This window comes from Hominimerdicola intestinalis (assembly GCF_054655215.1).
The window spans coordinates 1-115,343 of sequence record NZ_BAAHNZ010000005.1; the positions used below are offsets into that span (position 1 = coordinate 1).

Below are 115,343 nucleotides of genomic sequence, written 5' to 3' on the forward strand. Positions count from 1 at the left end.
GCTATAAGGTACAGCAGTCAAGCGACGGAGGGAAGACGTGGAAGACTGTAAAGCTGGTAAAGGGATCAGAGGAGCTAAAGATCAGAGGACTAAAAAGGAATACCTCGTATAAATACCGAGCGCTAGCATACAAGTCAAACGGAGGCGGAACGAACGCCTTGGGAGCATGGAGCGGAGTAAAAACCGTCAGGACGAAGAAATAACTGAGAAAACGGCGCAGACGCGCCGTTTTTTGTTGTAAACAGCCTTTATGTGTGTTATAATAATCATGGTTAAGATATTTTTAAGAAATATATCGGGTTGAACTTAAAAAGTGTACTTTATAATTCTATTGTAGAAAGAAAGGATTGAGCTTAAATGGAAAACGGCTGTATTCTGGTTGTTGATGACGATAAGGATATTGTTGCGGCTATTGCAAAGCTGCTTGAGAAGGAGGATTTCGAGGTGATCCGTGCGTACGACGGACTTGACGCTCTCGACAAGCTTGCCTCCAACAGAAATATAAATCTTATTCTTATCGATATAATGATGCCTAAGCTTGACGGACTTTCGGCAATGATGAAAATAAGAGCCACAAGAAATATTCCTATCCTTGTTCTTTCGGCTAAATCGGAGGACACCGACAAGGTTCTCGGACTTTCTATGGGCGCAGACGATTACATTACAAAGCCGTATAATCCGATGGAGCTTGTTGCAAGAGTTAAGTCAAACCTGCGGCGTTATCTTCATTTAGGCTCAGCAGACACAAACAAAACGGATATAATAAAAATAGGCGGACTTGCTCTCGATACCTCCGCCAAAACACTGGAGGTAGACGGAGAGCAGGTCAAGCTGACGGCTACCGAGCTGAAAATAATGGAACTCCTTATGCGCAATGCGGGAAGGATCTTTTCAGCGGAGGAGATCTACTCAAAGGTATGGAACGAGGACGCTTATGCTGTAGAAAATACGGTTATGGTACATATACGCCATATCCGTGAAAAGATAGAGATAAATCCTCGTGAACCGAAATATTTAAAGGTGGTGTGGGGCATTGGATATAAAATCGAAAAAATCTGATACAGAGGAATTAAACGAAGGCAGTAATAATGAAAAAAAGAAAAATTTCGGTAGGTTTAAGGCTGTTCTGACTTCCGGCATGATGAGAACGCTGGCGTTTCTTCTGACCTGCGCTATGGGTGTGTGTATCCTCGGCTGGGCTTTTCAGCATGATGAGAACGGAAATAATTCTGGCTATTTCTTTGAGGACAGATATACTTCCAGCGAGGAATTTATCTCAAGTAAGAACAATCTGTATCAGGCGCTCTGCACTACTGCTACGGTTTATCTCAGAAACTGTAAGAACGGAGAATTTCAGGGCAGCGAAGATTTGTACAAAAATTTCATGCGTGCTCTGAAAAGCTATGAATATTCTAATATTATAAATATATACAGCAATAACAGAACTCCGGTTATAGAAAGCAGTTTTTTTGATTACTATGTTTGCTTCGGTAACAGCGTAATCACTAATATTGAAGAAATGACGGGAATTATTGCCGATCAGAATGATATTAAAGACTTTCAGAAAGAAAGAAGCTGCTGGTATACCAGATATAAAAATACGGCGGAAAATGACGAAAATTATCAGAGCAATGACAATTCCATGGATTATTTTATTACATCAGATCATTGGAGCGCCAGCGACGGAAATTTTACGGAGCAGGAAATATACAGCATGTATTCAATACCTGTAGGATGGTCGGGGTATGACAGTTATGGAAGATATATATCCTGCTACGGGCCTTACGACGATCTGTATATTTACGACTTTGATATAAATGACGCTTCAAAGGCATTTATTATCAACGGATATAAAAAGGTTCTTATCAGCAAAGAAAAATTGGAGGACTACAACGATTATTATGAATCTTACAACGAAGACGGAAAGCTATACGCAGATATATCTATAGAGGATCTGGAGGGTTATAAATTCAATCTTCTTGACGACGAGGATATGATCGTTATGATATCGCCGAATCAGGAAAAGCTTGCGGCGGCAGAAGCGAGATTTAATAAAAGCGTTGATCTGAAAAATAAACTTACAGTAAAGATCATCGCCGCTTCTCTTGTGCTGCTGATATGTGTTGTATATCTTATTGCGGTATGCGGGTACTGCGGAGAAAATAACCAAAAATGGCGTTACGCCGTTATTTTCGGAAGATGGCATACTGAGTTTCTTGTAATTGGAATGATAATGTCTCTGGCATTTGCCGGGGTTATTCTCAGCGAATATTCTGGCTGGTTAAGAATAATAAAAAATCTTTTCGATATTCCAAGACCCTATTCGTATTGGTGTCTCGGGGGTGCGGTTACTTTTATAAGTGCAGCGGGACTTGGATTCCTGCTTGGTGCAGTCAGCAAGCTGAAGGTCCATAGCTTCTGGAGGGATTTCTATGTATTCAAGCTGTTCAAGGGATTTCTGAGATGGTCGGGAGAAAAGCTCAGGTCATGGGGATTGTTTGAAAAATACAGCAGCCAGACAGTTGCAAGAAAGCTGTATATAAGACAATGGATATTTGCAGGGGTTACAGCTGCGGAAGCGCTGATAATTATAATGAGCTACGGCGTTCAGCATTATTCGTATGAGGACGACTATGATTATTACAGATCAGGATTAAACTCGGGATTGGCGGTAATTTCAATTATAGCTTGGATCATATATTTTATATGGTTTATTATTACGGAATTCAGGATATACAGAGATATTAACAGGCTTGATATTCAGATAGACCAGATGAGCAGAGGAGATGAGCCTGACAGCGATATTCCTGTAACTTCTCCTGTATACTCAGACAGTATAAAGCTGTCTGAGATCTCAAAGAATATCAAGGATACCGTTGAAAAACAGGTTCAGTCGGAAAGAATGAAGATAGAGCTTGTTACAAATGTTTCACATGATCTGAAAACGCCCCTTACTTCAATTATAAGCTATATCGACCTGCTTAAATCGGAGGATCTGCCGCCTGAAGCTATGGATTATGTAAAGATACTGGAGCAGAAATCTGAAAAGCTTAAAAATATTGTGGCAGACGTATTTTCACTTGCTAAAGCGACCAGCGGAGTGGATATAGATATGGAGAAATTGGACGCTGTAATCCTTCTTAATCAGGCTCTTGCTGACGCACAGGATAAAATAGAAAAAAGCGGAAGGCAGATGAAAATAAATACAGAAGCTAAGTCTGCGATTATAACTGCTGACGGAAACAAGCTGTACAGGGTGTTCCAGAACCTGATAGATAACGCTCTGAACTATTCAATGGACGGTACGAGAATATTTATTGATCTTAAAGAAGAGAAGAATTATATTAGACTTGAAATGAAGAATACTGCAAGCTATGAAATGAATTTTACTCCTGACGAAATAACCGAGAGGTTTACAAGAGGAGATAAATCCAGAACTGACGGAGGAAACGGTCTCGGACTTTCAATAGCAAAAACTTTTACGGAAGCCTGCGGCGGAGTATTCCGTATCGAGCTGGACGGCGACGTTTTCAAGGCAGTGCTTCTGTTTCAGAAATCTACAGATTCAGACGGTTTTGCAAAAACTTCAGAATAAAGAGAATTCCGGAGGATATCTATATCAGATGTCCTCCGGAAAATATAAAGGATGATGACAAAAATGTTTGTAAGAAAAAAGCGATTTTGCAGGGTGATCCTGATTTTGGCTGTGCTTGCTGCTGCCGCTGTCGGAGGATTGTTTGCGCTTCGGCCTGATCTCAGGTTTATTGTAAAGCATGAGTTCATTCAGCTGAGTAAAAGCGCAGATGTTACTGAGATAAGCGAAAGCTCTCTGACTCTTAAAAGTATGTATATAAATGAGCTTGAGCACAACGGCTGTACTGTAAATCAAAGTCTTATGCTGGTAAACTGCGATAATACCCTTGGCAGTAGCTTTAAAGCCGAGATTGTTGACTACAAGAACAGCGGAGCAATGATAAACCGCTGTGCAGAGCAGGCGTTTGAGGAGCTGTCAGACGCAGTAAAGAAGAATACCGGAGAACCGCTCTACATAATCTCCTCATTCCGTACTGCACAGGAGCAGGAGGAAATATTGTCTGAGCAGGGTTCCGATACGGCTATGTCAGCCGGCTCAAGCGAGCATCAGACAGGATTAGCTCTTGACGTATATACCGACGGATATGCCGGAATGGGATTTCTTAAGTCAGACGCGGGACAGTTTGTAAATTCAAAATGCGGGGAATATGGTTTTATAATAAGATACCCGCTTTTGAAAAAAGATGTTACGGGAATAGAATATGAGCCGTGGCATATAAGATATGTTGGTCTGCCTCATTCGGAGATAATAAGCCGTGAGTATGAAACGCTTGAAGAATATTTTGATAGTCTTGAATGCGGTAAGTTCTATAGATACGGCGGATACATAATTTCACGTCAGAAAGGCGAGCTTGTCAGAGTTCCTGAAGGCTCTGAAACGACAGTGTCTTCCGATAACTGCGGAGGCTGGATAATAACCGTAAAGGAATAGCAGAATATCTTCTCTGAAATGCGGGATATTTTTGTCCTGATAAAAAACGCATTTTCGGTACTTGCAACAAGGACTTGGATATGATATAATGTATATAGATTTAAATTGAAGGGAAGTAAAGCTTATGACTTATAAGGAAGAGTTTATTAAATTCATGGCAGACAGCGGAGTGCTTACGTTTGGAGATTTTACTTTGAAAAGCGGCAGAAAGGCGCCGTATTTTATAAACTGCGGAAATTATAAGACCGGCGCTCAGCTTGCGAAGCTAGGCGGATTTTATGCGGATTGTATTATGGATAACAAAATTCCCGTAGAAACCCTTTTCGGACCCGCTTATAAGGGTATTCCTCTTGCAGTTTCGGCTGCAATTGCACTGGGTACCAAATACGGAGCCGATGTTTCCTACTGCTTTGACAGAAAGGAAGCAAAGGATCACGGGGAAGGCGGAATGTTTGTAGGAAAGAAGCTGAGCGATAATGAAAAGGTTATTATAATTGATGACGTTATGACCTCTGGAAAGGCTCTTCACGAATCTATGCCAAAGCTTAAATCTGCTGCCGACGTTGACGTAACCGGTATGGTCATTACAGTTGACAGAATGGAAAAAGCGCTTGATACAGAGCTTTCAGCTATACAGCAGGCGTATATAGACTTCGGAGTTAAGGTTTATTCTATAGTTAATATAAACGATATAATCAAAGCCATAGAGGACGGAATAGTAGACGGCAGGGAGTACCTTGATAAAATGCTTGAATACCGTGCGGAATACGGCGCAGCTGAATAGCGGTATAAACTGCGGCAGATATTACAAAAACTATTTATACGCTTTATACTTTTTTGATTATTTCAAGGTAAATTTTGCAAATAAAAAGGTGCCAGAACGGTTACAGCAGAAAATGTCAATTGTAAACGATCTGTAGTAAAATGTAATTGTATTGTTCTTGATGTTTCTTTCTTATTGAGTATAATATTAATTGTAGAACAAAGAAAGAAAAAAGAATGAACACACTAAGTGAATAAACTCTTAGCTCGTTTCATCCTCTCCAAAATTTTTACACAAGTTAGAAGGCAGCCGATCGGCTGCCTTTTTTCTTTACTTTATTTACAGATATGATATATTCGATTTTATCTGTTCTATATCTACAAATTTATTTTTTAATACTATATTAAAGCCGCTATATTATTATTTTAATTGACAAAAATTTTAATATGAGATATAATAAAAGTAATAACATACTTGCTTAATAAAATGTAATGTATAACTGAGAATCAACACTGTAAATTTAAATTCGGTAATTAACCTAATCAGGATGATTGCCGCAGCAGAAACCTTTTCGTAAGCGTTCTTGTATAATAAGCAGTAAAGTTTGATTTTCCTGAAAATAAGCGGAAAGAATGTGAACGAAATGACGGAAGAATTTCTGACGATGGAACAGCTTACGGCTATGCTAGATAATGTCCCGGTAGCGATATTTGTCAGTGAGATAGAAAGCAAAAAGGTTTTGTATGCAAACCAGCTGGCAAAGGAAATATTACTGCCTAAAGACGGTTTTGAGGACTGCTGCTGTTATCATTTAGCAGGTTTTGATAAGCCATGCTCTTTTTGTCATGCCGGACGTATTAACCGCGGCGAACTATTTACACGTGAGTTCCTGCATCCTCAAACAATGTGTATCTATGAGCTCAGCGGAAAAATTATTGATTGGAACGGAAGACCTGCGCATATTGAATATGTTTCGGATATTACAAAAAAGAAAAAAAAGGAAGAACATTCAGAAGCGATCAAGAAAAAACTTGAGTCGACCTTTGGAAATATTCCATGCGGTCTGTGCGTCTATCGTATTGTAGAAAATAAGATTTTTCCGGTTTTTCATAATCCGGCGTTTTATGCGCTGCTTGGCTATTCTGACGATCATATCCAAGCGATGGAGCGTGCGACTGAATATATGGGCGTTCATCGTGAAGATCTAAGCCTTTTGAAGGAAAAGGTTAAAGAAGCTGCCTCCAATAACAGTAATCTTAGTCATACATACAGGGTCTGGAACGATCAGATGGGATTATACCGCTGGATCCGTCTTGAAGGTACTGTCGTGCAGGAGGAAGACAATACAAAGCTGCTTTATTGTGTATACAGCGACGTAAGCGAATATAAGAAACTGGAGAATGAGCTGACTGCCGCAAATATAAAAACTCAGAATATAATAAATGCGATACCGGGAGGAGTTGCAATTTATAAGGTATCAGATATATTTGAAACATTGTATTTTTCTGACGGAGTACCTGAGCTTTCCGGATATACTTCAGATGAATACAGTGAGTTGGTCAAGCAAAACGCCACAGCAATAATCTATTATAAAGATAAAGATATGGTAATATCCAATCTCCGCAAGGCTCTTAAAAAACATACGGTAGCGGATTTTGAGTATCGTAAGCAGCATCGCAGCGGTAATATCGTGTGGGTTCATATGCAGGCAAAGCAGATCGGTGAAAAAGACGGCTGTCCGTTGCTTCAGTGCGTTTTTCACAATATTAACGAGCTGAAGGAAGCTCAGCTTCTGCTTGATCATCTGGTAAACTCAATTCCGGGCGGAATAGCCAGTTATCGGGTTGAAGGAGAGCGTTTTATCCCGACCTTTTATTCAGACGGCGTTACGGCTATCTCAGGGCATACACGGGAGGAATTTCAGGAATTGGTGCACAACGATGCAATGAACATCGTATATGCACCGGATAGGGATAGAGTGCTTACTGCGGCAAAGGCGGCGCTTTTGAGCGGTGACGTATTGGATATTTCTTATAGAATGAAGCATAAAAACGGCAGCCTGATATGGATTCATCTGAACGGCAGGAGGATGGGTCCGTTATCAAACGTTACGAGATTTTATGCCGTTTATACCGGAATGTCAGCTGAAGCTCAGCTTTTTCAGCGTATAGCCAATGAATCCGCTGACGGTATATATGTTATAGATAAGGAAAATTATGATCTTCTTTATGTAAATGATTCAAAGGACTTATTTTCTTTCAGCTCTGCAAATACAGTTCAAAAATGTTATGCGGCGCTTCACGGCAAAGATTCACCATGTGAATTTTGTACTCTGAAGAACAGGGAAGCCGACGGTCTTGAGCATGAGATGACTGTTAACAGCTCAGGCCGGGTATATATAACCCGATTTATAGAGGCTGACTGGAATGGTGTTCCTGCATACATAAAATTTGTGCGTGACGCTACTGAAGAAGTAAAGATGAAAAAGGAAAAGGAACGGCTGGAGGAGTATCTTCAGACTGTTGTAAAAAATCTTCCGGGCGGTATCGCTGTTGTTCGCTATGAAAAAGACGGTACTATGATACCTGAATACATTTCTGACGGTTTTGCCGCTATGACTGATATGACTTTTGAAGAAGCTTGGGATGTTTACCGATATGATGCAACCAGTGGCATACACCCGGATGATATAAAACGTATACGGAAAGAGCTGAAAAAATATATTGCCGGACATGATAATTATTATGAAACATCTTACCGAATAAAAAAAGGAACAGACGGTTATCTATGGACGAAGGTATCTTTTTCTATAATTTCCAATCAGAACGGAGAAAAACGTATCTATGCTATTTATTGCGATATTACCAAAGAGATAGAAGAACATGAACGTGTCCGCCGGCAATATAAGGATCTGATTTTAAGGCATTACCGGACGCCGGATCCGAACGCTATGATTGTCGGACACTGTAATATAACACAGAATAAAATACTTGAGATAATCGATTATATAAATCTAAACCCCCTTGGAAAATTCGGATCGGATCGTGACAAGTTTTTTACCGGACTTTCAGAAATGATCGAAGATGGTTCTGAACGCCGTAAATTCCTTGATATATTCTTGGATTCACCGGCTCTTGCAGCATTTAAGAGAAATGAAACGGTACATATTTTTGATTGTTTTGTCAAGCTGCCGAATGAACCTTCGGGAAGATTCGTACAATTTAAAATGAACATGGTATCCGAGCCGGATACAGAGGATCTGACCGGTATTTTAACAGTTACGGATATAACTGAACAAACTATATCCGCCCGTATACTTAATCAATTATCATTGACCGGTCATGATTTTGTAGTAGATGTAGATGTTCTTAAAGATAAATATAAGGTTATATCTTTAAATGAGGGTTCAAATCTTATTCCGCCCGAAAGCGGTGTCCATACTCAATGGATGAGCAGTATGCTTATGAGAATAGTTCCGAAAGATAGAGAAGCATATAGAAAGAGTCTGGATCCGGAAATAATGATGAAACGTCTGCAAAAGGAAGAATCATATACTTTTTCTTATTCTATAGCCGACGACAACGGAGATATCCGTACCAAGAATATGACTGTTACAGCTATAGATCTTCGGTTCGGACGTATCTGTTTATCAAGAACGGATATTACTGATTCTGTCAGAGAGCAGCAGGGGCTGCTCAATATGATAGCTTATACTTTTGATCTTGCCGGTTTTATTGATGTAAGTACAAAAAGAATGACAATGTATACGCGTCAGACAGTTTTGGAAAATCTTCCTCCTTATATTATAGAAAATTATGAAAATGAAATTGAGAGTTATGTCAAAAAGAATGAAGTAAAACAGGAAGGAAAGGCTAAAGAGCTTAAACTGGACACAATGCTGAAACGTCTTGAGGAAGAACCGGCGGGGTATGAATTCCTGCTGTCTTACCGAACAGATAAGGAAGATAGGTATAATCAGATCAATGTCCTTTGGGGAGATCAGAATCACAGAACAGTTTGTCTGGTGCGTGCTGATATTACCGATATGCTGGCAGCGGAAAGAAAATCACAGATCAAACTGCAAAATGCCCTTGAGTCGGCGCGTAAAGCAGATCATGCGAAAAGCGATTTTCTTTCTGCGATGAGCCACGATATACGAACCCCTATGAATGCGATAATGGGAATGACGGCGCTGGCTTTTGCACATCTTGACGATACCGATCTTGTGAAAGAATACCTTAAGAAAATTTCCGTTTCTTCTAAGCATCTTCTCAGCCTGATAAACGATGTACTGGATATGAGCAAGATAGACGGTTCAAAAATAGAACTGAACAAAAGGGTAATATGTCTTTCTGAACTACTTGAGCAGCTTTCAGATATTATTTCTCCTCAGGCCAGAGAGTCGGGTATTGAATTTACCGTCCGTACAGAGGGAATATCACATTTCTGCTTTTATGGTGATCCCTTGCGGATCAATCAAATTCTGATCAATCTTTTAAGCAATGCGGTAAAGTTTACTCATAAGGGAGGAAGCGTGGATTTCCTGACAGAGGAGATCGAGCCAACCGAGCGGAATTTTGTCTGTTATCGTTTTACGGTTAAGGACACCGGAATAGGCATACCAGAAGAATATTTTTCAGATATATTCTCGCCGTTTGTCCGAAGTAAAAATTCAGAGCAGATTGAGGGAACGGGCCTTGGATTAAGTATAACGAAGGGCCTGATAGACCTTATGGGAGGAAGGATAACCGTCGACAGTCAGGTAGGTAAGGGAAGTGTGTTTAAGGTCGAGCTTGAATTTGAAATTGCACACGATTGCTGCGGCAAATCAGGTTCTTCTGATAGCGGCAGTCTTAATGCTGGCGATTCAGCCATTCTGTCCGGATGCCGTATTCTCATAGCTGAGGATAATGCTATAAATGCCGAAATTATCTGCGGACTTCTGGATCTGTTCGGTGCAGAGTATGTGGTTAAGACGGACGGTAAGCAGGCGGCAGATGAGTTTTATAAAACTGAGTCCGGAACTTATAACGCAATTCTTATGGATATTCAGATGCCAAGAATGAACGGTTATGAGGCTGCTAGGCTGATACGGGGTATGCAGCGCCCTGATGCTGCAGAAATACCAATAATTGCTATGACAGCGAACGCATTCGCAGAAGATGTTAAGTCTGCACTGGATTCCGGTATGAACGCTCATATTGCCAAACCTATTGATGTAAAGAACTTAAAAAATACGCTTTGTCAATTACTGAAAAGGTAGCTGACAGCGCTTAATAGAAAGACACAAACTTAATTAAATATACTTTTCAACTGTACATTAAATTTTTGTAAATGTTAATAAGCCCCTGATTTTTTTAGAGATCAGGGGCAATATTATGTAGTAAAGCACAAAAAATTATAGAGATATTGATACTGAAACGACGCGCTATGGGTTACCGCTGTTTTTAGGAGTTAATTTTATATAAAAAATCAAGCTATTGAGAAGATTAAGGAGAAGAAAATTATGATCAAAGCGGCTATGTTTGACTCAAAGCCATATGATATTGAATCATTTGATAAAATCAAAAGTGAAGAACTGTTCATTAAATACTTTACTGTAAAGCTTGATGAGTCCACTGTTTCATTGGCTAAGGGGTTTGATACTGTGATTGTTTTCGTTAATGACGAACTGAATGAAGCAGTTGTAAAAGCATTGTATTCATATGGTATTAAGCTGATCGCGCTTCGCTGTGCAGGCTTTAACAATGTAAATGTAAAAGCCGCCTATGAAAAAATTCATATTGTACGCGTTCCTGCCTACTCACCGGAAGCAGTCGCAGAACATACTGCGGCTTTGCTCATGACCTCTGTTCGGCGTATCCACAAGGCTTATAATCGTACCAGGGATTTCAATTTCAGTATCTCAGGACTTGTGGGAATGAATCTTTATCAGAAAACTGTGGGTATTATCGGTACCGGAAAAATAGGAAAAGCATTTGTAAATATCTGCAACGGATTTGGAATGAGAGTTCTGGCATACGACAAGTTTACGTCAAAGGAAGTTAAAGCGAAGTATGTATCTCTTGAAGAGCTGTATTCTGAAAGCGATATTATTTCTCTGCATTGTCCTCTGACAAATGAGAATAATCATATGATCTGTACAGAATCTATTGAAAAAATGAAGGACGGAGTAATAATACTCAATACTTCCCGAGGTTCTCTGATTGATGCTGAAGCATTGCTTGATGGGATCAAGAGCAAAAAGGTAGGCGCTGCCTGTCTTGATGTTTATGAGGAGGAAACCGATCTGTTTTTTGAGGATAAGTCCGGACATATTCTTCACGACGACACGCTGGCAAGACTGCTGTCTATGCCGAATGTTATTATCACCTCTCATCAGGCATTTCTTACTGAAGAAGCTCTTGACAGTATTGCTTATACAACAATAAGAAATATATCTGACTTTTTCGCCGGTAAGCATATTGAAAACGAGATATGCTATAATTGTGAGAGTATCGGCGAGTGTAAAAGAAATCGCAGACAAAATTGCTTTTAATTTATAGACCCTTAAAAAGCCGTGTTTTCTGTTTCGGAATATGCGGTTTTTTTATGTTTATATGATTAGAAAGACTGGCTGGTCTGAGTTGCTGAGCGTATATATTTTCAGATATTATAAATAACGTAGCGCATATACCATAGATGCGTTCAGCTGTTGGGCTGCGCTTTCCTTAGTTGTTCGAGAAATCGTTCAGCCGGTCTTGTAAGTACCTGATATTTTTTCCAGATAATATGCGTACCGATTTGCATTTTTGGAAATAACGGTCTGAAGCATAGCCTGCTGTCACCTGATACATTAATTATCTTATCCAGACACAGTGCATATCCGAGTCCTTCCTCGACCATAAGAGAAGCGTTGAATAAAAGGTTATAGGTTCCTATAATATTAAGCTGATCTTTTTCACGTCTGAACCAGGGAAGCAGCGCTGACTCTGTGCATTCCTGTCTTGAAAGGATCAAAGGCTTATCCCACAGGTCCTCGGGCTCGATAAATTTCTTTTTTGAAAGCGGTGAATCACGGTGCATTAAAATTCCCCAGGTGTCTGAATAAGGTATTTTTATTGATTCGTATTTTGATGAATCAATTTCCCCGAACACTAATCCGAAATCAGCTAGTCCTTTATCCAAGCTCTCAGATATGGTCATTCTGTCACCGCTCTGCATATGAAAATGCACTAACGGATATTCGTTCCTAAGTTCTTGTTCTGCTTTTATAACAAATCTAACTGCGTCCGTTTCTCCTGCTCCGATAAAAATATTTCCTGCTACGGTTTCGTCAGACAATGCGATCTCGTCCTCTGTTTTCTTTACCAGCTGTGTAATTTCCTCGGCGCGCTTACGGAGGATCATGCCCTCTTCAGTCAGTGTAATTCTGCGGTTACCTCGTATAAATAGTTTTTTTCCAAGCTCCTCCTCTAAGTCCTTCAGCTGGCGTGACAACGTAGGTTGAGAAAGGTGAAGATATTCAGAGGCTCCTGTAATGCTCTGTTCTCTTGCAGCTGCAAGAAAATATTGAAGTACGCGTAATTCCATATGAATCCTCCTTAATAACTTCAGTATAGCATATTCTTCTATGCCTGTCAAGCATATTTAACTATTTAATATAAGTATTTGCTATTTTAAAATCTTTGTGCTAATATATAAGTAACCAAAAAATAATACGGTTATTTACATAAGAAAAACATCGGTATAAAAAGGAAGCGGCCACATGATAAAAAACAAAGGATCTGCAAAAATAATACAAAATTTAGAGGACGCAGGGTGCGATTGTGATACGATCGCAGCTGTATTAAATGACTTCGCAAACGGAAAAACCCTATGCGGAATAAAAAGGCTTGAAAAACACAGGCAGATACTGCTTGACGATCTTCATGAAAATCAAAAGCAGATAGACTGTCTTGATTATCTTGTTTATCAGATCAAAAAAGGATAAACACAGTTTAACCCCGAAAGGATGAGAAGCTATGAGAATAATTGAAAACAAGACCTTCGATATGGAAAGAGCATTATACGGAAGCAGCGGAATTATAGTAAAAAACTGTGCTTTTGACGGTCCTGCCGACGGAGAAAGTGCTTTGAAAGAGGGAAGAGATATAACCGCCGACGATTGCTTTTTTAATCTACGTTACCCATTCTGGCATGATACAGATCTCATTATTAAAAACTCTGTTATGACAGAGAATTGCCGTGCGGCTCTTTGGTATTCCAAACGAATCGAGATTTCTGATACAAAAATGTATGGCATTAAAGCGCTTAGGGAGTGCGGTGAGGTGAAAATTCACGGCTGTAATATTATTTCTCCGGAGTTCGGATGGTCGGTCAGAGGCTTAGAAATGGAAAACTGTACTGCCGAAAGTGAATATTTTATGATGCGTTCTGAAAATCTGACCTTTAAGAATGTACAGTTTAAAGGGAAGTACTCATTTCAGTATATTAACAGCTGCTTGTTTGAAAATTGTGTTTTTGACACCAAAGACGCTTTTTGGCACGCAAAAAATATAGTTGTAAGAAACAGTATTGTTAAAGGCGAATATCTTGCATGGTACAGTGAAAATGTTACTTTTGAAAATTGTAAAATCATAGGTACACAGCCGTTATGCTACTGTAAGCAGCTTAATCTTATAAACTGTGAAATGACGGATACCGATCTATGCTTTGAAAAATCTGAAGTTGAGGCGACTGTAACCACTCCGGTTCTTAGTATTAAAAACCCTAAGTCGGGACATATATATGTTCCTGCCGTCAGCCAAATCATTATGGACGATGAAAGTGCCGCAGGAGAAATAATAATCCATGAAAGTTCATGTACAGATAAAAAGAAAACCTGTGTATGCGCATGATCAAATAAGGCGCTGAGCCTTACGGGCGGGAGATAAAATTAAAGCAAATGATAAATTATTTTCCGATTTACTGTATAATAATGAAACAGCGAAAGCCCTGATCGACCGTCTGTCGCTGAAGCTTGAAATGAGCGAGCTAAACGGCAATGAGCTACTTACAGCTATACGCATATAGGATATATTCGGTCTTTAAAATGCGTTGTACAGTGGCAGTATTGAGATTAAGATTTATAAATAACGGCTCAGATCAAAATTCAGTATTATAAATAAATATAGGAGGAATTTATTATGTTAGGTAATTTCAGCTACTTTAATCCAACGAAGCTGTATTTCGGTAAAGGATCGCTTAGTAATCTGAGCGGGGAATTGTCCCAATACGGCAATAACATAATGTTTGTTTACGGCGGAGGATCTATTAAGAAAAACGGAATTTACGATAAGATGATCGAAATTTTGAAATCGGCAGGCAAAACTATTTTTGAAGATCCGGGCGTAATGCCTAATCCTACTGTCGATAAGCTTTACGAGGGCTGCAAAATCGCAAGGGAAAATCATATAGACCTTATTCTTGCTGTCGGCGGCGGTTCTGTATGCGATTATGCAAAAGCAGTTTCGGTTTCTGCTTATTGCGAGGAAGATCCTTGGGATAAATATTATCTTCGCATGGAGGATGTTGACAATAAGATCATACCAGTTGGATGTGTTCTGACTATGGCAGGTACAGGCTCTGAAATGAACGGCGGTTCTGTTATTACAAATCCTAAGCAGAAGCTGAAAATAGGCCATGTATTCGGCAGCAATGTATTTCCGAAATTCTCTGTTCTAGATCCGACATTTACCTATACTCTGCCGAAATATCAAATGACGGCCGGTTTCTATGATATAATGAATCATATTACTGAGCAGTATTTTTCAGGCGATGATGACAATACTTCTGACTATATTATGGAGGGTCTGATGAAGTCGCTTATCCATTCATCCGGGAATGCGATAAAGGATCCTGCCGATTACGAAGCCCGCAGCAATATTATGTGGATTGCAGCATGGGCGCTTAATACTCTGATTTCAAAGGGCAAGGATACCGATTGGATGGTGCATATGATAGGTCAGTCGATAGGTGCGCATACCAACGCTACTCACGGAATGACGCTATCAGCAGTATCTATGGCTTATTATCGGTATATCTGTCCTTACGGACTTCATAAATTCAGGAGGTTTGCAGTTAATGTATGGAACGTAGATCCTGAGGGAAAAACTGACGAGCAGATCGCTGAGGAGGGTCTTCAATGTATGGAACGCTGGATGAAGGAGATCGGTCTTATAATGAATATATGTGAATTAGGAGTAACAGAGGAAATGCTTGATCCAATTGCTGACGGTACCTTCATAATGGAGGGCGGCTATAAGACGCTGACCCATGAGGAGATCGTCGAGATACTGAAAGCAAGTATGTGATTAGGACAATGAAGATGATCATTATAGGCTTGTAAAGAAAAAGCTCCGTTTGCTGAGAGGCAAAACTTTCAGAAAACGGAGTTTTTAGTTTATTTAACGATAAAAAATTGTTAAACCTTATAATCAGAAGTTTAACAGCATTGGTGCCGCTAACCGGACTTGAACCGGTACGGATGTTACTCCGAGGGATTTTAAGTCCCTTGTGTCTGCCTATTCCACCACAGCGGCAATTTAGTGTATTTATTATATCATATTCGGTGAATATTGTCAAGACATAGTATTAAAATAATAAATAACTGCTGCGCTGAAAATTTTTTATTAAATAATGATCTGTCTACTGAAGCTACTCTGTTACTGACGTAAATATAAATAAGAATTATCCGTTTGCTCGAAGTATTACCTCAGCAAGCGGATAATATTTACTGATTTAAATTTTATTATTTGCAGGTAACAGTCTATCCGAGAAAATAATCTATTATAAGCATAACCGATATACCTGCAAGAAGTGAGTAAGTAGCTGTCCGTTCATTTCCGTTGCTGTGAGTATCCGGTATCATTTCGTCGCTGATAACATACAGCATTGTTCCTGCTGCAAAAGCAAGTACGAAGGGGAGGACCGCACCGGATACGGAAGCTGCAAAATATCCGAAAAATGTTCCGGCAACTTCTATAAGTCCTGTAGCCGAGGCAATAGCAAAAGTACGTTTTTTACTTAATCCTGTAGAAAGAAGCGGAGAGATTATGATAATACCTTCAGGTATATTCTGAAGCGCTATTCCTATTGCCATAGTTACCGCATTGGCGTTATCTCCTGATCCGAAGCCGATACCCGCAGCCATTCCTTCCGGAAAGTTATGAATAGCAACAGCAAGAACGAATAAAAGTATTTTTCCTACGGCTGTGTTATTTCGGTGCTCTTCTTCATTTAAGCCTGTTATATGATGAAGATGCGGTACAAGCCTGTCGGCAAAATTTATAAAAAGCGCACCTGCAAATATTCCGGCTACGGTTATCCATATTCCAAGCCTTTCGGAAAATTCAATTGCCGGAATGATAAGGCCAAATATTGACGCAGCCAGCATTATTCCGGCAGCAAATCCTAAGATGGAGTCACTGTGCTTCTGCGAAATGTTCTTAAACGCAAAACCGATTGCTGCTCCGGCTACCGTTGCTCCGCCTATTCCCACAGCAGTAATTGCTGCAAGTTCCAATAAAACACCTCCTGATTTATTTTAACCAAATTACGTTCGGTGATGTGTAAAAAAGAGCGGCATATAAATACCGCTCATAAAATTATTCAACTGAAATTATATAATAGTAAACGGGCTGTCCGCCGTTTATGAGATTTACGTCAATATTCTGATATTTTGAAGAAACCTGATCGTACAACGCTTCAGCCGCTTCATCAGATACATCGGCTCCGTAAAGTATAGTTATATATGAGCTGTCGCCTTTTACAAGCCGCTTGGTAAGCTTGTAAGCTGCCTTAGCCACATCTCGGTCAACAAAAGCGAGCTTTCCGTTGTCAAGACAAAGGATCTCACCCTGCTTTATCTGATGACCTTCATAATCAGAATCCCTTGCGGCAAACGTTATCTGACCGGTTGAAACTCTTTCAAGCGCTCTCGTCATTTCAAGTCGGTTCGTATTGAAATCACATTCCGGATCAAATGCAAGCATTGCGCTCATACCCTGAGGGATAGTACGGGTCTGTAGAACGCATACGTTTCTGTCCGCAAGCTTGACCGCCTGTTCAGCGGCCATTATAATGTTTTTATTATTAGGAAGAACGAAAACCGTTTCGGCAGGACACGACATTATTGCCGCAAGAATATCCTCGGTAGAGGGATTCATTGTCTGACCGCCCCTTACTACACAGTCGACTCCGACATCTTTAAACATTGCCTCTATTCCGTTTCCTGCCGCTACTGCAACAAAGCCGTACTGTTTTTCAGGCTTTGCAGGTATAAATTCCTGCTTGGATTCCTTCTGGCGCTGCTCGTGCTGTAGCTTCATATTTTCAATTTTAGGCAGATTTACATATCCGAATTCAAGTCCCTTTTGTATAGCAAGACCGGGATCGTTGGTGTGAACATGAACTTTTATTATTTCATCATCGTCAACCACTACAACGCAGTCGCCTATAGTTTCAAGATATGCTCTCAGCTTTAAAGGATCGTCGCAGTCTTGCGCCTTTGTTATAAGCATTTCAGTACAGTAGGTAAAGTGAATTTCCTCATCAAACTGTCCTACCGTATCCGCAAAGGTTTCAACAGTAACCTTTTTTATATCAGATGAAGCCGCCTCAACGATACTTCCTCCGTTAAATACATCTTTCATTGCCTCAAAGATAATGAGCAGTCCCATGCCGCCTGCGTCAACTACTCCTGCTTTGGCAAGTGCAGGAAGAAGCTTAGGCGTTTCGTCAAGAGAAAGCTTAGCCTGACGGCATACCTCGTCCCAGATCAGCAGCGGATCATTTGATGAAAGAGAAAGAGCTCTTGCTTTTTCTGCCGCTTCTCTGGCAACTGTAAGGATCGTACCCTCGGTAGGCTTCATTACAGATTTGTAGGCCCCGTCAACGCCTGTTTCAAGGGCTCTGACCATATGCTCGCTGTCCATTGCCTTCTGACCGTCAAGTGCCTTTGCAAACCCCCGGAATATCAACGATAAAATAACCCCGGAATTTCCTCTCGCGCCCCTCAGCAGAGCTGAAGCTGCGGTTTTGGCAACGTCGCATACCTTTGAATCGTCGTTCATATTCTTAAGCTCGGCTACGGCGTTGCCTATTGTCATTGACATATTTGTACCCGTATCTCCGTCCGGAACCGGAAAAACATTCAGCTCGTCAACTGATTTTTTATTATTTGAAATACTGTTTGCAGCGCTGATAAGAGCGTTACGCAGTATCTTTCCGCTTATCACCAGAAACGTCCTCCTATTTAGTTAATTTACCATTCCGTCAACATAAACGTTTACCGATTCGACACTAATGCCAGCCTGTTCGGTAAGAACATAATCCACTTTATGAGCTATGCTTTCGGTTATTGCTTTTACGTTAACGCCGTAGGTTACTGTAATATGCAGATCAATTATAAGCTTATTGTTATTTTGTCTTATAATTACACCTTTATTTGCAGCGTTTTTCTTTTTTATAAGGGCGTCAACTCCCTGCTTTGCACCGTAGGAGTTCATTCCCGCTACGCCGAAGCAGTTTTCGGCAGTTCCTGAGATAAGCGTTCTCAGGTATTTCATAGATATGCCGATCGTTCCGAGATGATTGCAGACTTTTATCATAAAACCCACTCCCTTTCAAACGGCGCGGTATTATCCGCTGATCCATTGTTTGAGCTTATTTTTATTATTACAGGATAAAGCTACGGCTGCAATAATATTATTCAAAGCAATGCTTAAAATTATTATATCACATTATAAATTTGTTTGCAATAGTTTTATTAAAACTTTTTACGCAGCCTTATAAGAAAAAAGCCGTGCCGGAGAAACGGTTTTATCGGCTTATTCCGTAAAAAATCCATTCCGCCGGCAGCGGCGCTTATTTGTTAGTTACCTGTACCTTCATATATTTGTTTTCAAAATCCTTTACTGAAAGCGCCTTATCAAAAAGCCATCCCTGAGCCATTCTGTGACCGCATCTGCATAGAATTTCAGCCTGACGCTCAGTTTCTACGCCTTCAAATATTATCTCCTTGTTGGTTGAATTTATAAGACTGCATATCTGGTTAACATATTCTCTTGCCTGAGTGCTTGCAACTATATTATCGATAAATACCTTATCAAGCTTTACAATATCGACAGGAGCGTCAAGAAGAACGCTCAGCGACGAATATCCCATTCCAAAATCGTCTATATCTATTTTAAATCCGTTTTCTCTAAGCTTTTTCATATTGGTGAACATAACATTTATATCTTTTGTAAAGCTGCTTTCCGTAATCTCTATTTCTAGCAGATTACGGTCGATCCCATATTGATCTGCCATTTCCGTTATCTTTCCTACAAACGAGCTGTAATTATTATGCTGCCTTGAGAAATTTATAGATATAGGCAGCATACGCATACCCTTATTCTTCCACTTAAGAAGAGTTTTAAGCACCTGTTCATAAATAAAAAAGTCAAGCTCAACGATATATCCGACATTTTCAAGTATTGATATAAATTCATAAGGAAGCTTATAGCTGCCGTCGCTGTTTCTCCATCTGCTGAGAGCCTCTGCTCCTATTATTTCTCTGGTGTCAAGAGAGAATTTAGGCTGTAGAAATAACTCAATATTACCGTTTTTTATTGCAGGAAGCAGCTCGCTTGCAATAGCCTGTTCATAGCTGCGCTGTCTGCGCATTCTTTCAGTATAGATTCCGCAGGGAATATCCTTTATGCCCTTTACGCTTCTGCGGGCAAGATTTGCGTTGTCCATAGCTATAGTTACGTCAACGTCATCGGAATCTATAAAATAAAGTCCGCTTGAAATATGTATATCGCTTGCAGGATATTTATGCTTATGGAATTCGGTAAACCTGGCATTTCTCAGCTTTATGCTTTCAATAAGAGCGTCACGCGAAGGAGCTTTATACAGGCCGACATAATAATCTGAATATATACGGCAGCCGTATATATTAGTTTCGGTGCTTCTGATAATTTCGGCAAAGTCGTACAGCATTTGATTACCTGCGTCCGATCCGAAGTTGTCATTGACGTATGAAAAGTCGTTTATATCGGAATATACTATACCGTAGCAGCCGGAGCTGTCAAAACCGCTTGCTAAATAAGAAGATACACGTTCTTTGAAGGCTTTTCGGTTCAGGAGTCCGGTAACCGCGTCGGTCGTTGTAAGGCGTTCAATTTCAGCGCGTTCGCTGTCGATAGTCATTTTAAGATTTTTAACGTGTTCTATGCTGAAAAGCCTGCCGTAGACGTTAGTGACTTCACCCTGTTCGTTGGCTACGCTGACGTACGGCAGCTTATACCAGGTATAATCGTCGTCATAAGCCATTGTTCGGAACTCAATGCTTCCTCTTTGAGGAACTGAGCATATTTCTATCCATGAATTGAGATATGATTTGAAATCGTCAGGGTGAACAAAAGGTTTGCATTTCAGCTCGTTCCAGAAATTTTTTATGATATTATCTTCCTCGCCGTATCTGTTTATGCAGTTTGCAAGAAACATAGTATCTTCGGTGACATTGTATTCAAAATACACTTCTTCGGTATTTTCTGCAATTATCTTAAAGCGTTCGGTTTGATTTAAGATTTCGCGCTCCGCTTTCTTTGCGTTAGAAACATCGAGAAGAATAGCATATATAAAATGTGAGCCATTTTCTGAGGTATCAAAGTATTTACCTTTAAGACACATCCAAGCCGGCTTACCGTCGTATTTTGTCAATTTAAACTCATAAGAAAAATCGCTGCGGTTTTCGATACATCTGCTGAGCGTTTTCAGAAAATTTGACATCTCGCCTTTTTTGAGAAGATGACCTACAACTCCGGGATGAAGTTTCTTATCGGTATAGCCAAGCATACTGTAATAATCATCATTGGCGTCGGCGATCCTGATCGTATTGTTTTTTATTTCATAAAGAACCACGCCGCCCGGCACATTGTCCATAAGAGCATCAAGCTCCATTTTTGAAAGCCTGTACTTTTCCCTGAGATTTATATTTTCGGTAAAATCGCAGATTGTAATTTTTGAGCGGAAATGTCCGTTTTCGGCAGTATAGTCGTCTGCGTAGCAAATTACATGGATGTATCTTCCGTTTTTGCATTTAAAACGGTGTTCAAGATAACCTCCTCGTCTTTCCTTCTGAAGCTCTTCTACTTTTTTAATATATATATCGTAATCTTCTTCAGGAATAAAGTTATAAAAACATACTGAACCGTTTTCTATATCCTGCTGAGTATATCCTGTGATCTTGCAGAAACCGTCATTAGCGGACAGAATTATACCTCCGTCTGTGAAATCTGCGATGTACTGTCCGTATAATATTTCCGAAACGGCTGGCATTGTATTTTTCATTTCCGCACCCCCTTACGTCACTTTTTTACAATTAATATTATACTATATTTTTCACAAAAATTCAATATCTCAAATACTTTTCGGCAGAATGTATATTTTTTTTGACGTTTCTCACAAATATTTAAAACTGCTTTTGAAAAATTTAAATAAGGTTGATTTTGCGGTAATTATATGCTATTATATAAATAGTATGTTTTGGAATTGAAAGGAATGTATTTTATGAACAATAATAAAAAACCTCTTATTATGAGAATTGCTGTAATAGCTATAGCAGCTATTATGATTCTTGGTATCGTTATCGGAACGGTCGTAGGAGTTTACTGATATGGTACATATAGGAAACAGCTGGGATGAGATTTTAAAAGACGAATTTAAAAGCGAATATTATCTGAAGCTGAGGGAATTTCTGAAAAAAGAATACGCTTCACATCATATATATCCGAATATGTATGATATTTTCAACTCACTTAAATATACTGATTATTATGATGTTAAGGCGGTCATACTCGGGCAGGATCCATATCATGGTCCGGGACAGGCTCACGGACTTTGCTTCTCGGTAAGAGAAGGAGTAAACCCTCCTCCGTCGCTGCAAAATATTTTCAAAGAGCTTCAGGCGGATCTTGGTTATCCGCCGCCTAAAAGCGGAGAGTTAACTAAATGGGCAAAAAGCGGTGTACTACTGCTTAATACTGTGCTGACTGTAAGAGAGGGACAGCCTAACAGTCATAAGGGCAAAGGTTGGGAACTGCTTACAGACGCTATTATAAGAAAGCTGAACGAGCGTAACAAACCGATAGCCTTTATTCTCTGGGGAGGTAACGCCAGAGCTAAAGCCGCTCTTATAACTAATCCGGCGCATGGAGTTTTTCAGGCAGCTCATCCGTCGCCTCTTTCAGCCTATAACGGATTTTTCGGCTGCCGTCATTTTTCAGCTGTTAACAACTACCTTGCAAAGAGCGGAATTGAACCGATTGACTGGAAACTCTGAGAATTATGCAGGAAAATTCGGCGTGTTTAAAGTAATCTGGACAGTGTTTTAGTTTTGCTCTTAGGTCATAATAAAACAATAAGCAATAGTAAAGCTGATTATTTACGGAATCAGTCATAAGAGGATATATCGAAAATAAAGCCGTACCGAAGTTCGTTTTACGCTTAGTTATCTGATAATAATTATGCAATTATGTCCGTCTGCAATTGCAGGCGGATTTTTACATATCAAACACAAATGTTCCACGTGGAACATTTTCAATTAACATGAGCCGGAGTTCAGGCATATAGTAATAGTGTCCGTAATTTTATTTTCTCGGACAAATTATTTAAAGGTGGAAATAATAATGGGGAGATACCTAATAGCAATGACTTCTATCACCTATGCTATGAAAGCCAAGGCACTTCTGAATGAAAAAGGGCTGTACTGTGAAATACAGAGAACGCCTAAGGATATAGGCTCGGGATGCGGTTATTCTCTTAGGGTGCAAAACGACCCTAATACAATAATCGCATTTCTTGAAAGCGGTAATATTCCTCATAAGGACGCCTACGATTTTGAATGAACAGGCGGTGATAAAATGTGAAAAACATCATAAATTTCGACAATTCCGCCACCAGCTTTCCTAAGCCGCCCGGAGTAAGGACCGCGGTTTCGGAGGCGGTCTCAAGATACGGCGGAAATCCCGGGAGGAGCGGTCACAGGCTTTCTCTTCAGGTTTCACAAAAGGTTTTCGATGTCAGGAACAAAGCTGCGCAGATGTTTGCAGCCGAGCCGGAAAATGTAGCTTTTACGCCGAACTGCACCTTTGCGGTAAATATGGCTGTAAAGGGAATAATGCAGTACGGCGGGCATATGATCATATCAGACTACGAGCATAACGCTGTTTCAAGACCTGTATATGCGTTATCACAGACTAGGGGAGTGGAATATTCAATAGCCCATGTTACCGACAGTGATGAGGAAACGGTAAGAAATTTTGAAAAACTGATCAAGCCTAATACAAAGTGTATATGCTGTACTGCCGCGTCTAACGTAACCGGCAGAATACTGCCTTACCGTCAAATCGCACAGCTTTGTAGACGCAGGGGAATATGCTTTATCGCAGACTGCGCTCAGGCCAGCGGACTGCTGGATATTTCTCTTGACGACGGAATAAATTTTATATGTACGTCAGGACATAAATCCCTGTACGGACCGACAGGCACAGGACTTCTTATTACTGACGGAGAATATGCTCTTTCAACTATAATAGAGGGCGGAACGGGAGCGACCTCCTCGGAGCTTGCGCAGACACCATTCCTTCCCGAACGGCTTGAAAGCGGTACTATTAATACGGTAGGCATACTTGGTCTTGGGGAAGGACTCAATTTTGTCAAAGCAAAAACTATAAACAGAATTTTTAATCATGAAAGCGAGCTTTGCAGTCAGTTTATAGACGGTATCAAGAATGTACGGGACATAAAGATATACCGTTCTGAATGCAGCTATGTTCCTATTGTATCCTTTAATATAGGCGACAATAATTCACAGCAGGTCGCAGGCTGGCTTTCTGACAGAGGCTTTGCGCTCAGGGGAGGACTTCAGTGTGCTGCTTTAGCGCATAATACTCTCGGAACGATCTCTCAGGGTACTGTAAGATTTTCTCCGTCAGCTTTCAGCACCAGACAGCAGGTTTTTGCACTGATCGACGCTGTAAGAGCATATTGAGCCGATTAATGAATACTATCTGTAAATTTCCGCAGGCTATTTAGTGTCTGCGGAAATTTTATTCGGTTATGAAGCAATTTTTTTAAAATACCTATTGTACTTTTGATTTTTATATGGTAAAATAGATATATATGTAACCGTTATGTCAGTTTTGAAATTGATTTGTAATATATTACAGCGGCCTGCGGCTATGCAAATTTACATAAATCACAAAATACCTATAGGGCTATAATTTATGTTAAAGACAGCCGAGGCGGTTAAATATTTCTACAGGAGCTGCTGAAATATTTAAATACCTCAGCGAATATGTAAAGGGTGTGACGTATGCTAACAGCAATTACTGACGGAATACTGGCTATATGGAGCGTTTTCAAATCTATTCAGATAAGCGATATTATAGATATAGCCATTCTTTCGTATTTAATATTTCACGGAATAAAGCTGATCAGGGAAACAAGGGCGCAGCAGCTGGTAAAGGGCATACTTGTACTTATTGTTTTTTACCTTCTCGCCGTATTCTTTAACCTTCAGACTATGAGGTTTCTGTTAAAGACCTGCTTCCAATGGGGAATACTGGCTATAGTTATTGTGTTCCAGCCGGAGCTAAGAAGGATTCTCGAAAAAATAGGGCGGACGAAGCTTACGGAATTCAGCTTTTTTTCAAACGGCGATGCCGACGATTATACTGAGCATTGGAAACAGTGTATCGACGCAGTATGCGAAGCCGCTCAGAATCTGTCCTCCACTTGTACAGGAGCACTTATTATATGCGAACGCAAGACAAGACTCGGCGAACAGATAGATACGGGAACTATTCTTAACTGTACTCCGTCGGCTGCGGTTTTTGGGAATATTTTCTTTCCGAATACACCGCTTCACGACGGCGCAGTAATTATACGCGACGGTATGATATTAGCCGCCGGCTGTTTTCTGCCAAAGCCTCAGAAGGAGGAGCTTATCGCAAAGCAGCTTGGTTCAAGACATAGAGCTGCTATTGGTATGAGCGAAATATCCGATGCTATCGTTATAGTTGTTTCCGAGGAGACCGGAACTATTTCGGTTGCGGAGAACGGCGAGCTAACAAGAGGTTTTACAAAGGAAAGCTTAAAAAAGCTGCTTACTCTCCGACTCGTGCCTGTTAATGAGGAAAGTTCGGGCAAGGAAAATTCATTTGCAGGAAGGGTGATATCTAAATGGAAAAAATAAAGGCGGAGAAAACGCCTAAAAAGCATGAAGCTGACTTCGGTCTGCGTATTCTTGCCGTAATTATTGCGGTAATTATATGGTTTATTCTTTCCATTACCCAATATCCTACAAGAAATAAGACTATTACCAATGTCCCGGTTGATTTTTCTATGGATGGAACGAAAGCTGACGAAAAGGGACTTTCGGTTTTAAATTATAAGGATATAACTGTAGACGTTGAAATAAAGGGAATGAATTACGAGATCGGAAATTATTCCGCCAACGATCTTGTTGCGACTGTCAATCTGGATCAGGTTACAAAGGAAGGCACATATCATCTTGATATTGATGTAAAATCAGCTCATTCTTCCGATAAGGTAACGATCGTATCAGTTTATCCTGAAACTGTAGAGGTAACCTTTGACAGAATAAGCTCAGCGAAGTTTGAAGTAGGAACTGAAGCGCCGCTTGTCAATGCAGCTGAGGGACTTACTTTAAAGGAAACTGCCGTTTCGCCTTCGGAGGTTGAAATAGAGGGAGCGGAAAACGAGCTGAAGAAAATAGAAAGAGTTGTTGCTAACGTATCAAAATCTGTAACGGTTTCAGAGGATACCACTATTCCTACCAATGACATAATTTTCTATGACGCTGATGACAACGTTCTTGACGCTTCAAAATATACGATTAAAGATGTAAAATCATTTGATGTAAACTTTGTTATTTATAAGAAGAAAACAGCTGTTTTCAATGTGGAGTTTACAGAGTGTCCTCCGGGATTTGACGTATCGTCGCTGCCGTATACGCTTTCGGAGGAAAGTATCCAGGTAATATCGCCGAAGCTTGACGATGCTGATACGGAGAATGTAAAGCTGGGAACTATACCTCTTAGCAGCGTTGATCTGTCAAAGAAATTTTCCTTTGAGGTTGACAGCGCACTCAGCTCCGGAGAAATAAATCAGACAGGTATAGGAACGATCGAGGTAACTTTTGATTCGGAAGGCTATTCCTCAAGAAAGCTTACGATCCCAAAGGACAGGATAAGTATCCGGAATATTCCGTCAGGCAAAAGCGTAACCGTTGAAACAAAGCAGATACCTGATGTTACAGTTTACGGCCCGCAGGAAATTATAAATAATATATCCTCTGATGATTTTACAGTAATACTGAATCTTTCTGATGTTGTTAACTCGGGTTCAGCTAATCATTCCGTTACTATTTATTCTCCTAAATATAATAAGGTATGGTGCTACGGAACCAATGAGGTTCAGATCGAGGTAGAGGACAAGGCTTCAAAGTCAGGTCCGTAATCAATTGTACAGGATTTGAAAGCGGTCTGCGTTAAAACAGACCGCTTTCAGCTTAAATATAAGGAGATTTATATGCCGATTATTGTAAATCAGATTAAGTGTCCGCTGGAGGCTTCTGAGCCGGAGGTTATCGAAAAAGCGCTGAAACTTGCAGGTCTGAAAAAAAGCGCAGTCAGATCTGTGCAGATCCATAAAACTTCACTTGACGCAAGAAAGCAAAGTGATATTTGCTTTGTTCATTCAGTATTTATCAGTCTTGCTGACAGCAGCAGGGAAAGGGAGCTGTGCGAAAAGGGCGGATGCTTTTCCTATGTTTCACCAAGCGGGATAGAGCCGGAGATCTCAGATAAAAAGAAAAACGGTCGTGTTTGTATTGCAGGTTTCGGGCCGGCTGGAATATTCTGCGGTATGGTGCTTGCTGAATACGGGTACAGGCCGTTGATACTTGAAAAGGGAGAGGACATTGACCGCAGGACAGAAAGCGTCAATAACTATTGGAAAGGCGGAGCTTTGAATACCTGTTCAAATGTACAATTCGGGGAGGGAGGAGCAGGAACATTTTCGGACGGCAAGCTTACTACCAGAATAAAAGATCCTCTTTGCAGATATGTTCTGGAGCAGTTTGTCAGATTCGGAGCGCCGGAGGAAATACTTTCAAAGGCAAAGCCGCATATAGGTACGGATAATCTGAGAGATATTATCAAAAAAATGCGTGCACGGATAATTTCAATGGGCGGGGAGATAAGGTTTTCGAGTGAGGTAAAGGATTTTACCGTTATAGGCAGCAGTGTCGCATCAGTAGGCTTCGGCAGTGAAAGCGCAGAGTGTTCGGCTCTTGTTCTTGCAACAGGCCATTCGGCAAGAGATACCTTTGAAATGCTTGCGGCAAAACAGATATTTATGGAGCCGAAGCCGTTTTCGGTAGGAGCCAGGATCGAGCATTTGCAGACAGACGTTGAAGAGAGTTTATACGGAAATAATGCAGGAAATCCGCTTCTGCCAAAGGGTGAGTACCAGCTTTCATACAGGCGCAGGGACGGCAGGGCGGCATATACCTTCTGTATGTGTCCGGGAGGTGTAGTAGTTCCGGCGGCGTCTGAGGAAGAAACTATCGTAACTAATGGAATGAGCGAATTTGCAAGAAACGGAAAAAACGCCAATGCAGCTCTTGCGGTTTCAGTAACTCCTGCGGATTACGGATATTCTCCGCTTGACGGAATGTATTTTGCCAGGAAAATTGAACAAAACGCCTTTAAAGCAAGCGGGGGTATATGCGCTCCAGCTACTACAGTAAGGGGATTTTTAAATAGTAAGCCTGATTTGAATACAAAGGTTGCGCCAAGCTATGCAAGAGGTACGGTTCCTTGTGAATTACGCAGGATATTCCCCGAATTCATAACAGAAACTATGACGGAGGGGCTGAGAGCCTTTTCAGGAAAGATGAGATGCTTCGGAGATGAAAATGCAGTTCTTACAGCGCCTGAAACCAGAACAAGTTCTCCTGTTCGTATAACCAGAACCGAAAATCTCAATTCACTTTCAGCAGAGAATCTATTCCCCTGCGGCGAGGGAGCCGGATACGCGGGAGGGATCATGTCTGCCGCAGTCGACGGGATAAAGGTCGCGTTGGAAATTATGAAGAGACAGGCACCTCCTGATTAGTCAGGCAAGAAAAAAGACAGCTGCCCAAACCGCTGTCTAAAAATAAAATAAATATTAATGTTTTTAATCAAAAGTTTTGCATAAGGAAAATAAAATAAAAATTATCAAGCTGGTTTGGGAAATTGCCGCGGCAAGCGGTTCGTCGCTTAAGTAGCATAAAACAGATTGCCGCATAAAATGTAATTAACGGCGGATAGGAAAGCGGAAGTGTGCGGTCAGAGTGGCGCAAAAGAGATTACGAAACGCTTTTGCGCCCACAGGGGAGCTTTGACTGACTGCCTGCCTTACGCTGTTAAAATAGATAGGATGCCGGGAGCGGAGCTCCGGTTTCGCTCCCGCCGTTTTATTATATTTAATTTGCAACTTTAATAAGACTGTCCAGTTCACGGTTGACCTTATCAGCTATAATGAGAATAAATTCTCCGTTTGTAGGATGCCAGTCGGAGCGCGCAGCGCTTGTTCCGAAGATGTCAGCTTTATCAGACAGCGATGCTCTCTGCCAGCCTTTTTGGATAACCGTTCTGATATTTCTTTCAATACTTGCAGTACTTGAATGAAATTCCTGTGAAATACGCGGATAAACACATTTTGAAAAGCTTCTGGTATTGACCGGCTCTATTACAGCCATTTTTATCGTTTCGCGTAAATATATAAAACCATTGTAATTAGGTGTTATACATAAACGTGACAGAATATCGGATACATAGTTGTGCAGACGGCTTAGGTATTCCGCTGCATTTTTTATATTTGTTCCGCTTCTGCCAAGCTGACCTACCAGGGAACAGGCAACATTTTCTGCATTCAGAGGTTCTTTCAGTACCGTAATATTTTTATCCGGTTTTACTGCACTCTGGAAAAGGCTGTCCTTCAAAATAATGAAGTTTATGATCGGCTTTGGACTGATCTTAAGTATCTCCTCGATCAGCTTTTCAGGCTGACTGGTTTCAGATGTAAGAAGTACCGCCGCCGGTTTATTCTCCATTACTTCAAATAAAATCTCCAGTGAGTTGCTGCTTGTTTTGATGATCTGCATTCCTTCATCGGTCAACATCTGTGAAAGTTTCTTAACAGAATTACTTTCTGTTCCTCCGATTATTATTTTTTGATTAACTTCCATATATCCTCCTAAAAGATTAAAAATTAACAATTCAGATTATACCGTGTTTATATGAGCTTTTCAATGAATTCTTCGGTATTTAATTGTTTTCGCATATTAAGTTGCTATTGTATTAATCTGAAATTTATCGGAGATTAATAAATGTCGAAAAATAATTGTTTAAGGTTCAAAACTAAATGCTGGGGTTTTCGTTTGGATTTTCAGATTTTTTGTCAAAAACGCATATAATTTGTAACATTATTTAATAAAATAAGATGAAAATAACCTATTTTATTTGTTTAAACGGTCGAAAAAGGTTGAAAGAAATAAACGTTCTGTGCAGTTTTGCGATTTGTTTTTTTAGAATCCAGATATTTATAATATAAACTGATTTAGTGTACGTTATAAACAAAGCATAAATACATTAATATACAATTTTAGTATTAATTAAAAGCGCAATTGCTTCTATATAAAAATACTCTTGATTATTACTGTAAAATGATATATAATAAAAAATAACTAAGCTAAAGGAGTATAAAGATGGAAAATCAGTCGTATGAGCAGAATAATACAATAAATTTAAACGAGCTGCCAAGGCTTAGGAACGGAGCAATGTGGTATGTTGCAATCCTTCCGGCTCTCGGTCTTTATTTAGAAAATTATGCGCTGAATAAATGGCTGGGCATTTTAATTTGGGCTTTTGTACTTATAGTCGGTCGTATAATCTGTTTCAGGGATATGAAGAGGCTTGATAAATTAGGCTATCCTGTAGAAGGTATTAAAACCTTTTCCGCTGTTTTTCCGTTGATATATATGTATAAAAGATGCCGCCTGCTGAAGCAGAGCAATATTATTGCGGTGTTCTTTACGATATTCACAGTATACGCCGTAATAGACAATGGTTTTACCCTTTCCCTTCAGATTGACGATCAGACCTTTACAGATCAGGTAAAGTATAGCTATGTAATAAATCTTGAAGGTTATTCAGATATAAGCGGAGACGTGAGCTACAATATAGTAGGAGAGCAGATCAACGCTTTTATAAACGAAGAGGAAGCCGAGTATAAGGTATCTGCCGAGGGAGATCTGAGATATATTACGGTATCCGGAAGCTGTGATTACAACGGTGAAGAAAATGCTGCACTGGAAATAGTTTTTGTTATTGATTATGACGGTTATGCGTTCAAAAGTTTTTGGACGGATTCAGTTACTGTTTCCGGAAAAGCGCTGGAGGACGAAGAAAAATGGGAATTGCTAGATGAAATACTTTTGAACAGCAGTACTGGAACAAAATCAAACGGCGATTCTGTTATTCAGCAGGAGGATTCATCAAATTATAAGACGGCTTAAATATATTGCAGATTTAATTTAATATAATTTCAGGGCGGTGAAGACCGTCCTTTTTTATTTCAAGTTGCAGCTCAGCCTATCTAGTTATGTATTTTACTTTTTATTATCCGCAGCTTATCTTAAAGTCCTTGAAAGCCAGTGCAATTTACTGATATACTGTAATTATAGTTTGAGAAAGGGTGACGGATATGAAGATAATCACAGCTGAAGATCTAAGCAAAAGCTATGGAAAAATCAAGGCAGTTGATTCTTTAAGCTTTTCGGTTGAAAAAGGCGAGCTGTTCGGATTCCTTGGTGTAAACGGAGCAGGAAAGTCTACTGTTATAAATATGCTTTCAACTCTTATGAAGCCTTCGTCAGGTACAGCGGAAATATGCGGATACAGGCTCGGAAGGAATGATAACGAGATAAGGAGCAGAATAGGCATCGTTTATCAGCATAACTGCCTTGACGGTATTCTTACAGCTGAAGAAAACCTGATTTTCAAAGGCTTGCTTTATGGTATGAACAGAAGCGGCGTAAAAAAACAGCTGGATAAAGTATGCAGTATTCTTGAATTAGCGGATATCAGGGAAAAAAGATACTCCACGCTTTCCGGAGGGCAGAAAAGGCGCTGTGAAATTGCCGCCGCACTTATGCATACTCCTGAGATACTTTTCCTCGATGAGCCTACTACAGGTCTTGATCCGGCTGCAAGAAAAAGCGTATGGAAAACAGTTGAAGAGCTTAGAAGAAAAACGGGAATGACCGTCTTCCTGACTACTCATTATATGGAGGAAGCTGCTTCCGCCAACAGGATCGTTATTATTGACAGCGGAAAAATATGTGCGGAGGGAACGCCGTTCGAGCTTAAAGAAAAATATGCGAAGGATACGCTCAGACTGTATACCGGAGAGGATCTATCCGATATGCTGATCGGATCGGAATTTATTAAAACCGATTACGGATTTGCGGTTTATACGGAAGGAACGCTTGAAGCGCTGCCATTTATAGAAAAGGTCAAAAACAGGATCAGCGGTTTTGAGGTAGTGAACGGCAGTATGGACGATGTTTTCCTCAATTCGGCGGGAAAGCCGCTTGAATCCGTATATATTGATTGAATGTAATAGACTATATAGAAAGGAATGGTTATATTTATGAATCGGTTTGCAGGTCTGGTTTCAAGAAACCTTAAAATATATCTAAGGGATAAATCGGCAGTATTTTTTTCTCTGATCGCTATGTTTATAGTTATCATACTTATGGTAGTTTTTCTGGGAGATATGAATGTAAACGCAATTACCGAAATACTTGAAAGCTTTGGAACACGAGATACAGACGCTGATAAAAAGAACGCTCAGCTTGTCGTGCTGATGTGGACTGTTTCGGGAATAGTGTCAATCAACGCAGTTACTATTACAATGTCTTCAATATCGGCTATGATAGACGATAAGGCTCAGCACAGGCTTGAGAGCCTTTACGCAGCTCCGGTAAGCAGAACGGTAATAGCTCTTGGCTATTTAAGCGCAGCATGGATAGCTTCGGTAATTATATGTATAATAACGCTTGCTGTATCTGAGGGGTATGCTTTTTATCAGGGAGCAGAGCTTCTGTCTGTACATGCTCATCTTAAAGTGCTGATTATTATCGCAGTAAATTCGTTTGCGTATGCCTGTATAATGTATTTTACAGCGCTACTTGTAAAAAGTGAAAAGGCCTGGTCAAGTCTGGGAACGGTTATCGGGACGCTAGTAGGATTTCTGGGAGCGATTTATATACCTATGGCGGGGCTTCCCAGCGGAGTACAGAATATATTGAAATGTATGCCGTTTCTTCACGGAGCTTCAATGTTCAGAGCGGTAATAACCAATGACGCAGTTAATACGGCGTTTAGCGGCATTCCGTCGGACATAACTGCGGAATACAGAAATGAAATGGGGATAACAGTGTCTTTCGGAAATACGGTTATAAACGAATATACTCAGCTTGCAATTCTGCTGGTTTGTGGTATAATGTTTTTAGCGGCAAGCGGATTGATTATGAAGAGAAAATCTTCCGCAGAACAATAAGGATGTGATATTATAAAAATTATTATAGAGGATATCTCCGATAACTGCGAGGACGAGATCGTTATACGCTCAAATAATATCGACGAGCGTATATTAAAGCTGATCTACTCCATAAAAGCGGAAAGGGATAAGCTGACCTGTTATGACGAGAACGGCGGAATAAGAATGATAGAGCCAAGGCAGATATATTATTTTGAAGCGGTAGACAGCAGGATCTTTGCGTATTGTGAAAAACAGTTTTATGAGATAAAGCAGAAGCTTTATAAATTGGAAAAGCAGTTTGAAAATACAGATTTTATCAGAGTGTCTAAATCAGTAATAGTAAATCTGTCAAAGATCCAGAAGCTTACTCCTGCTTTCAACAGCCGTTTTGAGGCCTTGCTTAAAAACGGAGAGAAAATTATTATCTCACGGCAGTATGTGCCTGATATGAAGAAAAAACTAGGAATAGGAGGATAGCTATGAAAGGCGTGAGCAGATTTATAAAGGATTTCATAGACAGCTTTACAAGAATTACAACCGGAATAACGCTCGTTTGTGCGATATCTCTTTCGTTAAGCGATGTACGGGATTTTAGCTTATATTCATCGGTGTTGTGGCAGGTGCTGGCAGCCGGAGCGGCAACAGGACTTATTACCGCAGTATGTCTTCCCTGTACGCTCGGCGACAGAGATGTTTCAAAAAAGGAATATATTATACGTTATTCGGTGCATTATATACTGATCAATATATGCATAATGCTTATGGGATATAAATTTCACTGGTTTGAACTGTCCGTTTTATCTTGTATAGTGATGGCTCTGAGTATTTTGGCGGTTTACATATTTACAGCTGTCTCTTCTTATATTTCTGATAAAAAGTATTCCGAAGAGATCAACGATGCGCTTAAAAGATTTAGAGAAGAATAATGAATGTTGTATTTTTACGGCAGTGAAAAATTATTTTCTTAGCTTTACGCAGTTGTATATTCATAATAAAATGAAATGAAAATCAAGAAATCAAGAGAAAACGAGAAAAACAGAGAGATTTTAAGCGTTGCAGGGATATAAATTAAAAATTCGCCATTTTAGCTGTTGACTTTTGAATTTTCATATTGTATAATAGCTAATGTTGTGAGTCTACAGGCGGAATATGTCTGTATGGATTACAGAATTGAAATTTGAACGGAGGAAAAAATATGTCAACCTATATGCCAAAAGCCGGCGATATTACTCGCAAGTGGTATATTTTAGACGCTGAGGGACAGTCCCTCGGAAGAGTTGCCGCTAAGGCTGCTCATATTCTTCGCGGCAAGCATAAGCCGACCTATGCGCCTCATGCAGACTGCGGAGATCATGTAATCATCATAAACAGCGATAAGGCTGTACTTACGGGAAAGAAGCTTGAGCAGAAATCCTTTAAGTGGCACACAGGCTGGATAGGCGGTCTTAAAGAGATCAAGTATTCAAAGCTTATGGCTGAGCAGTCTGACAGAGCTATGACGATTGCAGTTGAGGGAATGCTCCCTAACAATACACTCGGAAGAGCCGCTGCAAAAAGGCTGAGAGTTTACAAGGGCGCTGAGCACAACAATGCAGCTCAGAAGCCTGAGAAATACGAACTTTAATGAGAGGAGCAATTAAGATGTACGAATCAAAAAAGCCATTTTTCTATGGCACAGGTAGAAGAAAGCATTCTGTTGCCCGCGTTCGTATTTACGAGGGAACAGGTAAAATAACCATAAACGGAAGAGATATCGACGATTACTTCGGTCTTGAAACACTGAAGCTTATAGTTCGTCAGCCTTTCGGTGTAACAGATACAAATGACAAGTTTGACATCGTCTGCACAGTAACTGGCGGCGGTGTAACAGGTCAGGCAGGAGCTATCAGACACGGACTTTCAAGAGCTTTACTTCAGTTTAACGAAGAGTTCCGTCCTGCTCTGAAGAAGGAAGGCTTCCTTACCCGTGACCCGAGAATGAAGGAAAGAAAGAAGTACGGCCTCAAAGCAGCACGTCGTGCGCCTCAGTTCTCAAAGAGATAAAGAAATTATCTCAGGAATACCGGCATTATGGAATCTGCGAAAACTTTTTGCTGGTTTTCCAACTCAAAATTGCTGATATAAACCTCTTTGTCAGACAGCTGACAGGGAGGTTTTTGTTTATGTCAAGTGAATAAAATCTTTATTATGATCGTATTTGACGTATTGTTAAAAAAGCAGATCCTCCTGTTATTCAAATTCTTTCGTATGCTATTGAAAAATAATTTAAATTATGCTATAATAATATGGAATGTAAATTATCAGTGAGGATTTGTTGTTAATGAAAAGATGGAGAGTGAATAAGCCTGATGAAAGGCTTGCGGCGGAGTTCGGTAGAAAATGCGATTTGAGTCCGCTTACTTTAAAAGTAATGGTTTCAAGAGGATATACTGAATTTCAGGACATTGCTGATTTTTTCAGCGACGCCGCTCTTTCGGATCCTTTTATGATCAAAGATATGCAGATCGCTGCCGATGTTATAAACAGAGCTGTGGACAGCTACGAGCTTATATGCATTTACGGGGATTACGACTGCGACGGTGTCACCGCAACAGCTGTTTTATATAATTATCTTGAAAATATGGGCGCAAACGTAATGTATTATATACCTGAACGTGAAGCCGGTTACGGAATGAACAGTGCGGCAATAAATGAGCTTGCCGAAAAAGGTGTTTCGCTTATCGTTACAGTTGATAACGGTATATCAGCTCATGCAGAAGCCGAACTGATCGAGCAGCTTGGAATGAAGCTGGTCATAACCGATCACCATCAGCCTTCGGAAAAGCTGCCCAGAGCGGCTGCTGTTGTTGATCCTCACAGGCTTGATTGTCCGTCTGTTTTCAAAGAACTTTCCGGGGTCGGAGTAGCACTTAAGCTCTGCGCTGCACTTGACGGAGGAGATTATGAGGCGGTCGTTGAGCAGTATTCGGATATTTGCGCTATTGGAACGGTAGCAGATATTGTACCTCTTACGGGAGAAAACCGAACTATAGTTAAAAAGGGTCTTTTATACATAAAAAACACTGAGAATCCTGGTCTGAATTTTCTTATTGATAAAGCAGGGATAAAAAGAGATTGCCTTACTTCAGGAGCGATAGCATTTCAGATATCCCCGAGAATAAATGCTTCGGGAAGATTTGGTTCTCCGCTTACCGCAGTCAAGGCGCTGCTGTCGGAAGACGCTGAGGACGCCGAAAGCTATGTAGATATGCTTATAACGCTGAATAATCAGCGCAAAGCTACAGAAACTGAAATTATGACGGATATACTTAAATACATTGATGAAAACCCGGAGGTTCTTGCTCAGAGGGTCATTGTTCTTGCGGGAAAAGGCTGGCATCATGGAGTTCTTGGGATTGTATCCTCAAAGCTGCTTGAAACGTATTCCAAGCCTAATATACTTATATCTATTGATGAAAATGAAATGGCTCGCGGCTCTGCAAGGAGCGTGAAGGGCTTTAATATATTTAAATGTCTCAGCTATACTTCTGAGTTTCTTGAACAGTTCGGCGGGCATGAATGTGCGGGAGGATTGTCGCTCAAGGAGGAAAATATACCAGGATTTACCGATAAGGTTTATGAGTACGCAAATGCTTTTGATTCAATGCCGTCTGCAGTTATTGAATGTGATATGCTTATACTTCCGCAGGAGATTACAGTGGAAAATGTCAGGGGTCTGCTTGCTATGGAGCCTTTTGGCGCAGGTAATCCTCAGCCTGTATTTGCACTGGCTGGAGCAAGGGTTGATAGAATAACTTCTCTTTCTCAGGGCAAGCATACTCGGCTCGACATTACCTATGGCAGCCTGCATACTCAGGCGCTACTGTTCGGCAGAAGTCCGGATAAATTGTTTTTCAGCGCAGGAGATATAGTAGATATAGCTGCTAATCTTGCGGTAAATTCATATGCAGGGAAAGAAAGCGTAAGTATTAAGGTGCTGGATATACGCCCTCACCGAGTAAATCAGGACAGATATTTCGCCGCTAAGGACTGCTATGAAAAATACAGACGGGGAGAACAGCTGCCTCAGGCGTTTCTGCGTAAAATCAATCCCGAAAGACATGAGCTTGTAGAAATATACAAATATCTGAAAAACGCTCAGGAAATAACGGCTGACGATTTATATATGAAGCTTAAAGCTCCTGATATGAATTACTGTAAGCTCAGAATATGCATTGACGCTTTTTGTCAGACCGGACTGGCAGCATTTACGCCGTCGTCCGAAAAAATCAAGCTGCTGCCTGCCGAAAGCAAGGTCAAAATTGAAAACGCTCCTGTACTGGTGCAATTAAGAAATAAAATCTGCAACGGAGGCTGCTGATATGGAAGATATTAATGAAAAGGATTATCTTATAGAAGCAAAAACCGAATATACTATCGACGCATTGATACAGAAGATATTAGACGGTGAAAAGCAGTATGACCTTTCAAAGATAGTGTCTGCATATGAGCTTGCCGATAGGTATCATTCCGGTCAGAAAAGGGAATCCGGTGAGCCGTATATAACACATCCTCTTGCGGTTGCTTATATCCTGCTTGAGCTGGGCATGGATACCGATACTATCTGCTCCGCATTGCTTCATGATGTTGTTGAAGATACCGACTGTTCTCTTGAGTATCTCCACAAGCAATTCGGAACTGATGTAGCAATGCTTGTGAACGGTGTTACAAAGCTGAAAAAGGTAGAGATATTTACAAAGGACGAGCAAAAGGCTGAAAATATAAGAAAGATCCTGCTGGCAATGAGTGAGGATATACGGGTAATTATTATAAAGCTCGCTGATAGGCTTCACAATATGAGAACTCTGAACTTTTGCCGTGAAGAAAAGCGAAGGATCATTGCTCACGAAACTATGAATATCTATGCTCCGATTGCACATCGTCTGGGTATACGTTCTATTAAAGACGAGCTTGAGGATCTGTCTTTTTACTATCTTGACCCTTATGCTTATGCCGAGATCGATAAGCAGATGAAGCTGAGGAAGGACGGACGTGATCAGCTTGTAGAGGAGATCAAGGAGCGTATTCGTGAAAGGCTTTCTCAGGACTTTGACCCTGTTCCCCAGATCGAGGGAAGGGTTAAGAGCAATTATGGGATATATAAGAAAGTATACCGTGACGGTAAGGAGATAGATCAGATCTATGACCGTTATGCCGTAAGAATAATCGTTAATACTGTTACTGAGTGCTATAACGTTCTTGGTATTATCCATGATATGTTCAAGCCGATTCCCAACAGATTCAAGGATTATATTTCGACGCCCAAGCCGAATATGTATCAGTCGCTTCACACTACGGTAATAGGCAGACAGGGAATACCCTTTGAAGTTCAGATACGCACATGGGAAATGCACCGTACAGCCGAATACGGAATCGCCGCTCATTGGAAATATAAAGAGGGCGTTAAGGGAAGCTCCAAGGATGATAACAGATTGGCATGGATAAGGCAGATCATCGAATCGCAGCAGGAATCCAACGACGTTGAGGAAATTGTCAGAGCTATCAAGAATGATCTTGCACCTGAGGATGTTTTTGCCTTTACTCCTAAAGGCGATATGATAACGCTGCCTATGGGTTCAACGGTAATTGATTTTGCCTATGCTATACACACTCAGGTAGGACATCGAATGTGCGGCGCAAAAGCCGATAAAAAAATGGTTTCCTATGATTATCAGATCAAAACGGGAGAAATAATAGAAATACTGACTACAAACGTAGAAGGTCACGGTCCGAGCCGTTCCTGGCTTAATATGTGCAAGACAAACGAGGCAAAGTCCAAGATACGTTCATGGTTCAAAAAGGAGCGCAGAGAAGAAAATATCTTTGAGGGAAGAAACGCATTGGAGCGGGAATTCCGCAGAAATATGATAAAGGTGCCCGAAGAAGAGCTTGAAGATTTTCTTAAGCTTGATATGCGCAGGCATAACTGTGAAACTCTGGATGATTTTTTTGCAGCTATAGGCTACGGCGGAGTACAGCTTTCCAAAGTAATGCAAAGGCTTAAAGCCGAATACAACAAAAAATACGGTGAAAAAGTAACGGCTGAAATAAACGAGGATATAAAGCCTCAGCGCACTAAAAATTCGTCCGGAGTAATTGTAGACGGGATCGACGATTGTGTTATAAAATTTGCCCAATGCTGCAACCCGCTTCCTGGTGATGAGATAATCGGTTTTATTACCAGAGGTCACGGTATATCAATTCACAAATGCGACTGCGTAAATTATCAGACTCAGAAGGATAAGCCTGATTCAGCTCCGAGATGGGTTCATGTCAAGTGGGCTGCAACCAAGGAAAACAACGGATATTTCAAGACGACACTTGATATTATCGCGGTCGACAGAATAGGTCTGCTTGCTGACGTTTCCTCCGCTCTTGCAATGATAAACATCTATATTCATGAATCGGCGTCAAGAGAGCTGAAAAACGGCAATGCAATTCTGTCAGTAACATTAAGCGTTGCAGGGATGGAGCAGCTAAACAGTGTAATTGCAAAAATAAAAAAGATAAAAAACGTTATTTCCGTTGAACGCAGCGGAAAGTAAATAAGGCGGTGATAATATGAAAATTTTCAGGCTGAAGCCTCTGAGCGTATGTGATACGAACAGCTATATCGTTTCCGGGAACGGAAATAACTGCGCTTTGATAGATGCTCCCGACGACGCAGACTATATCCTTGAGCAGATAGATATGCTGGGTCTTAAACTGAAAAAAATATTTCTTACTCATGGGCATTTTGACCATATCGGGGCGGTAGCTGACCTTTATGACAAAACAGGGTGCAGGGTATATATTCATGATAAGGATATGTATAAGCTAACCGACGATACGGGTATGCTTGCGGATCTGTTCAGGATAAGAGGAGCCAGAAAATTTGATAAGGCTATACCCTTTGGTGAAAAAGATGTTCTTACTCTGGACGAGCTTGAATTTGACGTGCTTCATACTCCAGGTCATACCAGCGGTTCGGTATGTTTTATTTCGGGAGATAATATGTTTTCCGGGGACACTCTTTTTGCACGTTCCGTTGGAAGAACCGATATGCCGGACGGAGATACTTCCGCACTTATTAATTCACTTAAAAAAATCTCTGAGCTCGGCGGAAATTTGAAAATTTACCCCGGTCACATGGCTGTAACTACTCTTGATGAGGAAAGAATGTATAATCCGTATTTAAGAGGCGGATTCGGAGATTATTGATATGACGTTAATTTTCAGCGGAAATGATTTCAAATATGAGCTGGAGGGGATAATGAAGCTTTTTATTCCCGCTCAGCTTTTTAATCATATTTATACAGACGGCACAGCAGAATGCAGCGGTGATTATGCCTTCATAAGACGCAGGGTTTATAAAAAGTACGCTCTTTTGTATGTTTTCTGCCGATTGGACGGGAAAAGTGCGCGCAGAATACAGAAGTTCAGAGCCGATGCCGTAGATTTTGAAAACGAATGCGAGCTTATTTTATCCCGTCTGCTTTTTAAATGCATGACTGAACTGACCGGTATAAGCGCTAAGTGGGGAGTTATAACCGGGATACGTCCTGTAAAACGGGTGAATACATTTATTTCTCAGGGAATGAATAAAGAAGAGATATATGCTACGCTTCAGAAGGATTATCTGGTAAGCCCTGAAAAGTGCGATATTGCATATATGACCGCCATGAATCAGGAAAAGATCATAAATAAATTGAATGCTAAAACGTTCAGTCTTTATATTTCTATACCCTTTTGTCCTACGAGATGTTCATACTGCTCCTTTGTTTCCCAATCTGTCGAAGGCTGTAAAAAGCTTATTCCCGAATATCTGGATAAGCTATGCAGAGAGATAGAATATACAGCGAAGCTTGTAAATAAGATCGGTCTTTCACTTGATACGGTATATTTCGGCGGAGGTACTCCTACAACGCTGGAAGCTGACCAGCTTTGCAGGCTTATGGATACAATAGCTTTGTCATTTGATATATCCGGCGTAAAAGAATACACAGTAGAGGCGGGAAGACCCGATACTATAACAGAGGAAAAGCTTATTGCGCTTAAAAGTAAAGGCTGCACCAGATTGTCTGTCAATCCGCAGAGCCTTAACGACAGCGTTCTTGAAACGATTGGCAGAAAGCATACATCAGATCAGTTTTTTGAAAGCTTTAGTTTAGCTGAAAGAATAGGATTTGATTGTGTTAATACTGATATAATCGCAGGACTTCCGGGAGATGACCTTGACAGTTTCAAAAATACCGTTGACGGACTTATAAAGCTTGCGCCTCAGAATATAACGGTACATACTCTGTCATTAAAAAGGGCGGCAAGACTTAACCGGTCCGAAGAAAAACAAGACATTCTAAAAAGCAATGCTTCGGATATGGTCAACTATGCGTCAAGTCGACTGCTTGAAAGTGGCTACAGGCCTTATTACCTTTACCGTCAGAAAAATATGCTGGAAAATTTAGAGAATATCGGCTGGTCAAAACCCGGCTGCGAAAGCTTATATAATGTTTATATTATGGAGGAGATCCAAACGATCATTGCGCTTGGAGCAGGCGGCTCAACAAAGCTTGTGGATCTGAAAAATCATAAGCTTGAAAGAATTTTCAATTACAAATTCCCTCTTGAATACAATAAGCACTTTGATTTAATGCTGGAGAAAAAGAACGGGATCGAGGAATTCTATGCTGAAGAAGAATGAAATTGTGAAATTAGAAATTACAGGAATGACCAACGAAGGAAACGGAGTGGGACGATATAACGAAATTGCTGTTTTTGTGCCTTTTACCGCAGTTGGTGACGTTATTTCATGTAAGATCGTTAAGGTCAGTAAAAGCTATTGCTACGGAATAGCAGAACGATTCATATCCGAAGCGGAAGTACGTATTTCTCCCGACTGTCAGGTATTCGGAAAGTGCGGCGGCTGTTCGTTCAGGCACTTTTCTTATGAAGAGGAGCTTAAGGTAAAGCAGGACTTTGTCGAAAGCTCTTTCAGGCGTATAGGCAAGCTTGAGCCTGAATTTGAAGCTATACTTGGCTGTGAAAAAATTGACGGATACCGTAATAAGGCTCAGTATCCTGTTTCACAAGCAGACGGGAAAATGGTATGCGGATTTTATTCAAAGCGTTCACACCGTGTTATTGATTTTACAGATTGCAGGCTTCAGCCTAAGATTTTTTCCGAAATTTTAAAAGATATTATTGATTTCTGCAACGAAAATAATGTTTCAGCTTATAACGAGGTTTCCGAGAGCGGTCTGTTAAGACATATTTATTTACGAAAGGGCGAGCATACCGACGAAATAATGGTTTGTCTTGTAGTTACATCTATTAAGAAAAGCCTGTTATTTCATGCGCTTGCAGAGACGCTAACAAAAAAGTACAGCGGTATAAAAAGTATAGTGCTTAACGAAAACAGCAGAAAAACGAATGTGATACTTGGAAGCAGACTAAAAACTATATACGGCAAGGATACTATTACAGATATAATGTGCGGCAGAAAATTTGAACTATCACCTCTTTCTTTTTATCAGGTCAACACCGTTCAGGCGGAAAGATTATATAATATTGCCAAGGAATATGCCGGTCTGACCGGCGGTGAGATATTGTTGGATCTTTACTGCGGAGTCGGAACTATAGGGCTTTCAATGGCTGACAGCGTTAAAAAGCTTATAGGAGTTGAAATAATACAGTCTGCTGTTGACAATGCCGAAAAAAACGCAGCTCAGAACGGAATTACAAATGCTGAATATATCTGTGCAGACGCTGAGCAGGCAGCAGAAATGCTTTATCAGAGAGGCGAGCGTCCGAACGTAATAATTGCCGACCCTGCCAGAAAGGGCTGTACTTCCGAAACTCTTAAATACATGGCAAAAATGAATCCTGACCGCATAGTCATGATCTCATGCAATCATGCAACCGCCGCAAGGGACTGTGCTGTTTTAGAAAAAATGGGATATATAACGGTTAAATGCAGGGCTGTTGATATGTTCCCGAGATCTACGCATGTGGAGACGGTAGTATTGATGTCAAGGGTTGATAGATAGGGTGTGAAAAAGGCTTGAAATAAGGGAATTTCCGGGAGCTAAGGTTAGAACATCGGCTCTCGGATTTTTTCGTTTTATGCCAGAACAAAACATATCCACGATTGGCTTGCCGCAAGGGTGAGTTGACAGGATTGAAAATGTGTAGGTTGTGGAGATAGGATTGTTGTAAAAATGAATTTATATTCATAGCAATTCATATTAATTCATATTAAATCGTTGAAAAAGACATAGGAGCATGGTAAAATGCATAAGAGTACGGACCCGAAGAGTGTACGAGGAGATTTTGATATGATTATAGAAAATAATGATAAATGGATAAACCTTGAGGAAGCTGCTGATTACTTAAGTGTAAATAAAGACACTATACGAAATTGGATTAGAAAAGGCACGGGGATTCCTGCACATAAAATAGGAAAGCTGTGGAAGTTCAAAAAATCAGAATTAGATGATTGGGTAAAAAGTGGCAAAAGTGCAATATTTTAATAGGAGATGAAAATTATGAATAAAAATGCTATAAGCCTATTTTCTTCTTCTGGGATAGGAGATTTAGGACTAAAAGCAAACAATATTAATACGATCATTGGGTGTGAAGTATTACCCGAGCGTATGAAATTGTTTTCAAATAATTATCCAGAATCCAAGTGTTTTTTAGGAGATATTTGGGAGTTAAAGGAACAAATTATTGAGTATTATCACGCTCAATATGAAGAAGCACCTTTTATGGTGATTGCTACGCCGTCGTGTCAGGGAATGTCATCAAATGGAATGGGAAAAATGTTAAATGACTACAGAAAAGGCTTAAGACCAAAGATGGATTCGAGAAATAGACTGATTATTCCAGCTGTACACATTATAAAAGAACTTCAACCAGAATGGGTAATTCTTGAGAATGTTGCAAATATGGTTAATACATTAATTCTTGATGAAGAAGACAACTTAATAAATATTATCGAATATATAAAAAGAGAACTTGGAGAAATTTATTCTGGAGACCCAAAAGTAGTCGATGTTGCAGATTATGGTATTCCACAGCATAGGAGAAGGTTAATTACCGTACTGACTAAGAATGAAAAAGGTAAAGCAATTTTTGAATCAAATAAAACCCTTATTCCACCGCCAACACACTCTGCTACAGATACTTTGGTTACAAAACATTGGATTACATTAAGGGAGGCTATCGGAGAATTACCACCACTTAGAGCCGAAAAAGGGAAGAATATTTATAAAAAGTTTAATCCCCTACACAAGGTTCCAATTCTTGATGAAAAGAAGATTTTTTGGGTAGATAATACTCCAGAAGGAGAAACTGCATTTAACAACCAGTGTGTCAATCCAGAATGTGGTTATACTGGCAATCGGAAGCACGGAGCAGCACATAACGAAGAAGGAATTAATAAATATAGTACAGAAACACCGCTGTACTGTGAAAAGTGTGGGGCTCTGCTTCCTAGACCATGGGTGGAAGATAAGAAAACCGGAGAAAAAAGATTGATGAAAGGATTTGTTAGTGCTTACAAAAGAATGATGTGGGATGAACCCGCTAGTACACTGACTCAAAATTTTCAATTTGCTTGTTCGGATAATAAATTGCATCCAGATCAGTGCCGTGTTTTATCATTGTATGAAGGACTTGTATTACAAAGTATTGCCGATTATGACTATTCATTTGAGGTTAATGGAAAGATGGTTCCTGATGGTTTGATAAGAGATACAATCGGAGAGAGTGTACCACCCAAAATGATAGATCAAATTTGTAAATATATCTTAAGTATCATTGAATAAATAAACAACAGGGCTACAAGTATTTTGCAGCCCTGTTGTTTTACTTAACTTTTCGTCCTATCCATTTTTTCTTAGAGAATGCATTAATATATTCTGGACGGTCAATAACTGCCAACCATCCTGCACACATCTTAGAGATACCATCAGAATTCATGATGGAAACACTTGTTGTTCGTCCACCATTTTCTTTTGGTTGTACAATTTTACCCCAACCATCAACGACTAAATCGTTTCTATAGAAACAAGCTGCTACTGTAGGTACTTCATTGATAAAATCCCAAAAAATAAATAATAGATTATTAGTTTCTCTATGGTGTGCTTTCCAATCAAAAGAGTTTACAATAGCAATTCTTTGTTCTCCAATTAGTGGCTTAGGTGTTTTTGATGCAGGTGGTGTACTTCCACAAGTTGCTTTAACCTCAACGCCACCATATAAAAATGGACTAAATAATGCTTTGTCTCTTGGATACTTTTTTCCATCACTTTCAGTGTAAAGTGTATTGAAATATGCAAGACGTTCAGGAGTGTTTGTAAGTAGCAAATCAGGGTATCCATCTTGGTGCAAGTTCGATTGAAGTCCGTTATGTGAAAATCTCTGAATGCTTTTAGCGAAATACTCGCCTACCATTCCACTTAAGTTTCTCATACCAAGAACTTCAAAAATGTTAATATCAAATTGACGTGTTTGCTTATCCAAAGCTTGAAGTGCTTCGTTACAAAAATTGATTGCTTTAATTAAATCCTCATTGCTTATCACTAATTCATCGTTAATTCTCACAGCGTGAGAAGGGTTCATGATGTAATTGTATTCCATGCTATGACCTCCTTAAATGTCAAAATTTAATATGTGTGTATATTTTTCTATATAATCGGGAATATCTAGAATTGCAAACCATCCTTCGGACATTTTTTGTTTTCCAGATGCGACCATACTACATACTTTAGTATTTCTTCCTGCGGTACCACTGATATTTCCCCAGTCATTTGGTGTTAATTCGTCAGAATAAAAAGCAGCAGTGATTGCAGGTTTAAATCCACCAAGGACTTCAAAATAGACCCAATAGTTCTTCTACCTCTTGGTGATGAGCTTGCCATGTAAGGCCGCTTAAAAAAGAAATACGAGGTGAAGCTTTCGCAACTGAAGTACCAGTAGGAACGCTTCCCACTGTGCACTTAACCTCTAGACCTACTCCAAAATTTCGTAATTCCTCTTCTGAAGCATTTAATGCATAGGCGGGTACAATGTCAGGATGTCCTTTTTCGATAGGATTTACTATTGCTTGCCCATTTGTTATTGCTGCTAGGTTTTCACACAATATACAGCCAATCATAGCACTTGTTGTTTTGTAATCAATACTTCTAAAGAGTGAAACCGGAAGCTGAAGTAAGGCTTCATTTGTTTGGTTTATGGCATATGTAACATTTTCAACTGTGAGATTAAAGCCACAGTTGAAAGTTACATTGTCGTTAATAAGATAATTAAACATTATTGCTCCTTCCTATATTGTTGGATTTTCATTAGATACGTTTCGCTCAAAGTACAATTCGGTCAATCAATTGTAACAACATATCTTAAGCATCAACTTCTAATCCTTTATTGTTTCCATGATGTCTTCCAATTTACAGTCCATAGCCTCGCAAATTTTAAGAAGTACATCCGTGGTGATATTTGCACCTTTGCCAAGCTTGGCAATAGATGCTGCACTTATTCCAGCTGCATCTTTTAAATCGTTTTTGTTCATTTCTTTATCTATTAACATCTTCCACAATTTGTTATAACTGATTCGCATTTTTAACCTCCTTATTTCACAACTCAAAATCAAGTATATTATCTTGTTGCTTATCAATTAGATAGTTTCTTAAAAGTTCAACATCCTTGCTTATATCACGTGGTCTAATTCTATTGATTACCTTTTCTTCAACTTCGGGAGTCCAGTAAATCTTTAACTTTTCTCTTGCTCTAGTGATGGCAGTGTAGAAAATATTGTGTGTTACTAATTCTTCCACCTCATCTGTGATTACTATTTTAACTGAGTCATATTCCAAGCCTTGTGCTTTATGGATTGATACGGCATAAGCAATTTGGAATGGAACTACAGTCCTTAAATCATCATCTTCTTCATCTGCACTTTTTAATTTGTGTACATAGAATCGAACTAATGATTTTTCTTGTCCTTCATAACGTTCTAATAACTCAAGGTCAAATTCTGAAATATCACGTTCATCTACAGCTTTTGGTATTTCTACATCAAATTTAATACGTTCTTCTGTAGTACCTGCATCTACTATTTCTACACCCTTGATGATGCCCTTCATGTTGTTGTGTATGACAGGTCGAAATCTATCTGAGTCAAGGAATAGAATAGGGTCTTCAACCTTGTATTGTTGAATATCCCACGTGATAGCAGGGTTGCGATTGCTCTCTTGAAGGAATCGGTTGATATTATTGATTCCGTATAAACCATCATAATTTAAGCAAAGGATAGCCTCCCCTGGTGCAAGCGAAGAGAGCAGAGTCTCGTCTACTTTTAAGGAGTAGCTTTCTCTCTCAATGACTTCTTTTGCTGTATCGTCCATATGTCTAACCTTATCCCAAAGTTCAAGCAAACGCTTGTCTTTAGTTCTATGGGGCTGGGTAAGCTCAAAAACAGCACTTTCCGGTAAAAATGATTTTAGTACAGAAAACCAGTTACCAAATTGAATGGCATCAATCTGATAGGTATCTCCGACAAGTAAAAGCATTTCAAAATTTGCTATTTGCAATACCTCTACCATGTCTTTATTACTAACGGTACTACATTCATCAATAACTAATAGTTTATATTTTGTTAAAGGCGAGCCTTGATGTTTGAAGCTTTCGATTGTTGAGAAAGTTGTATTTTCAGCATCAATCTTACTCATCAAGTTTTCTTTTGCAGGATTTGTTTGCGTTAGATATAGTTTGTTTGCCTCGTTTAGGTAGTGAGATACATGGTTTATCAGTGTGGATTTGCCAACACCAGCAGAACCATATATCACACCAACTCTTGATTCGGAAAAAATACGGCTAATTATATCTCTCTTTTCGTCACAGTCAATTTCATAATCACCTAAAATATACCAAGTATCAAAATCATCGCTATAGTTTTCAATGCCTATCTCAGCCAATTCTTGTAACTTCTCAATTACTGAACAAGTATCCAACTTATAGTCGTTGATAAACACTTGATTGTGTTCAAGAATCAAATCGCTGGCAGGTCTATGTCCATCCCAAAGGCTATTATTGTACTTTTTTATAAGGGATTCGTAATCAGGATAATTACTAAGTTCGCTAATGTCTGTAAATAATTGTCCTTTTCCTACTGTGTTGTTTCTAATAAATCTAGCAAATAATTCTGGCTTTCTATCGTAACAAGGAATACATTCAAATAATGCACTTTGCCTTGGATTATGACCACTTGGAGATTGGTTAAAAGGCATATTATCAAATGGTCTACATTTACTTGACAAGTATAAATAAGAGAGCGAACTGTTACCAACATTTCTCCACTCCTCATAATATTGACTATAGAAGCCGGATGAATACTGATTCTTGATGATAACATTGTTCATGTTATAAAGAAGATAACGAAGTATATTTTGTCCAGAACGCTTATGTCGAATTATTTCTCTGCATCTGTCCAAAACCGAAATAAAAGAGTAGGACTTCAGTTTACTTTTCCAATCATTTGTGATTTTGGCGTATGCTGTATCTGGAAAGTCTATAAGTTCATCAAGCGAATAACCACGACTTGTAATGAACTCACAGATGATGCGTTGTTCTGGATATGGTATTTTGATTTTATCGCCATTTACTATTGCTGCGAAGTTCTTGAATTCGCAGTCGCGGATGGACACTTCCCAACCATCGATAATGATGATGGGCATTGTCTTGCCCAGAACCTCTATTGATTCTTGCACAAGATGAAATCTTGATGCGTAGTTACTTTTGATGGGTAGCCTTGTAAAAGCAATTACTCTGTTGGATTTAGATTTATTTCTTCTATCATCTACAGGTGCAAATGTGACTTCATAGTATATCTTTCTGTTTACAAACAGAGGTTTTATTTTTTGTATATAATACTTGTTGCTTTCGTAACTATCTGTTCTTCTAGGGTATCGTTCCAACTTCTCGGAGATTTTTGCATAATATTCCTGCAATGTATCATCTAAATGCAGAGGAAATTTCTCAATGTTGTGTAATACCTCTATGTTGTAGTAGTGGCTAAGGAGATTTTTTGCCTCTAGCAAGTATTGGTAATACTTCAGCATCAATCGTTCTGAACCGTCTTCGTCTAAAGTATATTGGGTGGTTACAACATTTAAATAATTGCGAAATTTATATAAGGTGTGTAGGTCACTGTTTACTTGAGCGAACTCAACTGCTTTAGCTATGTTTTCTTCGCTAACAGCGATATCTCTACCATTAGCATAAAACTTGAGCATGATATGATTAACAAACTTCGTTAACTGCTCTAAAATATCCTGCGAAATAGCACCACGAGATGTATCTTCAATTTCGTCCAAATGCCTACATATTACATTGTCTATTTTTCGGATATAATCATCTATATTTGGCATTGACATCCTCCTTCCTGTTTAATAAAATTCGCCATCGTCCCAATCATCAATGAAAGCGTCATACGGAAATGCTTCAGCAAATGAGTTTGGATGAAGTTTAACATATAAGTTTCTTATTCTTGTTCTTGTTTGCTGAATGGAGAATGGTTCAGTGCCAGCAGTCAAAAGACAGTTGCTGAGTTGATTTAATACTCCAAGCAAGCTGAATACATATGATTTCAAAGTGGGGTCATTGAATGTGTCAGCTTTTGTACTCCATTTTGTTTTATACAAGGATTGAACTCTATTTGGCAATGACATATCAACTAATGATGCACCATAGTTTTCTCCAATCATCATTAACAAGATTTCATCATAATCTGCTGTAAAATCTTGAAGTAACAACTTGTCCTCTGAGGAATATGGGTATTCATCGGGAGGTTGTTCTTCAGGAAGCTGAACACTCACTGTTCTGGTAGCACTGTTTCCATCTAATCCGTTTGCCAGGTTGCTTACTGCGTTACCCCACGCATCGGTTACTGCCTGTCCAGATGTTAGTATCTTTTCTTCAAGAATATCATGTGGGGGTTTATCAGCACTCTTCGGAGTGCTTTTTTCTTTGCCTGAAGCCTCTCTTAAGATTTCCAAAAACAGGTCTGTAATTTTAAGTGAAGCATTTATAGAGTTAATATCTGGAATATCGTCCTTGAACTCGTCAACAAGCAATTGTGCAGTTGTATCACCGAAGCCTTCAAGGTATGAAGGAAATTCATCATCATCACTTAAGTTTGCCAATATAAGAGCAGCAACCTTTGAGATACTTGTGTTGCCATTGAAGTATGCCTTGAAAGTATTCGGGCTAGTGCCTGCTAATAATTCAGGCCCACTTTCATTCATCATGGCCTCAAAAATGGTCTTCGTAAATATTTTCGTATTACTTTTTCCACCAATTACGTTCTTTAGCTTCTTTGCAAAAAACTTAAATTCCATAGTTCCACCACCTTAACTATTAATTAATACCCAAGCATACCCGTGACTACCGAGTTCTACCGAGCTAATGTTTTATACTCGTAAGTGTAAAAACAAGTAACAAGGCGCTTACATAGATTCAGTGGGTGTGTGGGAATTTGTCTACACATTATTATATCAGAAAAAATCAAAAAATTCTACACTTTTCCACGAGTAAAATATGCGTTCGCAGAAAATTATTCGTTTATACATATTTTTGGTTCATTTAGAAATGAAACTCTGACATTTGAATTCAACTAAGTGTCAGAGGCACTTAAATAAATATCACAAGGCCTGATTAGCTATAAGGGCATTGGGATACAGATATCGGCATCAACCACAGGACAACCTGTGGAAGGTTGCGATAGAAGTACCCTTATTTCCTTATGCTCATTTCCAAGCAAAATGGGTCGGTACTTCTAAAGCACCGGCCCATTTTGTATTCCTTGCCCTTCCGCAAAGAGTCAGGCGGAAAGGACAAAAGAATGAAACTTAAGGTTCGTTATGAAAATGAGTTCCAGACAATAGAACTGGACGCAAAATCAATGGATGAGATGTGGGTCAGCCTGTCTTTAGAGGATGGCGAAAATCTCACACAGGAAGAAAAAGAAAACATGATTCAGGATGCATTTGAAGAGATGTTCAATAAGCCTGAATACAACAATTGGCACAAGTTTGACCGCCATCGTGGAAATTTAAAGAAGCAGTTCCGTAAAGAAGATGAAGACGCAGATGAGGGTGATGGTTTGGAGACAGTTGGAGATTACTCGCAGGAAGAGGAACGTAACCGTCAGTACGAGTACGAGGCACTGTGTCAGAAACTCCGTACCGTGTTAAAGCCTGAGTATGCTGAAGTCATCATTGCTGTGTGTTTGGACGAACTGACGCCGGAAGAATATGCGGCTAAAACAAGAGAAAAAAGAGATACGGTTTACAAGCGTTTGCAGAGAGCCAAAGAGAAAATACAGGAAATTTTCTAAAACTGTCCAATCTGACCATCTCCCAAGGCTACAAGGTAGAGGGTCAACCTCAAATAAATTACAGGAGGTAATTCAGATGAGCGAATTACAGGTTTTTAAGAATGCGGAATTTGGCTCTGTCCGCACAATGTCTATTAATGGTGAGCCATATTTTGTTGGTAAAGATGTAGCTGTTATTTTAGGGTATAGCAATCCAAGAGATGCTCTGGCAAAGCACGTTGATAATGAAGACAAAGGGGTAGCAAAATGCGACACCCTTGGAGGAGTTCAGGATTTGACGGTTATCAACGAGTCTGGTCTTTATAGTCTTATTCTTTCCAGTAAGCTGCCGACTGCTAAAAAGTTCAAGCATTGGGTAACAAGTGAGGTTCTCCCTGCTATCCGCAAGCATGGTGTTTATGCTGTGGACGAGGTGCTGAATGACCCGGATATGCTGATTGCAGCACTGACTGAGTTAAAAGCAGAACGTGAAAAGACAAAAACTCTGATGGAAACGGTAGCAGTACAGAAACAGCAGATTACTGAAATGAAACTGAAGGCAAGCTATTACGATGTGGTGCTAAACTGCAAGGATCTCGTGGCAATTTCCGTAATCGCAAAGGATTATGGGTGGAGTGCAAACCGTATGAATCAGTATCTTCATGAAAAAGGTGTGCAGTACAAGCAGGGCAACAAGATCTGGCTGTTGTATCAGAAGTATGCCGAGATGGGTTACACCAATACAAAGACTTACAGTTATCCGGGCAGTGACGGTTCGATGCACACAGCAGTTCATACATACTGGACGCAGGCAGGACGTCTTTTCATCTATAAACTGTTAAAGGCAGACGGTATTTTACCAACGATGGAGAGGGAGGATGCAGATGACAGATAAATTTAATGCAGAGGGTTATTATGACCCGGTTACCTATAAGGCATTAAGCCGTATTGAAAAGGAAGAAAAGGCAGCAAGAAAAGCTGCCTCTTTCAAACCTGTGGTGTATGTGTGCAGTCCTTATTCCGGGGACATTTCAGAAGAGCATGAGCGTGGACTTGCTATGTTCATGAATAAAGTGTTCCTTGGTAAATGTGATGAACTGTGGGTGTTCGGTAACAAAATTACAGAAGGGATGAAAGAAGAAATCGAACTGGCAGGAAAAATGAGAAAGAAAATCAGATATTTTTCTGAAGATTTTCAGGAGGTGGAGGCGAAATGAAATTGACGGTTTATACGGCAGACTGCGTGGGCAGTCTGTCTAACTGTGTTTATCCAAATAAACAGATTATTACGGATGAAACTGCTATGGCTGAGGCAGTGAAACATGACCATGTCACAGCAGAATACAAGGATAATTATCGTGGTAATCAAAATTTTCTTGTAGCCGATAATGTACCTCTTGACTGTGATAATGACCATAGTGATAACCCGAATGAATGGATTACTCCATTTGAGGTCGCTATGGCTTTTCCTGATGTTGCATTTGTGGCCGTGTATAGTAGAAATCATATGAAAGAAAAGGATGGAAAATTTGCCCGTCCGAGATTTCATGTATATTTTGTTATCCCGGAACTGACAGATTCGAAAGACTACACAATCTTAAAAAAACGTATTGCAGCCTCGTTTCCCTATTTTGATGGGAACGCATTAGACAGTGCAAGACTGCTTTTTGGTGTATCGGCTCCACAGGTGGAATTTTACGAAGGAAATAGTAATATCATTGATTTTCTTGATGATCAGGACTTTGATGCCTGGGATAACCAGCAGTCGGAAGTACCACAAGGTAAGAGAAATAATACAATGTCCCATTATGCAGGGAAAATCATCAAGCGCTATGGAGATACGGATGAGGCATATCAGCTTTATTTAAAGAAGGCTGAAAAATGCAATCCACTTGATGATGCAGAACTTAAGACTATCTGGAACAGTGCATTAAAGTTTGGGGCAAAGGTATCCACGCAGGCAGGATACATTCCGCCGGAACAATATAATGCAGGTTATGAACTTAAACCGGAAGATTACTCTGATGTAGGACAAGCGGTTGTTATGGCAAGAGAATATAACGAAAATCTCAGATACTCTCCTTCAACTGGTTATCTTGTGTACAATGGTAGCTTTTGGGAAGAATCAGACCCATTATCGCAGACTGTGGCACAAGAACTGACTACACGCCAGCTTGCTGAGGCAGAAACAGAAATCAAGAAAAGACTTAAGGAAATGGAACAGAATGGTGCCTTTGAAATCTTGTCGCAGATGGGTGCAAAAAAGGCAGTGTCTGCTTTTAATGAAGTGCAGGCACATTCCTATGAATTATATGAGGATGCCGTGAATTATAAAAAGTATGCCATCAAACGCAGGGATTCCAAGTACATTACATCGGCACTGAAAGAAGTCAGACCGATGGTTGGTATAGCACAAAATCGATTAGATGAAAATGAGTTCCTGCTTAATGCACCCGGCAGAACCTATGACCTGCGCAAGGGTGTGGTTGATGTAAAAGACCATGATGCATTTGATTATATTACAAAGCAAACTGCCGTAGACCCGAATGATGTTGGTGCAGATTTGTGGGAAAGAGCCCTTGATACTTTCTTTTGTAAAGACAAAACACTTATTGACTATGTGCAGAAAATCGTAGGTTTATCTGCTATTGGAAAGGTATATGTTGAGGCATTGATTATTGCTTACGGAGAAGGGCGTAATGGTAAGTCAACCTTTTGGAATGTGGTATCCCGTGTGCTTGGTACCTATAGTGGCAATATCTCTGCAGATGTTTTGACAGTTGGGTGTAAAAGAAATGTGAAACCGGAACTTGCCGAGGCTAAAGGCAAAAGAATGCTCATTGCTGCAGAGTTGGAAGAAGGGATGCGTCTTAATACGTCCAATGTAAAACAGCTTTGCTCTACAGATGAAATCTATGCAGAGAAAAAATACAAAGCACCGTTTTCTTATATACCAAGTCATACGCTTGTGCTTTATACCAATCACCTGCCGAAGGTCGGGGCTATTGATAAAGGTACCTGGCGAAGACTGATTCTGATTCCGTTTGAGGCAAAGATTGAAGGCAGTAATGATGTGAAGAACTTTGCTGATTATCTGTTTGAAAATGCTGGAGGTGCGATTCTGTCATGGGTCATTGCAGGTGCAGAAAAGGTAATCGAAGATAATTATCATATTGAGCCACCACAGAAGGTGCAGGATGCAATTCGCAAGTATCGTGAAAACAATGACTGGATGGCACATTTTCTTATGGAGTGCTGCGAGGTGGATAAAAGCTATACAGCTAAATCAGGAGAGGTGTATAACTCATATCGTTCGTATTGCACACAGGTGGGTGACTTTATTCGCAGTACAGCAGATTTTTACACTGCTTTGGAAAGCAGCGGTTCCGACCGTAAAAAAACAAGAGATTGTAACCTTATTATCGGTCTTCAATTGAAGTCAGAATTCTTAGAATAATAGGATTTTTTCTATAGTGTGGAGGTCAATGGAGGTCTTTTCTATAACTATTCTTAAAGATATAAAAAAACTATATATAGAAAGTTAGGGAAATACATTCCATAGATCTCCACATAAAACCATTGGATGGAGGTGAAAGGTTTGAGAGAAAAAGAGATAGAACAAAAATTAGTAACTGTGGTTAAAAGACGTGGCGGTATCTGTCCGAAGTTTGTATCTCCAGGTTTTGACGGGATGCCAGACCGATTGGTGTTGTTACCAAAAGGCAGATTTGCTTTTGTGGAAGTAAAAGCACCGGGCGAACAGCCAAGACCACTGCAGGTAGCAAGGCATAAACTTTTGCGTAGGTTGGGATTTTCAGTTTATATTCTGGATAAGCCTGAGCAGATTGGAGGGATTCTTGATGAAATACAATCCACATAATTATCAGACCTTTGCCAGCAGATACATTGAAAATCATAAAATAGCAGCAGTCTTACTTGATATGGGTTTAGGAAAAACAAGCATCACTCTGACTGCCGTCAATAATCTGCTTTTTGACAGTTTTGATGTTCATAAGGTATTGGTGATTGCACCTCTTCGTGTGGCAAGAAATACATTGAGTGCTGAAATTGATAAGTGGGGACATTTATCAGACCTTATTTATGCAGTGGCTGTCGGAACTGAAAAAGATAGGCTTTCTGCATTAAATTCACAGGCAGATATTTATATTATCAATCGTGAAAATATACAGTGGCTTGTAGAGTCAAGTGGGGTTCCTTTTGATTATGACATGGTCATTATAGATGAACTGTCATCTTTTAAGAATCATCAGGCCAAAAGATTCAAATCACTTATGAAAGTAAGACCATCGGTTCAGAGGATAGTCGGTCTTACGGGTACACCAAGCAGCAACGGACTGATGGATTTATTTGCAGAATTCAAGTTGCTTGATATGGGAGAGCGTTTGGGAAGATTTATCGGTCAGTATAGAACAGCATATTTCAAGCCTGACAGAATGAATGGTCCGATTGTATATTCCTATAAGCCTCTTCCGAGTGCAGAGGAATGTATATATCAGAAAATATCTGATATTACCATATCTATGAAAGCTATCGACCATTTAAAAATGCCGGAGCTGGTATCTTCAGAATATGATGTTTATCTGTCGGATGATGAAAAAGAACACTATGAGGAAATGAAACGGGATCTGGTTCTGTCACTACCGGATGGAGAAATAACAGCGACCAATGCAGCATTCCTTTCCGGAAAATTAACTCAGATGGCAAATGGGGCGGTTTATTCTGATGATGAAGGAATAGTAAAAATTCATGAACGTAAGCTGGATGCACTTGAAGATATTATAGAGTCAGCAAACGGCAAACCAATCCTTGTGGCTTATTGGTATAATCATGATTACGACAGAATTGTAACAAGGCTTTCAAAAATTAGTATTGATTTTCAGAAACTTGATACTGATGCCAGTATAAGAAAATGGAATGAAGGGAAACTTTCTGTGGCATTGATTCATCCCGCCTCAGCAGGCCATGGTCTGAATCTGCAAAGCGGTGGTTCCACACTTGTATGGTTTGGACTTACATGGTCTTTGGAATTGTATCAACAGACAGTAGCAAGGCTCTGGAGACAGGGGCAAACCTCAAATACTGTTTCGGTACTTCACTTGACTGCCAAGGGTACCATTGATGAAAGGATTATGAGGGCGTTATCCTTAAAGGAAAATACGCAGACCGCATTAATCGAGGCGGTAAAAGCAGATATGAAAATCTAAGACAATCCGAGGGAATAAAATATCGGAGGTGTCAAAATGACAGCAAAAGAATATTTAGTACAGGCACGTTTTCTGGATATGCGTATTAATTCCAAGATTCAGCAGGTTGCATCTTTGAATGAACTGGCTACCAAGTGTACAGCAACCATATCAGATATGCCGAGAAATCCCAACAGTGGAGGTTCCAAAATGGCAGATGCTGTAATCAAGATTATTGATTTACAGGATGAAATTAACCACGATATCAATAGGTTGGTGGAACTGAAACGAGAAATCATGGGAGTCATAACGTCTGTTCCGAATGTGGAGTACCAGACGGTTCTTGAAAAACGTTATTTGTGTTTTCTTGCATGGGAGCAGATAGCAGTGGATATGAATTACAGTATGCAACACATCCACCGTATGCACTCTGCAGCTTTGAAAGAAATCACCGTTCCTCATGATGATGAGAGTTAATGTGATAGAATGAGAGTGACTTTCTGTGTTATTATTATAATGCGAAAAAAAAATAAATCGGGCAACCGTAATAAGCCTTTGTGGGTATGACACCTGCAAGGGCTTTTATTATGCCAAGAAATGGGAGGTGGGCAAATGCCAAGAAAAGCAAAACACCCGTGCCACCACCCCGGCTGTCCCAACTTAACGGAAGGACGGTTCTGTGAGGAACATCAAAGGGAAGAGAACAAGCGTTACGAGAAGTACCAGCGTGACCCCAATACAAGGAAACGCTACGGCAGAGCGTGGAAACGCATCCGTGACAGCTATGTTAAGACCCATCCCTTCTGTGAGTTGTGCTACGAGAAGGGAGTGCTTGTGGATGTTGATGAAGTACACCACAAGATTCCTTTGTCGGAAGGTGGTACTCATGACAGGTCAAACCTTATTAGTCTTTGTAAGTCCTGCCACGCAAGGATTCATGCAGAGCGAGGAGACAGGTGGCACGGAAGGAAGAGTGATTCGTATGAGTGACAGTCGTGACAGTCATTACAAAACTTTTTTATTTTTAATCTTTGTGGTGACAGTCTTGATGGTCATTTTGCAAAGGGTAGGGGGGGAGTCAAATCTCTGTGAGAAAAGTCACAGGGCAACGGTGCCGCCCCTTCGTGTGTACTTTTTGCGAATTTGAACGGGGTATTAAACACCCTATCGTTAAATTTTATAGGAGATGAGTTATATGGCTAGAGACGGAACTGCTCGTGGCTCCAACATCAAGGTTAATGCCGGGCGAAAATCCAAGGCTTTAGCTGAAAAGGTAGCTACGGGAAATTCTGGCGGTAGAAAATTGAAGGTCGTTGATTTGCCGGAGGGAGTGGAACTGGAAGGAGCAGATGTTCCTGAGCCAAGTTCCTACATCAAGGCACAGCAAAAAGCTGTAGGAGAGTTCGATGCGGAAAGCATCTACAGATATACCTATCTGTGGTTGAAGGAAAAAGGCTGCGACAAATTTCGACCCTGATGAGGCAGACCCAATGGAGATGCTGTTACGGAGCAGAGTATAGGAGAAATATATGATTGAAAAAGTAAACCCGATGCACCCGGATAAGGTTGCAGACAGAATAGCAGATGCCATTGTTGATTTGGCTTATGCTGCAGAAGAAAATCCAAAGGTGGCCATGGAGGTTCTGATTGGACATGGCGTGTGTCATGCGATTATAGAAACTTCCGCAAGCCTTGATGAAAGAGATATCGAAGATGCGATTTTTAGAATTGCAGGAGATGTAGCAGCGGACATTGTGATTGTTCCGCAGGATACACATCTGTCGGATAACCAAAAGGACAGCATTCGATGTAGCGATAATGGTATTTTTAAGGGAATGCCACTCACGGACGAACAGAAGAAGCTGTCCATTATTGCCGGACGCATTTATGACAAGTACCCTACTGACGGAAAGTACATCCTTGACGGGGACAGACTTATTATCTGTCAGAGCAATGCAGATGACGAGGTATTAAAATCACTTTACCCAGGAGCAGTGGTCAATCCGCTAGGTGCCTGGGTGGGAGGAACAGATGTGGATACGGGTGCAACAAACCGTAAGCTGGGTTCTGATATGGCAGATTCCGTCATAGGCGGAGGACTGCATGGGAAGGACTTATCCAAGGCAGATGTATCTGTAAACATCTATGCTTTCTTAAAAGCACAAGAAACGGGGAAACCTATTACTTTGTGCTGTGCCATTGGTGATGAAACAGTGGATGGAAAGCCATATGAAGAAATTGTACAGATTGCAAGGGATTATATTATCGACCTCGGAGGCTTTGAGGCTTTTGCAGAATGGGGGTTGTTCTGATGGGAAAGCATACAACAGAAATGAAAATGGTATCCACTTCAAAATTGATACCGTATGTGAATAACGCACGAACCCACTCGCAGGAGCAGGTCAACAAACTGCGTGGGTCTTTGCGTGAGTTTGGATTCATCAATCCTGTCATTATTGACTCAGACTTTAATGTGATAGCCGGGCATGGTAGACTGATGTCGGCCAAGGAAGAGGGCATCAAGGAAGTGCCTTGTTTGTTGGTGGATTATCTGACTGAGGCACAGAAGAAAGCCTACATTCTTGCTGACAACCGATATGCACAGGACGCAGGCTGGGATGAAGAAATGTTGAAAATTGAGATTGAAGTATTGGAAGGGATGGACTTTGATGTATCTCTAACGGGTTTCAATGAGGATGAGATTGCAGACCTTTTTTCTTACAGTGAAGGAACCGGTGCAGAGGATGATGACTTTGATTTGTCCGAAGCATTGGAGCAGGCAGCCTTTGTGGAAAGAGGGGATGTATGGCAGGTCGGTAGACACAGACTGATGTGTGGTGATGCTATTTCCCCGGAGGATGTTGCAACACTTATGGATGGGAAAAAGGCAAACCTCATCATCACGGACCCACCATACAATGTAGCTTTTGAGTCTTCGGATGGACTTTCCATCAAAAATGACAAAATGGAAAATGATAAATTCTATGAATTTCTGTTAGCTGCATTCAAAAACATGGCCGAGCATCTTGAAAAAGGTGGCTCGGCTTATGTATTCCATGCAGATACGGAAGGTTTGAATTTCAGAAAAGCATTCATTGACGCAGGTTTTCATTTGTCCGGCTGCTGTATCTGGGTAAAGAATTCCCTGGTGCTTGGCAGGTCAGATTATCAGTGGCAGCACGAACCTGTGCTTTACGGTTTCCTTCAGAATGGAAAACACTACTGGAGTAAAAATGCAGGTCGTTCCCAGACCACTATTTGGAATTTCGATAAGCCTAAGAAAAATAAAAATCATCCGACTTCCAAACCATTAGACCTGCTTGCATATCCAATCGGTAATTCCAGTCAGGAGAATGCAATCGTCATTGATACCTGTGGTGGCAGTGGTTCAACGCTTATGACCTGTGAGCAGACCAATCGTATCTGCCACACGATGGAGTTGGATGAAAAGTATGCATCTGTCATACTTCGCAGATATGTGGAAGATACCGTGGATGCAGAAAATGTATTTGTAAACCGTAACGGAGAGAAACTGATGTACTCCGACCTTGTGAAGGAGGTTGATTTTGGAGATGGAACAACAGAATAGATTTACACTGACCCTCGGCAGTCTCTTTGATGGCTCTGGGGGTTTTCCATTGGGTGGACTTCTTGCAGGAATTATACCCATATGGAGTTCGGAGATTGAGCCATTCCCTGTTATGGTGACAACTACTCGATTTCCTAATATGAAACATTATGGGGATATTTCCACCATCAATGGTGCAGAGATTGAGCCTGTGGATATCATAACCTTCGGAAGCCCATGCCAGGACATGAGCGTGGCCGGGAAGAGGAACGGACTTGATGGCAGCCGTTCTTCTTTATTTTATCAAGCCATTAGAATCATAAAAGAAATGAGGGAGACTACCAATGGAAAATATCCAAGATATATCGTCTGGGAAAATGTCCCCGGAGCATTCTCCTCAAACAAGGGAGAAGATTTCAAGGCGGTCCTTAATGAGGTCTGTAAAATCAAAGACGAACAGGTGTCAGTGTCTAAACCTGCAAAATGGGAAAATGCAGGACGCATCATGGGAGACGGTTACTCAGTCGCATGGAGACTCCTTGATGCTCAGTATTGGGGTGTACCCCAAAGAAGACAACGTATCTACCTTGTCGCAGATTTTGATGGAGGGAGTGCCGAAAAAATATTATTTGAGTCCGAAGGCTTGTCTGGGTATTCTGCGCAGGGCTTCCAGTCGTGGCAAAGAACTGCCAGCCGTACTTCAAAAGGCACTTGTGAGGCAGGCACAGACGGTCTAATGTTTGAGAACCACGGGCAGGATTGCAGATACAAGGGACCGCTTGATGTATCACAGACCATTTTATCTACTTTCGGCACGGGAGGTAATAACCAACCATTCGTGGTGCAGACACCCAAAACAATGAAAATAAGATGTGGCTGTGAGGGTGGTGGTAAAGGGGCGTTGATTCAGAATGACCTGTCCGCAACCTTAAGCTGTAATAATGACCAGACTCTATTCCAGCCGATGGCTTATGGAATGATATTGTCAATATTGGTTTACACTTTTTTCTCAAAGATATTCGACCTATGCTGCCTCCTGCAATGAATCATAGTATTGCTGTAGCTTAACCATCGGAGGTAACCCACCATTAGCAGAACAGATTCTCCGGTTATTCCAATAGCTGATGAAATATCTCCAGATGAGAGTTTTTAGCTGTTCTGCTGTCATTGAGGCGGTATCATAACGTCCATAAAGTAATTCTTCTTTGAATCTTGCTCACATACTTTCGCATCTGGCATTGTCATGGCATCTGCCACCGGCACTGTTCATGCTTTGAAGAATGCCATATTTGTTGATTGCTTTACGATACAGTTCACTGGTATACTGCGTACCTCTGTCACTGTGAAGAATAGCGCCTTGGAGCATAGGGTATGCCCTGTAAGCATTATCTAAGGTTTGTTCACAAAGGTCAGCCCTTATGTTTATATCCATGGCAAGCCCCAACACAGCTAAATCGTAACAGTCAAAAATGGCTGAAACATACAGTTTTCCATCAGATGCTTTTATTTCGGTCATATCGGTAATACATTTTTCAAGTGGTTTTTCAGCTGTGAAATCACGCTTTATTAAATCATCTGATTTCCGGGCCTCTTTATCCGCTTTGGTAATGCCATTGGGCTTGTGTTTCGGTTTATGATCAAGGCCAATTTCTTCCATGACACGATAAACAGTCCTCTCACCTGGAATATGTACACCTTCAGGCTGCTTGAACTGCAATGACTGATACATATGGATTCTTCCATAAGTATCATTGCATTCATCTTCACTACATATATCCAGCATGGCATCTGCCAATGCCTGATATTTCCATGGAGCATCCTTTGTTTTTAAATATTTATTGAATGCCTGTTTGGAAACATGAAGTGCTCTGCAATAAAAAGAAATTTTGCCCTTAATCCTACCGTCATCCGTTTTGATTGCAATAAACATCAGTCTCTGTTTATGCTGACTTCCGACGGCTGGCTGCGAAAAAAGCACTGGCTTCTTAGAGAAATTCGTTTTCTTCCTTTAAATGGCGATTTTCTTTATCCAACTCTTTAACACGTTTTCTGAGTTCGATAAGTTCATCGTTAAGGAATAATGCTGTTTTAGGGGAATGAACCGCTTCATTTGCACTAAGGCGACCTTCTTTGAAGGCTTTTATCCAACGGTAAATAGTTCCATCAGGAATACCTAATTCTTTTGCTGCTTTATACCCGCCTATTTCCTGAGCAAGCTTTACAGCCTGTGCTTTAAATTCGTTGTCATAAGATTTTTGATTTCGTGCCATAATTATTTCTCCTGTTCTCGTATTGATTATAATTATATCAAAATCCTTGAGAATAGGGTGTCAACTTTTATGATACAGCATCACGCTGCTGGATGCCCATTTCGGTTTCTACATCTCGAAGGTTGTATCTCTTGAAGGCATCCCACTTGTCTGGTGCATGGAACGGTCTGTTTCGGGTGCGCTGACCGTTGGATTTGGTAGGAGCGCAAGGCTGGCAGAAATACTTGATGAGGTCTTTGCCTTCGGTGAGCTTTTGCTTCTCAAGGCCCAAAACGGCACCGACACCTTCCAGCGACAAAGGCAGTCCCATAGTTGCGGCCCAGATCATGGAGCAGCGCCAGCTTTCGGGATTTAAGTAATCGCCGGTAGGATAGCCCAAGAAGCGAGAGAGGCAGATGCGTTCAAAGGTGGCGTTGAAGGCCCATTTGATAACCGCATCATCTTCCAGCGCCTGCAGGATTTCCTTTGGAATGTGTTCACCACAGGCAAGGTCGACTACCTGCACCGGGCCGGAGTCCACACTATATCCAAAGAGCAGAATTTCAAAATCATCAGCCTCCACATAACGGTACACATCGGACTTTTGCAGTGGAGTGCTGCTGTAAGTTTCTATATCAATACTCAGCGTTTTCATGAATTGTCACATCCTTTCCATACCCAAACAGGGCGACAGATTGCTCCGCCGCCCTGCTGGGGAATTAGGTCATTAGTCGAGGAAATCCTCATCTTCATCCGTATTGAAATCGGACTCAGCACTGGCCTTGCCGCCGAGAGGCTCGCCATCACGAATCTTCTGGAGATTGTTCAGTCCGCAGGCGATGCCCTTATTACCGGAGCTATTGAAAGCATAGAAGGTAATGCTGGCACGACCGTATACGCCGGAGTAAACTTCGGAACGGCTCATGATAGGATTGCGGTCTGCATCCACGATGCCGGGAGCAGTGGTAGCGTTGGCGTTGATGAAGTACGCATTGGCGTAGGCTGCATCGTCAGGTCTCTCAAGGTCGCCATCACGAAGAGGAGTCTTCAAAATGGAGAGCGCAGGTACGGTCTTGCCGTTACCCTTGAGCTTGGCTTCGCCTTCCTTGTAGGCAGCTTCGATAGCGGCCTTAATCTTGGCAACAGTGCGAGTGTCGGACTTAGGGATGATAAGGCTGACGCTGTACTTAGGAGTGCCGCCGTTAATGGACTTAGGCTCCCAGACATTTGCGTAGCTCCAGCGGGTTTCAGGGCCAGTGATAACCTTCATGGGATTTACAGGTTTTACATTCTTACTCATAATCGTTTTCCTCCATAAAATCAGTTTTTGCATTATTCATGACCGGGCGCTTGTCGCTTTCCGGTACAAGTGTGGGTTTGCCCTGTGGCTTTTCGATATAGGCCGACAGGAGTTCGTCAAAGCGGCTCTTTCCGAGCAGCTTCTGCATGGCAGTGATACCGAGTAGCTTGCGCTCATACGGGTCAAAGCCTGCGGCGGATACGGTCTGGGTTACAGCGACCTCATCGGTGTAGCGACGATTGCTGCGACCTTCGACCAGTTTGAAGCCGGTCCATTCCTTACCGGAGATGGCCTGCTGGAGTGCGTACTCCTTGATGTCGTTGACCCAAGAGACCAGCTGGTCTGCACGGGAGAGAATGACCTCGATTTCCGTATCCTCCAACAGCGGAGGCAGTTTGAAATCGTACTGCGCCAGCATCAGGTTTGCTTTGGCTCTGGCCCTGCACTCGTGTTTGGCTTTACAGAAGCCACACCACTCACCGCAGAGGAAGTTTCCGTCACCGGCAAAGGCAAGCTCTGCAGTCGGCTTCAAGACTTCGTCGGCCCAGCGGTAAAGGTCATCCTTGGACATCTCGAAGGTGGACACATTCTGGCGTCTTGGCTGATACACGGTCATTGCCACGGTGTCGATGTCGTAAATGGCATCGAATAGCTCCAAGGCACCGAGGGCGTAGCACATCATCTGCGGATTGTTATCTGCTTCCACCAGAACACCGAGGCCGTGTTTGTAATCCACCACATGGAGCGTTCCGTCGGAGATGATAATGGCATCCGAAGTGCCGAAGCCTTGTTCTACCCAGCGGGAGAAATCTACACGCTGTTCGATGAGGACCACCGGATCAGCGCAGGTTTCCTTGGCGGCTTCCACCAGTTCTAAAATGTAGGACGCATAGCCGTTGGCGCAGTCATCCATTTCCTCGTTAAACCAAGTCAGATGCTCGGTCGGGTCGGTTGCCTCCATGCCGAGCGCCAAGCGGAGCTTATACTCACAGAGGCTGTGGGCGTCGGTCCCTTCGGCGGCATAATCGGAGCCTTTGTCTTCGTAGGTTTCACATAACCTTGCAGAAGGCGGGCAGTTCAGCCAGCGATGGGAAGATGACGCAGATAAAATGGAGTGTGCTTTAGGTGGCATTCCCAATCACCTCCGCATCACGAAGCAGCGCTTCATAATTGGACGGGTCCACCTGAGAGAGCTTGCTGGCACCGTATTTCTGGAGCAGCTCACGGACGCCTGCTGTGTAACCGGCACGGGATTTCTCAGAGAGAACTGCACGGACCTGTTCCAGCGTCAATGCAGGTTTCTGCACCGGCGCTTTCTCTTCCGGCTGTTCCTCTGCGTCGTTACTGGAAAACAGCTGTGCCAGATAGTTGGCGGCATCAGTAATAGCAGCGGCAGCATTGCGTAACTCTTCGATGGTCATAGCCATTTCGCTCATTTTGCTCATGATGTTTTCCTCCTTCCTCGGATTGTCTTGCGGCAAGTACACTGAGATTTCTTGCCATTCGTGCGGACACCTGACTGATAGCGACGAGGATTTCAATCACCTCGGCTTTGGTATCCACGGTGCGGCTGTGGGCCTGAGTCATGTCGTTCACCTCCTGTTCGTGGTGGAGCAGCTTGTTTTCTGCTCCTTACACTCCCTTTTGGAGATGAGCGATGGCTTTTGACGAAGGAAAGGAGAAAATTTTTTGAAAATGTTCTGACCGCCGGTTTTGCCAGCGGCCAGAGTGCTTGTCTACCTATTAAAAGAAGTCCGGGTATTCCTGTGCCAGCAGCTTCTTTGCTGCCTTGAGACGGGACAGGAATGTGGTGCGAGGGATACCGATTGCTTTGGCGATAGCTTCATCGGAAAGGCCCTGCATACGCAGCTTGCCGATGTTTTCAGCCTCCGGCATCAGGTCGGCGAGGCGTTTGAACAGCTGCTCCAACACGATACGGTCGGAAGCAAGCTCGGAAACGGCTACGCTTTCGTCTGCAATGGTATCCATCAGAATCAGGTCATCATCTTCCTCACCAATCGGTGCGTCCAATGAAGCGATGACGTCGGCGTTGCGGTATTCGCAGGTCAGACAATCGGCATCACAGACCCACCATTTATTGCGAGGACAGCAGCAGAGGCCACGGTCCTGCATTCTATGACGGTAGGTGTCATGGAAGCGGATATGTTCCTGATAGACTTCTTCGGGTACTTCCTGCCAGCGACGCTGGCTGCGGATGTAGATACGACGGGTTTCTGTGTACTGATTTTCTGTTTTTGACATAATAGGTTCCTCCGTTTGTCGATGTCTCGAAACGGAGGAACTCTGGTACAGCTGCAAAAAGGCGCAATGAAAGAACCGCAGTCCTGACGGAATTACTCCGTTCCGGATTGCAGCGGCCTGCTCACAAGGCAGCTGTTATTATTCAGTTGTTGTATTATGCTGTTGAGCCATCGTTGATCGGGCGATGCAGGATAATGCAAGAAAGCTTCTGCTTTCTGCTTATATTGTACCTGCATTAGATTAGTAAGTAAATTTCTGCCATTTCCGCTTATGTAAATGCGTTTTCAGAGTGTATCGATTATTGCATTAATTATCATTTTGGTGTATAATATATATACGCTTACGTTTACAATTACTATAAGCGGAAATCTATACGACTTAGCATAAAAGATTTGAGTAGCGGGAGGCAAAAATGTCTAATTTGGAAAACGGTAAATTTTTTGATGGTGATTATTTTTCGTATGAAAGTAATCCGTGTTTTTGCGGGGTTGATACAACTAATATTTCTCCGGGAGTAGTCGAACATCGATTAAAGATACAATCTCAAAAAGATATAAAAACCTATTTTGCTTTCAGCGGAGAGGCAGGATTATGCCGTACTACCGAGAACGGATCGGTTCGACAAGAAAATCTATTAAAGGAAGTTGTGTCGTTGCCAGATAACGACATCCAAGCAATGATTAGCTTTTTTGAAACAAATGGTTTCTTTTTTAAGGTTGGAAGCGAAAATTATGAGTCACTAAGCCTCGAAGATGTGGTCGAGATCATTAATAGATTGAAAGCAACGGTTGCATTAATGAATGAAATTGAATCTCCAGAAATTGACTATGAAAGAATGATTTCATTGACTTTGTACTTGCTTTTAAGTCAGCAAATATCTATAGAATTGTCGACTTTGTCTCGGCCATATGTTTCTTGCAAACATTTTTTGTCTGGTGAAATAGATAAAGCCTCACAGCTGCCAGAAATCGATGGACAGCAAGAGGCTTTTCAAAAAGATACGTATACAATTCGGGACTCTATATACAACTCTTATGAATTGGATATCGAAGAATATAACGATGTTGTCTCAGGAAACATATATGCGAATCGATATCCGGGGTATTTAGATATGCGATATAAATCCATCGTATATCTATACCGTAATGGCATAAATCTTTCAAAGAATAGACGATATGTGATAGATTTCCTGTTTCATTTTATGAGGGAAGTTGGTGTTGTTGGAAGTGTATCTTTTGAGCACGGCATTGAATATTATTCTGATGTTCCTCAAATTGCACTGTTAGATGAAAAAATGAAAAATTGTGCCGTTGTAGTTGCTAAAATTATTCTAAACGAAGAAATGAATCATAATCTTTCTGGCATTTCACCAAGATACAGCGTTCAAAAAATGGGGCCTACATGGAGAGTTCCCAATTTGATTTCTGCTTTGTATTTTTCAGTGTTCTACTTGCGTCCCGGCATAGAAGTTTATCGCAAGTGTGCAAATCCAGCGTGCAATAACCGTTTTGTTGTTAAGACTACAAACGGCCGCAAAAAATACTGTTGCGCCAATTGCAGAAACGCCACAGCTCAGAGAAACCACCGGAAGAAGGTAAAATCTAATAAAATATGATTAAACCATAGTTAAATATAAGCAAATATCAGTAAATGCCTTGAAAATTCGATGCTGTTGTGGTATAATACAAGATAGATTTTTATAGCAATGACATTTAGTGAGGTGTTCAGGATGACTATAAACGAAAATGATAACTATATTAGCATTGAAGAAGCCGCAGAGTATTTGGGCATAAAGACAGTTACGCTCCGTAATTGGATAAAAAAAGAAATGGTCCCAGCACACAAGGTTGGAAAGCTGTGGAAATGTAAGCGTTCCGAACTGGACGAATGGGTCAAAAGCGGAAAGAGCGCAATTAATTAGAAATGAGGTTTACACTACATGGACTACAATAGCTTGCCGGATTTTTATGCTGCTCTTGATGCTAAATACAATGTAACGAACAACGACTTGAATAGTGCTACATACACAAATGTTGATTGTAACTTTGTTTACAGCGCTAAGTATGCTCGACATAGATGGTTTAATTATAAGGAAGGATTCTCGCCGATTCTGGTTGAGAAAATCTTCAATGAATACAAACTGAATAAGTCTTCTGTTGTCTGTGATCCATTCTGTGGAGCCGGAACTACTCTTGCTGTCGCAAAGGCCAAAGGAATGAAGTCTATTGGTTTTGAAGTTAATCCTTTTGCAGCATTTATTACAAAGGTCAAAACTGAGGATTATAGCAAAGCAGATATGGAGGAATTCGAAAAACTTCTGCAGAAGTTATCGACTATTGAGATTGCAGCCAATATTGAGCTTCCTGAAAATGAATATTTGCGTCGTATGTTTGAATCTGAAATGTTGTTGGCACAGCTCAATATAAGAAAGTACATCAATGAATTACCAGAGGGCAAACCGAAGGAATTATTGTTTTTTGCTTGGATTTGCATACTTGAAGAATGTGCACTATACAGAAAAGCAGGCAATGGATTAAAAGTAAAGAGGCGTCCACCAACTTATGATAAGGGCTGTGAATTCAAGTTCGCAATGGAGTGTATTTCGAAGAAAGCGGCCTCTATGATTGAAGATTTTTCGATTGAAGATAACGGCCCAATTCCACAAGTGTATGTGGAAAGCGTTACAACGATGGAAAAAAAAGTGGCGAAGAATACCTTAGATTTAGTTCTTTTTTCACCGCCGTATGCAAATTGCTTTGACTATACGAAGATTTATTATTTGGAGCTTTGGTTTGCAGGTTTTGTAAATTCCACAAGTGATCAAAAAAACATCCGTATGAAATCTTTGAGATCACATTGCCATGCTACATGGCCGGAACGATATACCAGTTTTAATTTGCCAGAGCTGAACGATCAAATAATTCCGTTGTTGCGTCAGCAGAAGCTGTGGACAAACAGAATACCGGACATGCTTAACGGCTATTTTGCAGATATGGAAGAAGCTCTTCGACAGATATATGATTCTCTGAAGAATGGCGGACATTGCGCAATTGTTGTTAGTAATTCTGCGTATGCTGGCATTGTGATTCCGACAGATATATTTTTGGCAATGATTGCTAAAAAAATAGGATTTAAAGTTCAGGAAATTGCTGTGGAAAGGCTTATTATCACAAGTTCACAGCAATATAAAAAGACTGAACATGTACGAAAATACTTGCGTGAGAGCATAGTGAAATTAGAGAAATGAGGTTTCCAGAATGGAAGTGATAAAATTGGATGATTTTCCAATCAATCCGATTCAAGATCAGATATACGAAATCATCCCCGACAAGGCTAAAATTGTAGCCTCAACCAATAGATTGTTTAATAAATACCCGACAAGGTATATTTCTGCCGTGCCTCGTTTTGCAATTAACGCATATTCAAAGGCTGGAGAGACTGTGTTGGACCCGTTTTGCGGATCAGGAACTACTGCGATAGAAGCGATGCTTTTGGGCAGAAATGCTATGTCAATTGATATTGACCCATTTGCCCGATTGCTCATCAAAGTGAAAACTACAGTTTACTCCAAAGAAGATATTGGTTTTCTCGATGAAGTTGTAAAGAAAATAAAGGAGATGTCTCCTGACGAGAGTTTTCAGTACCCGATTCCCGGTATTCCTAATATCGAGAAATGGTTTTGTAATAAATCAATTCTGTGGCTTTCGTTCTTTAAGCATACAATCGATAAACTTGCAGCAGACAACCAGAATGTCAAGGATTATTTATATGTTGTCCTTTCTGGAATTATTCGAAAGGTTTCGAATGCTGATGAGGTTTCTCCAAAACCGTATATATCCACAAAATACCCTAAGACACCCGCCGATCCTTCAGAGCTGTTCTTTGAAGTAGAAGATATGTATAGAGAGGCTATTATTGGCTTTTCCGAGGCAGTTGCACCACTCCACTGTAATAGCACTATCTTAGAGAGCAATGATGCAAGAACAATAGATGCAGAAAGCGCTATCGATTTGGCTGTGACCTCTCCGCCATATATTAATGCCTATGACTATGTGCGTAGTTTGCGCTTTGAGGATATGTGGCTTGGTTTAGCGACAGATGAAGACTTAAAAAAAAGTAAGCAATCGTATATTGGAACAGAAATTTCAAAATCCTTTTACGATGAATGTCACTATGCTTCGCAATCAGAAACACTCGTCCCGATTGCAAAAAAAATCGCTGAAGTTGATGCAAAACGTGCAGACATTGTAAATACCTACTTCGAGGATATGGCAAAAAATATGATTGCTGTATATGAAGAATTGAAACAAAACGGACGATATGTAATCGTGGTCGGAGATAGTAATATTCGTGGGCAGAGCATTCCTACAGCAAAGGTTTTGGCCGAGATAGCAGAGAAAAACGGATATTTATTTGAGCTTAGCTTCAAATATGTTATTCGTGATAGATACCTTCATCTTCCACGAGGCAATCGTGGTGGCATCATCAAGTACGATGAAATATTGGTGTTAAAAAAGAAGTAATGATAAGGAGGAATGGACTATGGATCTTCGTGGCTGGGACTATACCGGTAGAAATATTGGGCCAGATTTGCATAGGCAGTTCCGAATCATGATCGATTGCTTGTCGGATCCCTTATTCACGAATCATTCGCCTTGGGGAAACGGGATACAAGATCGTTTATCGGAGCGAATGCAAATGTCATCTTCAGGCGCAGTACGAACGGTAAAACGTGTTTGTGAAAATTTTGGCTTTTTAAATGAAAATTCTTTTAGCAGCCGAAATGAGATAGATATACAGAATCTTCTGACAGATAGAGGGAAATTGGTCTATCAAGCAGCCAAATTGGAAGAACAAGTGGGGCTTGCTGACAATTACGAAGATGACGTAAAAGAAAAGATTTATGCAGAAATCAAGAAGTTATATGAGGAAGCTTATTGCGATGCATTACGCTTTTACTATTTCAAAAACAGTGATGGAAGCAAATTACATCCATTAAGAGCGACACTGAGAGCATTGAACAAATACGGGCGTATGGACAAATGTGAATGGTATTTGTTGAACACTTGCATTCGACATGATGATTGTGATGTCGAAGAGGCCACTCTGGATGATTATATTACCAGATATCGTAATGGTGAATTTGACTTCACTATGAGAAATGTAGTAGAGAAGCCAAAAGGACACCAATATACGCCTCAGTATTTTGAATTTGCCGGGCTACTTCATGTTATTCAACGTCCTGAATGGTCCATCAGTGATTCTGGTAGACACATGGAAGTTAAATCAGAGGTTCTTGAAGCAGATTTCTTAGAAAAGTTATATGGAGGTAGTCTGTAATGGATAATAACAGAATTCATAGTACAATGGACAATTTAAGTCAATTGCTGGGGTACACTACACCAGATAGAGTTGATGACGGAACTGGACATGACGGTGTGGATTTAGATCACTGTGATAGAAAGAAAGGCGGTACCAATGTACTGCTTTACGGTGTACCCGGTTCTGGTAAGAGTTACACTATTCAACATGAATATTGTAGTGATGAAAGCCGAATGGAGCGTCTTGTGTTTCATCCGGATTACACGTATTCTGACTTTGTTGGTCAGATATTGCCGACAGTATCTGCTGATGACAAAGTGCGTTATCTATTTACGCCCGGCCCATTTACCAGATTGCTGTGGAAAGCATACCATAATCCAGATATTGAATATTTTCTAATTATCGAGGAAATCAATCGTGGGAATGCTCCTGCAATTTTTGGTGAGGTATTCCAACTCTTAGACAGAACAACGGATGATACAAGTTTTCCTATGGGGACCAGTGAGTATTCCATCACTAATGCGAATGTTGCGGCGATCGTCTACGGAGATCCAGAACATAAAGTTCGCATCCCTTCTAATATGTCTATCGTCGGGACAATGAACACATCTGACCAGAATGTGTTCACCTTAGATACTGCCTTTCAAAGACGTTGGCATATGCGTTTGATTGAGAATTCTTTTGAAAATCATCCTTACGCAAATGATAAAATTTTAGATACTGATGTGACTTGGAGCGCTTTTTGTCGTGCTATCAATAAGGAAATTTTAGATGGCAATGTAAGAATGACGTCCTCTGAAGACAAGCGTTTAGGCGCCTATTTTGTTTCTAAACTGGATCTCTGGTATGATCCGGTTGCAGACGACGTAGATGCGAGTGAACAGGAACAAATCGTTGCAAAACGCCACAATAGTCGTTTCCCTGAAAAAGTCATAAAGTATCTGTGGGATGATGCGTTTAAGTTTTCTCGTGAAAATATTTTTGAAATAAGCACTTACAAGAGTCTTGAAGCTGTTATAAAAAAATTTACATCTGAAAAAGGAAATGAGCGCTTTGCCTTTTTTAAGGAAGGAATGTTTAATGCCATTACCGGGCAGAACAACGGCGAAGATTAACATGAGGTGGTGATACCGTGGATTTAGACGCAAGATTGCTTGACAGATGCCATATTAATAAAAATGATGAGGGAGATCGTTTTGTCGGAATTAAAGCGGATTCTGAAAATGCAATGGTCTATTTTCCGGTTGGATATCAGTTGCCCGAAACAGATCAAGAAATCCGTAGAGATATATTGCATTTGATTTCTGTACTTGCCGAATTTACCGATAAGTCAGACCGTGTACTCGCCATGAAGAAATTTGAAGCGCCACAATCGGTCGATTTCCCAATCAACGCTTATATGGAAGTAATCAATTACTATCTGGAACAAAATTCTTATTACACAGAAAAAGAGCCTGTTTTTAAGACAAGTGATAGAGGTAGTATTGATTGGGCAAAAACAATAAGAAAACAACGGCCTCTTATTCAGGCCGATGGCTCACCGGTATACACAGAATATACTGTAAGGGTTTCATCTCCTAACGATAAAAATCTAATAACGCAAATTCACAAGTATTGTGTGTATGAAAGTTTTCAGAAGCTTGGATGGTTATTCACGCCCGATTTGCCGCCAAAGCCAACGATTGAAAAGAATACGAAAATGTTTCTTTCTGTTTTAAATGACAAGTTGGCAAGAACAAACAATGATAAAGATAAACGCTTGTTTGCGGCCATGATTGCGGTTTTGCAATATATCGATGAGCAAACAAACCTGAAACAGTTTTATTTTGGCACCGATTCTTTTGAATATGTATGGGAAAAATTGATCGATCGAGTATATGGAATTAAAGACAAGTACAGATATTTCCCTCGAACACGATGGTATCTTAAGGGCAAAGTAAAAGAAAATTTTGCCTTAGAGCCGGATTCGATCATGCTGTACAATGGTAAAATTTATGTTTTGGATGCCAAGTACTATCGTTATGGCATAACAGGGAATCCTATGCATTTACCAGAATCATCTTCTATTAACAAGCAAATTACATATGGAGAATACATTTATACACAGGAACGTTTTAAACGTGAATACGGGGAAGATGTACCCGTGTACAATGCTTTCTTAATGCCATATAATAGCGCAAAAAATGTTTTTGGTTTTGATTCAATATACGGAAATATAGGCGAGGCCCGTGGAGAGTGGAAATCTGGAAATCACGATTATGAGCGAGTGCAAGGAATTGTTGTGGATATACGTTACTTGATGTACCACTATACTGGAAGCCATAATAATAAAATAATGCAGTTAGCCGAGGCTATAGAGAAGGCAATCCGTGACAATGAGCAAACAAGTTCTGATGTATAAGGAGGAAGCGCAAATGAATAACAAAGAATATCTTTCATGGGTAGATTTCTATATGGAATTTGCAGATAAGCTCCTACCATATGCAACAGATAGACAAACGCTGATTGAAAAAGTAAAGGCTGTCTATAGCGCTATTGGTATGCGCTTGCCAAAACTGGAGAAGGACAATAACATCGTAGATATCGACCCGTTTACAATTTATGGTCTGTTCAACAAAGGCATAACAAACGCAAATCGAATCAAAATCTTGCAGAGAGCTTTGAGGAACACTATGTGTCCGTGCCGGAGCAAGGTGGTGGTAAGCTGATACCGGAGGGAATGTGCAATCCGGGTCAGGTCTACACGGTATCGCAGGGCAAGTCCGGCATGATAGGCGTGTTCCGCTTGGAGAGCCAAATGCTGCCGGGAAGCGGCAAGTTCGAGCGCACAGGCATCGGTTCTGACCGGGACTGCAAGGAAGCAACGAACACGGCATTCAATTTCCTGAAGGCAAATGGAAGCCGCATCAGTGGCTCGATTAGCACAACGACAAAAGATTACATCATCAATTATCAGGATTTGCAGGGTATTGGAATGACCAGCAAGCTGGCATTGCCTACCCTCATCGCACTTTGCTCCATTGCTCTTGGAAAGCCTGCGCTGGGGTCACTGGCTGTGCTGGGAGAAATCAGCATCAGCGGTACGCTCATCAAGGCAGATGAGCTTGCCAACTCCCTGCAGGTATGCTTGGACAGTGGCGCAAAGAAGGTGCTGATACCAGCAACCTCGATGATTGATTTTGCCACAGTGCCGCCGGATTTGATGAGTGCATTCCAGCTTATCCCGTACCAGAGTGCGGAGGATGCGGTGTTTAAGGCATTGGGTGTAGAATAAGGAGGTGCAGCAACATGGCTGACGAAGAAAAAAGAATCTGGGGCATCCATACAAAGGATGACAATATGTTCTTGCAGAAAAGCGTGATTGCTATCGGCTGGAAAGACATGGGCGACCTCAGTAAAATCGAAGCAAGCCGAGAGGCTTTTAAGGAACACTATATGCAGGTATATCCTGATGCCAAAAAAGGCAGTGTTGCCAATGGTGCAGGTATGCTATACCGTTTTGCCCATGAGGTTCAGGTCGGAGATTATGTGGTATATCCGTCCAAGATTGACCGGATGATAAATCTCGGAACAGTGGAAAGCGAGTACATCTATGATGGCGATGCCGTGGAATATGTGCAGCAGCACAAAGTGAAATGGCTCAAACATCTGCCTCGTACCGCTTTTTCACAGGGGGCTTTATATGAGATTGGCTCTGCGATGTCCTTCTTCTCCGTGAAGAACTATTCCGACGAGTACCTTGCCGCACTGGACAAGAACTTCAAGAAAACAGCTGTCACAACAGACACAGACGAGGATGAAAGTGTCGGAGCGACAGCAGAGGAAATCGTGGAATCTACAAAGGATTTCATATTGAAGGAACTCAGCAAAAATCTGAAGGGCTATGACTTGGAGGAGTTTGTTGCTGACCTGCTTATGGCAATGGGCTACCGGACAAAGGTATCTCCCCACGGCGGTGACAGCGGAATTGATATTGTCGCATATAAAGATGAACTTCCTCCCCGAATCATGGTGCAGGTAAAAAGTCAGGATGGCGACATAAAGGAAACCACCATCCAATCCCTAAAGGGTGCGATGCGTGAGGGTGATTATGGTCTATTTGTTTCGCTGTCCAATTACACGAAGAACGCAAGGAAATACTTAGATAACACACCTATCATCCGTGCTATCAATGGCACAGAATTGGTGGATTTGATTTTGAAGTATTATGAAGACCTGAGCGAAAAATACAGAAAGATGATTCCGTTGAAACGGGTTTATATCCCGGTGACGAAGGAAGACGCAGAGTGAGGATGTTATGGGAATCAATAGACTGAAAAAATGCGCCTTATGTGGAGCAGAATCCGAATTAGAGTTGAGCCACATTATTCCGAAGATGGCTGTGAGAACACTAAAGAAAACATCTGTGGGAAATATACGAAATTCAGAAAATCCCAACATGGTAGTACAAGATAGCGAAAAGCACTATATGCTTTGCGGAAATTGCGAAGATTTATTTAGTGAAGATGAGACATATTTTGCCAATCTTATGTTTCATCCATATCTTAAAGGAGAAAAAAGTAAGTTTGACTATGATAGCAGACTGTTTTATTTTCTTACATCGGTAAGTTGGAGAAGTCTTTATTGGGATTTGTTGGATTTTGTTGAGAATCATGTTGTAGGGATAGATGCGTTAGAATGTTTAATAAAGTCAGAGAAAATAATGCGTGAGTTTCTTTTGAACAAACGCACTGACATTGAATATATTGAGAACCACATTTTTTTCTTTGATGACATTAAAGAGGTTGTCAATGATGAAGTATTAGGAATTAAGAATTTGAAGCCCCATGCCACATTTCATAGAGGAATTGGCAGCTACACATTTTGTTATGAAAGCGACGGTACTTACGGTACTATAACTAACATGATGGGCATTGTTATTCTTACATTTTATAGTTTTGGGAAAAACGAAAAATGGATTAATACACGGATAAAGAATGGAAATGGTAGCATAGAAGCGAAAAACCAAGAAATAAGAAGTGTGGTAGGGAATGAATTTGCACATATGATGCGTACTGCACAGAAAGCATCAGACGAAATGAGTGAGGTACAGCAGAATAAGGTTGTTGAAAGACTTCAAAAGGCTGGTGAAACAATCAAAGATTCACAAGTATATAAAGATTGGGAAAATGATAAAAGAATTTCTGAACAGTAAAACTTTTAATTATTCCTGTACCTTTTAATTTTGCTTATACATTTTAATTATTCCAGAGAAGGGGTTCAAAATCGCCATGATGACAGCAACACAAATACAGTCAACAGCCTTGATTTTCCTACTGGCAGCAGCCAATTTGAAAAGTCAAAAACCGCAGAATAGCTTGAAATCAGGCGGTTTCGAGCCTTTTTCGCAAAATGGGTATTGTATCAAAGACGGCACTCCCTTAGATGCAGCCTGTGAAAGGGTGATATCTTGACTTGTGCAGAAAAATATCGGATAGTAGCAACTAAGCAAGGGAATGCTAATTTTAGGAGGTGACCGCACTATGGCAGAGAGCCAAAACATAGAATGGAAAGAGTCGTGGCGTGACGAATATCTAAAATGGATATGCGGTTTTGCTAATGCGCAGGGCGGCAAAATATATATCGGCACACGGGATGATGGCACAGTCATTGGAGTGAAAAACTCCAAGAAGCTGTTGGAGGATATTCCGAACAAGATTCAGAATAAATTGGGAATTGTGGCAGATGTGAATTTGCTTACCAAGGATGGCTTGGATTACATTGAAATCGCAGTGAGTCCGTGGTCGTTTCCGGTAAATTACGATGGCGAGTATCATTATCGCAGTGGCAGCACAAAACAGCTGCTTCGTGGCAATGCTCTGACAAATTTTCTGATGGCAAAGACCGGACTGAAATGGGATGCCGCCACGATTTCAAATATTGGAATTGATGATTTGGATAAAGAAAGTTTTGATATTTTTCGGAGAGAAGCTCTGCGCAGTGGTCGTATGTCCAAAGACGATTTGGATATTCCAAATGCAGAACTGCTGGAGAAGCTGGACTTGGTGGCAGACGGCAAGCTCAAACGTGCCGGAGCTTTATGCTTTTACCGGGAGCCGGAGAAGGTCATCGGTGGCTGCTATGTAAAAATCGGAAAATTTGAAGGCAGTGAACTGCTGTATCAGGATGAGGTACATGGTTCTCTGCTTATTATGGCGGATAGAGTGATTGACTTGATTTATCTCAAGTACCTGAAGGCTGCCATTTCGTATCATAAAGAAACACGGGTAGAGACCTACCCATTTGCCCGTGATGCTGTGCGTGAGGCTGTTTTTAATGCCCTCATCCATTGCAATTGGGCAGATAATGTTCCGGTGCAGATACGAATTGAAGATGATGCGATGTTTATCAGTAATTGCAATGCTGCCCTTTGGCTGGACGGCAGAGAGACTGTTGGGTGCCCACGCATCAAAGCCCTATAATCCGGATATTGCGAGAGTATTTTACCGTGCCGGATATATTGAAAGCTGGGGACGTGGTATTCAAAAAATTATCGATGCCTGTAAAAATCTCGGTGCGGATGAGCCGGAGTACATTGTCAGTGGCGGAGATATTATGGTGAAGTTTACTGCACTCCAAAGCGCCAAAGTACCAGATTCCAAAACGCCAAACCGCCATTTTGGCGGTTTGGATGGCGGGTTGGAAAGTGCAATGCATTTGTAGGTTATCGAAAAAATCAAAAGCAATCCACATATAGCACAGAAAGACTTGGCTTCTGAGACTCATATTCCGCTGAGAACTATACAGCGTATTATGAAGGAATTACAGGAAAACGGTAAAATCGAGCGCAAAGGTGGTAAGAGATACGGATATTGGGAAGTTCATGAAGAATAAGCGGAAGTTTCAGTTGTAAAGAAATACTTGATAACTGATGTTGGAGAACTAATAAAGTGGTTGTTGCAGATTTTGCAATAGCCACTCGGTATATTGGGTTGAGACGATAAAGCACCGGGTTGAGACGATGCCAAAATCGCTGTGTAAGAGGGCGTGATTTGCCAATGGCACATAGCGGTATTATATAGGAACTGTAGGAAAAAATGTGTCGGCTGCTTTGTAGAAACAAGGGCAGTTGATATGTTTCCCGGAACGTAAAATCCATTGGATTTGTTTCCGCAAACAGGCGAAGGAAAAATGTGCTTGCCAGATGGGTTGACATTCATCTGAAGCTATCGTGCCACATGGAAACGGTAACATTGATGTCAAGAAACAGATAATTATTTTGGATACATTATAAAGAGGGGCGCGGTACAAAAAAGAAGTTTTAATTGATGATCCAACTCTAGGGAAAACGCTTTATATATCGTTGATGGTTCTTTGATAAGATCAATGCTTTATTGTCTGACAAAGTTATTTAATAATAGGTCATGCGTGCTGCTAAGGGTAATAAATTTACCGAGCATAGAGCATGAAAAACTTATTTAATGATACGAGTTATTCATTCCGTCTCATCACATGGATCATTTATTTTTATGTCATCTAAGGTGATGGCATTATTTTTTTAAGATAAAAACAGATAAATAAAGATACGCTATGATCAAGGCAGAGCGCTAAGAAATTCCGTCAAAATAAAATAAATTGTGAATATAATCGTTTGTTCGTTGCTTTAGGTCAGGTCTTGTGGTATAATAAATATTCAGAGTATAATTTAAGGTGGGAAAGCGAAATGCCTATAAAAATTCCAAACGACTTGCCCGCGTTTTCAACGCTTGAGGCTGAAAATATATTTGTGATTCCGAACGACCGTGCCGATCATCAGGATATACGAGCGCTGAAAATTGCTATCGTAAATCTTATGCCTGATAAGATAGTAACGGAAACTCAGCTGCTTAGACTTTTAAGCAATACTCCGCTTCATGTGGATATTGATTTGGTTCAGATGAATCATATCTCTAAAAATACTCCTCAGGAGCATATGCTTGCGTTCTACAAATCCTTTGATGAGATAAGAAGCAACCGCTATGACGGTCTTATTATAACCGGCGCGCCGGTTGAACAGATCGAATACAGTGAGGTCGATTACTGGGACGAGCTTTGCGAGGTCTTTGAATGGTCAAAAACAAATGTGTATTCTACGATCCATATCTGCTGGGGCGCTCAGGCGGCTTTGTATTATCATTACGGTATACAGAAATACGCACTTGAAAATAAGAAATTCGGAAATTTTAAACATCATATTAATTATCCGCAGAGCTTGCTTCTTAAAGGTTTTGGCGATGTTTTTCATTGTCCTCATAGCCGGCATACCGAAATAAGGCGGGAGGATATAGAAAAGGTCTCCGATCTGATTATCGTAGCTGAATCCTATGAGGCCGGAGTTCATGTTATATCTGACAGATCGGAAAGGCAGTTTTTCCTGCTGGGTCATTGGGAGTATGATCGTGATACCTTGGCTAAGGAGTATTTCAGAGATAGAGAGAAGGGAATGGTAATAAATGTTCCCTATAATTACTTTCCTGATGATGACCCCGGGAAAACCCCTATTTTCAATTGGAGCTGTTCAGCAAATTTAATGTATGCAAACTGGCTGAATTATTGCGTATATCAAAAGACTCCATACGATCTTGACGATTTGAAACCATTAAAATACAATATATAAGATAGCCCACGAAAGAGTGTATTGCTTTCGTGGGTTTTGCTTTTATATAACCGTTTATCTGTTGTTTTGTGCGATTGCCTTTAATTAAAAACTGACACAGCGTTAGGAGATAATTTTATTTTCTTGTTTCTCGTTCTTAAAAACCTTGTTTCTTAATAACATTTTGCGGTATATTTCAAACGATGTCCGAATATATTGTCTTAGCAAGATAAAAAACAAACCAAGATTTTTAGGAGGACGCATTTATTATGGGAACAATGGAATTCAAAGTAAATCGGGAAACCTTTACAGCCAGTCAGATCGCTCTTGATACAACAGTAGAGCAGGCTGTAGAGCGTGATTTTGTCCTTCCCGATTACTACCCTGATATTTTCAGGATCTTAAAATGCCGTGTGATACCTAAAATTATGTCACACAGCATTAACGGCGAAAAAATGACCTTCGAGCTGTCAGTGCTGATAAGGGTAATGTATCAGAGCGAGGGAAGCTGTAAGGTAAACTGTCTGGAGCAAAAGCTTAATTATTCAAAATCAGTAGATATGAGCGGCGACTGTCAGAATCCTATGATCACAATTACTCCGCATGTTGATTACATAAACTGCCGTGTTGTTAATCAAAGAAGGCTTGACGTTAGGGGAGCGGTATCAGCAAGAATCAAGATCGTCGGAGAAAGGCAGCAGGCAGTTATAGTAGACGCTTTCGGAGCAAATATCCAGCTGAAAAAATCCCTTATAACATATCCGTCAAAACGTCTTACTGCCTCTAAAAGAGTAACGGTCATAGAAGAGCTTGAGCTTGGTGCTTCTAAGCCTGCTGTAGGCGCTGTAATACGCTCGGATTGCACCGTATTTCCTCAGGAGCAAAAAATGATCGCAGGTAAGCTTATTACAAAAGGCGATGCCGAAATATCTATGCTTTATACCTGCATTGACCCGTCCGGAGAGGATACTATCGAATCCATGAAATTTACCATACCGTTCAGCCAGATTATAGATATAGACGGCATAGACGAAAGCTTTGACGCTTTTGTTGATATAACTCCTTCAGGCTGCGAGATCATACCGAAATCTGAAAATTCATCAGCTCTAGAATGCGAGCTGGTTCTTCTTGTAAACTGTACAGCTATGAAGTTTGAAACCTGCGAAGTAGTTACGGATGCTTACTCTACCTGTTACGAATGCGAGATGGAAAACAGCGGCTGCCGTATAGAAAGCGTTCCGGTACAGATAAACGAGACTCACACTTCAGCTGCACAGATAAGCTACGACGATGATGAGATAGCTTGTATTTATGACTGCTGGTGCGATATAAACAATATTTCTTCCAGATATGACGAAAGCAGCGGAAGATATGTTATATCCGGTAATGTTATCTTTTGTCTTATCGGAAAGAACGAAAGCTGTTCGCCGATATATCTTGAAGCCGAATCGCCGTTTGAACATGAGCTTGCCGCTGAGTTTTCCGCTGAAAGTACGATAGATCCCAAAGTCTGCGTTCAGAGCTGCTCTTATCATCTTACTGACAGTCATACTGCCGAGCTTAAAGCGGAGCTGAAAATAGGAGGTCATGTCTGCGAACAGTCGGCAAGGAATATGCTTTGCGAGCTGAGGGCGTATACCGACAAGCCTAAGGAAAGACAGCAGGGATATGCACTAAAACTTTGCTATTGCAGCGAAAATGAGGACATTTGGGAGATCGCAAAGAAATATTCTACATCAATCAATGCGATTATGGAGGAAAATGATCTTGCAGGAGATAAACTCAGCGACTGCGGAATGCTGCTTATACCGTTAATGAATTAGAATCTGGAGGAAAGAAATATGACGAACGATATTTATTCAGACATTGCCACCCGAACTGACGGCGATATTTACATCGGAGTCGTCGGCCCGGTAAGAACCGGCAAATCAACATTTATAAAACAATTTATGGAGAATTTCGTTATTCCGAATATAGAGAGCGATTACCGGAAGGAAAGAGCAATTGACGAGCTTCCGCAGTCCTCCGGCGGAAAAACAATAATGACTACCGAGCCTAAATTTATTCCTGAGGAAGCGGTAGAGGTAGCGCTTGACGGCGGAGCAAAATTTAATGTCCGTATGATAGACTGCGTAGGCTATATTATTCCCAGCGCTATAGGCTACTTTGAAAACGAGATGCCGAGAATGGTGGTTACTCCGTGGTTTGACGCAGAAGTTCCTTTTAATATGGCGGCAGAGGTAGGTACTCAGAAGGTAATTACTGAACACAGCACTATAGGGCTGGTAGTAACAACAGACGGAACGATAACCGATCTTCCCAGAGATGAATATGAGGAATGTGAGGAAAGAGTTATCGCAGAGCTGCAAAATATCAATAAGCCCTTTGTAGTTCTGATGAACAGCGTTTATCCTGACTCGGTTGAGGTACAGCAGCTATGCAGAGAGCTTTCCGAAAAATACAAAACTACAGTTATCCCTATTAATTGCCTGGAGCTTTCCGAAGCAGATATAAAGAATATACTTACTCAGGTTCTATATGCATTTCCCATAAAGGAGATCAATATTGAAATGCCTTCATGGATCAACAGCCTGGACAAAGGACACTGGCTGAAAGAAGCTGTTTTTTCACATATAAGAAGCGCTGCTTCTCATCTGACTAATCTGAGACAGATAAATACCTGTGCAGACGAAATTGCATTATGTGATCAGGTTACAGAGAGCAGAGTAAAGAGTATTGATCTGGGAAGCGGAAGCGCCGTAATTTCCGTTGGGATTCATCAGGATCTTTTCTTTAAGATAATCGGAGAAGCGACCGGTCTTACGATTGAAAATGAAAGCGATCTTATGCCTCAGATACTTGAGCTTGTAAGGATAAAAAATAAGTTCTCGAAATTTGCTGAAGCGCTTAATCAGGTAGAAGAGACCGGATACGGTATAGTTATGCCTTCTATGGATGAGCTGTCCCTTGAAGAACCGGAGGTTATAAAGCAGGGCGGAAAATACGGCATACGTCTGAAAGCTGCCGCTCCGTCTATCCATATGATGAAAGCTACGATAAATACTGAGGTAGCGCCTATTGTAGGTTCTGAAAAGCAGTCTGAAGAGCTGGTTCTGTATATGCTCAACGATTTTGAAGAATCGCCGCAGAAGATCTGGGAGAGCAATATATTCGGTAAGTCGCTGCATGAACTTGTAAATGAGGGACTTCATGCAAAGCTGGCGAAGCTGCCTTATGATGCAAGAATGAGATTAAAAGAAACTGTTGAGAGAATGATAAACGAGGGCTGTTCAGGTCTTATATGTTTTATACTTTAAATAAAAAAGCAGGTGTTCTTTTAAGAATCACCTGCATTTTTTATAAATATATTGTATTTAATTAATTCCCATAGCAAAGGTCACAGGCACTCCGAAAAGTACTCCTGCATTCGGCACAGAAAGATCACCGGTTATTTTCAGAATAGCTTCCTTTGCCTCTTCGACCTGTTCATCCTTAACGGCTACAAAGATAGTTTTACCTTTCATTGCGGGATCTTCTCCGTTCAGAAGCTCTCTCAGAAGACCTATCGTAGGAAGGTTATCCATACCGGATATTGATTTTGCCATACCTACGCTGTCTATAGCCGTTCCTCCTCTGATACCTGCCTTAGCAAGCTCCTTCATAATATCGTCTACAAGCTCCGTTCTTTTAATGATCAAAAATAAAAGCTGCATAATTTTCTCCTTTCCGTTTTATGTTAATTCTCTAATACAAAAGCAGCGGCGACCCAATCCTCTTTTTCTCTGATCTCGGTCAGCCTGAAGCCTTTTGAACTGATAACATCTAAAACCTCGTCCTTTCGGCTGTCTATAATTCCGGAAACAATAAGTTTTCCGTTCTGCTTTAGAAATTGTCCGAACCTATCGCCCATGCCTATAAGAACATCTGCTACGATATTGGCGCACACTATATCATAGTCTGAACCGATAGCGCAAACAAGGCTGTTATCGTCAATTACATTTCCGCATACTGCCGTATATTTATTTCTCGGAATATGATTTTTTACTGCGTTCTCTCCTGCTATTTTTACGGAGTTTTCATCTATATCTACGGCAAATGCCGATTTTGCACCCAATAATATGCCGGCTATAGATAAGATTCCGCTGCCGCACCCCAGATCCAGCATTTTGCAGTCTGCGGCAATATGCTTTTCAATCAGTTCAAGGCAAAGCTGAGTCGTATTGTGCTGCCCTGTTCCGAAACTGGAAGCAGGGTCGATTTCAAGTATCCTGCGGCTTTCGCCGGGATCTGTCTTTTCCCAAGACGGCTTTACGAGCAGCTTTTCGCCTATGCAAAGAGGCTTAAAATACTGCTTCCAGTTGTTCGCCCAATCCTCCTCGCGCACGTTTTTCAGTTCATATTCAAGTCTGCCGAATACGTTATCAGAGTCACGCTGTTTAAGAGCTTTGAGCTCCGATTTTACAGCCTCCAGGTTTTCAAGTCCCTGAGCGTTTTCAGGCAGATAAACGGTAACGGTAGTTTCGCAGTTTTTCAGTCCCATCAGATCATCGTCTATATAATCCCAGTTGACAGATTTATTCTGCAAAAATTCTTCAAAATCCTCCGGATCCTTAATAACAAATCCGTTTATCCCGTAACCCAGCAGTGAACCGGTAAGCGGTTCAATTCCCTCAGATGAGGTATATATATCAATTTCGATCCAATTCATATTTTACGACCCTTTCAGATAGATATATTATTATAATAACATATTATCTGACAATTGTCAAATACAAGTAAAATTTTTGTAATTAACGTCCACTGTATGATAAAAGCTGCTTATGATCGCTGCTGAAAATATCGATAAATAATTTGAAAAATCTATTGAAAAAAGACAAATGCTGTGGTATAATATCATCATACATATAAATATGTATAGAGCAATATAATATAAAGGGGGATATAATATGAGTACGATGATGATCGTCGGCTGGGCAATAGCTTTTGTGTTTTTTATTGTAGCTGAAATAGCGACTGCTACGGCTCTGGTTTCTATCTGGCTTGCGTTCGGAGCATTGGCTGCAATGTTCTTTGCTATTGCCGATTTCAGCTTTATAGTACAGCTGACTGTTTTCGTTATTGCGTCTGTGATACTGCTGATTGCGACTCGTCCTCTGGTGAAAAAAATGCAGGGAGAGAAGTATCATACCAATTTTGAGCTTGATATTGGAAAAACCGCACTGGTTACTGAAAAAATCAATAACGAGCTTGGAGAGGGCAGAGTCAGATTAGACGGAACCAATTGGGCAGCGCGTTCAACTGACGGTTCTGTTATTGACGAAGGCGCTGTTGTTACCGTACGGGAGGTTGACGGCGCAAAGCTTATAGTTTCAAAATAATTTACTGAAATTCAGGAGGTAGTATAATGGACGGTTTGGTAATCGGGTTAATAATTGCTGTTATTCTTATTATAGTAATAATAAGCAATATCAAGGTAGTTCCTCAGGCATATGTATATGTTGTCGAAAGATTCGGAGCATTCCATGCCGCATGGGGAACAGGACTTCATGTAACTATACCTTTTATCGATAAGGTAGCTAAAAAGGTTTCTATCAAGGAACAGGTAGTGGATTTTAAACCGCAGTCTGTAATTACGAAGGACAATGTTACAATGCAGATAGATACTGTAGTTTTCTTCCAGATCACAAACGCTATGCAGTTTACCTACGGTGTTGAAAGACCTATTTCTGCAATTGAAAATCTTACGGCTACTACACTTCGTAATATAGTCGGAGATATGGATCTCGAAGCTACTCTTACATCGCGTGATTTTATAAATACGAATATAACAAAAATTCTTGATGAAGCAACTGACAGATGGGGAATCAAGGTTCAGAGGGTCGAGCTGAAAAATATACTTCCTCCTTCTGAAATCCGCGACGCTATGGAAAGGCAGATGAAAGCGGATCGTGAAAGAAGAGAAAAGGTAATACAGGCAGAAGCGGAAAAGAAATCGCAGATCCTTGTTGCCGAGGGTGAAAGAGAGTCTAAGATACTTCGTGCAGAGGCTGAAAAAGAAGCAAAGATACTTCAGGCTGACGCTGTTAAACAGCAGAAAATTCTTGAGGCTGAAGGTGAAGCGCAGGCTATCCAGATGGTTCAGCAGGCTATTGCCGACAGCTTGGTAAAATTGAATGCTGCTAATCCTAATGAGCAGGTCATTCAGCTCAAGAGCCTTGAAGCGTTTGCCAAAGCAGCTGACGGAAAGGCTACAAAGATAATTATCCCCAGTGAAATTCAGGGACTCGCCGGACTTGCTACAGGTTTTAAAGAAGTAATAACCGATATTCCTAAGCAATAAGAGAAACCATAATATTAAAAGCGGTCAAAATACTGGCCGCTTTTTCTTATAAGTTTATTCCATAAATTGCTTATAAGGCTGCTGTATACTGTAACTCGGCTTTGGTAATAATTATATTATCAAAGCTTATAGGAGTTAATATGCAGTATAATAAGGTTGAAATAAGCGGAGTCAATACCTCCGAGTTGATAGTATTAAAAGAATCCGAAAAAATGGAGCTTCTTAAGAAAGTGCGCAGCGGTGATAAGCAGGCCAGAGAAGAGCTTATAAAAGGCAATCTAAGACTTGTTTTAAGCGTTTTACAGAGATTTGTCAACAGGGGAGAATCTGCTGACGATTTGTTTCAGGTAGGAGTAGTCGGTCTGATAAAGGCAATAGATAATTTTGATATAAACCTTGACGTTAGGTTCAGCACCTATGCTGTCCCTATGATACTTGGTGAACTGAGAAGATTTATGAGAGATTATCAGCCTTTGAGGGTAAGCCGTTCATTAAGGGATATGGCTTATAAGGCCATGCAGGCTAAAGAAAGACTTATGAATATAAACCAGAAGGAGCCGACTGTTGATGAAATTGCTAAGGAAATCGGCGTTAAGCGCTGCGAGGTAGTAACGGCTCTTGAATCAATCAGCGATCCGATATCTTTATATGAGCCTGTATATTCAGATTCCGGAGATACGCTTTTTGTATTAGATCAAGTTGGGGATAATAACGACGCTTCGCAATGGCTTGAAGAGCTTTCTCTCAAAGAAGCAATAAACTCTCTTCAGCCCAGAGAAAAAAACATTTTATTTCTAAGATTTTTTCAGGGAAAAACTCAGGTAGAGGTAGCAAACAGTATAGGTATTTCCCAGGCACAGGTCTCAAGGCTGGAAAAAGGTGCTTTAAGCAGGATAAAGTCCCAAATTTAATGCGATTAAATTCGACATATGTAAAATTACAATAAAATATATTTGTGCAAAATTTATATGCAATCGATACAAAAAGTGAAATGAACCTGCGCTCTTGAATTTATTTTGAAGATTTGTTATACTGTTATTGATAAGTATTTAACAACTTATGTTCGGAAAGGGGTGCAGGCTGTGATCAATAAGATAAGGCTGCTTATTTCAGTGAACGATGAAAAGCTGCTTTCACAGTGTATTTCAGCTTTTGCTTTGCCTTATTTTAATATACAGAAGTGCGATCCTGACAGTGTATCAGTGGAAGTTTCGGTTATGCGCTGTAAACCTCATGTCGTTCTTTTGAGCAGCAATAATATGAAAAGCGACGCAATGCGTTCTTTGATAAGTAATCTTAATGTAATGCATAAATCGCCGATCATTATAAATCTGTACACCTATGAAGAACAAGGACTTATAGAAGATCTGGAAAGTCTGGGAGTCAGCAAAAGCTATTCTGCACCGTTTGATTTTCAGCAGATTGCGGATGATATCCGTGAGATCTGTAGTTTAATGCCGGTTGATATTAATAAGGGCTATGATGAAATAAAGCATAGGATCTCAGAAATTATGAATATATTTAATTTTAATAATTGTATGCAGGGATACAATTATATAAGAGATTCTATTTTTATGGCTGTAACTCAGATGAACAGAAAATACAATTTTTCAAAAGACGTATACCCTGCGATAGCCGAGAAATATGAAACGTCTTCCACGTCGGTAGAGAGAGCGGTCAGAGTAGCGATAAGCAATTCATGGAAGCGTACTAATGAAAACGTCAGGAAAATGTTTTTTAATCAGAATTCTCTTAAAAATTGCAAGAAACCCACGAACAGCGAGTTTATACTGATTATAGCAGACTACATAAGAGTCGAATTTTTCGACTTTTTTGAATACATAGAAGCCGACAAGAAAATTTTAAGCTCGAATAAAATTTAATTGTAATCAAACAAGCCTTCTTCTGCATATTTTTATGCAGGGGGTGGCTTTTATGATATGCAGCTTTACAAGCCTCAGAAATAAAGAGGTGGTTAATCTAAGGACAGGTCTGAAAATAGGTTTTGTAGATGATATCGAAATAGATACAGTAACCGGAAGCGTTGTTTCTCTTATTGTTTTCGGCAGATCCAGGGCTTTCGGAATAATGGGAAGAGATGAGGATATAATTATTAAATGCAAGGATATAGAATTAATTGGTGAGGACACTATTTTGGTGAAGTTTGATAATGATGCAGTATGCACAAAATCAAGAACTTTCTGCGTGGAAAATTTGTTGAAATAATAAACAGTTCAGACTTGCATTTTTATAAGCTTTATGGTATAATATTAAAGCAATTCGCACGTCTGTGTTTTTACTGTGGTTCCTGATAATATCAGGTGTAGGTAAGCTAAACCAGGCGGAGGATACAAAATCCGTTAAATCGGAAATAAAAACCAAACAGGAGGTTACTACAATGGGAGTAGTATCAATGAAGCAGCTTCTTGAGGCCGGAGTACATTTCGGTCATCAGACAAGAAGATGGAACCCTAAAATGGCACCGTATATCTTTACGGAAAGAAACGGAATCTACATTATCGATCTTCAGAAGACGGTTAAGAAGCTTGAAGAAGCTTATATGTTTATCCGTGATATTTCTGCTGAGGGTAAGGAAGTGCTTTTTGTAGGCACAAAGAAGCAGGCCAGCGAGTCTGTTAAGGAAGAGGCTCTAAGAGCAAATGCACATTATGTAAACGCCAGATGGCTCGGCGGAATGATGACAAACTTCAAGACTATCCAGAGAAGAATTAAAAGACTTGAGCAGCTTCACGCTATGGAAACTGACGGTACATTTAATCTTCTTCCTAAAAAAGAAGTTGTTAAGCTTAACCTAGAGATTGAAAAGCTTGAGAAATTCATGGGCGGTATCAAGAATATGAAAACGCTTCCGGGCGCACTCTTCGTTGTTGATCCCCGTAAGGAAAAGATCGCCGTTTCTGAAGCTAAGAAGCTTGGAATCCCGGTAGTAGCTATCGTAGATACTAACTGCGATCCTGATGATGTTGATTATGTAATTCCGGGAAACGATGATGCTATAAGAGCAGTTAAGCTTATTGCCGGTTGCATGGCTAATGCAATTGTTGAAGGCAGACAGGGCGAGGACGCTGAGGCTGCTGAAGAAACAGCTGCCGAAGCAGTAGCTGAATAATTTTAAGATAAATACGGGCAGGCAAGTCAAATGTCTGCCCTGATTTGGATAAAAGCTAAAATACTTTTAGGAGGAAACTAATATGGCAAATGTAACCGTTAAGGATATTAAAGAGCTTATGACACTTACAGGCGTTGGAATGATGGACTGCAAAAAAGCACTTGTAGAGGCTGACGGCGATACGGATAAGGCTGTTCTTATTCTTCGTGAAAAGGGACTTGCCACTCAGGCAAAGAAAAGCGGAAGAGTTGCAGCTGAAGGTATCGTTGCTTCAGTTGTAGAGGGAAATGCCGGCGCCGTTGTCGAGGTCAATATTGAAACTGACTTTGCTGCAAATAATGAAGAATTTAAGTCGTTTGTTGCCGCGGTAGCTAAAACAGTTATCGAGAAGGATCCTGCCGATGTTGAAGCTCTTAAGGCCTGCGTTATCAGCGGAGGAGATAAAACTGTTGAGGAAACGCTTCAGGATCTTTTCATTAAGATCAGAGAAAATATGGTTATCCGCCGTTTCAAGAGATTTGAAGGCGTTCTTGTTCCTTATGTTCACGGGGGCGGAAGCATAGGAGTAATGGTTAAGCTTGATACAGATCTTCCGGCTGATAAGGTTTATGAGGTTGGAAAGGACTGCGCGCTTCAGGTTGCGGCAATGAATCCTTCATATCTTAATAAGGAAGCTGTTCCTGCCTCTGCTCTTGAAGAGGAAAAGAAGATCATGCTTGCTCAGATGTCAGAAGATCCAAAAATGGCAAATAAGCCGGAGCAGGTTAAGGTTAAGATAGTAGAGGGCAAAATCGGCAAATATTATTCTGAAAACTGTCTGCTTGAACAGGCATTTGTTAAAGATGATAAGGTTTCTGTCGGTAAGCACGTCGAAGCTGCTGCAAAAGAGCTTGGCGGTTCAATCAAGGTAGTTGATTATGTTCGTTTCGAGCGCGGCGAAGGTGTTGAAAAGAAGGAAGACAATTTTGCTGATGAAGTTGCTTCCATGATCAAGTAACTTGTTTTATAATTAAATATAAAGCTGACCCCTGCAAAGACTGGCTCAAAGCTTTTGCAGGGGTCTTTGTAATTTTGATTTGAACTTGCAATTCAGGCTGCTGAACGCTTTTGCTGTCAGCAGATCTTTTCAAGGTTCTTTCTGATAGATTTTATTATACGTTTTTCAAGACGCGAAATATATGACTGAGAGATGCCTACTACATCAGCTACCTGTTTCTGCGTCATTTCTCTGCCGTTTATCAGACCGAATCTCATCTGCATTATCTGCTTTTCACGGGAATTAAGTTTGTCTATTTCTTCAAGCAGCAGCTGCTTTTCTACTTCGCTTTCTATCCCTTTATTGACTGTATCGTCTTCCGTTCCGAGAATATCGGAAAGCAAAAGCTCATTACCGTCCCAGTCGATATTAAGCGGTTCATCTATCGATATTTCGTTTCTGTGCTGAGTTGATTTTCTCAGGAACATCAGTATTTCATTTTCTATACAGCGTGAGGCGTAAGTTGCAAGCTTAATATTTTTGTCCGGACAGAAAGTTTTTACCGCCTTTATAAGACCGATAGAACCTATTGAAATTAGATCCTCTATCCCTACCCCTGTCGATTCAAATTTTTTTGCTATATAAACTACAAGTCTTAAATTGTGAACTATAAGAAGTTCTCGGGCCTTTTTCTCATCTGTTTCAAGCAGCTTAAACGCTTTTTGCTCGTCGTCCTTTGAAAGCGGAGGCGGGAGAGAATCAGCGCCGTTTATGTAATCTACAGTTTTCTGCTCTGAGCATAGAAGCCTGATTATTACAGCGTTTATATTTCTGTAAAGATCTTTCAGTTTATTCATAGCTATTCTCCTTAAAAGTAATATTTTATACAAGCAGACTCGGATTAAAAATCGCCCTTGATCTGTTATTATCTGATTTAACAATACCCACATAGCATTTAACTTCCTTGGTAAAATTGTTTCCTGAAATTATTTCAACTTTTCCTTTTGATGTAACAGGCATTAAGCTTCTGCCGTTTACGGTCGAGTATGGAATAAGCCTGAAGCCGTTGACAGTAAAATAATTGTCATAATCAAGATTGAAGTGTTCATACAGTTCATCGCAGTAAAATACAATAACTGGGATACCCGTAAATGAATCGCATAGGATATTTCCGCTGTCAGAAACAGCCGGAATCACAACCTCGTAATCTCCTACCGAATACTTTGCCTTATACATAATATTCTTTCTGAAGCTGCGGGTGGTAATAAGGTCATATACCGATATAATTATATAGGCAGCTATAGTAGATACGGCTATACTTATTAAGGATATATCAAAATATACGGTATAGTTTTTTATGTAAATTATTCTGCTGCCTGTAATTTCCCACAGCATAAAGCAGCAGCCTGCGAATACAAGATTCATTGCGAGGTACAGCAGAAAAAACTTTATAAGATGTAAAAACCCATTCCATTTAAAAGCGATCGCGATCGTTATAAAAACACTTAATATTTTAACTGCGGTTATGATAAACGACTGAAGAAAGTTTTCGGGTTCGGCAATAACGAGTAAAGATGAAATCCCGCTGAAAATACATGAAGCTGCGGCTCTGAGACGTTTAAGCGGAGAATGAGTTATTTTGCTGAGTCCGAGCAAAAACATCAGAGTTACGGCAGCATTTGTAATAAAAAGAACATCTATATATATTTTCACGCTGTCACCTCCGAAGCTGTCCTGATATTATTATAACTCCCTCAAAGACAAGTATTTGTCGATTTGAAAAGGCACATAAAAAACTCCTGCACAAAAATAGTACAGGAGTTTTCTCAATAACACCGGTTATTTAATTAATCCTCAAAAAATACCGAGAAAGCTTTAAATGCCATATAAATATCGATCTTCGACGTAACCTCAAACGGTGCATGCATTGAAAGCACGGGAACGCCCACGTCAATTACGTTTATATTAAGATTGGCTATATACTGAGCAACAGTTCCGCCGCCGCCCATATCAACCTTTCCAAGTTCTCCGGTTTGCCATATTACGTCGTTTTCATCAAATAACCTGCGGACACGTCCTACAAATTCAGCAGAAGCGTCAGAAGTTCCGGACTTTCCGCGCGAGCCTGTAAACTTTGTAGCAACGACGCCGTAATTTATTTTTGAAGCATTTCTGATCTCAGTCACGTCCGGGAAAGTCGGATCGACAGCCGCATTTACATCTGCCGACAGACATTCGGAGGCGGACATAACGTTACGTCCTTCAAGTCCGTAAACAGAGGCAAGGTTATCTATGAAATAGGGGAGATAGGAGCTGTTAAGTCCTGTATTTCCGTCGCTGCCTGTTTCCTCTTTATCCGTTAGAACAGTCATGCAGGTGTGTTTAGGATTTTTGCATTTCAAAATAGCTTCAAGGGCGGTGTAGGCGCATACTCTGTCGTCCTGACCGTAGCTGCCGACCATACTTTTATCGAATCCGACGTCGGAGGCCTTAAACTGAGGAACAGCTTCAAGTTCGGCAGATATAAAATCATCTTCAACTATACCGTATTTTTCGTTCAATACAGACATTATATTCAGCTTTACCTTATTTGATACCTTATCGTCCTTGAAAGGCAGTGAACCGACAAGAATATTAAGCTCTTCCCCCTTTATAACTTCTCCGGGAGTTCTCTTCATCTGTGCACCTGCAAGATGAGGAAGAAGATCGGTGACACAGAAAACAGGATCATTCTTATCCTCTCCGATATTAACAGTTATCTTTTCTCCGTCGGATTTTATAATTACTCCATGCAGGGAAAGGGGAATAGCGGTCCACTGATATTTCTTTATTCCTCCGTAATAATGAGTTTTGAATAACGCAATTTCCTGATCCTCATATAAGGGGTTCTGTTTAAGATCGAGTCTCGGAGAATCTATATGAGCAGCTGCGATCCGTATTCCGTCAGATAAAGGCTTCTTTCCCATTACGGTAAGAATTACAGCCTTATCCCTATTTACAAAGTAGAATTTTTCTCCGGCTTCATATTTCTTACCTGGCTCAAATTCCGAAAAGCCGCAGTCTTTTGCTTTTTTTACAGTCTGGATTACAGCTTCGCGTTCTGTTTTTGCCTTATTAAGAAAGTCCTTATAATCCTCGGAAAAAGAAAGCGCTTTTTTTAGCTTGCTGTCACTGAGAATAAGTCCTCCGTTCTTATGATTTGAAAGCAGTTTTTCCGCCAGCTTTTCACCCTCGGTTTTTTCAATATTTTTATCCATTTTCAAAGTCCTCCTCCAGTTTTTCCTTGTACTTATTATACGCATTCATTACCTTATATATGTAGTTTGCGGTAACATCAGACGGAATATCCTCAAGCCTGAAATTTTCAGGGTCAACTGTTCCGTCAGATATCCATCCGTCTACTGCATTCATCCCCCCGTGATAAGCAGCAGCGGCAAGCTCATAGGAGCAGTCAAACTTATCATAAAGATATTTCAGCATATATGTACCGTACTGAATATTAAGCTCAGGATCATACATATCTTCGTATGTGTGTTCTCTGTTATCGTCAAGTCTGAACTTTATCCAGTCGTATGCGTCCTCCATGATCTGCATTAGTCCTCTTGCTCCCACATCTGAGGTAGCCTTCGGATCAAAATGACTTTCGGTATTTATCACCGCAAAGATATATCTTGGATCTATATCGTACTCCTTTGAATATTTAACTACATATTCCTCATATTCGGTAGGATATGTAAAAGCATTCGGACTCAGCTTCTTTGCTTTCTCTGTAATCGCATCTCTGTATATGTAAACCAATCCGCCGACTATGAGAAGAACAATAAATATAATAAATAATATAAGCGGAGCACGAACTTTTTTCTTTTTTCTTCGCTTTTTAGCCATTGTATTTTTCCTTTATCTGCTTTATAATGTTTTCAGTTTGAGAAACCGCTTCTGAAAGTGAACCGTTATTTTTTATAATATAATCAGAATGATATATGTAAAATTCATCTGATCTTTGTGCTTTGATCCTGCTTCTGGCAAGTTCCTCCGAGATACTGTCTCGCTTTATGATCCTTTCAAGACGTATCTGTTCATCTGCAATACAGCTTACTATAATATCGCAGTGCTTGTCAGCACCGGCTTCAAAAAGAGTAGGAGCATCCAGAAGAATATATTTTATACCTGCGGCGGTAAGCTGATTTATTTTCTGCGATATTTTTTGATTTATGTACGGAAAAATTGTTTTGTTAAGAAGAAGCAGTTTAGATGGGTCATTAAAAACTATACCAGCCAGCTTTTTTCGGTTGAGCGACAAATCGTTGTTAAAGCATTCAGGAAAAATTAAGCTGAGCTGCTCGTTGCATTTGCTTCCGTCAACAGTAACCGTTCTTGCAATTATGTCACAATTTATAATTTCAAAATTGTTTGCGGCAAAAATATCGCTTACCGTTGTTTTTCCCGCTCCGGTCTGACCTGTAAGACCTATTGTAATACTTGTCTTTTTCATAGCTTGATCACCTTAAATCCGGCAGCTCTCAGCAAACGGTTATAGACTGCAAGGTCAACGCCTCTTTTTTCGGGACATCTGGCGTAAACCTTCTCTGCGCCAGCCTTGTCGAGTTCTCTCAGAACGTCAAACAGCATTTTTGCCCTGGCTTTATCATCTGAACCGTAAACAAGAGCGTGACAATTTATCCCCTGAATATCTTCTTCGCTGAAAGTCATGCACCAGGTTTTTTCGTCATTATGTTCAGAAATAAACTTTCTGAATTTCCCGAGTGTTCCGTCAATTATTGTAACGTCTGCCTTAGGTGAATAATGCTTGTATTTCATTCCGGGCGATGCAACGGCAGTTCCATCGGCAACTGTATTCAAAACGCCATTGTCAACGATTATATTTTCTGTAATTTCTGCAAGATCCGATACTGAAATAAATCCAGGCCTCAGCAGTCTTATGGAATCCTCCTCAAAAGCAATGACCGTAGATTCAACGCCTACAGCACAGCGTCCGTCGTCGAGAATACAGGGGATTCTTCCGTTCATATCGTCGTATACATGACAGGCGGAAGTAGGCGAAGGACTTCCTGAAAGATTAGCTGACGGAGCGGCAAGAGGAAGTCCGCACACTTCTATCAATTTTCTCGCCGTATCGTTTGACGGCATTCTTATTCCCACAGTATTCAGTCCTCCGCTTGTGACCATGGGTATTTTATCTGTTTTAGGCAATATCATAGTAAGAGGACCGGGCCAGAATTTTTCAGCGCATTTTACTGCAAGCTTAGGTATATTATCTGCAAGTCCGTCCAGCATATCAAAGTTTGATATATGAACGATAAGCGGATTGTCCTGCGGTCTGCCCTTTGCAATGAAAATTTTAGATACAGCTGACGGGTCAAGAGCGTTTGCGGCAAGACCGTACACGGTTTCCGTCGGCATTCCGACTATTTCGCCTTGTTTTATAAGCTCTGCCGCTTTGGCTATTGAAATTTTGTCAGCGTGTAATATTTCTGTATTATAAACCATAGCTTACGCTTCTTCCTGCTGCGAAAGCTTCGCTGCCTGATCCGCCGTAGCCAGTGCGTCAATTACTTCGTCCAGATTTCCGTTGAGGATATTTTCAAGCCTGTATATTGTAAGTCCTATCCTGTGATCTGAAATTCTTCCCTCGGGGTAATTATATGTTCTTATTCTCTCGGAGCGGTCACCGGTTCCTACCTGAGAACGTCTTTCGGACGCTATTTCATTGTCATGAGCGGCCTGTTTCTGTTCTAGCAGACGGGAACGCAGGACCTTCATAGCTTTGTCTTTGTTTTTATACTGCGAACGTTCGTCCTGACATTCGACTACCATTCCGGTAGGCAAGTGAGTGATTCTGATCGCCGATGAGGTTTTATTGATATGCTGTCCTCCTGCTCCCGAGGAACGGAATACGTCAATTTTAAGATCCTTATCATTGATCTCAAGCTCAACGTCCTCAGCCTCAGGCAGAACTGCAACAGTAACAGTGGAGGTATGAACACGCCCCTGTGATTCGGTTTCAGGAACACGCTGTACTCTGTGTACTCCGCTTTCATACTTGAATCTCGAGTATGCTCCTGCGCCCTCTATCATAAATGAAATTTCCTTGTATCCGCCAAGCTCTGTTTCATTAGCGTTAAGAACCTCGATATTCCAGCCTTTAGAAGCGGCATAGAGAGTATACATTCTGTAAAGCGAATTTGCAAAAAGAGCGGCTTCTTCTCCTCCTGCTCCTCCTCTTATCTCCACTATAACATTTTTCTCATCGTTAGGATCTTTTGGAAGCAGCAGTATTTTAAGCTCTTCGCTCAGGGTTTCCATTTCCTTTTTGGATTCGGTAAGCTGGAGCTGAGCCATTTCCTTGAACTCTTTGTCAAGACCTCCGGATTCCAGCAAATCCTGTGCTTCGTCATATGCTGCTTTAGATTTTTTATATAGTGAGAATTTTTCCGCAATAGGAGAAAGGCTGCTGTATTCCTTCATTAAGGCGGTATACTGCTTATTGTCGTTTACGATCTCAGGCTGCATCAGTCTTTCGTTTACCTCGTTGAATTTATCCTCAATAGCTTTTAACTTATCAAACATATTAATCCTCCTGAATAATCATAGTGCTGTTTATGCTGTAAATTTCAATGCGGCGCTATGACTCAGCGGCTTTTATAATAGATTTAACGTTTTTTTCAGCCTTGCTTCTCGGAACCATAAATTCACGTCCGCATCCGACGCACCTCAATTTAAAATCCATTCCGGATCTCAGAACCAGCATTCTGTTTTCTCCGCAAGGATGATTCTTCTTCATGACCAGAGTATCGCCTTTGGAAATATCCACAACGCTCATCCTTTCATTATTTCATACTTAATTATTATATCACAGTAAAATAAAAAAGGCAACTTTTTTTGATATTTTAATTCGTATAGGTAAAGTATAATAAAAAGTATACAAGCACCGTATAAAAACATATGAAGAAATTAGTTAATTTATAAATTTTTATTTTTGATATTGACGAATGTGAATGAAAATGATATGATATTATATATATTATTAAAAGGATTGAACACAATGAAAACACCATTTATAACTAAGGAACAGGCTGAAAAAATAATATCGGAGTATCCTACGCCTTTTCATATATATGATGAAAAGGGAATAAGAGAGAACGCTAGAAATTTGAATAAAGCGTTCAGCTGGAATAAGGGCTTTAAGGAATACTTTGCTGTAAAGGCAACGCCTAACCCGTTTATACTGAAGATACTAAAAGAAGAGGGCTGCGGAGTTGACTGTTCTTCGCTTACCGAGCTTATGATGAGCGAATGCTGCGGTTTCAGCGGAAGTGAGATCATGTTTTCTTCCAATGTAACACCGGAGGCAGATATGCTAAAAGCAAAGGAGCTTGGAGCATATATAAACCTTGACGATTTTACGCATATTGAATTTCTGGAAAAGCTTTGCGGTCTGCCGGAAACGGTATTTTGCCGTTTTAATCCGGGCGGACATTTTGAGATAGAAACTCAGATCATGGATAACCCGGGTGAGGCAAAATACGGCTTTACAAGAGAACAACTCTTTGAAGGCTTTAAAATTCTTAAAGAAAAGGGAGTTAAGCACTTCGGAATCCATGCATTCCTTGCGTCTAACACCGTATCAAACGCATATTATCCTAAGCTTGCGAGGATACTATTTGAGCTTGCTGTAGAATTAAGAGATAAGACCGGAGCAGATATTAAATTTATCAATCTATCCGGCGGCGTAGGTATCGCATATGAGCCTGACAAGCCTCAGAATGATATTTTCGCGATCGGAGAAGGGGTTCACAAAGCTTTTGATGAGATCCTCGTTCCCGCCGGAATGGGAGAGGTTTCAATTTTTACAGAGCTTGGAAGATTTATGCTTGCTCCGTACGGTCATCTTGTAACAAAATGCGTTCATCACAAACATACCTATAAGGAATATGCTGGAGTCGACGCTTGCGCCTGCAATCTCATGCGTCCCGCTATGTACGGTTCATATCATCATATTACTGTTCTTGGCAAGGAGAATGCTCCATGTGACCACAAGTATGACGTAACAGGCGGACTTTGCGAGAATAACGATAAGTTCGCAATTGACAGAATGCTGCCTGAGATTGATAAGGGAGATATTCTTGTAATTCATGATACAGGTGCACACGGCTTCTCAATGGGTTACAATTATAACGGAAAGCTCCGCTCGGCTGAAGTTCTTCTCAAGGAGGACGGCACGACTCAGCTTATCAGACGTGCGGAAACCCCTGCGGATTATTTCAGTACCTTTGATTTCTGCGGAATAATGGATAAGTATCTGAAGTAATAAGAATATATAAAGACACTTTTTATGTTTAGGCTGGAAGTGTCTTTTTTATTTAATTAACAGAAACTAATTTTTACATAAGTGTATATGCTTTTATGAAAAACGAATGAGTCTAACTTTTCTTTTACGCTATTTACGTCGGAGAAAATATAGAAAGTTAAGAAGACAAACAGGAATGTCGGGAACGTGAATTTTATAATAACAAAATTTACAAAGAAGATATGTTCTTTGCGGATTTCAAGCATGATTTTGAAATTTTATGCTGATTGGTGAAAAAAGGCTTGCAAAACAGGGCAGAATATAGTATAATATTTAATTGGTACAGCAAAAATTCAGTTTTTGCAAAAATACGGAAAGGACAATGAAATAATATGGATCTGGCTATGGTAAAATATCTTGCTGAGCTTGGTAAGCTGGAGTTTTCCGACAGTGAACTGGAAAAGACCGCAGATGAGATGACTGATATTATTGATTTGATGGACACTGTAAAAGAAATCAATATTACTTACGACGCTTTGAAAGACAATCATGACGTATATCTAAACGAACTCCGCCAAGACGTTTCAGCTCCGTCAATGGAAACTAAAAAAGTTCTTCAGAACGCGGTAAACTCAGATAACTGTTTTGTAGTTCCCAAGGTAGTTGAATAATAACTTTAATAAAGGAGTTGTAATAACGTGGACGTATCTGCGATGAAAATACGTGATATGCGTAAAGCATTGGATGAAAGAAAAATATCGGTGCAGGAGCTTGCAAACGAGTATCTTTCAAATATAAAGAAAAATGATAGAAATATCAAAAGCTTTATCACAGTTACAGAAGAGCTTGCTTTAAATCAGGCACAGCAAGCACAGAAAATAATTGACGCAGGCGAGTCAATGCCGCTGACAGGTATTCCTATGGCTGTAAAGGATAATATATGTACCGAAGGTATAAAAACTACCTGCGCTTCTAAAATACTGGAAGACTTTATCCCGCCGTATAATGCTACTGTTATGGAAAAGCTTAACTCTCAGAATATAGTTATGCTGGGAAAGACGTCTATGGACGAGTTTGCTATGGGCGGTTCAACTCAGACCTCTGCATTTGCTAAAACAAAGAACCCTTATAATACAAATTGTGTTCCGGGCGGTTCTTCAGGCGGTTCTGCTGCAGCCGTTGCCGCCGGCTTTGCCGCTGCTTCACTTGGTTCGGATACGGGCGGTTCGATAAGACAGCCTGCTGCATTCTGCGGAGTAACAGGTATCAAGCCAACCTACAGCCGTGTTTCAAGATACGGTCTTATAGCGTTCGCTTCTTCCTTTGACCAGATCGGTCCGATCGCACACGACAGCTATGACTGTGCGCTTATTCTTAATTCAATATGCGGTTTTGACCCGCACGACGGTACAAGTGCAAAGGCTGAGGTTCCTGATTTTACAGCTAAGATCGGTCGTTCTGTAAAGGGTATGAAAATTGCTCTTCCTCAGGAGTTTTTCGCTGATGGAATAAACGAAGAAATCAAGGCTTCCGTTTTAAAGGCAGCTGATGAATATAAGTCCATGGGCGCTGAAATTGTCGAGTGCAAAATGCCTTCACTCAAATATGCCGTTCCTGCATATTATCTGCTTGCCTGTGCTGAGGCCGCGTCTAATCTTTCAAGATATGACGGAATTAAATACGGTCACAGAACCGTTCAGGCTGACAGCTATGAGGAGCTTATCAAGAAATCACGTTCAGAGGGCTTCGGCGACGAGGTCAAGAGAAGAATACTTCTAGGTAATTATGCGCTTTCCAGCGGTTATTACGACGCTTATTACAGAAAAGCACTTGCTCTTCGTCAGCTTATAAGGAATGAGTATTCGTCAATTTTTGAGAAGTGTGATGTGATTCTTACGCCTACAACTCCTACAACTGCATATACTCCTGAAATGACATCTGATCCTGTTCAGATGTATCAGGCGGATATATGTACGGTAACTGTAAATATTGCAGGGCTTCCCGCTGTTTCCACTACCTGCGGATATAATAAGGATGGTATGCCTATCGGTATGTCAGTAATAGGAAAGAAGTTTGACGAGGCAACGGTGCTTCAGGTTTCAGCTGCTTTTGAGCAGAATTTTACGCCTGTTGCTCCAAAGCTTTAAAGGAGGGAAAGACAAATGGAAAAATGGAAAACTGTCATCGGTCTTGAAATCCACGCCGAGCTGCTTACCAAAACTAAAATTTTCTGCGGCTGCTCCGCTGAATTCGGAGGCTCGCAGAATACAAGGTGCTGTCCTGTCTGCACAGGTATGCCTGGAGCTTTGCCGGTAATTAATCAGACGGCGGTTGAATATGCCGTAAAAGCAGGATATGCTCTTAACTGTGAGATAAATAAATTCTCTGTTTTTGATAGAAAAAATTATTTCTATCCTGATCTTCCGAAAGCGTATCAGATCTCTCAGCTTTATTATCCGATAATAGGAGCAGGTAAGGTCCCTATAGAGGTCAACGGCGTTAAAAAGGACGTAAGAATCAACCATATCCACCTTGAAGAGGACGCCGGAAAACTGGTTCATGACGACTTTAACGGAGTTTCTCTGGCGGATTATAACCGTTGCGGTATTCCTCTTATTGAAATAGTTACGGAACCGGATATTTCTTCAGCGGAGGAGGCAATGGCTTTTGTAGAGCAGATATCTCTCCTTTTGCAGTATGCCGGTGTCTGCGACTGTAAAATGGAGCAGGGTTCACTCAGGTGTGATGTTAATATTTCGCTTATGCGCCCTGACGCCAAAGAGTTCGGAACGAGAGCGGAAATAAAGAATATCAACTCTGTCAAGTCTGTAGGACGGGCAATTCAGTATGAAGAGAAACGTCAGGCGCTGCTGCTTGAAGCAGGAAAGAAGGTAGTTCAGGAAACCAGACGTTATAATGCAAACAGAGATAAGACTACTTCAATGCGCAGTAAAGAAAATGCCAATGACTACAGATATTTCCCCGAACCCGATATACTACAGGTCAATCTTACCGACGAACAGCTTTCGGAAATAAAGTCAATGCTGCCGGAAATGCCTTCAGAACGTTATAAAAAATATGTAGAATGGGGAATTTCAGCAGTTGACGCTAATATACTGATTCATTCAAAACCTGTTTCCGATTTCTTTGAGGACGCAGTAAAAATTTATAACAGTCCTAAAAGCATAGCTGTGTTTATTCTCGGAGAATTTATGCGACGTGTAAATCTTGGAGAGATCGACCCTGATAATATAAGCTTTTCACCAGAGGATTTTGCACAGCTGGTTCAGATGGCTGATACCGAAAAAATATCAAAGAGTGACGCGAAGGCTGTTTTCAGAGAAATTGTTGAAAATGGCGGAAAGCCTGAGGATATTGCTAAAGCAAAAGGTTTTATCATAAATGTCGATACTAAAAAGGTCGATTCTGTTATTGAAGAAATTCTCAATAAAAATTCGGCTCAGGTTCAGCAGTATGTGAACGGTGAAACTAAGGTTTTCGGCTTTCTTATGGGTCAATGCACCAAAGCGCTGAAAGGTTCAGCGACGCCAAAGGTTATAAAAGAGGCGTTGGAAGCAAAGTTAAAAACAGCCGCGGCAGGCTCAGCAGAAAAGCTGAATGAACAGGATACTGAAAAGAATGTCGTTGATATATCAAAGCTTTCAAGATATGACAACTGCGGCAAGTATGTTCCCGAAAGCAACGGGAAGCTTCTTATGGTAGGAGCAGATAAGCTAAAGAAGGAATTTTCTCTTGAAGAAGCTAAACGGAATATAGGCGGAGAAATAGAATTTGAAGCTTGTGTTCATAAGATCAGAAAAATGGGAAATATCTCGTTTGTAGTTGTAAGAACTGCATTTAATGTAATTCAGACTGTTTACAGTCCCGACATCTGTAAGGACAGTATCGATGGACTTCGTGAGGGATACTTTGTATGGGTAAAGGGCATTGTAAAGGAAAATGAGAGAGATTTTGCTGGAATAGAGGTAGAGCTTACTGAACTAAAGCTTATTTCAACTTCAGCTGCTGAATATCCGCTGAAAATATCACAGGGCAGGCTCAATTGTTCAATAGAAGTCAACCTTGACAATCGTTCGGTTGCACTGAGAAATCCATACGAAAGAGCGATTTTCAAGCTTCAGGAGGGTATAGTTCACGGAATGCATAAATTTATGCGTGAAAATGACTTTACTGAGATCCATACGCCCAAAATCGTGGCTCAGGGAGCAGAAGGCGGTGCTAATATCTTCCGTCTTGACTACTTCCAGAAATCTGCATTTCTGAATCAGTCTCCGCAGTTTTATAAGCAGGCAGCCGTTGCATTTTTCGACAGGGTATATGAGATAGCACCTGTATACAGAGCAGAAAAACACGCTACTTCACGTCATATAAACGAGTATATCGGACTAGACTTTGAAATGGGATATATCGACAGTATGTATGACATTATGGCTATGGAAACGGCAATGCTTAAATCAATTATGGGATATCTCAAGGAAAATTATCAGAATGAGATAAAAATTCTTGAAGCAGATATTCCGGAAATAAATGAGATCCCGTCTATAAAGTTCTGTGACGCAATTGAATTGCTGAGAGGCGGAGAAGGAAGCGGAAAGAAATTTGATCTCGACCCTGAGGACGAGGTCAGGCTTTGTGAATACGCAAAAGAAAATTATAACAGCGAGTTTATTTTTGTAACGCATTTCCCGTCGTCAAAGCCTCCGTTTTATGCTATGAATTCCAGGGAAGACCCCAGAGAAGCGTATAAGTTTGATTTACTGTTCAGAGGGCTTGAAATAACTTCGGGAGGACAGAGGATCCACGATTACAATGAGCAGGTTGAGAAAATGAAGGCTCAGGGCCTTGATCCCGAGGATTTCAAGAGTTATCTTGAATCGCATAAATACGGTCTGCCTCCTCACGGGGGACTTGGAATCGGTCTTGAAAGACTTCTTATGAAGCTGCTTAAAAAGAATAATATCCGCGAGACTTCAATGTTCCCGAGAGATATTAACAGGCTTATGCCGTAAAATATTTACCGCTCCCGCTTAACGGCAGGAGCGGTTTTCATATATCTCCTTTATAAATAATATAATGTAAGGTAATACGATAGATAGTTTATAAAAACGGAGGAAATATATGAAAAAAATATTTATATTGATTGTGGCGCTGCTGCTGGTTTCGTGTTCGGTCAAGGATACTCAAGATGTAAAAATTGTAAATGTGTCGCCGGTTCCGGAATTAGGAAGCTCAAAGGTATCGGACAGGCATTTAAAAAACAATGAAACAGCTTCTGTTTCCGGAGAATATATTCCGTTAAATTATGATGAACAGAAATCTATCTGGCTGTCATATATAGATTTAGCGCCTATGCTCAGCGGCAAGAATAGAAATGAGTTTGAAAACGCTTTTTCAGAAGCTTGTAATAATATTAAGGATATTGGCTGTAATACATTGTATGTTCACGTTAGAAGCTTCGGTGACGCATATTACAGATCCGATTATTTTCCGTGGTCAAAAGGAATTACAGGAGCAGTGGGAAATGAACCGGGCTTTGACCCTCTGGAAATAATGATAAATATTGCTCACAACAAAGGCTTGTCTTTTCATGCTTGGATAAATCCGTTAAGGTGCGAAACTGAAAGCAATATGAAGCAATACCCGGAAAGCTGTATTCTTAAGAAATGGTTTTCCGATAGCGGAAATTACGGGGAGTACCTTGTTAAAGTGGATAATGACGATCATTATTGGCTGAATCCAGCTGTTGATGAGGTGAGAGAGCTTATTTGCTGCGGTGTAGAAGAATTATGCGAAAACTATAAAATCGACGGAATACATATTGACGATTATTTTTATCCCACAACAGAAAGCTATTTTGATTCTGAAACCTATATACAAGCCGGAGCTTCAATGACGCTTTCGGACTGGCGTCTGGATAACTGCAGCAAAATGGTTAAAGAAATGCATGATACTATAAAGAAGGTCAATAAAAATATATTATTTGGTGTTTCTCCTCAGGGGAATATTGAGAATAACTATTCTTATATGTATGCTGATGTAAAAAAATGGTGCAGCACAGACGGATATATTGATTACATAGTTCCTCAGATTTATTTTGGTTATGAAAATACTGCAAAGCCCTTTGAAAAAACAGCTGAGGAATGGAACGAAATTGCAGAAAGCGGCAATGCAAAGCTTGTTATCGGACTTGCGCCGTATAAAATATCTGATGACAGTGAATTTACGGATAATATAGGTATTATTGCAAGCCAGATAAAAACCTCGGAGAAACTTAAATGTTACAGCGGGATTGCGCTGTACAACTATATAAATATTTTCTGTACGCAGGATAGTTTATCGGAAAGACTTGATAAGGAAATAACCGAGATAACGAAAGCTTTGGCAGAATAGTATGCACACTCAGTAATAGCATATGCTGTACAGTATATGTAATCATATAAAAAAGTCATGTAAAAAAAGAAACGTACAGCGTTTTTAACAGAATTGACTTGAAAATTTGATTAATATGCTGTATAATGTTTAACGGTGGCATAGAAAGGCTGTGCTCTCATATTTTTCGGGAGGGATAAAAGTGTATAAAATAGTCAGAAGAAAACAATTAAACGACCAGGTCGTTCTTATGGAAATTGACGCCCCGTATATTGCAGCTAAGGCTGAGGCGGGTCAGTTTATCATTTACAGAATTGATGAAAAGGGAGAGAGAATCCCACTTACGATCGCAGATTATGACAGAGAAAAGGGAACTGTTACGATTATTTTTCAGACTATCGGAGGTTCGACTCAGCAGCTTGCTTCTTTAAACGAGGGAGATTCTATTCTGGACGTTGTCGGTCCTTTGGGAATTCCTACTAAATATGAGGACGGCGCAAAGCGTGTGGCGGTAGTCGGAGGAGGCGTAGGCTGTGCGATCGCTTATCCTCAGGCTAAAAAGCTTCACGGAATGGGTGTCCATGTCGATCTTATTGCCGGCTTCAGAAGCAAGGATATTATTATTCTTGAGGAAGAAATGAAAGCTGTTTCATGTGAGCTTTACGTTTGTACGGATGACGGCTCCTACGGCAAGAAGGGCTTTGTAACAGATATGCTCAAAGAGCTTATCGACAGCGGTGTTAAGTATGACGAGGTTATTGCGATAGGACCTGTTCCTATGATGAAGTTTGTCTGCAAAACAACAGAGCCTTATGGAATAAAAACTACAGTATCCCTAAACCCGATTATGGTAGACGGTACAGGAATGTGCGGCGGCTGCCGTGTAACGGTAGACGGAAAAATCAAATATGCGTGTGTTGACGGACCTGATTTTGACGGTCATAAGGTTGATTTTGATGAGCTTATGAAGAGAAACGGTACTTACAGGGAGCAGGAGGCTGCTCATATATGCAGATTGACCGGAGGTATGAGATAATGGCTAATATGAGTTTAAAGAAAACACCTATTGGTGAACAGGACCCTAAGGTCAGAGCCAGAAACTTTAAAGAGGTTTCTTTGGGATATACAAAAGAAGAGGCAATGGAAGAGGCAACGAGATGTCTTAACTGCAAAAACAAGCCTTGTGTAAGCGGCTGTCCTGTCGGTGTAAGAATCCCTGAATTTATAGAAAAGGTTGCCGCAGGCGAGTTTGAAGAAGCATATAAGATCATTAAGTCAACAAATGGACTTCCGGCTGTCTGCGGACGAGTATGTCCTCAGGAAAATCAGTGCGAAGGCAAATGCGTAAGAGGTATAAAGGGCGAATCTGTTGGTATCGGACGTCTTGAGAGGTTCTGTGCGGATTATATGATGGACAAAGCCGCTGCTTCCGAAAAGCCGGTTTCAAATGGTCATAAGGTTGCGGTTATCGGAGCGGGTCCTGCAGGTCTTACCTGTGCCGGAAATCTGGCTAAGCTCGGCTATGAGGTTACAATTTTTGAAGCGTTCCATACTGCCGGAGGTGTTTTAATGTACGGTATTCCGGAGTTCAGGCTTCCTAAGGCGATTGTTCAGAAGGAAGTTGATAATCTTAGGGATATGGGCGTTAATATAATGACTAATATGGTTATAGGAAAGGTTCTTTCAGTGGACGAGCTTATGGATCGAGGATATGAAGCTGTATTTATAGGTTCGGGTGCAGGACTTCCCAGATTTATGGGTATTGAAGGAGAAGGACTTGTAGGAGTATATTCCGCTAACGAATATCTTACTAGGATAAATCTTATGAAGGCATATCTGGAGGATTACGCTACCCCTATAAAGAAATCCAGATCTGTAGCAGTTGTAGGCGGAGGAAATGTAGCAATGGACGCTGCACGTTCGGCAATGCGTTTGGGAGCTGAACACGTTTATATTGTATACAGGCGTTCGCTTGATGAAATGCCTGCAAGACGTGAAGAGGTTCATCATGCTATGGAGGAGGGAATCGAATTTTTGGTTCTCAATAATCCTGTAAGAGTTATCGGTGATGAAAACTGTAATGTAACCGGTCTGGAATGCGTAAAGATGGAGCTGGGAGAGCCTGATGAAAGCGGTAGAAGACGTCCGATAGAGGTTAAGGATTCCAATTATGTACTGGACGTAGATACGGTGATCATGTCAATAGGAACATCTCCAAATCCGCTTATCAGAACGACTACACAAGGACTTGAAGCCAACAGCCGCGGCTGCCTGGTGGTCAATCAGGACGATATGGCTACAACTAAGGAAGGCGTTTATGCCGGCGGTGACGCAGTAACAGGAGCCGCTACTGTAATACTTGCTATGGGAGCAGGAAAAACTGCTGCCGCTTCAATTGATGAATATATTAAAAACAAATGATCATACATAAAAATATTTTCTCAAGCACTTGAACTTCTATGAATTATATGGTATAATATTATAATATAATTAGTTTGGAGGATTACAAAAATGTATGATATTTCAGTTTTGACAGCGTCAGCGGGTTCAGGAAATTTATTTTTAACGTTGATTCCTTTGGTGCTGCTGGTCGTATTTTTCTACTTCTTTATTATCCGTCCTCAGAAAAAGCAGGATAAAAAAGATTCACAGATGAGAGATTCTCTTGAGATCGGCGATGAGGTAGTAACTAACGGTGGGATTGTCGGAATAATTTTCTCAATTAAGGACGATACGGTTGTTATTGAAACGGGCGGCGATCGTTCTAAAATCAGAGTTATGAAATGGGCGATTGCTAAAAATCTTACTGTTCATGATGAATAATATAAAGGCTCTGCTTATGCAGAGCCTTTTGCATATTTGAATACTCCCACGAATATAATTAAATAAAAAGTCGGGAGGGATTTATATGCCGCGAAGAAAAAACACAGGAGCAAGGCTTTCAGCTTTAGGCTGTACGGCTGTTTCCGCTTTGATAGGTTTTTCAGTTGTTTTTTTATTGATCATTATTTTTGCATATCTTATTACTAAAATTGACGCTGCAGATACTGTCGTTTCTGTTATGACTTCAGCTGCTCTTTGTGTCGGAGCATATGCAGGAGGTTTTATAAGTGCAAGGAAACGCCGTAAAAACGGACTTTTTATGGGTGTGCTTTGCGGAATATTTATGTTCTTTGTGATTTTTATAATAAGCACTTTTTTTGCACAGACTATATCCGGATTTTCTGGCTCAGCTAAACTTATTATGACTTTAATATTCGGAGCACTTGGCGGAATAGTCGGCGTTAACTCGAAAAGCAGAAGATTCTGAATGAATAAAATATTTATATCTCAGTAATTGATTATTCATAATAGAAGCTGTATTATATGCTATAATTAAAGTAAATTAAAAGTGGAGGAATTTATTATGAAACATATTAAGACAATTAACAAGGCTAATCTGAAGAAAACCGCTGAAAAGGGCGGCTGCGGTAAATGTCAGGCTTCGTGTCAGTCTGCCTGCAAAACGTCCTGCACAGTAGCTAATCAGAAGTGTGAAAAAAACGCATAATTTTTCTATCTGCCTTGAAGGGACATTTATGTCCCTTTAATTTTTGCATAATTTGATTTTAAGGAATGATAAATATGATACATAAGTTTAAACTCAACGGCTTCAATATATTATTGGATGTTAACAGCGGAGGAGTTCATATAGTCGATGACCTGACATATGATCTTCTTGATAACGTTGAACCTCCTTTTTCAGAGCGCTGCCCTGAAAATGTAAAGTCTAAGCTTTCTAAAGCATATCCTGCTGAGGAAATTGAGGAATGCTATCAGGAAATTATTCAGCTATATAATGATAAAATATTGTTCAGTGAGGATGATTATGAGAAATTTGCTCTTTCTGCCGTTGCCTCACCGATAAAGGCAATGTGTCTTCACATTGCGCATGACTGCAATTTAAGATGTGAATACTGCTTTGCCTCTACCGGAGATTTCGGAGAGGGAAGAAAGCTTATGGATTTTGAAACGGGTAAAAAGGCTATAGATTTTCTTATAGAAAAATCTGCCGACAGAAAATTTCTGGAGCTTGACTTTTTCGGCGGAGAACCTTTGATGAATTTCGGGGTAGTAAAGCAGATAGTGGAATATGCCCGTTCCAGAGAAAAGGAATGTGGAAAGGTATTCAGATTTACTATTACAACTAACGGTATGCTTCTTACAGAGGACAAGATGGATTTTATCAATAGGGAGATGTCCAATGTCGTTCTTTCTATCGACGGAAGAAAGGAAGTAAATGACCGTATGAGAAAACGGGCGGACGGAACAGGCTCGTACGATAAAATACTTGAGAATTTTAAAAAGTTTGTTTCAATACGCGGAGATAAGGATTATTATGTAAGAGGAACCTATACTAAATATAACCTTGATTTTTCAGAAGATGTTATGCATTTATACGATATGGGATTTGACCAAATATCAGTTGAGCCGGTTATGGCTGATCCGTCTGAGCCTTATGCGATAACCGAGGGCGATCTTGCAAGGATCTTCAAAGAATATGAGATACTGGCAGATAAAATTCAAAAAATTCAGAACGAGGGTAAGTTTATAAACTTCTTTCATTTTATGCTTGATCTCGATCAGGGTCCGTGTGCTATCAAGCGTTTAAGGGGCTGCGGCTGCGGAAACGAATATGTTGCTGTAACGCCTGACGGAGATATTTATCCATGTCATCAGTTTGTAGGAATTGAAGATTATAAAATGGGCAGCCTGAATGACGGAACATTTAATAATGAACTGAAAACTGCATTTGCCGGCTCTCATGTATATTCTAAACCTGAATGCAAAAAGTGCTGGGCAAAATTTTATTGCAGCGGAGGCTGTAACGCTAACAATTATATCTATGCCGGAGATATTCATAATGCCCATAAGCTTTCTTGTCAAATACAGAAAAAACGTCTTGAATGTGCGATTATGCTGAAAGCTGTAAAAATGCTTGAAACGGCTGAATAAAAAAATTAAACGTTCCTGAATGAAAAAATTCAGGAACGTTTTTTTATCAGTATAGATTGTAGATCCATTTAGCCGCAAATTTTCCTAAAGCAGTAAGACGAGCTAAAATAACTTCATTTGATAAATGCTTTAAGAATCCTCTCGCAAATTCGGCTTCTTTATCGGATATTTCATTACAGCTCAGATAAGCCTCGCAGGCTGATTCCGCAAGCCTGATAAAATCCTTATCAATTCCAGTGATATTCTTTTCATGGCATTGCTCAAGTATTTCATCGGCAGCTTGTATATCAGTAATATTTTTATCTGAAGTGACTGATATAAGCGATAAATATTTTAAACAAAGCCTGTAAATATCCTGAATTGCAGTTCTGTTATCACTGTTATTTATCTGATGTTCAATTCTAAGAACTGCATATCTGTGCCTGAGGACAACAGCGGCAATTATAATTATCAGTCCGAACAGATATAAAATAAGCGGTTTTATAATGTTGCGGCCTGAATTTCCAACTGAAGAGGTCTCTGATTTATTGTAATTATTTTTTCCTGTCACAGAAGGTGCCGCTGTAGTTTTTTTAGTAGTATAGGCCGAAGCGGTTGATTTTTTTTCGGATTGAGTTGTTTTTGAAACCGTTGTTTCGGTGCTGTTATTTGAAGCAGTTGTTGTAACAGAAGAAGTCTGGAGTTTACTCGGATTTTTTTCTGTATCAGTCATATTAGGATTATCATTGGAATACCCGGGAGTAAACTCAAGCGGTATCCAACCTATATCTGAAATAAATACTTCGCACCAAGCGTGGGCAGACTTGTCTGTAACTACGGCAGTAGGTATACTATCTTCGCTGTCTGCGAATTGAGACGGCAGAACAATGTACCCTTCAACATATCTTGCTGGAAAACCGAATTTTCTCATAAGCATTACGCCTGCGGAAGCATAATATGAACAGAACCCCTCTTTCTGCGAAGAAAGAAAATACTCTATGAAATCTTCTCCCTCAGGAGTTGCTCCGGGTGACAGCGTATATTGAAAATTATCTTTAAAGTAATCATATACAGCCTGGTATATGCTCTGAACATCGTTAGGATCCGATGTAAGATAAGATCCTAGTATTCTGTTATATACGTTGTTTAAAATATCGGAGTCGTTTATATCAAGATATTTTTCACGGACAAAGCTTTCGTAAGACCTTGTAATTTTATCGGAATATACTTTGTTTTTCAGAGATGCGGATATATTGCTCCATGAGTTGCCGGCAGCTGATAAGTCGGTAAAAATCAAGGAGTATTTTTTGCTTCGTAAATTTACATATGATTCGGGACTAGGAACCATTTTATCGTCTCCAAAATTGCCGTCACTGGAATAATAGGCCATATAGGGGGCGTATACAAATCGTTTGCTTGCTCCGAGGACGGAAATCGTTATATCGTGGTTGTTTCCGAAAAAATCGTTTTCTGATCCCTGATTTTTCTGATAATTTAAATAATAATTATAATCCTGAACAAATATATTCTTTTCATTAAAGGCTTTTAGTCTTTCGTCGTCTTTTTCAAATTCTATTTCGTTCCAACGGTTATCTTCATATTTTCCTGCTACATAACCCCGTAAATAAAGAGGATAGGACGGCTTTATTGTTTTTACTTTCAATGCTGTTGAACCGTTGAAGCTGATACTGTCGGTTTTTCCAAGTATTCCTCCGTTTGTTCCTCCAACTGTTTTAACGCTGAAAAGATTTAGTCCTCCGTCATAATCCTCAAAAAAGTTTTTAATTTCATTGAATGAAAAGTCGTTTACTGCTGATGAAATATTTTTTCTCATCTGGTTAAAGGCTTCGGGACGTACAAAGCCGCTTATGCTGGAAAACAATATTGAAACTATAAAAATCAAGGCGCACATAAGTGCAACAGATTTTGAATATACTGTGAAAAATCTCTGCTTTAATTCGGATGATGTTAAGAAGTACGATTTTTTTCGATTGTGAAGTGCAAAGGTATTTGTTTTGCCTGCTTTATTGGTAGTGTGATTAATAATATGAAGCGCCAGCACAGTGATCCAGCATACTACAAGTCCGATCGCAGTCCATGTTTTAGGCTGCCAACCCCAGTACATCCCTAACTCAAAAACAGGAAACGTAATTATAAACATCATAGGAAAGTCTATCCTGAATATACAGGCTGCTGCAAGAACTATGACTATAACGCTGCCCAGAAAAACGAAAAAGTGAGTTGATATATACTCATAATCGTATGGACTTATATCTTTTATTTTACTGCTGTAAAAGGAATCAGGCTGATTTGCCTTCTGAAAGTATCTGAAAACGGTATAAAAAAATCCGTCTTTGATATTACTGAGTACAGAGATCAGATAAATTATATGAACAATTAAATATGTTCCGCCTATAAAGCGCAGTGCCTTGATTTTTGAAGCTATAAAAGCAAAAGCGGCGGTAAGCATTATCGTCAGGAATATTACCGGATTTGCAATTATGTTTATATCAAGAAAAGAAGCGCCCATAAAAACGGTGCATAATGCGGCAAATGCCGTAATTGCAAATTGAATGATTCTAAAATAATTTGCATTTATATCTTTGTCAGACGAAAATGAAATATCTCCGTCTATATAAATTCCGTTAACGCCTTTCAGACCTGTCTCGGAATTTTTGTTTTTTCTCTTTTTTATCATGCTGTCACCTTTTTATTTTATAAACAAATATTTTCTACACTTTCGCTTATTTTGTCCGGAGAAACTGAGACAACGGAATATATACCGTCATTTTCATTTTTTGTTACTTTTCTGTCAGAAGTATTGCTTTCTATTGCAAGAACCGAATACTTAAATGCTGCTCCTGATTGCGGGATCAATTCTGCAAGCTTGTCCGTGTAATCTGCTGTACAATAAAGAAAATGCCCGTATTTTTCTGAAGCCTCATTATCCAATTCAGAAAGCAGCACATTTCTTTTACTGCTTATCTGAGCTTTAAGAAGATTATTTATCATATATCTGTAATCGTCAGTATCAGCAACTCGGCAGGCTGTTTTCTGCATGGTTTTATCGTCAAACCATAAGACTATATGGGGGCATTCGATTTCACACAAATGCATTGATAAAGCTGATGCAGTTTCTATAACGGTGTCATACTGGTTTAAAAATTCATCGCTTTTGTCGTCTTGTTCAAAATATAGATCAACGCATATAATTATTGAATTTGTTATCGGAAGGGAATAATCTTTAACCATAATTTTATCCTGCTTTGCGGTAAGCTTCCAATGGATCCTGCTTATTTTATCTCCCTCGTTATATTCATGAATGTCAAAGATTTCTGAAGGGTCGTCACCTTTCTTATATTTTGAATAATTATCTGTTTCAAGGCCCATATCCGAGTAGTCACAAACAGGATTATTAAGCTTTATAAAATCAGGAGTTATTGTTATATTGCACTCACTCAGCATAATATCTGTCTGTGAAGCTTTGATTTTTCTCCTGAAGATTTTCAGCATATCAATAATTTTTATCTCTTTTATTTTAAGATTTACCGTACCGTAGTGGATCGAAGAAATATTGATTGTAAGGTATTGTGCGTTCTTGGGAAACATCGGTGTGTTTATCTTAAAGGTTTCTGTTTTACTTTTAAGCTTTGAAGTATAAGCTATGGATATAATGCAGTTAGGTATTGGAACAGAAGACATATTTTCTGCTTTTATTATAACAGGCAGCTTTTCTTTTCTGCATGACGAATACTGGCTTTCAAGGAAGGTTACTTTTATGCGTTTTCGTACGTGAGCCAGTAGTAGATTCAGAACGATTGTAAGAACTGCAACAAAGGAAAATAAATAAAATGAGAACGCTCCGACATATAGTATATAAAACATTGCGGCAGCGATCACAAGTATGATATAAATTACTATCATTTACCGTCACCGTTTATCTTCTTATCTTCGGTACGGAAACCGAGGCAATGATCTCCTGCAATACCTTTTCCTCGTCAACGCCGTTTATCCTTGCTTTTGAATTAAGCATGATCCTATGAGAAACAACGTCTGAAAAGGTATAGATCACATCGTCAGGCAGAACGTAATCTCTGCCTTTCAGCAGTGCGGTAGCTTTAATCATTTTCAGCAGTGCGATAGTACCTCTCGGCGAAAGACCAAGCTTGATTTGCGGATGCTTTCTTGATGCTTCTGCAAGTTTGGCAATATATTCAAAAATAGGTTCGGCAACATAGATATTTTCAACTGTTTTCTGAGCTTCTATGATCTCAGGAGCGGTAACTACGGGTTCTACAGTATCTACTGTTACCTGATTATGCTTTGATTTCAGCATCATTATTTCATTTTCAAGACTGGGATAACCCATGGTAAGACGAACTATAAACCTGTCCATCTGTGATTCAGGAAGAGTCTGAGTGCCTATAGAACCAATCGGATTCTGTGTAGCGATAACTATATAGGGTTCAGGGGTTTTATAAGTGACCCCGTCGACTGTAACTTTTCCCTCCTCCATGACCTCGAGCAGAGCCGCCTGAGTCTTTGAGGATGTTCTGTTTATTTCATCAGCAAGAAAAAGGTTCGTCATAGCCGCACCTTTTTTATATTCAAATTCCCTGGTATTTTTATTAAAAATTGTAAATCCGGTCACGTCGGTAGGAAGGACGTCTGGTGTAAACTGAAGTCTTTTGTAATCAAGTGACAAGGCTTTTGAAAGTGCAAGAGCAAGAGTGGTTTTACCTACTCCCGGAATATCTTCTATCAGAATATGACCTCCAGCAAGAATCGAAAGGAGTACCTTAATAATAATTTCATCCTTTCCGATTATAACCTTCTTTACTTCAGTAATTACTTTCTGTGATAAATTTAGGACCCTTATCTGATCCTCGTTTAAATTCTGCGCCATGTTTTTTGCTCCTTTATTTTTATTTCTCTTTATATACTGCCGAAACCAAAATGTTTGACGGCATCACTTAATTATCATATCATATATTGATAAAAATTTCAAGCATTTTTAGGCATACATCTTTCACAATTTTATAAATCCAAATATGTATGCATATACAAAAAACTGAAAGCATATTATGAAACATGATACAGGACAAGTAAAGGAGCTGTTTAAATGAACAGGGAAATCAGCAAGCTGAAGTTCTCATATGAGCTTCTGACGCCTAAAATAAAAAACGCAATTATCTCAATACCTGAACCGGAACGCAGCCGTATTCAGGAAATTAGAATGCGTCTTGAGAAGAAATTAACTGTGACCGTATTCGGAAAGGAATACTTTGTAACGGAAAGCGGCAGGCTTATGAACAGAGCAGACGACGGTATACCGAT

At 40.4% G+C, this 115,343-nt stretch carries 107 protein-coding genes, 1 tRNA gene and 3 pseudogenes (1 of these 111 running past the window's edge); 79 read left to right on the forward strand and 32 right to left on the reverse strand.

The features are described 5' to 3' along the window. From ACYQ0H_RS06150 to ACYQ0H_RS06180, 7 genes are all read left to right on the forward strand, one after another. Positions 1-203 (forward strand): fibronectin type III domain-containing protein (locus ACYQ0H_RS06150; RefSeq protein WP_459811965.1); only part of this gene is annotated, 203 nt, incomplete at its 5' end. Between the two features lie 154 nt (positions 204-357). Continuing rightward, positions 358-1,059, forward strand: a complete 702-nt coding sequence (locus ACYQ0H_RS06155) for a response regulator transcription factor (protein WP_459811966.1) — start codon at positions 358-360, stop codon at positions 1,057-1,059. Beyond that, positions 1,034-3,595, forward strand: a complete 2,562-nt coding sequence (locus tag ACYQ0H_RS06160) for a sensor histidine kinase (RefSeq protein WP_459811967.1) — start codon at positions 1,034-1,036, stop codon at positions 3,593-3,595. The genes ACYQ0H_RS06155 and ACYQ0H_RS06160 overlap by 26 nt, the downstream gene beginning before the upstream one ends. Positions 3,596-3,658: 63 nt before the next feature. Beyond that, positions 3,659-4,525, forward strand: coding sequence for a M15 family metallopeptidase (locus tag ACYQ0H_RS06165; RefSeq protein ID WP_459811968.1), 867 nt, complete (start codon positions 3,659-3,661; stop codon positions 4,523-4,525). A gap of 124 nt (positions 4,526-4,649) precedes the next feature. Then, positions 4,650-5,309 (forward strand): orotate phosphoribosyltransferase, encoded by a 660-nt coding sequence (pyrE, locus tag ACYQ0H_RS06170; protein WP_459811969.1) that lies wholly within the window; start codon positions 4,650-4,652, stop codon positions 5,307-5,309. A gap of 622 nt (positions 5,310-5,931) precedes the next feature. Next, the gene (locus tag ACYQ0H_RS06175) at positions 5,932-10,551 is read left to right on the forward strand and encodes a PAS domain-containing protein (protein ID WP_459812088.1); all 4,620 of its coding nucleotides are present in this window, start codon (positions 5,932-5,934) and stop codon (positions 10,549-10,551) included. Positions 10,552-10,794: 243 nt separating this feature from the next. Next, a complete protein-coding gene (locus tag ACYQ0H_RS06180; protein ID WP_459811970.1) occupies positions 10,795-11,826 on the forward strand; it encodes a 2-hydroxyacid dehydrogenase in 1,032 nt (343 codons plus the stop codon). 149 nt (positions 11,827-11,975) lie between these two features. On the opposite strand, the gene ACYQ0H_RS06185 is transcribed toward ACYQ0H_RS06180, so the two are convergent. Continuing rightward, positions 11,976-12,860 (reverse strand): LysR family transcriptional regulator, encoded by an 885-nt coding sequence (locus tag ACYQ0H_RS06185; RefSeq protein WP_459811971.1) that lies wholly within the window; start codon positions 12,858-12,860, stop codon positions 11,976-11,978. A 175-nt stretch (positions 12,861-13,035) separates the two neighbouring features. Between ACYQ0H_RS06185 and ACYQ0H_RS06190 the strand changes: the two genes are divergently transcribed. From ACYQ0H_RS06190 to ACYQ0H_RS06205, 4 genes are all read left to right on the forward strand, one after another. Then, the gene (locus tag ACYQ0H_RS06190) at positions 13,036-13,260 is read left to right on the forward strand and encodes a hypothetical protein (RefSeq protein WP_459811972.1); all 225 of its coding nucleotides are present in this window, start codon (positions 13,036-13,038) and stop codon (positions 13,258-13,260) included. 31 nt (positions 13,261-13,291) lie between these two features. Further along, positions 13,292-14,167, forward strand: a complete 876-nt coding sequence (locus ACYQ0H_RS06195) for a DUF3737 family protein (protein WP_459811973.1) — start codon at positions 13,292-13,294, stop codon at positions 14,165-14,167. A 37-nt stretch (positions 14,168-14,204) separates the two neighbouring features. Then, on the forward strand, positions 14,205-14,342 hold the full coding sequence (locus ACYQ0H_RS06200) for a cyclophilin-like fold protein (RefSeq protein ID WP_459812089.1): 138 nt from the start codon (positions 14,205-14,207) through the stop codon (positions 14,340-14,342). A gap of 113 nt (positions 14,343-14,455) precedes the next feature. Then, a complete protein-coding gene (locus tag ACYQ0H_RS06205) occupies positions 14,456-15,622 on the forward strand; it encodes an iron-containing alcohol dehydrogenase (RefSeq protein ID WP_459811974.1) in 1,167 nt (388 codons plus the stop codon). A gap of 141 nt (positions 15,623-15,763) precedes the next feature. Here ACYQ0H_RS06205 and ACYQ0H_RS06210 read toward each other — a convergent pair. The 5 genes from ACYQ0H_RS06210 to ACYQ0H_RS06230 all read right to left on the reverse strand — a co-directional run bounded on the left by ACYQ0H_RS06210 (position 15,764) and on the right by ACYQ0H_RS06230 (position 21,647). Beyond that, a tRNA-Leu gene (locus ACYQ0H_RS06210) sits at positions 15,764-15,850 on the reverse strand. Positions 15,851-16,077: 227 nt separating this feature from the next. After that, positions 16,078-16,833 (reverse strand): ZIP family metal transporter, encoded by a 756-nt coding sequence (locus ACYQ0H_RS06215; protein WP_459811975.1) that lies wholly within the window; start codon positions 16,831-16,833, stop codon positions 16,078-16,080. Between the two features lie 82 nt (positions 16,834-16,915). Continuing rightward, the gene (locus ACYQ0H_RS06220; protein WP_459811976.1) at positions 16,916-18,547 is read right to left on the reverse strand and encodes a DAK2 domain-containing protein; all 1,632 of its coding nucleotides are present in this window, start codon (positions 18,545-18,547) and stop codon (positions 16,916-16,918) included. Between the two features lie 21 nt (positions 18,548-18,568). Beyond that, positions 18,569-18,919 carry an Asp23/Gls24 family envelope stress response protein gene (locus ACYQ0H_RS06225; RefSeq protein WP_459811977.1) on the reverse strand — a complete coding sequence of 117 codons (351 nt, stop codon included), beginning with the start codon at positions 18,917-18,919 and terminating at the stop codon, positions 18,569-18,571. Between the two features lie 256 nt (positions 18,920-19,175). After that, positions 19,176-21,647, reverse strand: coding sequence for a bifunctional diguanylate cyclase/phosphodiesterase (locus ACYQ0H_RS06230; RefSeq protein WP_459811978.1), 2,472 nt, complete (start codon positions 21,645-21,647; stop codon positions 19,176-19,178). A gap of 325 nt (positions 21,648-21,972) precedes the next feature. Here ACYQ0H_RS06230 and ACYQ0H_RS06235 point away from each other — a divergent pair, with 325 nt between their 5' ends. From ACYQ0H_RS06235 to ACYQ0H_RS06260, 6 genes are all read left to right on the forward strand, one after another. Continuing rightward, positions 21,973-22,638 carry a uracil-DNA glycosylase gene (locus ACYQ0H_RS06235; RefSeq protein ID WP_459811979.1) on the forward strand — a complete coding sequence of 222 codons (666 nt, stop codon included), beginning with the start codon at positions 21,973-21,975 and terminating at the stop codon, positions 22,636-22,638. A 346-nt stretch (positions 22,639-22,984) separates the two neighbouring features. After that, entirely contained in the window at positions 22,985-23,203 is a 219-nt protein-coding gene (locus tag ACYQ0H_RS06240) for a putative Se/S carrier protein (RefSeq protein WP_459811980.1), read from the forward strand. Positions 23,204-23,220: 17 nt separating this feature from the next. After that, positions 23,221-24,348, forward strand: a complete 1,128-nt coding sequence (locus tag ACYQ0H_RS06245) for an aminotransferase class V-fold PLP-dependent enzyme (RefSeq protein WP_459811981.1) — start codon at positions 23,221-23,223, stop codon at positions 24,346-24,348. 324 nt (positions 24,349-24,672) lie between these two features. Beyond that, entirely contained in the window at positions 24,673-25,554 is an 882-nt protein-coding gene (gene cdaA / locus ACYQ0H_RS06250) for a diadenylate cyclase CdaA (RefSeq protein WP_459811982.1), read from the forward strand. Continuing rightward, entirely contained in the window at positions 25,542-26,840 is a 1,299-nt protein-coding gene (locus ACYQ0H_RS06255; RefSeq protein WP_459811983.1) for a CdaR family protein, read from the forward strand. The genes cdaA and ACYQ0H_RS06255 overlap by 13 nt, the downstream gene beginning before the upstream one ends. 72 nt (positions 26,841-26,912) lie before the next feature. Beyond that, positions 26,913-28,502, forward strand: coding sequence for an NAD(P)/FAD-dependent oxidoreductase (locus ACYQ0H_RS06260; protein ID WP_459811984.1), 1,590 nt, complete (start codon positions 26,913-26,915; stop codon positions 28,500-28,502). Between the two features lie 352 nt (positions 28,503-28,854). Here the strand turns inward: ACYQ0H_RS06260 and ACYQ0H_RS06265 are convergent, their stop codons facing one another. Further along, on the reverse strand, positions 28,855-29,619 hold the full coding sequence (locus ACYQ0H_RS06265) for a sporulation initiation factor Spo0A C-terminal domain-containing protein (RefSeq protein ID WP_459811985.1): 765 nt from the start codon (positions 29,617-29,619) through the stop codon (positions 28,855-28,857). Positions 29,620-30,138: 519 nt separating this feature from the next. Between ACYQ0H_RS06265 and ACYQ0H_RS06270 the strand changes: the two genes are divergently transcribed. The 14 genes from ACYQ0H_RS06270 to ACYQ0H_RS06335 all read left to right on the forward strand — a co-directional run bounded on the left by ACYQ0H_RS06270 (position 30,139) and on the right by ACYQ0H_RS06335 (position 44,824). Then, positions 30,139-30,948, forward strand: a complete 810-nt coding sequence (locus ACYQ0H_RS06270; protein ID WP_459811986.1) for a hypothetical protein — start codon at positions 30,139-30,141, stop codon at positions 30,946-30,948. A gap of 188 nt (positions 30,949-31,136) precedes the next feature. Continuing rightward, positions 31,137-32,048 carry an ABC transporter ATP-binding protein gene (locus ACYQ0H_RS06275; protein ID WP_459811987.1) on the forward strand — a complete coding sequence of 304 codons (912 nt, stop codon included), beginning with the start codon at positions 31,137-31,139 and terminating at the stop codon, positions 32,046-32,048. Between the two features lie 36 nt (positions 32,049-32,084). Next, complete coding sequence (locus ACYQ0H_RS06280; RefSeq protein WP_459811988.1) at positions 32,085-32,996, forward strand: ABC transporter permease; 912 nt, start codon at positions 32,085-32,087, stop codon at positions 32,994-32,996. 165 nt (positions 32,997-33,161) lie between these two features. Then, positions 33,162-33,455: a LytTR family DNA-binding domain-containing protein gene (locus tag ACYQ0H_RS06285; RefSeq protein WP_459811989.1), complete on the forward strand. Its 294-nt coding sequence runs from the start codon at positions 33,162-33,164 to the stop codon at positions 33,453-33,455. A 2-nt stretch (positions 33,456-33,457) separates the two neighbouring features. Continuing rightward, positions 33,458-33,904, forward strand: coding sequence for a DUF3021 family protein (locus ACYQ0H_RS06290; protein ID WP_459811990.1), 447 nt, complete (start codon positions 33,458-33,460; stop codon positions 33,902-33,904). A 269-nt stretch (positions 33,905-34,173) separates the two neighbouring features. Next, positions 34,174-34,602 (forward strand): 50S ribosomal protein L13, encoded by a 429-nt coding sequence (gene rplM, locus ACYQ0H_RS06295; protein ID WP_459811991.1) that lies wholly within the window; start codon positions 34,174-34,176, stop codon positions 34,600-34,602. 17 nt (positions 34,603-34,619) lie between these two features. Beyond that, complete coding sequence (gene rpsI / locus ACYQ0H_RS06300; protein WP_459811992.1) at positions 34,620-35,021, forward strand: 30S ribosomal protein S9; 402 nt, start codon at positions 34,620-34,622, stop codon at positions 35,019-35,021. A 277-nt stretch (positions 35,022-35,298) separates the two neighbouring features. Further along, positions 35,299-37,338, forward strand: coding sequence for a single-stranded-DNA-specific exonuclease RecJ (recJ, locus tag ACYQ0H_RS06305; RefSeq protein WP_459811993.1), 2,040 nt, complete (start codon positions 35,299-35,301; stop codon positions 37,336-37,338). Position 37,339: 1 nt separating this feature from the next. Beyond that, on the forward strand, positions 37,340-39,562 hold the full coding sequence (locus ACYQ0H_RS06310; protein ID WP_459811994.1) for a RelA/SpoT family protein: 2,223 nt from the start codon (positions 37,340-37,342) through the stop codon (positions 39,560-39,562). Between the two features lie 16 nt (positions 39,563-39,578). Continuing rightward, positions 39,579-40,217: an MBL fold metallo-hydrolase gene (locus ACYQ0H_RS06315; protein WP_459811995.1), complete on the forward strand. Its 639-nt coding sequence runs from the start codon at positions 39,579-39,581 to the stop codon at positions 40,215-40,217. A gap of 1 nt (position 40,218) precedes the next feature. Continuing rightward, positions 40,219-41,697: a coproporphyrinogen dehydrogenase HemZ gene (gene hemZ / locus ACYQ0H_RS06320; protein WP_459811996.1), complete on the forward strand. Its 1,479-nt coding sequence runs from the start codon at positions 40,219-40,221 to the stop codon at positions 41,695-41,697. Positions 41,698-41,701: 4 nt separating this feature from the next. Further along, positions 41,702-43,042, forward strand: coding sequence for a 23S rRNA (uracil(1939)-C(5))-methyltransferase RlmD (gene rlmD / locus ACYQ0H_RS06325; protein WP_459811997.1), 1,341 nt, complete (start codon positions 41,702-41,704; stop codon positions 43,040-43,042). Between the two features lie 288 nt (positions 43,043-43,330). Continuing rightward, entirely contained in the window at positions 43,331-43,525 is a 195-nt protein-coding gene (locus tag ACYQ0H_RS06330) for a helix-turn-helix domain-containing protein (RefSeq protein WP_459811998.1), read from the forward strand. 15 nt (positions 43,526-43,540) lie between these two features. Beyond that, positions 43,541-44,824 carry a DNA cytosine methyltransferase gene (locus ACYQ0H_RS06335; RefSeq protein ID WP_459811999.1) on the forward strand — a complete coding sequence of 428 codons (1,284 nt, stop codon included), beginning with the start codon at positions 43,541-43,543 and terminating at the stop codon, positions 44,822-44,824. Between the two features lie 40 nt (positions 44,825-44,864). Here ACYQ0H_RS06335 and ACYQ0H_RS06340 read toward each other — a convergent pair whose 3' ends face one another. The 5 genes from ACYQ0H_RS06340 to ACYQ0H_RS06360 all read right to left on the reverse strand — a co-directional run bounded on the left by ACYQ0H_RS06340 (position 44,865) and on the right by ACYQ0H_RS06360 (position 50,392). Then, positions 44,865-45,638: a hypothetical protein gene (locus ACYQ0H_RS06340; RefSeq protein ID WP_459812000.1), complete on the reverse strand. Its 774-nt coding sequence runs from the start codon at positions 45,636-45,638 to the stop codon at positions 44,865-44,867. Positions 45,639-45,870: 232 nt separating this feature from the next. Continuing rightward, positions 45,871-46,311: a hypothetical protein gene (locus ACYQ0H_RS06345; RefSeq protein WP_459812001.1), complete on the reverse strand. Its 441-nt coding sequence runs from the start codon at positions 46,309-46,311 to the stop codon at positions 45,871-45,873. A 99-nt stretch (positions 46,312-46,410) separates the two neighbouring features. Next, a complete protein-coding gene (locus tag ACYQ0H_RS06350) occupies positions 46,411-46,614 on the reverse strand; it encodes a helix-turn-helix domain-containing protein (RefSeq protein WP_073126685.1) in 204 nt (67 codons plus the stop codon). Positions 46,615-46,630: 16 nt separating this feature from the next. After that, the gene (locus ACYQ0H_RS06355; protein ID WP_459812002.1) at positions 46,631-49,423 is read right to left on the reverse strand and encodes an ATP-dependent DNA helicase; all 2,793 of its coding nucleotides are present in this window, start codon (positions 49,421-49,423) and stop codon (positions 46,631-46,633) included. 18 nt (positions 49,424-49,441) lie between these two features. Beyond that, positions 49,442-50,392, reverse strand: coding sequence for a hypothetical protein (locus ACYQ0H_RS06360; RefSeq protein WP_459812003.1), 951 nt, complete (start codon positions 50,390-50,392; stop codon positions 49,442-49,444). A gap of 503 nt (positions 50,393-50,895) precedes the next feature. Between ACYQ0H_RS06360 and ACYQ0H_RS06365 the strand changes: the two genes are divergently transcribed. The 12 genes and pseudogenes from ACYQ0H_RS06365 to ACYQ0H_RS06420 form a co-directional block, all read left to right on the forward strand. Continuing rightward, positions 50,896-51,390: a sigma-70 RNA polymerase sigma factor region 4 domain-containing protein gene (locus ACYQ0H_RS06365; protein WP_459812004.1), complete on the forward strand. Its 495-nt coding sequence runs from the start codon at positions 50,896-50,898 to the stop codon at positions 51,388-51,390. 76 nt (positions 51,391-51,466) lie between these two features. Then, on the forward strand, positions 51,467-52,264 hold the full coding sequence (locus tag ACYQ0H_RS06370) for a phage antirepressor KilAC domain-containing protein (protein WP_459812005.1): 798 nt from the start codon (positions 51,467-51,469) through the stop codon (positions 52,262-52,264). Next, positions 52,254-52,586, forward strand: coding sequence for a DUF7768 domain-containing protein (locus tag ACYQ0H_RS06375; protein ID WP_459812006.1), 333 nt, complete (start codon positions 52,254-52,256; stop codon positions 52,584-52,586). The genes ACYQ0H_RS06370 and ACYQ0H_RS06375 overlap by 11 nt, the downstream gene beginning before the upstream one ends. Beyond that, positions 52,583-54,826 carry a phage/plasmid primase, P4 family gene (locus ACYQ0H_RS06380; protein ID WP_459812007.1) on the forward strand — a complete coding sequence of 748 codons (2,244 nt, stop codon included), beginning with the start codon at positions 52,583-52,585 and terminating at the stop codon, positions 54,824-54,826. Before ACYQ0H_RS06375 ends, ACYQ0H_RS06380 begins: the two co-directional genes overlap by 4 nt. Before the next feature lie 141 nt (positions 54,827-54,967). After that, the gene (locus ACYQ0H_RS06385; protein WP_459812008.1) at positions 54,968-55,249 is read left to right on the forward strand and encodes a VRR-NUC domain-containing protein; all 282 of its coding nucleotides are present in this window, start codon (positions 54,968-54,970) and stop codon (positions 55,247-55,249) included. Continuing rightward, positions 55,230-56,594 carry an SNF2-related protein gene (locus ACYQ0H_RS06390; RefSeq protein WP_459812009.1) on the forward strand — a complete coding sequence of 455 codons (1,365 nt, stop codon included), beginning with the start codon at positions 55,230-55,232 and terminating at the stop codon, positions 56,592-56,594. The genes ACYQ0H_RS06385 and ACYQ0H_RS06390 overlap by 20 nt, the downstream gene beginning before the upstream one ends. Positions 56,595-56,630: 36 nt before the next feature. Then, positions 56,631-57,050, forward strand: a complete 420-nt coding sequence (locus ACYQ0H_RS06395) for a DUF1492 domain-containing protein (protein WP_459812010.1) — start codon at positions 56,631-56,633, stop codon at positions 57,048-57,050. A gap of 135 nt (positions 57,051-57,185) precedes the next feature. Continuing rightward, positions 57,186-57,563, forward strand: a complete 378-nt coding sequence (locus ACYQ0H_RS06400) for an HNH endonuclease signature motif containing protein (RefSeq protein WP_459812011.1) — start codon at positions 57,186-57,188, stop codon at positions 57,561-57,563. A gap of 205 nt (positions 57,564-57,768) precedes the next feature. Further along, entirely contained in the window at positions 57,769-58,050 is a 282-nt protein-coding gene (locus ACYQ0H_RS06405) for a hypothetical protein (RefSeq protein ID WP_459812012.1), read from the forward strand. A gap of 52 nt (positions 58,051-58,102) precedes the next feature. Continuing rightward, the gene (locus tag ACYQ0H_RS06410; protein ID WP_459812013.1) at positions 58,103-58,885 is read left to right on the forward strand and encodes an S-adenosylmethionine synthetase N-terminal domain-containing protein; all 783 of its coding nucleotides are present in this window, start codon (positions 58,103-58,105) and stop codon (positions 58,883-58,885) included. Further along, entirely contained in the window at positions 58,885-60,162 is a 1,278-nt protein-coding gene (locus ACYQ0H_RS06415; RefSeq protein ID WP_459812014.1) for a site-specific DNA-methyltransferase, read from the forward strand. The genes ACYQ0H_RS06410 and ACYQ0H_RS06415 overlap by 1 nt, the downstream gene beginning before the upstream one ends. Then, a pseudogene (locus tag ACYQ0H_RS06420) lies at positions 60,146-61,120 on the forward strand (DNA cytosine methyltransferase); the annotation flags it as partial. The gene ACYQ0H_RS06415 and the pseudogene ACYQ0H_RS06420, both read left to right, overlap by 17 nt. A 237-nt stretch (positions 61,121-61,357) precedes the next feature. Here ACYQ0H_RS06420 and ACYQ0H_RS06425 read toward each other — a convergent pair. The 7 genes and pseudogenes from ACYQ0H_RS06425 to ACYQ0H_RS06455 form a co-directional block, all read right to left on the reverse strand. Continuing rightward, complete coding sequence (locus ACYQ0H_RS06425; protein WP_459812015.1) at positions 61,358-62,071, reverse strand: IS3 family transposase; 714 nt, start codon at positions 62,069-62,071, stop codon at positions 61,358-61,360. Positions 62,072-62,126: 55 nt separating this feature from the next. Further along, complete coding sequence (locus ACYQ0H_RS06430; protein WP_459812016.1) at positions 62,127-62,411, reverse strand: transposase; 285 nt, start codon at positions 62,409-62,411, stop codon at positions 62,127-62,129. A gap of 82 nt (positions 62,412-62,493) precedes the next feature. Continuing rightward, a pseudogene (locus ACYQ0H_RS06435) lies at positions 62,494-63,045 on the reverse strand (hypothetical protein); the annotation flags it as partial. Positions 63,046-63,117: 72 nt separating this feature from the next. Continuing rightward, positions 63,118-63,690, reverse strand: coding sequence for a DUF2815 family protein (locus ACYQ0H_RS06440; protein WP_346663626.1), 573 nt, complete (start codon positions 63,688-63,690; stop codon positions 63,118-63,120). After that, positions 63,683-64,822, reverse strand: a complete 1,140-nt coding sequence (locus ACYQ0H_RS06445) for a DUF2800 domain-containing protein (protein ID WP_459812017.1) — start codon at positions 64,820-64,822, stop codon at positions 63,683-63,685. The genes ACYQ0H_RS06440 and ACYQ0H_RS06445 overlap by 8 nt, the downstream gene beginning before the upstream one ends. Then, entirely contained in the window at positions 64,812-65,135 is a 324-nt protein-coding gene (locus ACYQ0H_RS06450; protein WP_459812018.1) for a DNA ligase, read from the reverse strand. Before ACYQ0H_RS06450 ends, ACYQ0H_RS06445 begins: the two co-directional genes overlap by 11 nt. A 298-nt stretch (positions 65,136-65,433) precedes the next feature. Further along, positions 65,434-65,952, reverse strand: coding sequence for a sigma-70 family RNA polymerase sigma factor (locus ACYQ0H_RS06455; RefSeq protein ID WP_459812019.1), 519 nt, complete (start codon positions 65,950-65,952; stop codon positions 65,434-65,436). Positions 65,953-66,364: 412 nt separating this feature from the next. Here ACYQ0H_RS06455 and ACYQ0H_RS06460 point away from each other — a divergent pair, with 412 nt between their 5' ends. The 17 genes and pseudogenes from ACYQ0H_RS06460 to spoIVA all read left to right on the forward strand — a co-directional run bounded on the left by ACYQ0H_RS06460 (position 66,365) and on the right by spoIVA (position 83,205). Further along, entirely contained in the window at positions 66,365-67,567 is a 1,203-nt protein-coding gene (locus ACYQ0H_RS06460) for a hypothetical protein (RefSeq protein ID WP_459812020.1), read from the forward strand. A gap of 114 nt (positions 67,568-67,681) precedes the next feature. Continuing rightward, entirely contained in the window at positions 67,682-67,873 is a 192-nt protein-coding gene (locus tag ACYQ0H_RS06465; protein WP_459812021.1) for a helix-turn-helix domain-containing protein, read from the forward strand. A gap of 18 nt (positions 67,874-67,891) precedes the next feature. Continuing rightward, positions 67,892-69,199 carry a DNA methyltransferase gene (locus ACYQ0H_RS06470; protein WP_459812022.1) on the forward strand — a complete coding sequence of 436 codons (1,308 nt, stop codon included), beginning with the start codon at positions 67,892-67,894 and terminating at the stop codon, positions 69,197-69,199. A gap of 10 nt (positions 69,200-69,209) precedes the next feature. Beyond that, a complete protein-coding gene (locus ACYQ0H_RS06475) occupies positions 69,210-70,475 on the forward strand; it encodes a DNA methyltransferase (protein WP_459812023.1) in 1,266 nt (421 codons plus the stop codon). Positions 70,476-70,494: 19 nt separating this feature from the next. After that, a complete protein-coding gene (locus ACYQ0H_RS06480; protein WP_459812024.1) occupies positions 70,495-71,292 on the forward strand; it encodes a hypothetical protein in 798 nt (265 codons plus the stop codon). Then, positions 71,292-72,389, forward strand: coding sequence for an McrB family protein (locus tag ACYQ0H_RS06485; protein ID WP_459812025.1), 1,098 nt, complete (start codon positions 71,292-71,294; stop codon positions 72,387-72,389). The genes ACYQ0H_RS06480 and ACYQ0H_RS06485 overlap by 1 nt, the downstream gene beginning before the upstream one ends. 17 nt (positions 72,390-72,406) lie before the next feature. Continuing rightward, positions 72,407-73,675 carry an LlaJI family restriction endonuclease gene (locus tag ACYQ0H_RS06490; protein ID WP_459812026.1) on the forward strand — a complete coding sequence of 423 codons (1,269 nt, stop codon included), beginning with the start codon at positions 72,407-72,409 and terminating at the stop codon, positions 73,673-73,675. Positions 73,676-73,688: 13 nt separating this feature from the next. Next, on the forward strand, positions 73,689-73,982 hold the full coding sequence (locus ACYQ0H_RS06495) for a hypothetical protein (RefSeq protein ID WP_459812027.1): 294 nt from the start codon (positions 73,689-73,691) through the stop codon (positions 73,980-73,982). After that, positions 73,928-74,548 (forward strand): annotated as a pseudogene (locus tag ACYQ0H_RS06500) (S16 family serine protease); the annotation flags it as partial. The gene ACYQ0H_RS06495 and the pseudogene ACYQ0H_RS06500, both read left to right, overlap by 55 nt. Positions 74,549-74,562: 14 nt before the next feature. Then, a complete protein-coding gene (locus tag ACYQ0H_RS06505) occupies positions 74,563-75,564 on the forward strand; it encodes a restriction endonuclease (protein ID WP_459812028.1) in 1,002 nt (333 codons plus the stop codon). A 7-nt stretch (positions 75,565-75,571) separates the two neighbouring features. Beyond that, positions 75,572-76,468, forward strand: a complete 897-nt coding sequence (locus ACYQ0H_RS06510; protein ID WP_459812029.1) for a hypothetical protein — start codon at positions 75,572-75,574, stop codon at positions 76,466-76,468. A 328-nt stretch (positions 76,469-76,796) separates the two neighbouring features. Next, on the forward strand, positions 76,797-77,735 hold the full coding sequence (locus ACYQ0H_RS06515; RefSeq protein WP_459812030.1) for an AlbA family DNA-binding domain-containing protein: 939 nt from the start codon (positions 76,797-76,799) through the stop codon (positions 77,733-77,735). Beyond that, complete coding sequence (locus ACYQ0H_RS06520) at positions 77,707-77,976, forward strand: ATP-binding protein (RefSeq protein WP_459812031.1); 270 nt, start codon at positions 77,707-77,709, stop codon at positions 77,974-77,976. The genes ACYQ0H_RS06515 and ACYQ0H_RS06520 overlap by 29 nt, the downstream gene beginning before the upstream one ends. Before the next feature lie 45 nt (positions 77,977-78,021). Next, on the forward strand, positions 78,022-78,147 hold the full coding sequence (locus tag ACYQ0H_RS06525; RefSeq protein WP_459812032.1) for a hypothetical protein: 126 nt from the start codon (positions 78,022-78,024) through the stop codon (positions 78,145-78,147). Between the two features lie 829 nt (positions 78,148-78,976). Beyond that, positions 78,977-79,909, forward strand: a complete 933-nt coding sequence (gene metA, locus ACYQ0H_RS06530) for a homoserine O-acetyltransferase MetA (RefSeq protein ID WP_459812033.1) — start codon at positions 78,977-78,979, stop codon at positions 79,907-79,909. Positions 79,910-80,157: 248 nt separating this feature from the next. Next, positions 80,158-81,711, forward strand: a complete 1,554-nt coding sequence (locus ACYQ0H_RS06535; protein WP_459812034.1) for a DUF3794 domain-containing protein — start codon at positions 80,158-80,160, stop codon at positions 81,709-81,711. 18 nt (positions 81,712-81,729) lie between these two features. Continuing rightward, positions 81,730-83,205, forward strand: a complete 1,476-nt coding sequence (spoIVA, locus tag ACYQ0H_RS06540) for a stage IV sporulation protein A (RefSeq protein WP_459812035.1) — start codon at positions 81,730-81,732, stop codon at positions 83,203-83,205. Positions 83,206-83,262: 57 nt separating this feature from the next. Here the strand turns inward: spoIVA and ACYQ0H_RS06545 are convergent, their stop codons facing one another. Both ACYQ0H_RS06545 and prmA read right to left on the reverse strand, forming a co-directional pair. Further along, positions 83,263-83,601: a P-II family nitrogen regulator gene (locus ACYQ0H_RS06545; RefSeq protein ID WP_459812036.1), complete on the reverse strand. Its 339-nt coding sequence runs from the start codon at positions 83,599-83,601 to the stop codon at positions 83,263-83,265. Between the two features lie 23 nt (positions 83,602-83,624). Next, a complete protein-coding gene (prmA, locus tag ACYQ0H_RS06550; protein WP_459812037.1) occupies positions 83,625-84,596 on the reverse strand; it encodes a 50S ribosomal protein L11 methyltransferase in 972 nt (323 codons plus the stop codon). A gap of 238 nt (positions 84,597-84,834) precedes the next feature. Between prmA and ACYQ0H_RS06555 the strand changes: the two genes are divergently transcribed. The 7 genes from ACYQ0H_RS06555 (at position 84,835) to tsf (ending at position 90,355) form a co-directional block, all read left to right on the forward strand. Then, entirely contained in the window at positions 84,835-85,266 is a 432-nt protein-coding gene (locus tag ACYQ0H_RS06555) for an NfeD family protein (protein ID WP_459812038.1), read from the forward strand. A 26-nt stretch (positions 85,267-85,292) separates the two neighbouring features. Then, positions 85,293-86,228: an SPFH domain-containing protein gene (locus ACYQ0H_RS06560; RefSeq protein WP_459812039.1), complete on the forward strand. Its 936-nt coding sequence runs from the start codon at positions 85,293-85,295 to the stop codon at positions 86,226-86,228. A gap of 140 nt (positions 86,229-86,368) precedes the next feature. Beyond that, entirely contained in the window at positions 86,369-87,139 is a 771-nt protein-coding gene (gene sigG / locus ACYQ0H_RS06565) for an RNA polymerase sporulation sigma factor SigG (RefSeq protein ID WP_459812040.1), read from the forward strand. Between the two features lie 171 nt (positions 87,140-87,310). Next, entirely contained in the window at positions 87,311-88,111 is an 801-nt protein-coding gene (locus tag ACYQ0H_RS06570) for a sporulation initiation factor Spo0A C-terminal domain-containing protein (RefSeq protein WP_459812041.1), read from the forward strand. 52 nt (positions 88,112-88,163) lie between these two features. Next, a complete protein-coding gene (locus ACYQ0H_RS06575; protein WP_459812042.1) occupies positions 88,164-88,454 on the forward strand; it encodes a YlmC/YmxH family sporulation protein in 291 nt (96 codons plus the stop codon). Between the two features lie 172 nt (positions 88,455-88,626). Next, positions 88,627-89,358 carry a 30S ribosomal protein S2 gene (gene rpsB / locus ACYQ0H_RS06580; protein ID WP_459812043.1) on the forward strand — a complete coding sequence of 244 codons (732 nt, stop codon included), beginning with the start codon at positions 88,627-88,629 and terminating at the stop codon, positions 89,356-89,358. An 82-nt stretch (positions 89,359-89,440) separates the two neighbouring features. Continuing rightward, positions 89,441-90,355, forward strand: a complete 915-nt coding sequence (gene tsf / locus ACYQ0H_RS06585; protein ID WP_459812044.1) for a translation elongation factor Ts — start codon at positions 89,441-89,443, stop codon at positions 90,353-90,355. A gap of 116 nt (positions 90,356-90,471) precedes the next feature. Here tsf and sigE read toward each other — a convergent pair whose 3' ends face one another. The 8 genes from sigE to ACYQ0H_RS06625 all read right to left on the reverse strand — a co-directional run bounded on the left by sigE (position 90,472) and on the right by ACYQ0H_RS06625 (position 97,166). Continuing rightward, positions 90,472-91,191: an RNA polymerase sporulation sigma factor SigE gene (gene sigE, locus ACYQ0H_RS06590; protein WP_459812045.1), complete on the reverse strand. Its 720-nt coding sequence runs from the start codon at positions 91,189-91,191 to the stop codon at positions 90,472-90,474. Positions 91,192-91,216: 25 nt separating this feature from the next. Beyond that, positions 91,217-92,047, reverse strand: coding sequence for a sigma-E processing peptidase SpoIIGA (locus ACYQ0H_RS06595; protein WP_459812046.1), 831 nt, complete (start codon positions 92,045-92,047; stop codon positions 91,217-91,219). 134 nt (positions 92,048-92,181) lie between these two features. Continuing rightward, positions 92,182-93,591 carry an aminopeptidase gene (locus ACYQ0H_RS06600; RefSeq protein ID WP_459812047.1) on the reverse strand — a complete coding sequence of 470 codons (1,410 nt, stop codon included), beginning with the start codon at positions 93,589-93,591 and terminating at the stop codon, positions 92,182-92,184. Then, a complete protein-coding gene (locus ACYQ0H_RS06605) occupies positions 93,584-94,219 on the reverse strand; it encodes a lytic transglycosylase domain-containing protein (protein ID WP_459812048.1) in 636 nt (211 codons plus the stop codon). The genes ACYQ0H_RS06600 and ACYQ0H_RS06605 overlap by 8 nt, the downstream gene beginning before the upstream one ends. Beyond that, positions 94,212-94,826 carry a dephospho-CoA kinase gene (coaE, locus tag ACYQ0H_RS06610; protein WP_459812049.1) on the reverse strand — a complete coding sequence of 205 codons (615 nt, stop codon included), beginning with the start codon at positions 94,824-94,826 and terminating at the stop codon, positions 94,212-94,214. Before coaE ends, ACYQ0H_RS06605 begins: the two co-directional genes overlap by 8 nt. Continuing rightward, the gene (locus ACYQ0H_RS06615; protein ID WP_459812050.1) at positions 94,823-95,842 is read right to left on the reverse strand and encodes an L-threonylcarbamoyladenylate synthase; all 1,020 of its coding nucleotides are present in this window, start codon (positions 95,840-95,842) and stop codon (positions 94,823-94,825) included. Before ACYQ0H_RS06615 ends, coaE begins: the two co-directional genes overlap by 4 nt. A gap of 3 nt (positions 95,843-95,845) precedes the next feature. Then, positions 95,846-96,922 (reverse strand): peptide chain release factor 1, encoded by a 1,077-nt coding sequence (gene prfA, locus ACYQ0H_RS06620; RefSeq protein WP_459812051.1) that lies wholly within the window; start codon positions 96,920-96,922, stop codon positions 95,846-95,848. 55 nt (positions 96,923-96,977) lie between these two features. Beyond that, complete coding sequence (locus tag ACYQ0H_RS06625) at positions 96,978-97,166, reverse strand: DUF951 domain-containing protein (RefSeq protein ID WP_459812052.1); 189 nt, start codon at positions 97,164-97,166, stop codon at positions 96,978-96,980. A 231-nt stretch (positions 97,167-97,397) separates the two neighbouring features. Here ACYQ0H_RS06625 and ACYQ0H_RS06630 point away from each other — a divergent pair, with 231 nt between their 5' ends. The 11 genes from ACYQ0H_RS06630 to scfB all read left to right on the forward strand — a co-directional run bounded on the left by ACYQ0H_RS06630 (position 97,398) and on the right by scfB (position 110,027). Next, the gene (locus tag ACYQ0H_RS06630) at positions 97,398-98,663 is read left to right on the forward strand and encodes a diaminopimelate decarboxylase (RefSeq protein ID WP_459812053.1); all 1,266 of its coding nucleotides are present in this window, start codon (positions 97,398-97,400) and stop codon (positions 98,661-98,663) included. A 371-nt stretch (positions 98,664-99,034) separates the two neighbouring features. After that, positions 99,035-99,313: an Asp-tRNA(Asn)/Glu-tRNA(Gln) amidotransferase subunit GatC gene (gene gatC, locus ACYQ0H_RS06635; RefSeq protein WP_459812054.1), complete on the forward strand. Its 279-nt coding sequence runs from the start codon at positions 99,035-99,037 to the stop codon at positions 99,311-99,313. Between the two features lie 27 nt (positions 99,314-99,340). Continuing rightward, positions 99,341-100,789, forward strand: a complete 1,449-nt coding sequence (gene gatA / locus ACYQ0H_RS06640; protein ID WP_459812055.1) for an Asp-tRNA(Asn)/Glu-tRNA(Gln) amidotransferase subunit GatA — start codon at positions 99,341-99,343, stop codon at positions 100,787-100,789. Between the two features lie 15 nt (positions 100,790-100,804). Beyond that, positions 100,805-103,672 carry an Asp-tRNA(Asn)/Glu-tRNA(Gln) amidotransferase subunit GatB gene (gene gatB, locus ACYQ0H_RS06645; protein WP_459812056.1) on the forward strand — a complete coding sequence of 956 codons (2,868 nt, stop codon included), beginning with the start codon at positions 100,805-100,807 and terminating at the stop codon, positions 103,670-103,672. Positions 103,673-103,781: 109 nt separating this feature from the next. Continuing rightward, a complete protein-coding gene (locus ACYQ0H_RS06650) occupies positions 103,782-105,053 on the forward strand; it encodes a glycoside hydrolase family 10-like protein (RefSeq protein ID WP_459812057.1) in 1,272 nt (423 codons plus the stop codon). A 181-nt stretch (positions 105,054-105,234) separates the two neighbouring features. Next, positions 105,235-106,068, forward strand: a complete 834-nt coding sequence (locus ACYQ0H_RS06655; protein ID WP_459812058.1) for a sulfide/dihydroorotate dehydrogenase-like FAD/NAD-binding protein — start codon at positions 105,235-105,237, stop codon at positions 106,066-106,068. Next, a complete protein-coding gene (gltA, locus tag ACYQ0H_RS06660) occupies positions 106,068-107,453 on the forward strand; it encodes an NADPH-dependent glutamate synthase (RefSeq protein ID WP_459812090.1) in 1,386 nt (461 codons plus the stop codon). The genes ACYQ0H_RS06655 and gltA overlap by 1 nt, the downstream gene beginning before the upstream one ends. Positions 107,454-107,543: 90 nt before the next feature. Further along, positions 107,544-107,855, forward strand: coding sequence for a preprotein translocase subunit YajC (gene yajC / locus ACYQ0H_RS06665; protein WP_459812059.1), 312 nt, complete (start codon positions 107,544-107,546; stop codon positions 107,853-107,855). Between the two features lie 85 nt (positions 107,856-107,940). Continuing rightward, positions 107,941-108,342, forward strand: coding sequence for a TIGR04086 family membrane protein (locus ACYQ0H_RS06670; protein WP_459812060.1), 402 nt, complete (start codon positions 107,941-107,943; stop codon positions 108,340-108,342). A 96-nt stretch (positions 108,343-108,438) separates the two neighbouring features. Continuing rightward, a complete protein-coding gene (gene scfA / locus ACYQ0H_RS06675) occupies positions 108,439-108,582 on the forward strand; it encodes a six-cysteine ranthipeptide SCIFF (RefSeq protein ID WP_459812061.1) in 144 nt (47 codons plus the stop codon). A 74-nt stretch (positions 108,583-108,656) separates the two neighbouring features. After that, positions 108,657-110,027 carry a thioether cross-link-forming SCIFF peptide maturase gene (gene scfB, locus ACYQ0H_RS06680; protein ID WP_459812062.1) on the forward strand — a complete coding sequence of 457 codons (1,371 nt, stop codon included), beginning with the start codon at positions 108,657-108,659 and terminating at the stop codon, positions 110,025-110,027. Between the two features lie 46 nt (positions 110,028-110,073). Here scfB and ACYQ0H_RS06685 read toward each other — a convergent pair whose 3' ends face one another. From ACYQ0H_RS06685 to ACYQ0H_RS06695, 3 genes are read right to left on the reverse strand one after another with little or no spacing between them, the layout of a single operon-like run. Next, positions 110,074-112,704, reverse strand: a complete 2,631-nt coding sequence (locus ACYQ0H_RS06685; protein WP_459812063.1) for a transglutaminase-like domain-containing protein — start codon at positions 112,702-112,704, stop codon at positions 110,074-110,076. Positions 112,705-112,721: 17 nt separating this feature from the next. Then, on the reverse strand, positions 112,722-113,930 hold the full coding sequence (locus ACYQ0H_RS06690; RefSeq protein WP_459812064.1) for a DUF58 domain-containing protein: 1,209 nt from the start codon (positions 113,928-113,930) through the stop codon (positions 112,722-112,724). 13 nt (positions 113,931-113,943) lie between these two features. After that, positions 113,944-114,912: an AAA family ATPase gene (locus ACYQ0H_RS06695; protein WP_459812065.1), complete on the reverse strand. Its 969-nt coding sequence runs from the start codon at positions 114,910-114,912 to the stop codon at positions 113,944-113,946. 216 nt (positions 114,913-115,128) lie between these two features. On the opposite strand from ACYQ0H_RS06695, the gene ACYQ0H_RS06700 reads away from it, so the two are divergent. After that, positions 115,129-115,343, forward strand: the start of a protein-coding gene (locus ACYQ0H_RS06700) for a stage III sporulation protein AA (protein WP_459812066.1). The gene runs 730 nt beyond the window's last position; the window shows 215 of its 945 coding nt (coding positions 1-215); its start codon is at positions 115,129-115,131; its stop codon lies off the right edge, out of view.

Coding starts and splice junctions, on each gene's coding strand:
- ACYQ0H_RS06155 (WP_459811966.1), top strand. CDS start 358: ATGGAAAACGGCTGTATTCTGGTTGTTGATGACGATAAGGATATTGTT.
- ACYQ0H_RS06165 (WP_459811968.1), top strand. CDS start 3,659: ATGTTTGTAAGAAAAAAGCGATTTTGCAGGGTGATCCTGATTTTGGCT.
- pyrE (WP_459811969.1), top strand. CDS start 4,650: ATGACTTATAAGGAAGAGTTTATTAAATTCATGGCAGACAGCGGAGTG.
- ACYQ0H_RS06175 (WP_459812088.1), top strand. CDS start 5,932: ATGACGGAAGAATTTCTGACGATGGAACAGCTTACGGCTATGCTAGAT.
- ACYQ0H_RS06180 (WP_459811970.1), top strand. CDS start 10,795: ATGATCAAAGCGGCTATGTTTGACTCAAAGCCATATGATATTGAATCA.
- ACYQ0H_RS06185 (WP_459811971.1), bottom strand. CDS start 12,860: ATGGAATTACGCGTACTTCAATATTTTCTTGCAGCTGCAAGAGAACAG.
- ACYQ0H_RS06190 (WP_459811972.1), top strand. CDS start 13,036: ATGATAAAAAACAAAGGATCTGCAAAAATAATACAAAATTTAGAGGAC.
- ACYQ0H_RS06195 (WP_459811973.1), top strand. CDS start 13,292: ATGAGAATAATTGAAAACAAGACCTTCGATATGGAAAGAGCATTATAC.
- ACYQ0H_RS06205 (WP_459811974.1), top strand. CDS start 14,456: ATGTTAGGTAATTTCAGCTACTTTAATCCAACGAAGCTGTATTTCGGT.
- ACYQ0H_RS06225 (WP_459811977.1), bottom strand. CDS start 18,919: ATGATAAAAGTCTGCAATCATCTCGGAACGATCGGCATATCTATGAAA.
- ACYQ0H_RS06230 (WP_459811978.1), bottom strand. CDS start 21,647: ATGAAAAATACAATGCCAGCCGTTTCGGAAATATTATACGGACAGTAC.
- ACYQ0H_RS06235 (WP_459811979.1), top strand. CDS start 21,973: ATGGTACATATAGGAAACAGCTGGGATGAGATTTTAAAAGACGAATTT.
- ACYQ0H_RS06240 (WP_459811980.1), top strand. CDS start 22,985: ATGGGGAGATACCTAATAGCAATGACTTCTATCACCTATGCTATGAAA.
- cdaA (WP_459811982.1), top strand. CDS start 24,673: ATGCTAACAGCAATTACTGACGGAATACTGGCTATATGGAGCGTTTTC.
- ACYQ0H_RS06255 (WP_459811983.1), top strand. CDS start 25,542: ATGGAAAAAATAAAGGCGGAGAAAACGCCTAAAAAGCATGAAGCTGAC.
- ACYQ0H_RS06260 (WP_459811984.1), top strand. CDS start 26,913: ATGCCGATTATTGTAAATCAGATTAAGTGTCCGCTGGAGGCTTCTGAG.
- ACYQ0H_RS06265 (WP_459811985.1), bottom strand. CDS start 29,619: ATGGAAGTTAATCAAAAAATAATAATCGGAGGAACAGAAAGTAATTCT.
- ACYQ0H_RS06270 (WP_459811986.1), top strand. CDS start 30,139: ATGGAAAATCAGTCGTATGAGCAGAATAATACAATAAATTTAAACGAG.
- ACYQ0H_RS06275 (WP_459811987.1), top strand. CDS start 31,137: ATGAAGATAATCACAGCTGAAGATCTAAGCAAAAGCTATGGAAAAATC.
- ACYQ0H_RS06280 (WP_459811988.1), top strand. CDS start 32,085: ATGAATCGGTTTGCAGGTCTGGTTTCAAGAAACCTTAAAATATATCTA.
- ACYQ0H_RS06285 (WP_459811989.1), top strand. CDS start 33,162: ATGATAGAGCCAAGGCAGATATATTATTTTGAAGCGGTAGACAGCAGG.
- ACYQ0H_RS06290 (WP_459811990.1), top strand. CDS start 33,458: ATGAAAGGCGTGAGCAGATTTATAAAGGATTTCATAGACAGCTTTACA.
- rplM (WP_459811991.1), top strand. CDS start 34,174: ATGTCAACCTATATGCCAAAAGCCGGCGATATTACTCGCAAGTGGTAT.
- rpsI (WP_459811992.1), top strand. CDS start 34,620: ATGTACGAATCAAAAAAGCCATTTTTCTATGGCACAGGTAGAAGAAAG.
- recJ (WP_459811993.1), top strand. CDS start 35,299: ATGAAAAGATGGAGAGTGAATAAGCCTGATGAAAGGCTTGCGGCGGAG.
- ACYQ0H_RS06310 (WP_459811994.1), top strand. CDS start 37,340: ATGGAAGATATTAATGAAAAGGATTATCTTATAGAAGCAAAAACCGAA.
- ACYQ0H_RS06315 (WP_459811995.1), top strand. CDS start 39,579: ATGAAAATTTTCAGGCTGAAGCCTCTGAGCGTATGTGATACGAACAGC.
- hemZ (WP_459811996.1), top strand. CDS start 40,219: ATGACGTTAATTTTCAGCGGAAATGATTTCAAATATGAGCTGGAGGGG.
- ACYQ0H_RS06330 (WP_459811998.1), top strand. CDS start 43,331: ATGATTATAGAAAATAATGATAAATGGATAAACCTTGAGGAAGCTGCT.
- ACYQ0H_RS06335 (WP_459811999.1), top strand. CDS start 43,541: ATGAATAAAAATGCTATAAGCCTATTTTCTTCTTCTGGGATAGGAGAT.
- ACYQ0H_RS06340 (WP_459812000.1), bottom strand. CDS start 45,638: ATGGAATACAATTACATCATGAACCCTTCTCACGCTGTGAGAATTAAC.
- ACYQ0H_RS06345 (WP_459812001.1), bottom strand. CDS start 46,311: ATGTTTAATTATCTTATTAACGACAATGTAACTTTCAACTGTGGCTTT.
- ACYQ0H_RS06350 (WP_073126685.1), bottom strand. CDS start 46,614: ATGCGAATCAGTTATAACAAATTGTGGAAGATGTTAATAGATAAAGAA.
- ACYQ0H_RS06355 (WP_459812002.1), bottom strand. CDS start 49,423: ATGCCAAATATAGATGATTATATCCGAAAAATAGACAATGTAATATGT.
- ACYQ0H_RS06360 (WP_459812003.1), bottom strand. CDS start 50,392: ATGGAATTTAAGTTTTTTGCAAAGAAGCTAAAGAACGTAATTGGTGGA.
- ACYQ0H_RS06365 (WP_459812004.1), top strand. CDS start 50,896: ATGAAACTTAAGGTTCGTTATGAAAATGAGTTCCAGACAATAGAACTG.
- ACYQ0H_RS06370 (WP_459812005.1), top strand. CDS start 51,467: ATGAGCGAATTACAGGTTTTTAAGAATGCGGAATTTGGCTCTGTCCGC.
- ACYQ0H_RS06375 (WP_459812006.1), top strand. CDS start 52,254: ATGACAGATAAATTTAATGCAGAGGGTTATTATGACCCGGTTACCTAT.
- ACYQ0H_RS06380 (WP_459812007.1), top strand. CDS start 52,583: ATGAAATTGACGGTTTATACGGCAGACTGCGTGGGCAGTCTGTCTAAC.
- ACYQ0H_RS06390 (WP_459812009.1), top strand. CDS start 55,230: ATGAAATACAATCCACATAATTATCAGACCTTTGCCAGCAGATACATT.
- ACYQ0H_RS06395 (WP_459812010.1), top strand. CDS start 56,631: ATGACAGCAAAAGAATATTTAGTACAGGCACGTTTTCTGGATATGCGT.
- ACYQ0H_RS06400 (WP_459812011.1), top strand. CDS start 57,186: ATGCCAAGAAAAGCAAAACACCCGTGCCACCACCCCGGCTGTCCCAAC.
- ACYQ0H_RS06405 (WP_459812012.1), top strand. CDS start 57,769: ATGGCTAGAGACGGAACTGCTCGTGGCTCCAACATCAAGGTTAATGCC.
- ACYQ0H_RS06410 (WP_459812013.1), top strand. CDS start 58,103: ATGATTGAAAAAGTAAACCCGATGCACCCGGATAAGGTTGCAGACAGA.
- ACYQ0H_RS06415 (WP_459812014.1), top strand. CDS start 58,885: ATGGGAAAGCATACAACAGAAATGAAAATGGTATCCACTTCAAAATTG.
- ACYQ0H_RS06425 (WP_459812015.1), bottom strand. CDS start 62,071: ATGTTTATTGCAATCAAAACGGATGACGGTAGGATTAAGGGCAAAATT.
- ACYQ0H_RS06430 (WP_459812016.1), bottom strand. CDS start 62,411: ATGGCACGAAATCAAAAATCTTATGACAACGAATTTAAAGCACAGGCT.
- ACYQ0H_RS06440 (WP_346663626.1), bottom strand. CDS start 63,690: ATGAGTAAGAATGTAAAACCTGTAAATCCCATGAAGGTTATCACTGGC.
- ACYQ0H_RS06445 (WP_459812017.1), bottom strand. CDS start 64,822: ATGCCACCTAAAGCACACTCCATTTTATCTGCGTCATCTTCCCATCGC.
- ACYQ0H_RS06450 (WP_459812018.1), bottom strand. CDS start 65,135: ATGAGCAAAATGAGCGAAATGGCTATGACCATCGAAGAGTTACGCAAT.
- ACYQ0H_RS06455 (WP_459812019.1), bottom strand. CDS start 65,952: ATGTCAAAAACAGAAAATCAGTACACAGAAACCCGTCGTATCTACATC.
- ACYQ0H_RS06460 (WP_459812020.1), top strand. CDS start 66,365: ATGTCTAATTTGGAAAACGGTAAATTTTTTGATGGTGATTATTTTTCG.
- ACYQ0H_RS06465 (WP_459812021.1), top strand. CDS start 67,682: ATGACTATAAACGAAAATGATAACTATATTAGCATTGAAGAAGCCGCA.
- ACYQ0H_RS06470 (WP_459812022.1), top strand. CDS start 67,892: ATGGACTACAATAGCTTGCCGGATTTTTATGCTGCTCTTGATGCTAAA.
- ACYQ0H_RS06475 (WP_459812023.1), top strand. CDS start 69,210: ATGGAAGTGATAAAATTGGATGATTTTCCAATCAATCCGATTCAAGAT.
- ACYQ0H_RS06480 (WP_459812024.1), top strand. CDS start 70,495: ATGGATCTTCGTGGCTGGGACTATACCGGTAGAAATATTGGGCCAGAT.
- ACYQ0H_RS06485 (WP_459812025.1), top strand. CDS start 71,292: ATGGATAATAACAGAATTCATAGTACAATGGACAATTTAAGTCAATTG.
- ACYQ0H_RS06495 (WP_459812027.1), top strand. CDS start 73,689: ATGAATAACAAAGAATATCTTTCATGGGTAGATTTCTATATGGAATTT.
- ACYQ0H_RS06505 (WP_459812028.1), top strand. CDS start 74,563: ATGGCTGACGAAGAAAAAAGAATCTGGGGCATCCATACAAAGGATGAC.
- ACYQ0H_RS06510 (WP_459812029.1), top strand. CDS start 75,572: ATGGGAATCAATAGACTGAAAAAATGCGCCTTATGTGGAGCAGAATCC.
- ACYQ0H_RS06515 (WP_459812030.1), top strand. CDS start 76,797: ATGGCAGAGAGCCAAAACATAGAATGGAAAGAGTCGTGGCGTGACGAA.
- metA (WP_459812033.1), top strand. CDS start 78,977: ATGCCTATAAAAATTCCAAACGACTTGCCCGCGTTTTCAACGCTTGAG.
- ACYQ0H_RS06535 (WP_459812034.1), top strand. CDS start 80,158: ATGGGAACAATGGAATTCAAAGTAAATCGGGAAACCTTTACAGCCAGT.
- spoIVA (WP_459812035.1), top strand. CDS start 81,730: ATGACGAACGATATTTATTCAGACATTGCCACCCGAACTGACGGCGAT.
- ACYQ0H_RS06545 (WP_459812036.1), bottom strand. CDS start 83,601: ATGCAGCTTTTATTTTTGATCATTAAAAGAACGGAGCTTGTAGACGAT.
- prmA (WP_459812037.1), bottom strand. CDS start 84,596: ATGAATTGGATCGAAATTGATATATATACCTCATCTGAGGGAATTGAA.
- ACYQ0H_RS06555 (WP_459812038.1), top strand. CDS start 84,835: ATGAGTACGATGATGATCGTCGGCTGGGCAATAGCTTTTGTGTTTTTT.
- ACYQ0H_RS06560 (WP_459812039.1), top strand. CDS start 85,293: ATGGACGGTTTGGTAATCGGGTTAATAATTGCTGTTATTCTTATTATA.
- sigG (WP_459812040.1), top strand. CDS start 86,369: ATGCAGTATAATAAGGTTGAAATAAGCGGAGTCAATACCTCCGAGTTG.
- ACYQ0H_RS06575 (WP_459812042.1), top strand. CDS start 88,164: ATGATATGCAGCTTTACAAGCCTCAGAAATAAAGAGGTGGTTAATCTA.
- rpsB (WP_459812043.1), top strand. CDS start 88,627: ATGGGAGTAGTATCAATGAAGCAGCTTCTTGAGGCCGGAGTACATTTC.
- tsf (WP_459812044.1), top strand. CDS start 89,441: ATGGCAAATGTAACCGTTAAGGATATTAAAGAGCTTATGACACTTACA.
- sigE (WP_459812045.1), bottom strand. CDS start 91,191: ATGAATAAACTGAAAGATCTTTACAGAAATATAAACGCTGTAATAATC.
- ACYQ0H_RS06600 (WP_459812047.1), bottom strand. CDS start 93,591: ATGGATAAAAATATTGAAAAAACCGAGGGTGAAAAGCTGGCGGAAAAA.
- ACYQ0H_RS06605 (WP_459812048.1), bottom strand. CDS start 94,219: ATGGCTAAAAAGCGAAGAAAAAAGAAAAAAGTTCGTGCTCCGCTTATA.
- coaE (WP_459812049.1), bottom strand. CDS start 94,826: ATGAAAAAGACAAGTATTACAATAGGTCTTACAGGTCAGACCGGAGCG.
- ACYQ0H_RS06615 (WP_459812050.1), bottom strand. CDS start 95,842: ATGGTTTATAATACAGAAATATTACACGCTGACAAAATTTCAATAGCC.
- prfA (WP_459812051.1), bottom strand. CDS start 96,922: ATGTTTGATAAGTTAAAAGCTATTGAGGATAAATTCAACGAGGTAAAC.
- ACYQ0H_RS06630 (WP_459812053.1), top strand. CDS start 97,398: ATGAAAACACCATTTATAACTAAGGAACAGGCTGAAAAAATAATATCG.
- gatC (WP_459812054.1), top strand. CDS start 99,035: ATGGATCTGGCTATGGTAAAATATCTTGCTGAGCTTGGTAAGCTGGAG.
- gatB (WP_459812056.1), top strand. CDS start 100,805: ATGGAAAAATGGAAAACTGTCATCGGTCTTGAAATCCACGCCGAGCTG.
- ACYQ0H_RS06650 (WP_459812057.1), top strand. CDS start 103,782: ATGAAAAAAATATTTATATTGATTGTGGCGCTGCTGCTGGTTTCGTGT.
- gltA (WP_459812090.1), top strand. CDS start 106,068: ATGGCTAATATGAGTTTAAAGAAAACACCTATTGGTGAACAGGACCCT.
- yajC (WP_459812059.1), top strand. CDS start 107,544: ATGTATGATATTTCAGTTTTGACAGCGTCAGCGGGTTCAGGAAATTTA.
- ACYQ0H_RS06670 (WP_459812060.1), top strand. CDS start 107,941: ATGCCGCGAAGAAAAAACACAGGAGCAAGGCTTTCAGCTTTAGGCTGT.
- scfA (WP_459812061.1), top strand. CDS start 108,439: ATGAAACATATTAAGACAATTAACAAGGCTAATCTGAAGAAAACCGCT.
- scfB (WP_459812062.1), top strand. CDS start 108,657: ATGATACATAAGTTTAAACTCAACGGCTTCAATATATTATTGGATGTT.
- ACYQ0H_RS06685 (WP_459812063.1), bottom strand. CDS start 112,704: ATGATAAAAAAGAGAAAAAACAAAAATTCCGAGACAGGTCTGAAAGGC.
- ACYQ0H_RS06690 (WP_459812064.1), bottom strand. CDS start 113,930: ATGATAGTAATTTATATCATACTTGTGATCGCTGCCGCAATGTTTTAT.
- ACYQ0H_RS06695 (WP_459812065.1), bottom strand. CDS start 114,912: ATGGCGCAGAATTTAAACGAGGATCAGATAAGGGTCCTAAATTTATCA.